86 protein-coding genes and 1 tRNA gene (1 of these 87 running past the window's edge) are annotated in these 96,854 nt (G+C 64.4%); 42 read left to right on the forward strand and 45 right to left on the reverse strand.

Annotation, left to right across the window (positions count from 1 at the left end; all coding sequences use genetic code 11):
• The 4 genes from DUGA2_RS10825 to DUGA2_RS10840 all read right to left on the reverse strand — a co-directional run.
• Positions 1–628, reverse strand: partial view of a quinone-dependent dihydroorotate dehydrogenase gene (locus DUGA2_RS10825; protein ID WP_070269292.1) — the 5' portion only. It extends 413 nt beyond the left edge of the window; only the first 628 of its 1,041 coding nucleotides appear in the window; its start codon is at positions 626–628; its stop codon lies beyond the left edge, outside the window.
• A gap of 32 nt (positions 629–660) precedes the next feature.
• The gene (locus DUGA2_RS10830) at positions 661–1,389 is read right to left on the reverse strand and encodes an arginyltransferase (RefSeq protein WP_070269293.1); all 729 of its coding nucleotides are present in this window, start codon (positions 1,387–1,389) and stop codon (positions 661–663) included.
• A gap of 74 nt (positions 1,390–1,463) precedes the next feature.
• A complete protein-coding gene (gene aat / locus DUGA2_RS10835; RefSeq protein ID WP_070269294.1) occupies positions 1,464–2,192 on the reverse strand; it encodes a leucyl/phenylalanyl-tRNA--protein transferase in 729 nt (242 codons plus the stop codon).
• A 15-nt stretch (positions 2,193–2,207) separates the two neighbouring features.
• Positions 2,208–2,783 carry an NUDIX hydrolase gene (locus tag DUGA2_RS10840; protein ID WP_070269295.1) on the reverse strand — a complete coding sequence of 192 codons (576 nt, stop codon included), beginning with the start codon at positions 2,781–2,783 and terminating at the stop codon, positions 2,208–2,210.
• Between the two features lie 173 nt (positions 2,784–2,956).
• Between DUGA2_RS10840 and DUGA2_RS10845 the strand changes: the two genes are divergently transcribed.
• Positions 2,957–3,033 (forward strand) — tRNA-Met (locus DUGA2_RS10845).
• A gap of 46 nt (positions 3,034–3,079) precedes the next feature.
• Here the strand turns inward: DUGA2_RS10845 and DUGA2_RS10850 are convergent.
• The 4 genes from DUGA2_RS10850 to DUGA2_RS10865 are packed head-to-tail and all read right to left on the reverse strand — an operon-like array spanning position 3,080 to position 6,138.
• Positions 3,080–3,520, reverse strand: coding sequence for a DUF29 domain-containing protein (locus DUGA2_RS10850; RefSeq protein WP_070269296.1), 441 nt, complete (start codon positions 3,518–3,520; stop codon positions 3,080–3,082).
• Positions 3,521–3,572: 52 nt separating this feature from the next.
• The gene (locus DUGA2_RS10855; RefSeq protein WP_070269297.1) at positions 3,573–4,613 is read right to left on the reverse strand and encodes a MerR family transcriptional regulator; all 1,041 of its coding nucleotides are present in this window, start codon (positions 4,611–4,613) and stop codon (positions 3,573–3,575) included.
• Between the two features lie 29 nt (positions 4,614–4,642).
• Complete coding sequence (accD, locus tag DUGA2_RS10860) at positions 4,643–5,512, reverse strand: acetyl-CoA carboxylase, carboxyltransferase subunit beta (protein ID WP_070269298.1); 870 nt, start codon at positions 5,510–5,512, stop codon at positions 4,643–4,645.
• A complete protein-coding gene (locus DUGA2_RS10865; RefSeq protein WP_070269299.1) occupies positions 5,509–6,138 on the reverse strand; it encodes a class I SAM-dependent methyltransferase in 630 nt (209 codons plus the stop codon). Before DUGA2_RS10865 ends, accD begins: the two co-directional genes overlap by 4 nt.
• Positions 6,139–6,375: 237 nt before the next feature.
• Between DUGA2_RS10865 and DUGA2_RS10870 the strand changes: the two genes are divergently transcribed.
• Positions 6,376–8,646, forward strand: a complete 2,271-nt coding sequence (locus DUGA2_RS10870) for a bifunctional diguanylate cyclase/phosphodiesterase (protein ID WP_141753231.1) — start codon at positions 6,376–6,378, stop codon at positions 8,644–8,646.
• Here the strand turns inward: DUGA2_RS10870 and DUGA2_RS10875 are convergent.
• The 3 genes from DUGA2_RS10875 to DUGA2_RS10885 all read right to left on the reverse strand — a co-directional run bounded on the left by DUGA2_RS10875 (position 8,643) and on the right by DUGA2_RS10885 (position 11,567).
• Positions 8,643–9,560 (reverse strand): DNA-3-methyladenine glycosylase 2, encoded by a 918-nt coding sequence (locus DUGA2_RS10875; RefSeq protein WP_070269301.1) that lies wholly within the window; start codon positions 9,558–9,560, stop codon positions 8,643–8,645. The two genes, DUGA2_RS10870 and DUGA2_RS10875, sit on opposite strands and share 4 nt — an antisense overlap.
• Positions 9,557–10,447: a DMT family transporter gene (locus DUGA2_RS10880; RefSeq protein ID WP_070269302.1), complete on the reverse strand. Its 891-nt coding sequence runs from the start codon at positions 10,445–10,447 to the stop codon at positions 9,557–9,559. Before DUGA2_RS10880 ends, DUGA2_RS10875 begins: the two co-directional genes overlap by 4 nt.
• 97 nt (positions 10,448–10,544) lie before the next feature.
• Positions 10,545–11,567 carry an XdhC family protein gene (locus DUGA2_RS10885; RefSeq protein WP_070269303.1) on the reverse strand — a complete coding sequence of 341 codons (1,023 nt, stop codon included), beginning with the start codon at positions 11,565–11,567 and terminating at the stop codon, positions 10,545–10,547.
• A 43-nt stretch (positions 11,568–11,610) separates the two neighbouring features.
• Between DUGA2_RS10885 and DUGA2_RS34785 the strand changes: the two genes are divergently transcribed.
• Positions 11,611–11,742, forward strand: a complete 132-nt coding sequence (locus DUGA2_RS34785; protein ID WP_008451449.1) for a hypothetical protein — start codon at positions 11,611–11,613, stop codon at positions 11,740–11,742.
• 102 nt (positions 11,743–11,844) lie between these two features.
• On the opposite strand, the gene DUGA2_RS10890 is transcribed toward DUGA2_RS34785, so the two are convergent.
• The 15 genes from DUGA2_RS10890 to DUGA2_RS10960 all read right to left on the reverse strand — a co-directional run bounded on the left by DUGA2_RS10890 (position 11,845) and on the right by DUGA2_RS10960 (position 28,945).
• Positions 11,845–12,240, reverse strand: coding sequence for a surface-adhesin E family protein (locus DUGA2_RS10890; protein WP_070269304.1), 396 nt, complete (start codon positions 12,238–12,240; stop codon positions 11,845–11,847).
• 13 nt (positions 12,241–12,253) lie between these two features.
• Entirely contained in the window at positions 12,254–13,354 is a 1,101-nt protein-coding gene (locus DUGA2_RS10895) for a M48 family metallopeptidase (RefSeq protein WP_070269305.1), read from the reverse strand.
• Positions 13,355–13,376: 22 nt separating this feature from the next.
• Positions 13,377–13,826 (reverse strand): dUTP diphosphatase, encoded by a 450-nt coding sequence (dut, locus tag DUGA2_RS10900; protein ID WP_008451445.1) that lies wholly within the window; start codon positions 13,824–13,826, stop codon positions 13,377–13,379.
• 29 nt (positions 13,827–13,855) lie between these two features.
• Entirely contained in the window at positions 13,856–15,079 is a 1,224-nt protein-coding gene (coaBC, locus tag DUGA2_RS10905; RefSeq protein WP_210402551.1) for a bifunctional phosphopantothenoylcysteine decarboxylase/phosphopantothenate--cysteine ligase CoaBC, read from the reverse strand.
• A gap of 29 nt (positions 15,080–15,108) precedes the next feature.
• Complete coding sequence (gene lspA, locus DUGA2_RS10910; RefSeq protein WP_008451443.1) at positions 15,109–15,612, reverse strand: signal peptidase II; 504 nt, start codon at positions 15,610–15,612, stop codon at positions 15,109–15,111.
• Between the two features lie 63 nt (positions 15,613–15,675).
• Positions 15,676–18,543 carry an isoleucine--tRNA ligase gene (ileS, locus tag DUGA2_RS10915; protein ID WP_070269307.1) on the reverse strand — a complete coding sequence of 956 codons (2,868 nt, stop codon included), beginning with the start codon at positions 18,541–18,543 and terminating at the stop codon, positions 15,676–15,678.
• A gap of 65 nt (positions 18,544–18,608) precedes the next feature.
• Complete coding sequence (locus DUGA2_RS10920; protein ID WP_070269308.1) at positions 18,609–19,592, reverse strand: bifunctional riboflavin kinase/FAD synthetase; 984 nt, start codon at positions 19,590–19,592, stop codon at positions 18,609–18,611.
• Positions 19,593–19,743: 151 nt separating this feature from the next.
• On the reverse strand, positions 19,744–20,967 hold the full coding sequence (locus DUGA2_RS10925; RefSeq protein ID WP_229214662.1) for a tetratricopeptide repeat protein: 1,224 nt from the start codon (positions 20,965–20,967) through the stop codon (positions 19,744–19,746).
• 71 nt (positions 20,968–21,038) lie between these two features.
• Positions 21,039–21,467 (reverse strand): biopolymer transporter ExbD, encoded by a 429-nt coding sequence (locus tag DUGA2_RS10930; RefSeq protein ID WP_210402548.1) that lies wholly within the window; start codon positions 21,465–21,467, stop codon positions 21,039–21,041.
• 60 nt (positions 21,468–21,527) lie between these two features.
• The gene (locus tag DUGA2_RS10935; RefSeq protein WP_070269311.1) at positions 21,528–21,956 is read right to left on the reverse strand and encodes a biopolymer transporter ExbD; all 429 of its coding nucleotides are present in this window, start codon (positions 21,954–21,956) and stop codon (positions 21,528–21,530) included.
• Between the two features lie 6 nt (positions 21,957–21,962).
• Positions 21,963–22,865, reverse strand: coding sequence for a MotA/TolQ/ExbB proton channel family protein (locus DUGA2_RS10940; RefSeq protein ID WP_008451436.1), 903 nt, complete (start codon positions 22,863–22,865; stop codon positions 21,963–21,965).
• Between the two features lie 86 nt (positions 22,866–22,951).
• Positions 22,952–23,611 carry an energy transducer TonB gene (locus DUGA2_RS10945; RefSeq protein ID WP_008451435.1) on the reverse strand — a complete coding sequence of 220 codons (660 nt, stop codon included), beginning with the start codon at positions 23,609–23,611 and terminating at the stop codon, positions 22,952–22,954.
• A gap of 506 nt (positions 23,612–24,117) precedes the next feature.
• Positions 24,118–25,671 (reverse strand): SpoVR family protein, encoded by a 1,554-nt coding sequence (locus DUGA2_RS10950; protein ID WP_070269312.1) that lies wholly within the window; start codon positions 25,669–25,671, stop codon positions 24,118–24,120.
• Positions 25,672–25,683: 12 nt separating this feature from the next.
• Entirely contained in the window at positions 25,684–26,952 is a 1,269-nt protein-coding gene (locus DUGA2_RS10955) for a YeaH/YhbH family protein (protein WP_070269313.1), read from the reverse strand.
• Positions 26,953–27,022: 70 nt separating this feature from the next.
• Positions 27,023–28,945, reverse strand: a complete 1,923-nt coding sequence (locus DUGA2_RS10960) for a PrkA family serine protein kinase (protein WP_008451431.1) — start codon at positions 28,943–28,945, stop codon at positions 27,023–27,025.
• A gap of 496 nt (positions 28,946–29,441) precedes the next feature.
• Here DUGA2_RS10960 and DUGA2_RS10965 point away from each other — a divergent pair, with 496 nt between their 5' ends.
• Entirely contained in the window at positions 29,442–30,449 is a 1,008-nt protein-coding gene (locus tag DUGA2_RS10965; RefSeq protein ID WP_070269314.1) for an adenosine deaminase, read from the forward strand.
• 9 nt (positions 30,450–30,458) lie between these two features.
• Complete coding sequence (locus tag DUGA2_RS10970) at positions 30,459–32,996, forward strand: ABC transporter permease (protein ID WP_070269315.1); 2,538 nt, start codon at positions 30,459–30,461, stop codon at positions 32,994–32,996.
• Positions 32,997–32,999: 3 nt separating this feature from the next.
• On the opposite strand, the gene DUGA2_RS10975 is transcribed toward DUGA2_RS10970, so the two are convergent.
• Both DUGA2_RS10975 and DUGA2_RS10980 read right to left on the reverse strand, forming a co-directional pair.
• On the reverse strand, positions 33,000–34,010 hold the full coding sequence (locus DUGA2_RS10975) for a response regulator (protein WP_070269316.1): 1,011 nt from the start codon (positions 34,008–34,010) through the stop codon (positions 33,000–33,002).
• A 3-nt stretch (positions 34,011–34,013) separates the two neighbouring features.
• Positions 34,014–35,294 carry a HAMP domain-containing sensor histidine kinase gene (locus DUGA2_RS10980; RefSeq protein WP_070269317.1) on the reverse strand — a complete coding sequence of 427 codons (1,281 nt, stop codon included), beginning with the start codon at positions 35,292–35,294 and terminating at the stop codon, positions 34,014–34,016.
• Positions 35,295–35,465: 171 nt separating this feature from the next.
• Between DUGA2_RS10980 and cqsA the strand changes: the two genes are divergently transcribed.
• The 6 genes from cqsA to DUGA2_RS11010 all read left to right on the forward strand — a co-directional run bounded on the left by cqsA (position 35,466) and on the right by DUGA2_RS11010 (position 42,454).
• The gene (gene cqsA, locus DUGA2_RS10985; protein ID WP_070269318.1) at positions 35,466–36,725 is read left to right on the forward strand and encodes an alpha-hydroxyketone-type quorum-sensing autoinducer synthase; all 1,260 of its coding nucleotides are present in this window, start codon (positions 35,466–35,468) and stop codon (positions 36,723–36,725) included.
• A 33-nt stretch (positions 36,726–36,758) separates the two neighbouring features.
• A complete protein-coding gene (locus tag DUGA2_RS10990; RefSeq protein ID WP_070269319.1) occupies positions 36,759–37,157 on the forward strand; it encodes a group II truncated hemoglobin in 399 nt (132 codons plus the stop codon).
• A gap of 4 nt (positions 37,158–37,161) precedes the next feature.
• Positions 37,162–38,469, forward strand: coding sequence for a DNA recombination protein RmuC (locus DUGA2_RS10995; RefSeq protein ID WP_070269320.1), 1,308 nt, complete (start codon positions 37,162–37,164; stop codon positions 38,467–38,469).
• Positions 38,470–38,482: 13 nt separating this feature from the next.
• The gene (locus tag DUGA2_RS11000; protein WP_083296286.1) at positions 38,483–40,441 is read left to right on the forward strand and encodes an acyl CoA:acetate/3-ketoacid CoA transferase; all 1,959 of its coding nucleotides are present in this window, start codon (positions 38,483–38,485) and stop codon (positions 40,439–40,441) included.
• A gap of 67 nt (positions 40,442–40,508) precedes the next feature.
• The gene (locus tag DUGA2_RS11005; protein ID WP_070269322.1) at positions 40,509–41,285 is read left to right on the forward strand and encodes a DeoR/GlpR family DNA-binding transcription regulator; all 777 of its coding nucleotides are present in this window, start codon (positions 40,509–40,511) and stop codon (positions 41,283–41,285) included.
• 14 nt (positions 41,286–41,299) lie between these two features.
• Positions 41,300–42,454 (forward strand): MFS transporter, encoded by a 1,155-nt coding sequence (locus DUGA2_RS11010; protein ID WP_070269323.1) that lies wholly within the window; start codon positions 41,300–41,302, stop codon positions 42,452–42,454.
• Here DUGA2_RS11010 and fetB read toward each other — a convergent pair.
• The 5 genes from fetB to DUGA2_RS11035 all read right to left on the reverse strand — a co-directional run bounded on the left by fetB (position 42,405) and on the right by DUGA2_RS11035 (position 50,076).
• The gene (gene fetB, locus DUGA2_RS11015; RefSeq protein ID WP_210402549.1) at positions 42,405–43,214 is read right to left on the reverse strand and encodes an iron export ABC transporter permease subunit FetB; all 810 of its coding nucleotides are present in this window, start codon (positions 43,212–43,214) and stop codon (positions 42,405–42,407) included. The two genes, DUGA2_RS11010 and fetB, sit on opposite strands and share 50 nt — an antisense overlap.
• Entirely contained in the window at positions 43,211–43,831 is a 621-nt protein-coding gene (locus tag DUGA2_RS11020; protein ID WP_070269324.1) for an ATP-binding cassette domain-containing protein, read from the reverse strand. Before DUGA2_RS11020 ends, fetB begins: the two co-directional genes overlap by 4 nt.
• 4 nt (positions 43,832–43,835) lie before the next feature.
• Positions 43,836–45,737: a gephyrin-like molybdotransferase Glp gene (gene glp, locus DUGA2_RS11025; protein ID WP_070269325.1), complete on the reverse strand. Its 1,902-nt coding sequence runs from the start codon at positions 45,735–45,737 to the stop codon at positions 43,836–43,838.
• Position 45,738: 1 nt separating this feature from the next.
• Positions 45,739–46,848, reverse strand: a complete 1,110-nt coding sequence (gene moaA, locus DUGA2_RS11030; RefSeq protein WP_070269326.1) for a GTP 3',8-cyclase MoaA — start codon at positions 46,846–46,848, stop codon at positions 45,739–45,741.
• A gap of 183 nt (positions 46,849–47,031) precedes the next feature.
• A complete protein-coding gene (locus DUGA2_RS11035; RefSeq protein ID WP_070269327.1) occupies positions 47,032–50,076 on the reverse strand; it encodes an Rne/Rng family ribonuclease in 3,045 nt (1,014 codons plus the stop codon).
• Between the two features lie 705 nt (positions 50,077–50,781).
• On the opposite strand from DUGA2_RS11035, the gene DUGA2_RS11040 reads away from it, so the two are divergent.
• From DUGA2_RS11040 to DUGA2_RS11055, 4 genes are read left to right on the forward strand one after another with little or no spacing between them, the layout of a single operon-like run.
• Complete coding sequence (locus tag DUGA2_RS11040) at positions 50,782–51,780, forward strand: RluA family pseudouridine synthase (RefSeq protein WP_008451405.1); 999 nt, start codon at positions 50,782–50,784, stop codon at positions 51,778–51,780.
• A 48-nt stretch (positions 51,781–51,828) separates the two neighbouring features.
• Entirely contained in the window at positions 51,829–52,488 is a 660-nt protein-coding gene (locus DUGA2_RS11045; RefSeq protein ID WP_043481300.1) for an HAD-IIIA family hydrolase, read from the forward strand.
• Positions 52,485–52,859 carry a Rieske 2Fe-2S domain-containing protein gene (locus tag DUGA2_RS11050; RefSeq protein WP_141753232.1) on the forward strand — a complete coding sequence of 125 codons (375 nt, stop codon included), beginning with the start codon at positions 52,485–52,487 and terminating at the stop codon, positions 52,857–52,859. Before DUGA2_RS11045 ends, DUGA2_RS11050 begins: the two co-directional genes overlap by 4 nt.
• Positions 52,860–52,876: 17 nt before the next feature.
• Positions 52,877–53,914, forward strand: coding sequence for a S49 family peptidase (locus DUGA2_RS11055; protein ID WP_070269328.1), 1,038 nt, complete (start codon positions 52,877–52,879; stop codon positions 53,912–53,914).
• A 196-nt stretch (positions 53,915–54,110) separates the two neighbouring features.
• Here DUGA2_RS11055 and DUGA2_RS11060 read toward each other — a convergent pair whose 3' ends face one another.
• Positions 54,111–54,413: a hypothetical protein gene (locus DUGA2_RS11060; protein ID WP_070269329.1), complete on the reverse strand. Its 303-nt coding sequence runs from the start codon at positions 54,411–54,413 to the stop codon at positions 54,111–54,113.
• Positions 54,414–54,592: 179 nt separating this feature from the next.
• On the opposite strand from DUGA2_RS11060, the gene DUGA2_RS11065 reads away from it, so the two are divergent.
• The 10 genes from DUGA2_RS11065 to motD all read left to right on the forward strand — a co-directional run bounded on the left by DUGA2_RS11065 (position 54,593) and on the right by motD (position 65,467).
• Positions 54,593–55,312: a pseudouridine synthase gene (locus DUGA2_RS11065; RefSeq protein WP_070269330.1), complete on the forward strand. Its 720-nt coding sequence runs from the start codon at positions 54,593–54,595 to the stop codon at positions 55,310–55,312.
• Positions 55,309–56,301, forward strand: a complete 993-nt coding sequence (locus DUGA2_RS11070) for a fumarylacetoacetate hydrolase family protein (RefSeq protein ID WP_070269331.1) — start codon at positions 55,309–55,311, stop codon at positions 56,299–56,301. The genes DUGA2_RS11065 and DUGA2_RS11070 overlap by 4 nt, the downstream gene beginning before the upstream one ends.
• A gap of 132 nt (positions 56,302–56,433) precedes the next feature.
• Positions 56,434–57,615: a flagellar biosynthesis protein FlhB gene (flhB, locus tag DUGA2_RS11075; protein WP_070269332.1), complete on the forward strand. Its 1,182-nt coding sequence runs from the start codon at positions 56,434–56,436 to the stop codon at positions 57,613–57,615.
• Complete coding sequence (flhA, locus tag DUGA2_RS11080) at positions 57,612–59,732, forward strand: flagellar biosynthesis protein FlhA (RefSeq protein ID WP_070269333.1); 2,121 nt, start codon at positions 57,612–57,614, stop codon at positions 59,730–59,732. Before flhB ends, flhA begins: the two co-directional genes overlap by 4 nt.
• 49 nt (positions 59,733–59,781) lie before the next feature.
• Positions 59,782–60,813 carry a transposase gene (locus tag DUGA2_RS11085; RefSeq protein ID WP_070269334.1) on the forward strand — a complete coding sequence of 344 codons (1,032 nt, stop codon included), beginning with the start codon at positions 59,782–59,784 and terminating at the stop codon, positions 60,811–60,813.
• 149 nt (positions 60,814–60,962) lie between these two features.
• Positions 60,963–62,399, forward strand: coding sequence for a flagellar biosynthesis protein FlhF (gene flhF, locus DUGA2_RS11090; RefSeq protein WP_070269335.1), 1,437 nt, complete (start codon positions 60,963–60,965; stop codon positions 62,397–62,399).
• The gene (locus tag DUGA2_RS11095) at positions 62,392–63,189 is read left to right on the forward strand and encodes an antiactivator of flagellar biosynthesis FleN protein (protein ID WP_070269336.1); all 798 of its coding nucleotides are present in this window, start codon (positions 62,392–62,394) and stop codon (positions 63,187–63,189) included. Before flhF ends, DUGA2_RS11095 begins: the two co-directional genes overlap by 8 nt.
• 43 nt (positions 63,190–63,232) lie before the next feature.
• The gene (locus tag DUGA2_RS11100) at positions 63,233–63,964 is read left to right on the forward strand and encodes an RNA polymerase sigma factor FliA (protein ID WP_008451383.1); all 732 of its coding nucleotides are present in this window, start codon (positions 63,233–63,235) and stop codon (positions 63,962–63,964) included.
• On the forward strand, positions 63,946–64,692 hold the full coding sequence (locus DUGA2_RS11105) for a flagellar motor protein (RefSeq protein WP_070269337.1): 747 nt from the start codon (positions 63,946–63,948) through the stop codon (positions 64,690–64,692). Before DUGA2_RS11100 ends, DUGA2_RS11105 begins: the two co-directional genes overlap by 19 nt.
• 1 nt (position 64,693) lies before the next feature.
• A complete protein-coding gene (motD, locus tag DUGA2_RS11110; RefSeq protein WP_070269338.1) occupies positions 64,694–65,467 on the forward strand; it encodes a flagellar motor protein MotD in 774 nt (257 codons plus the stop codon).
• A gap of 18 nt (positions 65,468–65,485) precedes the next feature.
• Here motD and DUGA2_RS11115 read toward each other — a convergent pair whose 3' ends face one another.
• From DUGA2_RS11115 to flgA, 3 genes are all read right to left on the reverse strand, one after another.
• Positions 65,486–65,962 carry a flagella synthesis protein FlgN gene (locus DUGA2_RS11115; protein WP_070269339.1) on the reverse strand — a complete coding sequence of 159 codons (477 nt, stop codon included), beginning with the start codon at positions 65,960–65,962 and terminating at the stop codon, positions 65,486–65,488.
• 7 nt (positions 65,963–65,969) lie between these two features.
• Positions 65,970–66,284, reverse strand: a complete 315-nt coding sequence (flgM, locus tag DUGA2_RS11120) for a flagellar biosynthesis anti-sigma factor FlgM (RefSeq protein WP_008451379.1) — start codon at positions 66,282–66,284, stop codon at positions 65,970–65,972.
• Between the two features lie 108 nt (positions 66,285–66,392).
• On the reverse strand, positions 66,393–67,100 hold the full coding sequence (gene flgA, locus DUGA2_RS11125) for a flagellar basal body P-ring formation chaperone FlgA (protein ID WP_070269340.1): 708 nt from the start codon (positions 67,098–67,100) through the stop codon (positions 66,393–66,395).
• A gap of 158 nt (positions 67,101–67,258) precedes the next feature.
• Between flgA and flgB the strand changes: the two genes are divergently transcribed.
• The 11 genes from flgB to flgL all read left to right on the forward strand — a co-directional run bounded on the left by flgB (position 67,259) and on the right by flgL (position 78,177).
• Positions 67,259–67,684, forward strand: coding sequence for a flagellar basal body rod protein FlgB (flgB, locus tag DUGA2_RS11130; RefSeq protein WP_070269341.1), 426 nt, complete (start codon positions 67,259–67,261; stop codon positions 67,682–67,684).
• Between the two features lie 2 nt (positions 67,685–67,686).
• Positions 67,687–68,094, forward strand: a complete 408-nt coding sequence (flgC, locus tag DUGA2_RS11135; RefSeq protein WP_008451372.1) for a flagellar basal body rod protein FlgC — start codon at positions 67,687–67,689, stop codon at positions 68,092–68,094.
• Between the two features lie 16 nt (positions 68,095–68,110).
• Positions 68,111–68,833: a flagellar hook assembly protein FlgD gene (locus DUGA2_RS11140; protein ID WP_070269342.1), complete on the forward strand. Its 723-nt coding sequence runs from the start codon at positions 68,111–68,113 to the stop codon at positions 68,831–68,833.
• A 30-nt stretch (positions 68,834–68,863) separates the two neighbouring features.
• Positions 68,864–70,423, forward strand: coding sequence for a flagellar hook protein FlgE (locus DUGA2_RS11145; RefSeq protein ID WP_070269343.1), 1,560 nt, complete (start codon positions 68,864–68,866; stop codon positions 70,421–70,423).
• 25 nt (positions 70,424–70,448) lie between these two features.
• Entirely contained in the window at positions 70,449–71,189 is a 741-nt protein-coding gene (gene flgF / locus DUGA2_RS11150) for a flagellar basal-body rod protein FlgF (RefSeq protein ID WP_008451367.1), read from the forward strand.
• Positions 71,190–71,270: 81 nt separating this feature from the next.
• Complete coding sequence (gene flgG / locus DUGA2_RS11155; RefSeq protein ID WP_008451365.1) at positions 71,271–72,053, forward strand: flagellar basal-body rod protein FlgG; 783 nt, start codon at positions 71,271–71,273, stop codon at positions 72,051–72,053.
• A 10-nt stretch (positions 72,054–72,063) separates the two neighbouring features.
• On the forward strand, positions 72,064–72,720 hold the full coding sequence (locus DUGA2_RS11160; protein WP_070269344.1) for a flagellar basal body L-ring protein FlgH: 657 nt from the start codon (positions 72,064–72,066) through the stop codon (positions 72,718–72,720).
• An 8-nt stretch (positions 72,721–72,728) separates the two neighbouring features.
• Positions 72,729–73,892 (forward strand): flagellar basal body P-ring protein FlgI, encoded by a 1,164-nt coding sequence (locus DUGA2_RS11165; protein ID WP_373994829.1) that lies wholly within the window; start codon positions 72,729–72,731, stop codon positions 73,890–73,892.
• A gap of 12 nt (positions 73,893–73,904) precedes the next feature.
• A complete protein-coding gene (flgJ, locus tag DUGA2_RS11170) occupies positions 73,905–74,885 on the forward strand; it encodes a flagellar assembly peptidoglycan hydrolase FlgJ (RefSeq protein ID WP_070269346.1) in 981 nt (326 codons plus the stop codon).
• Positions 74,886–74,950: 65 nt separating this feature from the next.
• A complete protein-coding gene (flgK, locus tag DUGA2_RS11175) occupies positions 74,951–76,909 on the forward strand; it encodes a flagellar hook-associated protein FlgK (RefSeq protein ID WP_070269347.1) in 1,959 nt (652 codons plus the stop codon).
• Between the two features lie 5 nt (positions 76,910–76,914).
• The gene (gene flgL, locus DUGA2_RS11180) at positions 76,915–78,177 is read left to right on the forward strand and encodes a flagellar hook-associated protein FlgL (protein ID WP_083296287.1); all 1,263 of its coding nucleotides are present in this window, start codon (positions 76,915–76,917) and stop codon (positions 78,175–78,177) included.
• A gap of 175 nt (positions 78,178–78,352) precedes the next feature.
• On the opposite strand, the gene DUGA2_RS11185 is transcribed toward flgL, so the two are convergent.
• The 5 genes from DUGA2_RS11185 to fliO form a co-directional block, all read right to left on the reverse strand.
• Positions 78,353–87,148: an iron-regulated protein frpC gene (locus DUGA2_RS11185; protein WP_070269348.1), complete on the reverse strand. Its 8,796-nt coding sequence runs from the start codon at positions 87,146–87,148 to the stop codon at positions 78,353–78,355.
• Between the two features lie 85 nt (positions 87,149–87,233).
• A complete protein-coding gene (gene fliR / locus DUGA2_RS11190) occupies positions 87,234–88,076 on the reverse strand; it encodes a flagellar biosynthetic protein FliR (RefSeq protein WP_070269349.1) in 843 nt (280 codons plus the stop codon).
• Between the two features lie 96 nt (positions 88,077–88,172).
• Complete coding sequence (fliQ, locus tag DUGA2_RS11195; RefSeq protein ID WP_008451355.1) at positions 88,173–88,442, reverse strand: flagellar biosynthesis protein FliQ; 270 nt, start codon at positions 88,440–88,442, stop codon at positions 88,173–88,175.
• Positions 88,443–88,451: 9 nt separating this feature from the next.
• Positions 88,452–89,228 carry a flagellar type III secretion system pore protein FliP gene (gene fliP / locus DUGA2_RS11200; RefSeq protein ID WP_070269350.1) on the reverse strand — a complete coding sequence of 259 codons (777 nt, stop codon included), beginning with the start codon at positions 89,226–89,228 and terminating at the stop codon, positions 88,452–88,454.
• The gene (gene fliO / locus DUGA2_RS11205) at positions 89,218–89,664 is read right to left on the reverse strand and encodes a flagellar biosynthetic protein FliO (protein WP_070269351.1); all 447 of its coding nucleotides are present in this window, start codon (positions 89,662–89,664) and stop codon (positions 89,218–89,220) included. The genes fliP and fliO overlap by 11 nt, the downstream gene beginning before the upstream one ends.
• A gap of 371 nt (positions 89,665–90,035) precedes the next feature.
• Here fliO and DUGA2_RS11210 point away from each other — a divergent pair, with 371 nt between their 5' ends.
• On the forward strand, positions 90,036–91,439 hold the full coding sequence (locus tag DUGA2_RS11210; RefSeq protein WP_070269352.1) for a DEAD/DEAH box helicase: 1,404 nt from the start codon (positions 90,036–90,038) through the stop codon (positions 91,437–91,439).
• 245 nt (positions 91,440–91,684) lie between these two features.
• Here DUGA2_RS11210 and DUGA2_RS11215 read toward each other — a convergent pair whose 3' ends face one another.
• Positions 91,685–92,077 carry a helix-turn-helix domain-containing protein gene (locus DUGA2_RS11215; protein ID WP_070269353.1) on the reverse strand — a complete coding sequence of 131 codons (393 nt, stop codon included), beginning with the start codon at positions 92,075–92,077 and terminating at the stop codon, positions 91,685–91,687.
• Between the two features lie 73 nt (positions 92,078–92,150).
• Here DUGA2_RS11215 and DUGA2_RS11220 point away from each other — a divergent pair, with 73 nt between their 5' ends.
• Entirely contained in the window at positions 92,151–92,972 is an 822-nt protein-coding gene (locus DUGA2_RS11220; RefSeq protein ID WP_070269354.1) for a class I SAM-dependent methyltransferase, read from the forward strand.
• A 1-nt stretch (position 92,973) separates the two neighbouring features.
• Here DUGA2_RS11220 and DUGA2_RS11225 read toward each other — a convergent pair whose 3' ends face one another.
• A complete protein-coding gene (locus DUGA2_RS11225; RefSeq protein WP_070269355.1) occupies positions 92,974–93,369 on the reverse strand; it encodes a VOC family protein in 396 nt (131 codons plus the stop codon).
• A gap of 112 nt (positions 93,370–93,481) precedes the next feature.
• Between DUGA2_RS11225 and DUGA2_RS11230 the strand changes: the two genes are divergently transcribed.
• The 4 genes from DUGA2_RS11230 to DUGA2_RS11245 all read left to right on the forward strand — a co-directional run bounded on the left by DUGA2_RS11230 (position 93,482) and on the right by DUGA2_RS11245 (position 96,005).
• Positions 93,482–94,033, forward strand: coding sequence for an RNA polymerase sigma factor (locus DUGA2_RS11230; RefSeq protein ID WP_070269356.1), 552 nt, complete (start codon positions 93,482–93,484; stop codon positions 94,031–94,033).
• Positions 94,034–94,054: 21 nt separating this feature from the next.
• The gene (locus DUGA2_RS11235; protein ID WP_070269357.1) at positions 94,055–94,369 is read left to right on the forward strand and encodes a hypothetical protein; all 315 of its coding nucleotides are present in this window, start codon (positions 94,055–94,057) and stop codon (positions 94,367–94,369) included.
• Complete coding sequence (locus tag DUGA2_RS11240) at positions 94,366–95,607, forward strand: MFS transporter (protein ID WP_070269358.1); 1,242 nt, start codon at positions 94,366–94,368, stop codon at positions 95,605–95,607. The genes DUGA2_RS11235 and DUGA2_RS11240 overlap by 4 nt, the downstream gene beginning before the upstream one ends.
• A 206-nt stretch (positions 95,608–95,813) precedes the next feature.
• Entirely contained in the window at positions 95,814–96,005 is a 192-nt protein-coding gene (locus DUGA2_RS11245; protein ID WP_008447211.1) for a hypothetical protein, read from the forward strand.
• A 51-nt stretch (positions 96,006–96,056) separates the two neighbouring features.
• Here the strand turns inward: DUGA2_RS11245 and DUGA2_RS11250 are convergent.
• The coding region (locus DUGA2_RS11250; protein WP_141753233.1) for an HlyD family efflux transporter periplasmic adaptor subunit at positions 96,057–96,854 on the reverse strand (798 nt) is incomplete at its 5' end.

Here is a 96,854-nt window from a genome sequence, read left to right on the forward strand (position 1 = left end):
GCAGCTGGGCTTCCTTCAGCGTGCCGAGCAGGCCGTCCAGTTCCGAGCCGCCTTGCAGCTGGCGCAGGTTCTTGGTGTTCGGCGAAGAGATGTTGACCGTCACGTAGCCGGCGTAAGGGTAGACTTTTTCCAGGCAGTGCAGGTAGTCGTCGGTGGCGCGTTCGATCGGCGTGTCGGCGTTCTTGCCGATGTTCAGGCCCAGCACGCCGGCCTTGTCCTGGTAAAAGCGCGACGATTGCACGTTGGCGACGAAGGCGTCGACGCCGCCGTTGTTGAAGCCCATGCGGTTGATGATGGCGTGCGCTTCCGGCAGGCGGAACATGCGCGGCTTGGGATTGCCCGCCTGTGCGCGCGGCGTCACGGTGCCCACTTCGATCGAGCCGAAGCCCAGGTCGGCCAGCGCGTCGATGTAGGCGCCGTCCTTGTCCAGGCCGGCAGCCAGGCCGACCGGATTTTTAAACGTAATGCCCATCACGGTGCGTGGATCGGCCTTGGGCTGCTTGACCAGTTTGGTCAGGCCGAGCGCGGCGGCGCGCTTGAGTGCGGGAAGGGTGAAATGGTGCGCGGCTTCGGCGTCCATCGAAAACAACATCGGACGGGCCAGCGAGTACAGGAATTTTTCGGACATGGGGAGCTCAGGTTGACGTTCCCCGTATTTTATCAGGCGTCCAGCACGCTCCACACGCCCTTGATGCGCGCCTCCAGCGGTTTGAAGTTGGTTTTGTAGGACATTTTCGGACTTTCCTTGATCCAGTAGCCCAGGTAGACGTAGGGCAGCTTCAGTTCGCGCGCCTGGGCGATCTGCCACAACACGTTGAAGGTGCCGTAGGACGCGCCCTCGACATCGGGATCGAAGAAGGTGTAGACCGACGACAGCCCGTCCGACAGCACGTCGATGATGCTGATCATGCGCAGCGTGCCGTCCGGTTCGCGGAACTCCACCAGGCGCGTGTTGACGCGGCTTTGCAGCAGGAATTGCGCATACTGGTCGCGGCTGTCCTGGTCCATGCCGCCGCCGGCGTGGCGCTTGCTCTGGTAGCGCAGGTAGAGGTCGTAGTGTTCGTCGGAGAAGGACAGCGTGGCGACGCCCGCCATCAGGTCGCCATGCCGGCTCCACGCGCGGCGCTGGCCGCGGTTGGGCGCGAATTGGTCGGCCACCACGCGCACCGGGATGCAGGCCTGGCAGCCGTCGCAATATGGTCGATATGTAAAGATGCCGCTGCGGCGGAAGCCGTTCTTGACCAGTTCGGAATAAACGTCGGCGTTGATCAGGTGCGAAGGCGTTGCCACCTGCGAGCGCGCCTGGCGCGCGTCCAGATAGCTGCAAGGGTAGGGCGCCGTGGTGTAAAACTGCAGCGTCGCGAAAGGGAGATCGTTCAGGTGCGTCATGCACGTCCTATCGGGGGCGGTTTGTTTAGACCTATGATAGCGCCACTTTCGCAGCGGCGCTCGCCACCTTTAGCTTAACTGTCCGCAGCCAGCGGTGCAATGGGTTCCCACTCGGTGATCTGAGGCAATTCAATTGTGTTGCGCAGATGCGCCAGGAATTGCGCGCGCGGTATCGGCGACGCGCCCAGCGAGGCCAGGTGGCCGGTCTCCTGTTGGCAATCGATCATCGCGACGCCGTGATCGCGCAGGAAGCGCACCAGATAGGCCAAGGCGATCTTGGAGCCGTCGGTGACGCGCGCGAACATCGATTCGCCGTAGAACATGCGGCCGATCGACACGCCATAGGCGCCGCCGACCAACTGGCCGTCCAGCCACAACTCGGCCGAGTGGGCGTAGCCGAGTTTGTGCAGGCCGGTGTAGCCGGCGATGATGTCTTCCGAGATCCAGGTGCCGGGGCCGTCGCGGCGCGGCGCGGCGCAGGCGCGCATCACTTGTTCGAAGGCGGTGTCGAAGCGCACCTGCCAGCGGCCGCCGCTGGCCATCTCGCGCTCGACCTTGCGCAGGGTTTTCTTCAGGCTGTCCGAGATGCGGAAATTGTGTGTCATCAGCACCATGCGCGGATCGGTGCTCCACCACAGGATGGGCTGGCCTTCGGAAAACCACGGGAAGATGCCGTTGCGGTAGGCCGTCAGCAGCCGCTGCGGCGACAGGTCGGCGCCGGCCGCCAGCAGGCCGGGCGCGTCGGTGGTCAGCGCCTCGGCGACGTCGGGGAAGGGGCTGTCGGGATCTAGCCAGGGAATCATAGGTACAGCATCACCTTACGCCAAGTCCGAACGCATGTTGCGGATGATGTCCTGGGTGTGGAAGCCGTAGCTGCCGCCCTCGCGTATTTTGACGCGGTCGGCGAAGAACAGTTCCAGCGTGGTGCGGATGGTGGGGAAGGCCAGGTCGTCCCACGGGATTTCCGCTTCCGTGAACAGTTGCACTTCCAGGCTTTCCTCGCCGGGTGCGAAGTCCAGGTCCAGCAGCTTGGCCAGGTAGAACATGTGGACCTGGTGCACGCGCGCCACGTTCAGCAGCGTGAACAGCTTGCCCAGTTCGATGTTGGCGCCGGCTTCCTCCTGCGTTTCGCGGATGGCTGCCTCGCTGGTGGTCTCGTTGTTTTCCATGAAGCCGGCCGGCAGCGTCCAAAAGCCGTGGCGCGGTTCGATCGCGCGCTTGCACAGCAGGACTTTCAGCTCGCCGTCGCTTTCCCACACGGGGATGGAGCCCAGCACCATTTTCGGGTTCTGATAGTGGATGGTCGCGCAGTTGCCGCATACATAGCGTGGGCGGTTGTCGCCGGCCGGGATGGACAGGCTGACGGGGGAGGCGCATTCGGAACAGAATTTCATAGGGGGATAGCTCAAGTCGTTATGTAGGCTCACGGTGCTTACTTTACACCGATAGTCGCCTGCGCGGCATGGCCTATGCCTATAGGTAACTACATATATTCGGGCTATCGCGGCCGATTTCAGGATTAATATTGCCTAACGTAAGGATTTGCCCTATAATACGTACATACAGACGCGGGGTGGAGCAGTCTGGCAGCTCGTCGGGCTCATAACCCGAAGGTCACAGGTTCAAATCCTGTCCCCGCAACCAAATTTGAAGCCGTTGATGCCGTCAGGTATCAGCGGCTTTTTCGTTTTCACGGCAAAAAGTCGGGATCGAAGATTTGTTGTTTGCTGAAGGGGTTCATCGGCGGGAAAGTCGTCGGCGGCAGCCCGGTTTCATCGGCCGCGCGCGCGGCGGCTGCTGCGTAGCTCTCGTCCAGGTAATCGTCGACGATACGCACCAGGCTGGGGGCGTCTTTGAGAAGGCGGGCGATCCTGCGACGCTGTTCGCGGATAGTTCCGCGCCAGCTCCCGGAGATGCGGTCGGGCTGGTACTTGCACTTCAGCAGGTGCATGATCAGCAGTTCCATGCGGTGTTCCAGTTCGTGCTTCAATTCGATACCCATGCACGCGATTTCTTCGATGAGATTTTCCAGATCCAGTTCGTCCAGCCTGCGGGCGCGCAGCAGTTCCACTTGGTGGTCGATCCACGCAAGGATATCGGTCTTGTAGTCGCTGTTGATGTGATCGTCCATGGGGCACCTCCGCTAGCGTAGGGCGTTGTGTGGACCTTTACTGTACGCCGAATCAAACCGCCGCAGCGTAGGATAGCCGGATGAAATCGAGCATTGCGGGTGTGATCCAGGTGCCGGTCAGCAGGCGCGGTTCTTCCGCGTGCGCGTGGCGGATCTTCGCCAGCGTGGCAGGGTTGTCGCCGATGCGGATGCGGAACAGCTTCATCCACTCGCGCGCCAGCGCCTGCGAGGTGGCGTCGCCCGGCTCCGCTCCACCCTCCATGTGCTGATGGACCGCCGCTATCAACGCCATCCACTCCGGCACATGGCTGGAGATGCCGGCCCGCAGACGTTCCAACTCACCGGCATCCAGATAACGCGCATACAACGCCAGCTTGTGCTCGCCGAACGCGTCGGCCATGTAGTGCTTCAGCTGCGGCGTGACGCCGGTATGCTGCTGCGCCGACGCTTCCACCTCCATCATGATGCCCAGCCGCCGGACGAAATCGGGATTGGCGGCCGTATCGCGTTCCAGCATCAGCATCCAGCGCTCCGACAGTTCGCGTGCCTGCACGCTGCTGCTTGGCACGCCTTGATCCATCAGCGCCTGGATCTGCCCGACCAGCGTGGACCACCCACTGTTGCGGCGCGCATCCTGCTGCCAGAAGGGCAGGCGCTTCAACTCGTCCTTGGTGAAGTATTTCTCGTAGAGCCCCATCAGCGTCAGCGCCGACAGCCAAGCCTCCAGATCCGGCTCGTCGCCATCGGCCAGTTGCCTGTGCAATTGCGACAGCTTGTCGCGCAAGGCGCTGGCTTGCGCGATCTCCCTGCCCAGCGCCTCGATCTGCTGCGCGACGATGTCGGCGAAGGGTGCGTCCGGGCTGGCGAGGAAGGTGGCGATATCGGCCAGCGACATGCCGAAGCGCCGCAACGCCTGGATCTGATGCAGGCGCGCGACATCATCGCGGTTGTACAGGCGGTAGCCGGAATCGGCGCGCGCCGATGGCGTCAGCAGGCCGATGCTGTCGTAGTGGTGCAGCGCGCGCACCGTCAGGCCGGTGCGCGTGGCCAGTTCGCCGATTTTCAAGACGGTGCGGTCGCGATGTTCTTTCATGCGCGCTAGTGTACGACAGGCGCACCGCCTCAAGCCAGCGCATCCTTCGGCAGTTTCAGCAGCAGCGCCAGGAGCGCGGCCAGTTCGGCGCGCATGGCGCGGCGGTCGACGATCATGTCGATGGCGCCGCGTTCGAGCAGGAACTCGGGCCGCTGATAACCTTCCGGCAGCGTCACGCCCAGCGTGCTCTTGATGACGCGCGCGCCTGTGAAGGCGATCAGCGCCTTCGGTTCGGCCAGCACCACGTCGCCCAGAAAGCAGAACGAGGCCGAGATGCCGCCCGAGGTGGGATCGGTCAGCACCGATATGAAGGGCAGCTTCCTCTCCGCCAGTTTGGTCAGCATGGCGGTGGTCTTCGCCATCTGCATCAGCGACATCAGCCCCTCCTGCATGCGCGCGCCGCCGCTGGCGGTGATGCAGATGAAGGGAACATGCTGGTCGATCGCCGCCTGCACGCCGCGCACAAAGCGCTCGCCCACCACCGCGCCCATCGAGCCGCCCATGAAGTCGAACTCGAAGCACGCCACCACCACCGGTACCGACAGGATGGCGCCGCCGATGACGATCATGGCGTCGGTTTCCCCGGTCGCTTCCATCGCCGCCTTCAGACGTTCGGGATAGCTCTTGCTGCCTTTGAATTTCAGCGTGTCGACCGGCAGCACTTCCTGGCCGATCTCATGCCGGCCGCCGATGTCGAGCAGCGCGTCGAGACGGGCGCGGGCCCGGATGCGCAGATGGTGGCTGCATTTGGGGCAGACGTGCAGATTCGCTTCCAGGTCTGCGCGATACAGCACTGCATCGCAGGCCGGGCATTTGAGCCACAGGCCGGATGGGATGGACTGTCGCTGTTCGCCGCCACGCTTGATGTGTGGCGGCAGGAGTCGTTCCAGCCAGCTCACACCGTGGCCCTGATCATGCGGAAGATGCCGCTCAGGCGCAGGCCGTCGGTGCGGTCAGCCAGATAGCGTTCGGTGAGTTCCTGCGCACCGAAGTGCTCGACCTGGCTGAAGCCGTAGTGGCGCAGCATGTGCTCCAGCCGCTGCGGCTCGAAGGCGCTGAGCAGGTGTTCGCCCTGCGCCGCCAGCGCGGTCGTCACGACTTGAAGGCCCATGCGTTCAGGCTCGGTCAACTGGTCGGCTTGCAGGCAGTAGTCGAACACGATGCTGGTGCCCGGCGGGTAGGAGGCGATATCCTGCAAGGTGCGCATCACGGCGTCCGGCCGCAGGTACATGGTGACGCCCAGCCAGGAGAAGCAGGACGGCGCGCCGTCGTCCAGGCCTGCCTGCTGCAGGTCGACTTCGCAGATCTGCGCGGACGGCAGGCAGTCGGCGCGATAGGCGTAGGTATCGGGGCCAGCGCCGAGGATGACGTACTGGTTCACACCTTGCCGATGCGCGGCCTGCCAGCTGTCTTCGGCCAGGCGTGCGCGCACCACCAGCGCGGCGCGCAGGGTGGCGGTCATCCAGGCGCTGGGCTTGGGGCCGGTCAGATGGCTGGCCGGGATCGGGGCGGTTTGCTGCGGCATGGGCTCTCCTTCAGATAGTGCCGCAGATCGTAAAGCCTGACGCAGCGTCAGGCTCAAGTGAAAAATTTGCAATGGTTCCATGATGGAACTTGTGTATCCCGATTAGCACAGTGGCGTTCCTGAAATTTGACTTAGATCAAGGAGGTGCGATTTATGGCTTGCGACAGCGCAAGGCGTCGGCGTCTCGGGCCCTGACGATGCTACTCTCAAGCAATTCCTACGCTTACGGTGCTGATCATGGCTAGCAACCACACCCGATTTATCGTATTGGTGACGCTCACTTATCTGGTGCTGGGGACGGCGTGGGTATTGCTGTCGGATCAGTTGCTACCGCTGTCGGAGCCTGGTGTCGTGGTCTGGCTGTCCAGCGCCAAGGGCGTGTTCTTCGTGCTGGGCAGCGCGGCCGGCTATGCGCTGGCGATGCGGGCGGTGGCTGGACCGCACGGCCGCCGCCAGGCCCTGTTTGACGTGGCGGCGCGTGGGCTGGCGCCGTCCACCGGCGGCGGCTGGTACCACTACCCGCTGGCGCTGACGCTGGTCGGCCTGATGCTGGTGATCCGCACTCACATGGGCGGCGACCTGGAAGCACGGCCATTGATGATCCTGTTCATGCTGCCTATTCTGCTCAGCGCGCTGGTCGGCGGGCTGGCGCCCGGCCTGCTGGCGACCTTCGCCGCAGCGGTGGGCACCAAGCTGCTGGTGTTGCAACCGTTGATGAGCGTGCAGTTTGCCCACCAATACGACCTGGTGCAATGGATGATGCTGATCCTGAATGGCGCCGTGGTCAGCGCGCTTAGCGAATTCATGCGTAGTGCCTTGCGCAAGAATGAAGCCGACCGCAGCCTGCTGGCCGGCATCGTCAGCGGCACCTCCGATGCCGTGTTCGTCAAGGATTTGCAGGGGCGTTACCTGCTGGTCAACCATGCGACCGCCGCATTCCTGGGCAAGCCGGCCGAGCAGATTCTCGGCTGCAGCGACGACCAGCTGTTTGCTGTGCACACGGCGGCCGAAGTGATGCGCCAGGACCAGTTGGTGATGAACGGAGGCCAAGCCAAGACGTTCGAAGAGCATGTCGTGTTGCCCGACGGGCGCACCGCGCAGTTCCTGTCGACCAAGGGGCCGCTATGCGATGCGTCGGGGCGGGTGGTGGGCCTGTTCGGCATCGCCCGCGACATCACCGAGCGCAGGCTGGCTGAGGCGCGCATCGAGCGCCTGGCGCTCTTCGATGTGCTGACCGGACTGCCGAACCGGGTACAGCTAGACGAGCGCGCGTGCCAGGCGCTGCAGCAGGCGCAGACCGGCCACCACAAGCTGGCTGTGCTGTTCCTGGATCTGGACCGCTTCAAGGATATTAACGACAGCCTGGGGCACAGCGTTGGCGACGCGCTGCTGGTGACGCTGGCGCGGCGCCTGCGTCTGACCCTGCGCGCCGACGACATGGTGGCGCGGCTGGGCGGGGATGAATTCATCTTCCTGCTTCAAGGCGACGATGTCGAACTGCTGCCGCAGGTAGCGCAGAAGATCCTCGACACCGTGGCCCAGCCCTTCATCATCGACCAGCATGAGCTGTCGGTCAGCGCCTCGATTGGCGTGGCGGTGTATCCGCAGGATGGGCGAGATCTGGAAACGCTGGTGCGCTGCGCCGATTCTGCGATGTACCGCGCCAAGCAGAACGGCCGCAACGGCTATAGCTTCTTCACCTGCGATTTGGAAGACGAGGCGGTACGGCGGCTGCAGATCGTCAACGCGCTGCGCTACGCGATGGAAAACCGGCAGCTCAGCATGGACTACCAGCCGCAGTTCGATGCGCGCGACGGCCGCATCGTCGGCGCCGAAGCGCTGCTGCGCTGGCAGCATCCGACGCTGGGCGCACTGTCGCCGGCCGAGTTCATTCCGGCCGCCGAGGACTGCGGCTTGATGCTGCCCATCGGCGAGTGGGTGCTGCGCCAGGCGGTACGGCAGATGCGGAGCTGGCTCGATCAGGGCATGGCGCCGTTCGTGATGGCGGTGAACCTGTCGGCGACGCAGTTCCGCCATCCCGACCTGCCGCAACTGGTCAGCAGCATCCTGGCGCAGGAAGAGCTGCCGCCGCAGTACCTGGAGCTGGAATTGACCGAAGGCGCGGCGATGCACGATCCACCGGCGGCAATCGCCGTGATGGACCAGCTGCACCAGCGCGGCGTGCGCATGGCGATCGATGATTTCGGCGTGGCCTATTCGTCGCTGAGCTATCTGAAGAAATTCAAGATCTATAAGCTCAAGATCGATCAGTCCTTCGTGCGCGACATCAGCACCGATCCGGAAGACCGGGCCATCGTCTGCGCCATCATCAACCTGGCGCGCAGCCTGGGCCTGCGCACGATTGCCGAAGGCGTTGAGCATGCTACGCAACTGGAGTATTTGCGCGAGCACGGCTGCGATGAAATCCAGGGTTATTACTACAGCCGGCCGCTGACCGCTGCACAGTTCGAGGACTATGTCCGCCAGCAGCAAGCGTGCGCAGCCTAGTCCTGTTCGCCGCCATCGGCGCGCGGATGCAGGCTGGCCCACAGGTGGGCGGCGGCCATGGTGCGGTGGGGGCTGTACTTGGCCAGGATTTTTTCGGTGCGCGGCATGTCCGGCTTGGTCTCTTCCCCCAGCAGGGCTTGCAGCGCGGCGCGGATCGCGACGTCGCCGTGCAGCGAGCAGTCGGCGTAGCCGTAGCCGCGCAGCAGGCCGTAGTTGACGGTCCACGGGCCGATGCCTTTGACGGCCAGCAGCGCGGCCGACACCTGCTCGATGCCGTTCGATGGCGACAGCTCCAGCGGCAGCTCGCCGCTGGCGACCAGGCCGGCCAGACGCAGCAGCGTTTCCGCTTTCGCGCGCGAGAATTTGCGGCTGGTCAGGTCGTCGATCTGCAGCCTGGCCGCATCGGCGGCGGCCGGGTAGCACCACAAGCCGCTGCTGTGCTGCCGGCCGGCCTGCAGGGTGAAGGTGCGGCGCAACGAGATCGCGAACGACAGGTTGATCTGCTGGCCGATGATGGCCCACGTCAGCGCCTCGAACACGGTGGCCGATTGCACGATGCGCAGGCCTGGCTGAGCGCGCGTCAGCGGTCCGAACATCTTGTCCCTGGCGGCGAAGGCCGTGAACGGTTCGGGATCGATGCGCAGGCCGAGGATGCTCAGCGCCGCCTCGCGCACCTGTTCCTGCGCGGCCTTGGACAGCTTGCCGTCGGCATGCACGGTGCAGCTGGCGCTGGTGGGCGCGGCGACGTGGTCGGGGACGATCTCCAGCACCACCGGCACGCCGGCGATCAGCATGCCCTTGCGCAGCCGCTCGGGGCTGACTTCCTCGGCCACGCTTTCGGCGTCGCGGCTGTGGAAGGCCAGTACGTCGTGCAGCCGGTAGTTGGCCGGCAGGGCCAGGGTAAAGGGCTTCACGCGGTCTTGGCCTTGTTCAGGAAGCCGAAGCTGGGACGGAAGCCCGTCACCAGCGCGGTGCCGGTGATGACGACGGCGGCGCCGGCGACGGTGTACCAGCCGACGCTCTCACCGAGGAACAGCATGCCCCACAGGATGCCGAACACCGGGCTGAGGAAGGTGACGGTCAGCGCCGACGACGGGCCGACGTCCTGGATCAAACGGAAGTAGATCAGGTAAGCCACGCCGCTGCACAGCACGCCCAGTGCCAGCACCGCGCCCATGATGCCGATGGTGGGCTCGCCGGGGGCGGGGAAGAAGGGCAGCGCCGGCAGCACCAGCAGCGTCGACGCCCACATCGAGCCGTGCGCGTTGGAGAAGGGCTCGACCGCCTTGGCCTGCTTGGCGTAGTTGCTGGCAATGCCGTAGTTGAAGGAGGCGAACAGCACGGCGGCGATGGCGATGCCGGCGCCGGGCTTGGTGGTGACGTGGTCGAAGCCGACCAGCAGCGCCACGCCGCACGCGCCCAGCACCAGGCCGAGCACCACCTTGGCGCTGACCATCTGGCGGGTCCAGACGGCGCCGATCAGCGTGCCCCACAGCGGCGTGGTGGCGTTCAGCACGGCCAGCAGGGAGGCCGACAGCGTGCGCGCGGCGAAGGCGAACATCAGGAACGGCAGCGCGGAGTTGAACAGGCCGAGGATCAGGTAGTGCTGCCAATGCTGGCGCAGGTTCAGCGGTTTTTTCAGCGCCAGCGCGATCACGGCCAGGAACAGCGACGCGAACAGCACGCGGTACTCGATCAACACGGCGGCGCCCAGCACCGGCGCGGCGATGCGCATGAACAGGAAGGAGCCGCCCCAGATGGCGGCGAGGAAGATCAGGCGGAACAGGTTGGCGGTGCTCATGCGGATTCCAGTGGAGGATGGTTTGCGCTATTGTCCGGTACTGGCCGGTGTAGGGATAGCCGGTTCTTGCTTTTGAATTGTCCGGGCTTGCGGTTTTCTATACCGCGCCGCTCTTCACGGCGCAGGCGTTCTCGCCGGGCGCGGTCGGCGTGGCCGCGTGCGGGATCAGCATCGCGGTCGGCACGCCGTTTTTAATCGCCGTCATTTCGGCCAGGATGGAGATGGCGATTTCGGATGGCGTCTTGCTGCCGATGTACAGGCCGATCGGGCCATGCAGGCGGGCCAGCTGTTCCGGCGTCAGGTCGAACTCCAGCAGCCGCTCGCGGCGCTTGCTGTTGTTCAGGCGCGAGCCGATGGCGCCGACGTAGAAGGCGTCCGACTTCAGCGCCTCCATCAAGGCCAGGTCGTCCAGCTTGGGATCGTGGGTCAGCGCGACCACGGCGCTGCGGCGGTCCAGCTGCATGGACAGCACGATATCGTCGGGCATGTCGTGCACCAGCTGCACGCCGTCGACCTGCCAGCCGGCGCGGTATTCCTCGCGCGGGTCGCAGACGGTGACGTGGTAGTCCATGGCGGTGGCGATCTGCGCCAGGAAGCGCGACAACTGGCCTGCGCCGATAATCAGCAGCCGCCAGCGCGGTCCGTGCAGGCTGACCATGGCGCGTTCGCTGACCTGCATCTGCGCGCCCGGCGCGGCCTTGGACAGCTCCACGTCGCCCGTCTGCAGGTCGAGCCTGCGCTGCACCAGTTCGTGCCGCTCCAGCCGCTCCAGCAGTTCGGCGATGCGGCTGCGATCGGACAGCGGTTCGATGGCCAGCTCGATGGTGCCGCCGCAGGGCAGGCCGAAGCGGTGGGCTTCGTCGGCGGTGATGCCGTAGCTGACGATTTCCGGAATGGCGCGGCGCATGCCTTCGTTGCGGACGCGGGCGATCAGGTCGTCCTCGATGCAGCCGCCCGAGACCGAGCCTATCACCGTGCCATCGTCGCAGATGGCCAGCGTGGCGCCGATGGGCCTTGGACTGGAGCCCCAGGTCTTGATGACGGTGATCAGTTCGCAGCGGTGCCCGGCGGCGATCCACGCTGCGCTGGTTTTGAGTACTTCGAGGTCGATGCTGTCCATGGATGGAATATACTACGGCTCTCTAAAGCTTGCAGGAACTGCCATGACCACTCCCAAGGAAGACGACGGCTCGCCCAAATTCGGCCGCCTGCTGATCGTGCTGATACTCGCCGTGCTGGCATGCGCGGGCCTGACCTGGCTTATGGGGAACGTGTTCCCCAATTTCCCCAACTAAGTTGTTTCAAAACGACCGCAGCGTCGTTGTGGCGCCTCGCCGTGCATTCGCACTGTCTTCGGCGCCACGCCTAGCTGCGCTCATTTTGAAACAACTTAGAAGTCAGGGTTTGCACACGGCCGCCAGCGCGTTGTCGAACGGGCTGTCCGGCACGATGTCTTCCGGGTTGAATTTCTCGTATTTGTAGTTTTCGACCGGTTCGCCCTTGCCCATGGCCTCGGGGTAGAACACTTGCGACAGCAGCACGGTGGTGCGGTCTTCGCAGGAATACAGATGCAGCGCCTTGACCGAACGGTAAGGCTTGCCCTCGGGCGTGGTTTGCGGCTTGCTGAAGCTGCGCATGGACCAGACCTTGCGCGTCTTGTCGGCCTTGATGATGCTGGCCTTGTCGATGTAGAAGACGCCGCCGCCACCGCTGCCCACCTTGGCCCATTGCGCCGCCTGGGCCCAGCTACACATCAGTATCAAGATGATTGCCAACAGGCCCGGCTTGTTCATGGCGGTCTCCGTGCTACGGCACCAGCGGTTTCTTGGCCGCCTGCTTGCCTTTGATTTCGGCGATGGTCTTGTCGATCACCGACAGGCGGTAATTAACGGCGGGATGAATGGCAGTATACCCGTTCAAGACCGTAGCGGGATACTGTCCCGCCATGCGCTGCCAGAAGGCGTGGGCGTGGTCCAGGCTGTAGCCGGCGCGCGCCACCATGTACAGGGACAGGTAGTCGGCCGCAGCGTCGAGCTCCTGCGGCATGGGTTTGACGCCCGCGGTGCCGATCAACATCGTCAGGTCGGGACGCACCGAGACCAGGTTGTCGATGATGCTGCCGACCGTATAGGCCGAGCGTGTCGTGGCGGCGTGGCCCAGCACATTGTGGGCGATGTCCTTGGCCAGCACGTAGGCGATGGCTTCGTCGCTCTGTGCGAAGTTGACCATGCCGCGCGTGATCAGCACGCGCTGGCCGTCGGAGTAGGCGTTGATATTGTCCGAGTTGCCGATGTCGATCTTGAAAGCGCAAGCGCGCGTGACCGGCACGTTGAGCTCCTGGTTGCGGCCATTGCGGGCGACGATCAGGTTGAGCGACTGGTGGCCGGACACCAGCGGACCGAGGATGCTGGCGGCCTGTGTTTCGGCGTTCTGGCCGGTCGGCAGGGTCTTGCCTTCGGCGGCGACCAGGCCGTCGCCCTTGCGCAGGCCGGCGCGCGCGGCGCCGCTGCCGGCCAGCACGCTTGCCACTTCCAGGCGGTCGCCGTAGTTCAGCACCGCTTGCGCGGCGTCGACGAATTCGCCGGTGTACGAGTATTTGTTCTTGGCGGTGAAGCCGAGCAGGTTGCGCGCCTGCGTGCGGCACAGGTCCGCGTTGTTGATCAACAGCGGGCCGGCGATGCGGTACAGGCGGTCCTGCAGCGCCACCATCTGGCTCAAGGCGTCGCGCGCGGCGGCCATCTTGGCGGTGACGACCGGCGGCTGCTCGTTGATGACGCGTGCCACCACCGGTTCGGCCGGCGCGGGCGCGGGCTTGGATTGGAAGGTCGAGCAGGCCGACAGCAGCGAGGCCGCCGCCAGCAGGGACAATGAGGCGGGTTTATTGATCTTGTTTGTCTGCTTGCCCATCCCGGGTCTCCGTCTGTTTTTGTTAGTGTTTGCCGGTGCTGCCGAAACCACCTTCACCGCGTTCGCTGTCGCCGAATTCTTCGACCACGTTGAAGCCGACTTGCAGCACCGGTACGATGATCAGCTGCGCCAGGCGTTCCATCGGGTTCAGCGTGAAGGCGCTGTGGCCGCGGTTCCAGGTCGAGATCATCAACTGGCCCTGATAGTCGGAGTCGATCAAGCCTACCAGATTCCCCAGCACGATGCCGTTTTTGTGGCCCATGCCGCTGCGCGGCAGGATCATGGCGGCGTAGCCAGGATCGGCGACGTGGATCGCCAGGCCGGTTGGAATCAGCACGGTCTGTCCGGCTTCGATGACCATCGGTGCGTCGATGCAGGCGCGCAGATCGAGGCCGGCGGAACCCGGGGTGGCGTAGGCCGGCATCTGGTCTTTCATGCGCGGGTCGAGGATTTTGACGTCGATGTTTTTCATTGCGATGTTGTTTATTGATTACTTCTTAATTATTTTGCGAAGAGCGAGTGCTGGGAGATCCGTTTCGAGATCTCGGAAATCAGTTGGCGCGCCAGCGTCAGTTTGTCGGCGCGCGGCAGTATGGTGTGGCCGTTTTCATCGAACAGGATGATGGTGTTGTCGTCCTGGCCGAAGGTGTGGTGGCCGATATTCCCTACTAGCAGGGGGATGCCTTTTTTCTCGCGCTTGTCGGCGCCGAACTGGATCAGGTTCTCCGATTCGGCGGCGAAGCCCACGCAGTACGGATGGCCGGCCAGCGTGGTGCGGGCGGCGACGGTGGCGAGGATGTCCGGATTCTGTTCGAACTTCAGGTCCGGCACGGAGCCGTCCGGGTTCTTCTTCAGTTTCTGTTCGCTGGAGTTGGACACGCGCCAGTCGGCCACCGCCGCCACCGCGATGAAGATGTGCTGGTGGTCGACATTGGCCATCACCGCGTCGTGCATCTGCAGCGCGCTTTGCACGTTGATGCGGGTAACGCCGAATGGCGCCGGCAGCGCGGTCGGTCCCGATACCAGAATGACTTCGGCGCCGGCTTCGCGCGCGGCGCGGGCCACGGCGTAGCCCATCTTGCCCGAGGACAGATTGGTGATGCCGCGCACCGGGTCGATAGGCTCGAAAGTCGGGCCGGCGGTGATCAGGATGCGCTTGCCCGCCAGGACCTTCTGCTGGAAGGAGGCGATCAGTTCTTCCAGCAGCTGCGCAGGTTCCAGCATGCGGCCCATGCCCACTTCGCCGCAGGCCTGGTCGCCGGACGCAGGGCCGAACAGCACGATGCCGTCGTCGCGCAGCTGCTGCGCGTTGCGCTGGGTGGCGGGGTTCTGCCACATCTCCACGTTCATGGCCGGCGCCACCAGCAGCGGCACCAGGCGCGGACGCGCCAGGCACATGGTCGACAGCAGGTCGTCGCAGACGCCGTGCGCCAGCTTGTACATGAAGTCCGCCGAGCAGGGCACGATCAGGATGGCGTCGGCGTCGCGGGTGACGTCGATGTGGGCCATGTTGTTGTCGACGCGCGGATCCCACTGGCTGCTGAATACCTTGTTGCCGGACAGCGCCTGCATGGTGACGGCGGTGATGAAGTGGGCGGCGGCGTCGGTCATCACGACCTGCACCGAGGCGCCGGCCTTGGTCAGCGCGCGGCACAGTTCCGCCGCCTTGTAGCAGGCCACGCCGCCGGTCAGGCCGAGGACGATTTTCTTGCCGGTCAATTCCATCATGATGCGCTACTCCAGTTAGTGCGATCTTACTTGTTCACCCGGCGCAGCTCATCGAGGATGAACAGCGCCGCGCCGATGCAGATGGCCGAGTCGGCGATGTTAAACGCCGGGAAGTGGCCCAATCCGCTCCAGTGGAAATCGAGGAAGTCGACCACGTGGCCGTACAGGATGCGGTCGATGACGTTGCCGATGGCGCCGCCCAGGATCAGCGACAGGGCCCACGAGAACATGCGCTGGCTGCCGTGCTTTTTCAGCAGGACGATGATCCACGCCGCCGCGCCCAGGGCGATGGCGGTGAAGAAGTAGCGCTGCCATCCGCCGCTGTTCTGCAGGAAGCTGAAGGCCGCGCCCTTGTTATAGGCCAGCACCAGGTTGAAGAAGGAGGTGATGACTTTCTCTTCACCGAGCTGGAAGGTCTTGGTGATGGTGATCTTGGAGAGCTGGTCGAACAGGACGACGATGGCGGCGATGCCGAGCCATGGCGTCAGGCTGGCCGAGGATTTGGTCGGGAAGATTTTTTTGGTGGCCATAAAATTTCAGGTTGGTTCGTGGCGACGGTGCCGCCGCTCCCGGTGGGAACGGCGGCCCTCATATTAAGCGAACTTGCGTTTTTCGCCCGCACCGAACAGATTGCTGTGGCAACGGCCGCACAGGGTAGGGTGGTCCGCATGCGAACCGACGTCGGCGCGGTAGTGCCAGCAGCGCTCGCACTTGGCGGCGCTGGAGGCGGCCACTTCGACCGCTTCTTCCGCTTCGCTCTCCACCTGCACCGCTTGCGCGGCCGAGGTGATGAAGACGAACTTCAGGTCGTCGTCCAGGCTGGCCAGCAGCTGGTACTTGTCGCCGGCGGCCTTGATGGTCAGTTCCGCCTGCAGCGAGGAGCCGATGGCGCCCGAGGTGCGCACGTCTTCCAGCTGCTTGGTGACGTCGGCGCGGACCGCGCGCAGGGCCGTGTACTTGGCCAGCAGGGCGGCCGCGTCGGCCGCTTCCGGCAGCTTCCACCAGGTCTGCGTGAAGATGGTTTCGTCGCTGGCCTTGTAAGCCTCTTCGCCGGCGAAGATCGCCCATGCTTCTTCCGCCGTGAACGACAGCGCCGGCGCCATCACGCGCAGCAGGCTTTGCGTGATGTGCCACAGCGCGGTCTGCGCCGAGCGGCGCGCGTGCGAGCTGACGGCGGTGGTGTACAGGCGATCCTTCAGCACGTCCAGGTAGAAGCCGCCCAGGTCTTCCGAGCAGAAGTTCTGCAGCTTGGAGTAGACCGGCTGGAATTCATACTGCATGTAGTGCTCGGCGATTTCCGCCTGCAGCGCGGCCATGTTGGCGACGGCGTAGCGGTCGATTTCCAGCATGTCGTCGATCGCCACCGCGTCCTTGGCGGCGTCGAAGTCGGACAGGTTGGCCAGCAGGAAGCGCAGCGTGTTGCGGATGCGGCGATAGGCTTCGGTGACGCGCTTGAGGATCTCGTCGGAGATCGACAGTTCGCCGGTGTAGTCGGTGGTGGCGACCCACAGGCGCAGCATGTCGGCGCCCAGCTTGTTCCAGACGTCCTGCGGCGCGATGGTGTTGCCGATCGACTTGGACATCTTCTTGCCTTCGCCGTCGACCACGAAGCCGTGGGTCAGCAGCGCCTTGTACGGCGGGGCGCCGTTCAGCATCGAGGAGGTCAGCAGCGAGGAGTGGAACCAGCCGCGGTGCTGGTCGGAGCCTTCCAGGTACAGGTCGGCCGGGAAGGCCGACTGCTCCTTGTGCGAGCCGCGCAGCACGGTCTGGTGGGTCGAGCCGGAATCGAACCAGACGTCCAGCGTGTCCTTGTTCTTTTCGTAGCTTGCCGCTTCGTCGCCGATCAGGTCTTTCAGGTCCAGCGCCAGCCAGGCGTCGATGCCGCTCTTCTCGATCAGCTGCGCGACCTGTTCCAGCAGTTCCGGGGTGCGCGGATGCAGCGCGCCGGTTTCCTTGTGGACCACGAAGGCCATCGGCACGCCCCACTGGCGTTGACGCGACAGGGTCCAGTCGGGACGGTTGGCGATCATGCCGTGCAGGCGCGCCTTGCCCCAGTCCGGGAAGAACTTGGTTTCGTCGATGCCTTTGAGCGCGGTTTCGCGCAGCGTGTGGCCGCCGTCTTTCGGCTTCACATCCATGCCGGCGAACCACTGCGAGGTGGCGCGGTAGATGATCGGCGTCTTGTGGCGCCAGCAGTGCATGTAGCTGTGGTCGAACATCTTCACTTCGAACAGCGCGCCCACTTCCTTCAGCGCGTTGCAGATCGGCTTGGAGGCTTCCCAGATCGTCATGCCGCCGAACAGCGGCAGCGAGGCGGCGAATTTGCCGTCGCCCATCACCGGGGTCAGGATGTTCTCGTCCTTCATGCCGTGCGCGCGGCAGGAGATAAAGTCGTCCAGGCCGTAGGCTGGCGCCGAGTGCACCACGCCGGTACCGCTTTCGGTGGTCACGTATTCGGCCAGGTACATCGGCGACAGGCGGTCGAAGAAGGCGTCGGACGCGTGCAGCGGGTGGCGGAAGCTGATGCCGGCCAGCGCCGCGCCGTGGCAGGTGGCGATGGTCGTGCCTTCGAGCTTGTAGCGCGCCAGGCAGGCTTCCACCAGGTCTTGCGCCAGGATCAGCAGCAAAGGCTGGCCGTCACGCTCGGTCTGCACCAGCGAGTAGATCACTTCGGCGTTGACGTTCAGCGCCTGGTTGGACGGGATGGTCCACGGGGTGGTGGTCCAGATGACGATGAAGCCGTTTTCGGTCGGCAGCTTGTCCAGGCTGAAGGCGGCGGCCAGCTTGTCGAATTCGGCGAACTTGAAGCCGACGTCGATGGCCGGGTCGCGCTTGTCCTGGTATTCCACTTCGGCTTCCGCCAGGGCGGACTGGCAGTCGAAGCACCAGTTGACCGGCTTCAGGCCGCGATAGACGTAGCCTTTTTCCAGCAGCTGGCCGAGGGCGCGCAGTTCGTCGGCCTCGTTCGAGTAGTTCATGGTCAGGTAAGGGTTCTGCCATTCGCCCAGCACGCCCAGGCGGATGAAGTCCTTGCGCTGGCGGTCGACCTGCTCCAGCGCGTAGGCGCGGGCCTTGGTCAGTACTTCGGCGGTCGGCAGGTTCTTGCCGTATTGTTTTTCGATCTGGATCTCGATCGGCATGCCGTGGCAATCCCAGCCCGGCACGTAGGGCGCGTCGTAGCCGGCCATGCCGCGGGCCTTGACCACCATGTCTTTCAGGATCTTGTTGACGGCGTGGCCGATGTGGATGTCGCCGTTGGCGTACGGTGGGCCGTCGTGCAGGATGAATTTCGGACGGCCGGCGGCGGCTTTGCGCACGCGCTCGTAGATCTTCTTGTCCTGCCAGTCCTTGACCCAGTTCGGTTCGCGCTTGGCCATATCGCCGCGCATCGGGAATGGGGTTTCGGTCATGTTGACCGGGTATTTACTTTCAGGCTTCTTTGCAGATTTGTTATCGGACATGGTTATCTTCAGTGATTTTTATTCGGGGAGTTCTGTGTAGCCGGCGCGCGTAGCTGGTCGCGCGGTTAAATTCGGTCGGTGGCCGTGGTGGCGCCGTCGCGCTCTTTGAAGCGTTCGGCAAAATACGCACGCGCCTGGAGGGCGTCGCGGTCGATGGCGGCGGTCAGCGTCGGCAGGTCGATGTATTTTTCTTCGTCGCGTATCTTGTGCAGGAACTCGACGCGCACCTGTTTGCCGTAGCAGTTCCGGGAGAAGTCGAATATATGGACTTCCAGCAGCACGCGGCCGCTGTCGTCGACGGTGGGGCGCACGCCCAGGCTGGCGACGGCCGGCAAGGGCTGCTCGGCCAGGCCGTGCACCTGCACGATGAAGATGCCGGACAGCGCGGGGCGGTGCGGCACGCGCAGGTTCAGCGTCGGGAAGCCCAGCGTGCGGCCCAGCTTCTGGCCGTGGATCACGTGGCCGGAAATGGCGTAGGGATGGCCCAGCAGCGCCTCGGCATGCACGAAGTCGCCCTCGGCCAGCGCGGCGCGCACGGCGGAGGAGGAGATGCGGGTGCTGCCGTTCATCACGGTCGGCAGGGTCTCGACGTGGAAGCCGTAGTGCTTGCCGGCTTCCTGCAGCATCTGCACGTTGCCGGCGCGGCGGGCGCCGTAGCAGAAGTCGTCGCCGACCATCAGCCATTTGACGTGCAGGCCTTCGACCAATACCTTCTCGGTGAATTCCTGCGGCGTCAGGGCGGCGAACGGCGCCGAGAAGTGCTCGACGATGACGCGGTCGATGCCGTTGTCGGACAGCGATTGCAGCTTGTCGCGCAGGTTGGCGATGCGCGGCGGCGCCTTCGACAGGTCGCCGGCCTTGTGCGCGAAGAATTCGCGCGGGTGCGGTTCGAAGGTCATCACGGCCGCTTCCAGCCCGAGGCCGGAGGCAGCCGCGCGCACGCGGCCCAGCAATGCCTGGTGGCCGAGATGGACACCGTCAAAGTTGCCTATCGTGAGCGCGCAGGGCGCACGCGCCGCTGCATTGGGTAGACCTCGAAATACCTTCATGGGAATCTGGGGGGAAACTGTCGCTAAATGGAGGATTATACGGTTTGTTTGCGGTAGCCGACAGTTATCGCGGGAAAAGCAGTGGCTCGGCATAAAAAAAGCGCTGTCCGGCGCGGGGCCGGACAGCGCTTTTGCGCATCGAACCAGACGATTACATCGGGTGATTGATGTTCAGGGTCCAGTAGCGGGCCAGGTCGGCGGTGCCGTCCTTGCCTTTGACCGATTTCAGCGTGGCCAGTGCGGCGGCTTTCTTGCCGGCGATGGACTGGGCGATACCCTGGTGCAGCTTGACGGCTTCAGGATTTTTCGCGGTGCCCAGCTTGACAGCCTGGTCCAGCAGCGCCAGGCCTTTGTCGGCCTTGCCGGCGGAAACCAGGGCGTAGCCCATGTTGGCCAGCGCGTCGGCGTCCTTGTTCTTGACGGCTTCGGCTTCCAGCGTGGCTTGCTTGGCGTCGAACTCGGCCTGGGTCTTGGCGGCCAGGTCTTTCAGACGCTGGTGGCGGGCGGCGTCGGAACCGGTGCCCAGCGCGCCTTTCTTGTAGCCTTGATCGATGATCTTGATCGCTTCGGCAGGATTGCCCGCTTGCAGCGACAGCTGCGACATTTCCATGTACTCGTTCGGCTTGGACAGCAGGCCGTTGGCCAGGCGCAGGCGCAGCACGTCCAGCGACAGCGACGAGGCGAAGCCTGGCTTGCCCGAAACGCGGTTCAGCAGGTCGGCCCAGTAGGTGCTCTTAGGATACGAACCGGCCAGCTTTTCCAGGGTCTGGACGTAGCCTTCCTTGTCGTTCTGCTTGAGCTGGATGTTGGCCAGCATGCCCAGTTGGGCTTCGCTCAGGTTTTTCGAGCCTTGCAGTTCCTTGGCCGCTTCGGCGTACTTGCCGGAGGTGTAGTAGATCTGGGTCAGGTATTCATGCGCCTGGGTGTTGCCTGGATTGTCTTTCAGCACGCGCTGGAACCAGGTGATCGCTTTTGGGTAGTCCTTGGCGCGGTAGTAAATGCCGGCCAGGGCTTCGGAGAATTTCGGGGCTTCGGCAGCGGACAGCTTGCCGGAATTGATCACTGCTTCGAAGGCGCGGGCGGCGGCGTCGTTATCGCCGGCGGCGGTAGCGGCCGAAGCGCGGGTGCGTTCGATCAGGTAGGTTTCATTCGGGGTCTTGCCACCGACAGCGTCGGCTTCTTTCAGTTTGGCCAGTGCTTCTTTGTTCTTGCCTGCCGCAGCCAGTTTCTGCGCTTCCTGCAATGGTTTGCCGATTTCAGCACGCACCGCGTCGGCCGCGTAGGCAACCGAGGAAAAACCTGCCAGAGGAGCTGCTGCTGTGAAACCAATAGCGGCCATTACCAGGCCGAGATGAGCGAGACGAAACTTGGTCATGGGTAAGTTTTCTTTCATCAAAATGCGAAATAGGCAGGAATGGTCCTGCCTATCGTTGAACATAGAACTGATTATTGGAACTGTTCGTTGCCGACCAGGCCAATCTTGGTCACGCCGAGACGCTGGGCCGCAGCCATCACGCCTGCCACGACTTTATACGATACCAGCTTGTTCGGACGCAGATGCACTTCCGGCTGGTCAGCTTGCGCTGCGACATCGGTCAGTTTCGCTTCCAGGGTGCCGCGGTCAGGAACGACAGCGTTATCCCACAGAATCGTACCGTCGAAGTCGACGTCAATCGTGATCACCACAGGTTCCTTGACAGGCGGAGGCGGGGTGCCGACCGGCATGTTCAGGTTGACCGAGTGGTTGGCCTTCGGAATCGTAATGATCATCATGATAATCAGCACCAACATCACATCGATGAGGGGCGTCATGTTCATTTCCATCATTGGTTCCGGATCCGCGCCACCGCTTGGGGAGCCGACATTCATACTCATGGTGTTTCCTTTTAAGAAGGGCAGGCCCGGACTCCAGGCCTGCGATGCACTATTCGGGCATTAACCCTTATCAGGCGGTTCGGTGATGAAGCCGACCTTCTGAATACCAGCGCGCTGGGTAGTGTAAATAACCTTGCCGATTGCCTCGTAGCGAGTTTCTTGGTCGCCACGTACATGCACTTCCGGCTGAGGCAACTTCACTGCTTCCACCTTCAGAAAATCGAACAACTCATTCGCGTCGCGCATTTTCTTCTGATTCCAGTAGATGTCGCCATCCTTGCTTACAACGATGTTGACATCTTCCGGCTTGGTCTGAATAACCTGGTTGGCTTCTTCTGGCAGCTGGATCTTGATCAGCTTCAGAACAACCGGGCTCGTGATCAGGAAGATAATCAGCAGAACCAACATGATGTCCACCAGGGGCGTCGTGTTGATTTCTGACATGACTTGATCTTCGTCTCCGCTATCGGAGCCTACGGACATCGACATGATTAATTATCCAATCTTTTTAGCGCCGGCGGCACGGCCAGCTTCGCTGGTGGACATGGCGCCCGAGATCAGTACCGAGTGCACGTCAGCGGAGAACGAACGGACGTCTTCCATTGCGGCTTTGTTACGACGCACCAGCCAGTTGTAACCCAGAACGGCAGGAACTGCAACGAACAGACCGAAAGCGGTCATGATCAGCGCTTCACCCACTGGACCTGCAACTTTGTCGATCGATGCGTTACCCGACATGCCGATGGCGATCAGTGCATTGTAAATACCCCAAACGGTACCGAACAGACCGATGAACGGTGCGGTCGAACCAACGGTTGCCAGGAACGACAGGCCGTCTTGCAGACGCGATTGAACTTTATCAACAGCGCGCTGGATCGACATCGTCACCCAGGTCGACAGGTCGATTTGTTCCAGCAGGGCGCCGTCGTGGTGCACGGTGGCCTTGGTGCCGGTTTCAGCGATGAAGCGGAATGGCGAGCCGTCTTTCAGGGCTGCCGAACCAGCAGCGATCGACGAGGCTTTCCAGAACTTGGCCGAGGTTTCTTTCGACTGCTTGAAGATCTTCATCTGGTCGATCAGTTTGGTGATGATGATGTACCACGAACCCATGGACATCAGCGACAGGATGATCAGGGTGCCGCGCGATACGAAACCACCGTTCCATACAGCTTCGAAGCCGTAAGGATTGTCCACTTCTTCTTTGCCGCCCTTGGCAGCTGGAGCTTCTGCTGCCGGTGCTGCTGGCGCCGCATCCGCTGCTGGAGCGGCTGCTGGTGCCGAAGCGGCGGCCGAGGCTGGCGCGTCAGCGAAGGCTGGGGCGCTTACCAGGGCGGTGGCTGCGGTCACGGAAAACAGCACAGCGGCCAGTACAGCGGACAAACGGGTATTCTTAAACATGCTTCCTCCAAATTGATAAAATAATCAGATCGCTGAACGTAATGACAACGAAAATTACTAAGTGAGACTTAACTGCCGCCTCGGTTTTACTCCAGCGTCCAGACGTATTGCATCTGCATCCACGCTTCCGTCGGTTTCCCGTCGGTCAGACCCGGTTTGAAACGGCATTTACCGATACCATTCAAAGCGGCCTTGTCCAAGTCCCTAAAACCACTGGATTTGATGACTTTGGAATCGGCGACATGGCCGTCGGTTCCAATCAAGAACGATAACGTGACCGTACCGGTTTCTTCGTTACGCAGGGAGGATTTTGGCCACTCCGGTTTCGCGCAAGTGCTGAAGTCAGCTACAGCAGCTACGTTCACCGATTTAGCCGGTCCCGGTGGCGCTGCCGGTGGTGCCGGTGGCGCTTTTTGCAGTTCGTTCGTCGCAGGCTTCACGCTGGTCGCGTTCGCGATCACGTTTTGCGGCGGCGGAGGCTGCTGCACGTTCACCTCAACTGGCGGGATGAATGGCGGTGGTGGCGCTTTCATCTCTGGCGGAGGTGGTGGCGGTGGGAGTTCTTTCGGTGGAGGAGGTTTGACCTCCTCAATGATCTTGGTCTCCACTGGTGCGATCATCTTGCTCACCAGACGTTTACCCAAGCCCGTCACGATCCCATAAGCAACCAGGAGGTGCAACAAAACGACAATGGTAATGCCTGTAAAGTTCTTCCCGGTGCTTTTCTCGTTGTGCGTGAAATTCATGCCTGCTTTCTCCAATACCAACTCTTTTTGTTGCTACTAAACCCCAAAATGGCGACACAAAACAACAGCCGCATCCGGGACGTCGGCGAATTATACATACGAATTCTTGATTTTACATAGAATTTTCATCCCTAAAACCGGTTAAATTTCATAGGGTTTTCCTATGTGGTAGCGCTCCCTTTGCACCGTTCTAGCTCAATTTACAAGACTCTCCGGCGCAATTTTGGGGCGCGACGCACCACGACATTACTTAGTTTTCCCTTAAGCCCAAAAACGGAATATTATGCGCGTAATTTTACTACGAACAATTGATAATTTGGCCGCAAATGTTTCTTTCATGAAATTCTTGCGAGAAACACTCTTCCTGCCAGTGACGAAAGCTGTTGACTTCTGCCTTACGGCATGCCTTCGCTAAAAAAACCGGGGCCAGAGCGGCTCCTCTGACCCCGATCCATCCCTTGCAAGACCCATGCCCAGCTGCGGCAAAAGCCTTATATATATGTTGCTCAGCTTCCGCGCCCCCGTTTCTCGCGTTTGACCTCCAGCGAACTGATGATTTCGCCGTTCGGCCCCACGGTTTCCAGGTGCACGTCGAAGCCCCACAACCGGGCCACGTGCTTGAGCACCTCGCCGGCCTGCTGATTCAGCGGCCGCCGCTGGAACTGGGTGTGGCGCAAGGTCAGCGCCCGGTCGTCGCGGGTGTTGACCGACCACACCTGGATGTTCGGTTCACGATTGCCCAGGTTGTACTGCTCGGCCAGCTGCTGGCGCACGTAGCGGTAGCCCAGATCGTCGTGTATGGCGGAGATTGCCAGTTTTTCGTTATTGTCGTCGTCCAGTACGGCGAAGAAATGAAATTCGCGTATCAGCTTGGGCGAAAGGTACTGGGCAATGAAGCTTTCGTCTTTGAAATTGCGCATCGCGAAGTCCAGCGTCTTGCGCCAGTCGCTGCCGGCGATGTCCGGAAACCATTCGCGGTCCTCGTCGGTCGGATGCTCGCAGATGCGGCGGATGTCGGTCATCATCGCGAAGCCCAGCGCATACGGATTGATGCCGTTGTAGTAGGGACTGCTCACCGGCGGCTGGTAGACGACGTTGGTGTGGCTCTTCAAAAACTCCATCATGAAGCCGTCGGCCACCACGCCCTCGTCGTACAACTGGTTGAGGATGGTGTAGTGCCAGAAGGTGGCCCAGCCCTCGTTCATCACCTGGGTCTGGCGCTGCGGATAGAAGTACTGGCTGATCTTGCGCACGATGCGCACCATCTCGCGCTGCCAGGGTTCCAGCAGCGGCGCGTATTTCTCGATGAAGTAGAGCAGGTTTTCCTCGGGCTCGGGCGGGAAGCGCGGCGCGGCCTTTTCCTCTTCCTCTTCCTCGCGGCGGGGCAGGGTGCGCCACAGCTCGTTGATCTGCGACTGCACATAGGCTTCGCGCTCTTTCTGCCGCGCGCGCTCCTGCGCCATCGACAGCTTGGCCGGCCGCTTGTAGCGGTCGACGCCGTAGTTCTGGATCGCGTGGCAGGAATCGAGCAGCAGCTCGACCGCGTCGATGCCGTGGCGCTGCTCGCACTCGGCGATGTAGTTTTTGGCGAACACCATGTAGTCGACGATGGCGTCGGCGTCGGTCCAGGTGCGGAACAGGTAGTTCCCTTTGAAGAAGGAGTTGTGGCCGTAGGCCGCGTGCGCGATCACCAGCGCCTGCATGGTCAGGCTGTTCTCCTCCATCAGATAGGCGATGCAGGGATTGGAGTTGATGACGATCTCGTAGGCCAGGCCCATCTGGCCGCGCTTGTAGCCTTTTTCAGTCGACAGGAAATGCTTGCCGAACGACCAGTGGTTGTACGACACCGGCATGCCGACCGAGGTGTAGGCGTCCATCATCTGCTCGGCGGTGATGATCTCCAGTTGATTCGGATACGTATCGAGCCCGAAGGCTTCGGCGACGCGGCGGATTTCCTGGTGGGCCTGTTCGATCAGTTCGAAGGTCCACTCCGACTGTTCGGGCAGGGCGCGCGGATGGCGCGGCTTTCTGGGCGCGGGGGCATGCGTCATATCGTTCATGATGGCGGCCGCCTATTTGGGTTGTTTCTTGAACAGTTCACGGAACACCGGATAGATATCGGCCGGCGTGACTATTTTCTGCATGGCGAAATGCGGGTGGTGGTCGGGGATCTGCGAGTACTGCTCCCACAGGTTTTGCGGCGGGCCGTCGGTGATCTCGACATAGGTGTAGTACTGCACCTTGGGCATGATGGTGTTGACCAGCAGTTGCCGGCACAGCACCGAGTCGTTGTCCCAGTTGTCGCCGTCGGACGCCTGGGCGACGTAGCTGTTCCAGCTGCCGGCGCCGTAGCGCTCGTCGATGATCTTGTCGAGCAGGTTCAGCGCGGAGGACACCACGGTGCCGCCCGATTCGCGCGAGTGGAAGAACTCTTCCTCGTTGACCTCGGCCGCCGCCGTGTGGTGGCGGATGAACACGACTTCGATCTTGTCGTACACGCGCTTGAGGAACAGGTAGAGCAGGATGAAGAAACGCTTGGCGGTGTCCTTGCGGGTTTCGTCCATCGAGCCGGAGACGTCCATGATGCAGAACATCACCGCCTGCGTCATCGGCTTGGGCACCTTGACGCGGTTGCTGTAGCGCAGGTCGAACGGGTCGATGAAGGGGATGGCCAGCAGCCGCGTGTGCAGATGGTGGATCAGCTTTTTCAGCTCGACCACGCGCGGCGCGTCCAGCGGCTCGCCGTCCAGCAGCAGGTCCTCCAGCTCGCGCTCGGCTTCGATGACACGCTTGCGCGAACTGCCGCCGACCGCGATGCGCCGTCCCAACGCGCCGCGCAGCGAACGCAGCACGTGGATGTTGGACGGCGTGCCCGACATATTGTAGCCGGCGCGCTGGTTCTTGAATTCGGTGGTGGCGGTCAGCTGGGTCTTGACCAGGTTGGGCAGTTCCAGGTCTTCGAAGAAGTAGTTCATGAATTCTTCGCGCGACAGCTCGAAGATGAAATCGTCCTCGGTCATCTGGTCGCTATTGCCGGCCTTGCCGCGGCCGGAGCCGCCGCCGCCCTTGGGTCGATTGATCAGGTCGCCTTTGAGGTATTCCTGGTTGCCCGGGTTGATGGTTTCCCACACGCCGCCATGGGCGTGGCCGAACGAGGGCTCGCCCACGTCCTTGACCGGGATGGAGACTTTTTCGCCATTCTCAATGTCGGTGATGGAGCGGCCCTTGATGGCACGTCCCACCGCGTCCTTGATCTGGGCCTTGTAGCGCCGCAAGAAACGCTCGCGGTTGACCGCAGACTTGTTCTTGCCCTGCAAACGTCGGTCGATGAGGTAAGTCAAAAGATGCCTCCTGCTGCAATTGGTCGGCGCCGCGCCGCCACCGCCTATGCGGGGCGGCGCGCTATCCTGCTTAAGACGACTTCCTCACGCGCAAATACCATTCGCACAGCAGCCGCACCTGCTTGGCCGTATAGCCTTTCTCCACCATGCGGGCGACGAAGTCGGCGTGCTTGTTGGCGTCTTCGGCGCTGGCCTTGGCGTTGAACGAAATGACCGGCAGCAGTTCCTCGGTGTTGGAGAACATCTTCTTCTCGATCACGGTGCGGAACTTCTCGTAGCTGGTCCAGGCCGGATTCTTGCCGCCGTTGTTGGCGCGCGCGCGCAGGCCGAAGTTGACGATCTCGTTGCGGAAATCCTTGGGGTTGGAGATCCCGGCCGGCTTCTCGATCTTTTCCAGCTCGTTGTTCAGCGACTCGCGGTCGAAGCTCTCGCCGGTGTCCGGATCGCGGTATTCCTGATCCTGTATCCAGAAGTCGGCGAAGGTCACGTAGCGGTCGAAGATGTTCTGGCCGTATTCCGAATACGATTCCAGGTAGGCGGTCTGAATTTCCTTGCCGATGAACTCCACGTATTTCTGCGCCAGGTGTTCCTTGATATACGAGAAGTACTTCTGTTCGGTTTCAGGCGGGAACTGCTCGCGTTCGACCTGCTGCTCCAGCACGTATAAGAGGTGCACCGGATTGGCCGCCACTTCGGTGTTGTCGAAGTTGAAGACCTTGGACAGGATCTTGAACGCGAAGCGTGTCGACAGCCCGTTCATGCCCTCGTCGACGCCCGCATAGTCGACGTACTCGTGCATGGACTTGGCCTTCGGATCGGTGTCCTTGAGGTTCTCGCCATCGTAGACCAGCATCTTGCTGAAGATGCTGGAGTTCTCCGGATCCTTCAGCCGCGAAAGGATCGCGAACTGCGCCATCATCTTCAGCGTTCCGGGCGCGCATGGCGCCTGGTACAGCGAGGAGTTGGCCACCAGCTTGTCGTAGATCTTGATCTCGTCGGTCACGCGCAGGCAGTACGGCACTTTGACGATGTAGATACGATCGAGGAAAGCCTCGTTGTTGCGGTTGTTCTTGAAGGTCTTCCACTCCGACTCGTTCGAGTGGGCCAGGATGATGCCGTCGAACGGTATCGCGCCGAAGCCCTCGGTGCCTTTGTAGTTGCCTTCCTGCGTGGCGGTCAGCAGCGGGTGCAGCACCTTGATCGGCGCCTTGAACATCTCGACGAATTCCATCAGGCCCTGGTTGGCCAGGCACAGGCCGCCCGAGTAGCTGTAGGCGTCCGGATCGTCCTGCGAATAATCTTCCAGCTTGCGGATGTCGACCTTGCCGACCAGCGAGGAAATATCCTGGTTGTTTTCGTCGCCCGGTTCGGTCTTGGAGATGGCGATCTGCTTCAGCACCGACGGGTAGCGCTTGACCACGCGGAACTGGTTGATGTCGCCGTTGAATTCGTGCAGGCGCTTGACCGCCCAGGGGCTGGGGATGTTGCGCAGATAGCGGCGCGGGATGCCGTAGTCCTCTTCCAGGATCACGCCATCCTCTTCCTCGTTGAACAGGCCGAGCGGCGATTCGTTGACCGGCGAGCCTTTCAGGCAGTAGAAGGGCACATGCTCCATCAGCGATTTCAGCTTCTCGGCGATCGACGATTTACCGCCGCCCACAGGGCCCAGCAGATACAGGATCTGCTTGCGTTCCTCCAGCCCCTGCGCGGCATGGCGGAAGTAGGACACCACTTGCTCGATCACTTCCTCGGTGCCGTAGAACTCGCGGAATGCCGGATATATTTTGATGACCTTGTTCGCGAAGATGCGTGACAGCCGGGTGTCGTTGCGGGTATCGACCAATGTCGGTTCGCCGATGGCGGCCAGCATGCGCTCTGGCGCGCTGGCGTAGGTGAGCCGATCTTTTTTGCAAAGTTCGAGATACTCCTTCATGGACATCTCTTCTTCTTTGGTCCGTTCGTACCGTGCGGCGTAGTTGTCAAAAATGGTCATTTGGATGTCCTTTAATGTAAACCTGCGTGTCACGGGTCACTGGCAGTTCGCTTGCCCTGGCCCTGGTCTGTGCATACCCCTTTTCGTATTATTTTTCTTATGACCAGCTTCTTTTGTGTGGCACGGATTGCCCGTGCCGGTGAGCTGGCTTCATCGCCGGTTGGCGGCTTTTATGTGTTGGTCGTAACGCTTCTTACGTCTATGAAATTGATTATTGCGCTATTGGTGCCGGAAGTCAAAAGATATGTCGTAATATCGTTAATACTCTTATGTAAGTTGTTGATTAATAAGATTATTTTTGATAAAAACTGTCGTCTTTCCATGATTTTTAAGGCACTTTTTTAGCTCATTTATGCCACAGTATCACGCTTGTGCGCGCCGCGCTGATCGTGCCTCAAACAGATAAATTTTGCCGCAACTTGGCGGCCGCTGTCGCACTCCCGCGCCATGCGCTAAGATGCGTTGATCCAGTCTACCGTCAGAGGGAAAAAGAATAATGTTGAACGAACAATTGCGCACGGTGGTGCAGCAGATGCCGAAAGCCGAATTGCACATCCATATCGAAGGCTCGTTGGAGCCGGAACTGATCTTCGCGCTGGCCCAGCGCAACAACGTCAAGCTGGCCTACGGCTCGGTGGAAGAGCTGCGCGCCGCGTATGCGTTCACCGACCTGCAGTCCTTCCTCGACATCTACTACGCCGGCGCCAGCGTGCTGTTGCAGGAGCAGGACTTCTACGACATGACCGCCGCCTACCTGAAGCGCGCCGAGCAAGACAATGTGCGCCACACGGAGATCTTCTTCGATCCGCAAACCCACACCGCGCGCGGCGTGCCGATCAAGACCGTGATCGACGGCATCCACCGCGCCTGCCAGGACAGCCCGGTCAGCGCCACGCTGATCCTCAGCTTCCTGCGCCACCTGTCCGAGGAGGACGCCTTCGCCACGCTGGAGGAGGCGCTGCCTTACCGCGACAAATACATGGGCATCGGCCTCGATTCGTCGGAGGTCGGCAATCCGCCGGAGAAGTTCGCGCGCGTGTTCGCCAAGTGCCGCGAGCTGGGCTTCCATCTGGTCGCCCACGCGGGCGAGGAAGGCCCGCCGGCGTATATCGAGACCGCGCTCGATGTACTGAAGGTCGAGCGCATCGACCACGGCGTGCGCTGCCTGGAAGACGCGGCGCTGACGCAGCGCCTGGCGCGCGAGCAGATCGCGCTGACGGTGTGCCCGCTGTCGAACGTCAAGCTGTGCGTGTTCGAACGCATGGAGCAGCACAACCTGCTGGAGCTGCTCGATGCAGGCATCGTCGCCACCGTGAACTCGGACGACCCGGCCTACTTCGGCGGCTACATGAACGCCAACTTCGTCGCCACCTTCGATGCCTTGCCGCTGGGCCTGTCCCACGCGCAGCGCCTGGCGCGCAACAGCTTCTCGGCGGCCTTCCTGCCGGCGGAGCAGAAGCAGAAATTCCTCGATGAAGTCGATGCGTATTTCGCAGCCCTCTAGAAAACCTCCATGCTCAAACTTGCCTTGAAGATGACGTTGCGCGACTGGCGTGCCGGCCAGCTGCGCTTCCTGCTGATCGCGTTGACGGTGGCGGTGGCCGCCTTGTCCGCCACCGGATTTTTCATCGACCGCCTGCGCAGCGGCCTCGATCGCGACGCCCACCAACTGCTGGGCGCGGACGTCGTCATCAATGCGGACTTACCGGTCAACCCGGCCTGGCGCGCGGAGGCTGCCCGGCGCGGGCTGCTGATGACCGACACGGTCAGCTTCCCCAGCATGGCGCAGGCGGGCGAGGGCGAGCAATCGACGTCGTTGCTGGCGTCGTTGAAGGCGGTCGGCCCCGGCTATCCGCTGCGCGGCCAGCTGAAGATCACCACCAACCCGGAACAGGCCGAGCAAAGCTACGGCACGGCCGCCAACAGCGTGCCCGCGCCCGGCACGGTGTGGATAGACGCCGGCCTGCTGGGCAGCCTGAAGACCTCCATCGGCGGCCAGATCAAGCTTGGCGACAAGAGTTTCACCGTGGCGCAGCTGATCGCCTCCGAACCTGATCGCGGCGCTAACTTCCTGGCCTTCGCGCCGCGCGTGATGTTCGCGCTCGGCGACGTTGAGGCTACCAATTTGATCCAGCCCGGATCGCGCGTGTCCTACCGCCTGCTGGTGGCCGCGCCATCGTCGCTGAAGAATGCCGCAGCCGTCGCCACCGCCTACGAGCAGTGGCTGCAAGCGCAGATCAAGCAAAACAATATCAAGGGCGTGCGCGTCGAGTCGCTGGAAAACGGCCGTCCCGAAATGCGCGCCACGCTGGACCGCGCCGACCGCTTCCTGTCGCTGGTCGGCCTGCTGTCCGCGATGCTGGCGGCGGTGGCAGTGGCGATGGCGGCGCGCCGCTTCATGCAGCGCCACCTGGATGCCTGCGCCATGCTGCGCTGCCTGGGCCTGACGCAGAATGAAGTGACGCTGATGTACCTGATCGAATTCCTGATGGTCGGCCTGGCCGGCAGCGCGATGGGCGTGGCGGTCGGCTTCGGCGGCCACTACGTGCTGCTGGAAGTGCTGGGCAAGCTGGTCTCGGCCAGCCTGCCGGCGCCGACCATCTACCCGGCGCTGCAGGGCGTGGCCACCGGCATGCTGCTGCTGGCCGCGTTCGCGCTGCCGCCGATACTGCAACTGCGCAAAGTGCCGCACAACCGCGTGATCCGCCGCGAACAGGATCCGCCGCAAGTGACCGCGCTGGCCACCTATGGCCTGGGCCTGGCCGGCTTTGTCGCGCTGCTGCTGTGGCAGGCGGGCGATGTGCAGCTGGCGCTGTACACGGCGGGCGGCTTCCTCGGCGCCTTCGCCTTGTTCGGGTTGGTGGGTTGGGCCGCGCTGGCCGCGCTCAAGCCGATGCGGCGCGCGATCGACCATCAAAGCTGGCGCTTCGCCATCAGCTCGTTGCAGCGCCGTCCCGGCGCCACGGTGGTGCAGATCGTCTCGCTGGCGCTGGGCATGATGGCGCTGCTGGTGCTGACCGTGGTGCGCGGCGACCTGATGACGGCCTGGCGCAACGCCACGCCGCCGGATGCGCCCAACCGCTTCATCATCAACATCCAGCCGGAGCAGGCGGCCGACATCGGCAAGCGCCTGCAAGCGGCGGGCGTGAACTACGCGCCGCAGTATCCGATGATACGCGGCCGCCTGACCGCCGTGAACGGCAAGCCCGTCACCGCAGAGACCTACACCGACGACCGCGCCAAGGGCCTGGCCGACCGCGAGTTCAATCTGTCGACCATGGCGCGCATGCAGGCCGAGAACAAGATCAGCGCCGGCCAGTGGTTCGCCGACAAGCCGGGCGCGCCGGAAGCGTCGGTGGAAGAGGGCATCGCCAAGACCCTGAAGTGGAAGCTGGGCGACAAGCTGCGCTTCGATATCGCCGGCACACCGGTGGACGCCACCATCACCAGCCTGCGCAAACTGGAGTGGGGTTCGATGCGGGTCAACTTCTTCGTCATCATCAACCCGGCGGCGATGACGGAAGTGTCGCAAAGCTGGATCACCGCCTTCCACCTGCCGCAGGGGCAGGGCGCGCTGATGAACGCCTTGACGCGCGATTATCCCAACCTGACCATCGTCGACGTCGGCGGCCTGCTGCGGCAGGTGCAGGCGGTGCTGGACCAGGTGGTGACGGCGGTTGAATTCCTGTTCGTGTTCACGCTGGCCTCCGGCGTGCTGGTGCTGTACGCGGCGCTGATGGGATCGCAGGACGAGCGCACCCGCGAATCGGGCCTGCTGCGCGCGCTGGGCGCGACGCGCAGGCAGCTGTCGCAGGCGCAACTGATCGAGTTCTCTCTGGTGGGCGCCTTGTCCGGCGTGCTGGCGGCCAGCGGCGCGGCGGCGATGGGCTGGGCGCTGGCCACCTACCAGTTCAAGTTCGCCTGGAGCTTCAGTCCCGCCGTGTGGCTGGTCGGGCTGGTGGCGGGCGCGCTGTGCGCCATCGCCGGCGGTTGGCTGGGCCTGCGCAACGTGCTGCGCCAGCCGCCGCTGCAAACACTCCGAGAAGCTTAGGCATCAGGCGGCGATGCTGTCCAGCGCCGCCCGCTCCTTGAGGAACTCGGCGTAGGAATACGGGCGCTGGTCGAAGTAGTGCGACGGCAGGTCGAACAGCGCCCAGTAGTAGGTCTCGCGGCCCTGGCAGATCTGCGGCGCCGCGCAGTAGCGGTGCCAGTTCTCGCCGACGCGGCGCGAGTACATGCCGTCGCCGTCCGGATCGGAGAAGAACGGCAGCACGCGCCGCTCCAGCAGTGCGTCCATCAGCGACGGCGGCGCGTCGCTGTCGCGCGCGATCTCGTACTGCGCATACATGCCTTGTTCGGTTTCTATCATCATCAGGCTGGCCTTGCCGTGCTTGTCGAGGAACAGGATGCCGGTCGGATTCGGGAAGATGTAGTGCTCGACGAAACCCATGCGGGCGCTGAGCTCCTGCACCAGCCGCGCCAGCGCCGGGTCGCCGAGGAAGTTGTAGTTATGTAGCAGCACCAGCTCGCGCAGCGTTTCCGACTGGGTGTCGAAGTAGTCGCGCTGCAGCGCGGCGATCTCCAGCTCCAGGATGTCGAGCGCATGGTCGTCGCTCTTCTTGATGTAGCGGTCGATCAGGCCGCGGTTGAAGGCGCTGACGGCGATCTTCTCGTCGGCCGCGCCGGTGAACAAAATCTTCTTGCAGGGCAGGTGCTCCACCGCCGCGCAGAATTCCAGGCCGTTCATCTGCGGCATCGAATAATCGACCACCAGCACCGACGGCGTGGCGAAGCGCTGGCGCTGCTCGCCGATGCGGTAGATGCGTTCCAGGTCCAGCGCCACATTGCACTGGTCGGCCGGCAGGTTGTGCATGTCGAAGTTGACGTGCAGCGGCACGCAGCCCGATGGCGGTCCCTGTCGCAACCATTGCAGCGCCGTGGTGGTGTCGTGGAAGGTCTGGCTGGCCAGCATGGGATCGAGCTGGAACGACAGGCTGCGCAGGAAGGAGTCGCTGTCGTCGACCAGCACGGTCAGCGTGGGGTGGGAATAGACGGGCAGATGCATGTGTCACCTCGGTATGGACTGTGGCTTGGGGAATTCAAGGATGAAAATGGCGTAGGCGCCTTCGCGCGATACGCAATGGATGGTGGCGCTCCAGGCGTGCATGATCTCTTCGCACAAGGCCAGGCCGATGCCGGCGCCGTTGTGCGGCGGATGCGAGTAGAAGCGGCGGAAGATCATCGGCATCTGCTGCGCCGGGATGCCGCAGGCGGTGTCGATGAACAGCAGGCGGGGCGGCTGGTGGGCGCCGTCGACCACGATGCGCACGCGGCCCTTGCCGGCGCGCTGCACGGCCTTGAGCGCGTTGCGCAGCAGATTCAGCAGGATCACCACCGACAGTTCGGTCTGGCCGGCGAAGCTGAAGTCGCGGCGCACCTCCAGCGCCACCAGTTTTTGCTGCGTGGCGTTGGAGAAGGGATAGCGCTTGAGCACCGCCTCGACCACGCCCTCCATCGACACCGTCTCCACCGGCCGCAGGTTTTGCCGCACCGCCGTGGCGCTGAGCAGGAACAGGTCGATCATGTGGTTCATGTGGCGCACCTCGAACTGGATGCGCGCCAGCGCGTCGACGGCGCTGAGCCGGTCCTCCTGCGAGCGGCTGCCGGCGTCGGTGTACATGCGCAGCAGGCCGCGCACATTGGCGTCGACGCTGGTGAGCGGCGTGCGCAGCTCGTGCGCCACGGTGGCCAGCCCGGCGCCCAGGCCGGCCAGCTTTTCCTGCGCCAGCACATGGCGGCTGATCTTGGCCGCCGACAGCACGGCGATGGTGAACCAGTGGATTGGCACCTGCTGCAATACCGGCCGGCTCAGCAGCGTCGCGCCTTCGCCCAGCGCTGCCGCCGCGGCGCAGGCGGCGGCGGTGCCGGCCAGGTAGGCGGTGATGGCCAGGCCGGTGTCGAAGTGGAACAGCACCACCAGTCCGATCAGCAGCGACTCGCCCCACACGCCGGAAGCGTGGTTCATCAGGAACATGAAGGTGAAGAAGAACGGGAAAATATAGCTGAGCGTGACCAGCAGGTAGAGGTTCAGCATGCGGCGGCTGAACTGGCGCGCGAACAGGCCCAGCGCGCACAGCAGGATGCCGAGCAGGCGCAGCGGCAGGGTTTCGTACTCCTGCGGGAAGAAGTGCTGCCAGATCACGTAGTACAGCGGCATGCCCACCGTGCCGATGCTCGCCAGCAGCAGCACGCGCACCGTCGCATGGTCCTCGCGGCCATGGTAGTGCAACAGCGACTGGACCAGTCCGTGCTGCCAGCGTTTCCATCGTTCTGGGAGGGGATGCTTCATGGGCGGATTGACTTTTATCAAGTTGCCATGATCGCCTTAAATTACAACGCGATCCGGCATATCAATTCAATAATTGATCAGCGTCAATCACTTCTTGTTTTTTTGGCCTCAAGGTTGGTATGGGAATCATAAAAAAACAACCTTTTCCAAAACTACCAAAGGAGTCTGAAAATGGCCAACGCGATTGCTCAAGATCATGTACACGCCCAGGTTTTTTCCTCGCCGGCTGAGCAGCACATGCCCGATTTTGTGACCCGCCGCATGGACGAGCACTACATCGTCCGCATCGAACAACTGCTGGGCGGCGAGCATCCGCACGCCTGGCAACCGACCCCGGCCGGCGCCGTGTTCCTGGCCGGGAACGACTACCTGTGCCTGGCCGGCGAACCGGCGCTGATGGGGGCGCAGATGGCGGCGCTGGCGCACAGCCAGGGCGAGCTGCTGATGTCGGCCGTGTATCTGCAGGAGGGCAGCGCGCAGCACCGGCTGGAACGCAAGTTCGCGCAGTTCATGGGCGCGCAGGACGGCATCATGGCGCAGTCCGGCTGGGCCGCCAACGTCGGCCTGGTGCAGACGCTGGCGGGGCCCGGCATCCCGGTCTACCTGGACATGCAGGCCCATGCCTCGCTGTGGGAGGGCGTGCAGTCGGCCGGGGCGACGCCGCTGCCCTTCCTGCACAACGATATCGAGCATTTGCAGAAGCAGCTGGCGCGCCATGGGCGCGGCCTGATCGTGGTCGACGCGCTGTACAGCACCAACGGCAGCGTGGCGCCGTTGCGGGAGCTGGTGGAAATCGCCGAGCGCAGCGGCTGCCTGCTGATCGTCGATGAATCGCATTCGCTGGGCACGCACGGCTCGCGCGGCGCGGGGCTGGTGGCCGGCCTGGGCTTGAGCGAGCGCGTGCACTTCCGCACGGCCTCGCTGGCGAAGGCGTTTGCCGGCCGCGCCGGCTTCATCACCTGTTCCAGCAAATTCAAGGGCTACTTCCTGTCCGAGTCGCGTCCGGCGATCTTCAGTTCCTGCCTGCTGGGGCATGAGCTGGCGTGGTTCGACGCCGCCATCGATTTCGTCGCCGCCGCCGACGACCGCCGCGCCGCGCTGCGCGCCCATGCGCTGGAGGTGCGCGAGGAGTTGAGCGCGCTGGGCTACAACGTCAGCGACGGCAGCGAGCAGATCATCGCGCTGGAGCCCGGCCCGGAACCGAAGACGCTGGCGCTGCGCAAGCTGCTGGAGCGGCACGGCATCTACGGCGCCATGTTCTGCGCGCCGGCCACGCCGAAGAACCGCTCGCTGGTGCGGCTGACGCTCAACGCGGGCCTGGACCGCGCGCAGCTGTCGCGCATCATCCAGGCCTGCGACGACATCCGCGTCGAGGCCGACCTGGAGAACTGGTCGTCGACGCGGCGCCTGCGCCGGCTGGCACTGGTGTAAGGCGGCCTTCGTTTCGCCGCCCGGTACGCTATCATGGAGGTTATGACTGAATCCAAAACTCTCTATGAAGTGATCGGCGGCGAATCGCGCGTGCGCGAGATGGTCGACCGTTTTTATGATCTGATGGAACTGGAGCCGGAGTTTGCGCTGCTGCGCGCCGCCCATCCGCCCACGCTGGACAATGCGCGCGAGCGCCTGTTCATGTTCCTGAGCGGCTGGATGGGCGGGCCGGACCTGTACATCGAAGCGCACGGCCATCCGCGCCTGCGCATGCGGCATATGCCGTTCGCCATCGGCACCCAGGAGCGCGACCAGTGGCTGCGCGCGATGGCGTGGGCGATGGAAGATGTCGGCATCGACGAGGCGCTGCGGTTGCGGTTGATGGAGTCCTTCTATCAAACCGCCGACTGGATGCGCAACAAGCCGGATTGACGCCATGAGCCAGATCGAGTTCTTTGTCCTGCTGGCGGCGATTGCCGTGGTGATTGTGCTGCAATTGCTGTCGCTGCTGCGTGCACGCGGCGGCGCCGATGGCGGCCTGGCCGAGCGCATCGAGCGCGTCGAACGCGAAGTGCGGATGCAGTTGCAGACCACGGCGCAAGCCACGCACGCCGCCAGCGTGCAGCAGTTCGAGGCCATGCGCCGCCAGCTCGAAGCGCAAGGCCTGGTCGGCCGCGATGAGCAGGGCCGCAGCCTGAAGCAGTTCGCCGAGAGCATGAACCTGGCGTTGATACGCCTCACAGAATCGAACGCTGCGCGCATGCAGGAAGTGCGCGCCACGCTGGAGGCCAAGATCAAGGATCTGCAAGCCGACAACGGCGCCCGTCTGGAAGAGATGCGCAAGACCGTCGACGAGAAGCTGCATGCGACGCTGGAGGCGCGCCTGAGCGCCTCGTTCCAGCAGGTGTCCGAGCGGCTGGAGCGGGTGCATCAGGGTTTGGGCGAGATGCAGCAGCTGGCGCTGGGCGTCGGCGACCTGAAACGTGTGCTGACCAATGTGAAGACGCGCGGCACCTGGGGCGAGGTGCAGCTGGAGATGCTGCTGGAGCAGGTGCTGACGCCGGAGCAGTATGCGAAGAACGTCGAGACCATCGCCGGCAGCGGCGCGCGCGTGGAGTTCGCGCTCAAGCTGCCGGGCCAGGTCGAGGGCGGCGCGCCGGTGTGGATGCCGATCGACGCCAAGTTCCCGAAAGAGCAGTACGAGCGCCTGCTGGACGCCGCCGACCGCGCCGATGCCGACGGCGTGGCGCAGGCCGGCCGCGAGCTGGAACGCGCGGTGCGCGTCGAGGCCAAGACCATCTCGGAGAAGTACGTGTCGCCGCCGCACACCACCGATTTCGCCATCCTGTTCCTGCCCACCGAGGGCCTGTACGCGGAGGTGATGCGCCGTCCCGGCCTGGCCGACGAGCTGCAGCGCGTGAACCGGATCAGCATTGCCGGGCCGTCGACCTTGTCGGCGCTGCTCAACAGCCTGCAGATGGGCTTCCGCACACTGGCGCTGGAGAAGCGCTCGTCGGAAGTGTGGCAGGTGCTGGGCGCGGTGAAGACGGAGTTCAGCAAATTCGGCGACGTGCTGGCCGCCACCAAGCTGACCTTAGAGCGCGCCGCCAAGAATATCGAAACGGCCGAAACCCGCAGCCGCCAGATGGCGCGCAAGCTGAAGACGGTGGAGGCGCTGCCGAGCGAAGCGGCGCAGTTGCTGCTGGGGCCAGAGATCGACAAACAGGATCTCGACATAGACTAGAACGGAGACAGGTATGCCAGGTCGCACTCTCGATTTTTCCATGGTCGGCATACCTGCCGTTCAGCGCAACAAGATCGTCAGTGCGGCCGATGCGGTCAGCCTGATACGCGACGGCGACACCATCGCCACCGGCGGCTTTGTCGGTGTCGGCTTCGCCGAGAATATCGCGGTGGCGCTGGAGCGGCGCTTCCTGGCAGCCGACAGCGGCGGCCATCCGCGCGACCTGACGCTGCTCTACGCCGCAGGGCAGGGCGACGGCAAGGAGCGCGGCCTGAATCACTTCGGTCATGAGGGCTTGCTCAAGCGCGTGATCGGCGGCCACTGGAGCCTGGTGCCCAAGCTGCAGCAGCTGGCCATGAGCGGCAAGATCGAAGCCTACAACCTGCCGCAGGGCGTCATCAGCCAGCTGTTCCGCGACACCGCCGCCGGCAAACCCGGCCTGCTCACGCACGTGGGCCTGGGCACTTTCGTCGATCCGCGCCACGGTGGCGGCAAGATCAACGCCCGCACCACCGAGGAGCTGGTCGAGCTGCTGACGTTGGGCGGCAAGGAATACCTGTTCTACAAATCGCAGCCGGTGCACGTGGGGATCATCCGCGGCACCACGGCGGACGCCAACGGCAACGTCACCATGGAGCGCGAGGCGCTGACGCTGGAGGCGCTGGCGATCGCGATGGCCGCGCACAATTCGGGCGGCATCGTCATCGTGCAGGTGGAGCGCATCGCCGACCGGGGCACGCTCAATCCGCGCCAGGTCAAGATCCCCGGCATCCTGGTCGATTGCGTGGTGGTGGCGGAAAAGCCGGAATACCATATGCAGACTTTCGCCGAACCGTACAACCCCGCCTACTCGGGCGAGGTGCGCGTGCCTTTGTCGGCGATGGCGGCGATGCCGATGTCGGAGCGGAAGGTGATCGCGCGCCGCGCGCTGATGGAGCTGCGGCCGAACAACGTGGTCAACCTCGGCATCGGCATGCCGGAGGGCGTGGCGGCGGTGGCGGTGGAGGAGAAGCTGCTCGACCTGGTGACGCTGACGGCGGAGCCGGGCGTGATCGGCGGCATGCCGGCCGCAGGCCTGAACTTCGGCGCGGCCACCAACCCGGACGCCGTCATCGACCAGCCCTACCAGTTCGATTTCTACGACGGCGGCGGTTTGGATGTGGCGGTGCTTGGCCTGGCGCAGGCTGATCGTCATGGCAATCTGAATGTCAGCAAATTCGGCAGCAAGCTGGCCGGCGCCGGGGGCTTCATCAACATCAGCCAGAATGCGCGCAAGGTGGTGTTTGTCGGCACCTTCATGGCGGACAAGGGCGCGACGCGCAAGTTTGTCGATGAGGTGGAGCACCGCACCTACAGCGGCGAGTACGCGGCGCGGCGCGGGCAGGAGGCGTTGTTCATCACTGAGCGCTGCGTGATGCGGCTGGTGCTGGACGGCGGCATGTCCGCGCTGGAGCTGATCGAGATCGCACCCGGCGTCGATGTGGAGCGCGACATCCTGGCGCATATGGATTTCAGGCCGATGATCAGCGCGCAGCTGAAGGTGATGGATGCGCGCATCTTCTCGCCACTGGCGATGAACTGGCGCGGCGACTTCCTCGCGCTGCCGCTGGAGCAGCGGCTGGTGTACGACGCGCAGCAGGAACTGTTCTTCGTGAACTTCGAAGGCTTCGAGGTAAGCGACGCCGCCACCATCGCCGCCATCTGCGCGATGGTGGCGGAGCGCCTGGCGCCGCTGGGCCGCAAGGTGCCGGCGGTGATCAACTACGATAACTTCTCGATCTCGCCGGACCTGCTGGACCAGTACGTGGCCTCCGTGAACGATCTGGCGGAGCGCTACTACAGCAAGGTGACGCGCTACGCCCACAGCACCTTCATGCGCGCCAGCCTGGGCCGCGCCTTCCGCCGCATCGAGAAGGACGCCGCGCTGTTCGCCAACTCGGCCGAGGCCTTGCTCCGCTTACAGGAACCTTGATTGCGCGTTTGCGCTTGTTTGTGCGTGTTTGTTTACATTCTGCGCGTGAATGTGTACACTTTTGCGCATGAAACGTGAAAACCTCCTGCTGCAAGAGCGCCACGACCTGATACTGAAGCAATTGGAGGCCGACGGCCGCGTGATTGCTTCCGTGCTGGCGCTGGACCTGAACGTCACCGAAGACACCATACGGCGCGACCTGCGCGACCTGGCCGCCGCCGGCTTGTGCCAGAAAGTGTATGGCGGCGCCGTACGCATCGCCGCCGCGCCGGAATCTGGCACGCTGACCCAGCGCCTGGGCCGCCAGCAGTCCGGCAAGTCGCGCCTGGGCGCTGCCGCCGCCACGCTGGTCAAGCCGGGCAGTGTGATCTTCCTCGACGCCGGCTCCAGCAACCTGGCCATCGCCGAGGCTTTGCCTGCGGTGCCGTTGACGGTGCTGACCAACGCGCCGTCGATTGCGGCGCGGCTGCTCGACAGCCCTCACATAGAACTGATCATGATCGGCGGCCGCGTCAAGCAGGGCCTGGGCGGCAGCGTCGGTGCGACCGCGCTGCGCGAGGTGGAGCTGCTGCGGCCCGACCTGTACTTCATCGGCGCTTGCGGTGTCGATCTGCACGCAGGCATCACCGCTGTCGATTTTGAGGAGGCGGAATTCAAGCGCCGCCTCGCAGCGCACAGCAAGGCCACCGCCGTTGTCGCCACGACCGAAAAAATGGGCGCGGTCGCTTCCTTCCTGGTGCTGCCTATCGCCCAATTGACTCACCTGGTCGTCGAGCATGATAGCGATGCGCGGCTGATGGATGCCTATTCCGCAGCCGGCACCCGCCTGCTGCGCGCCGAATAAAGAAAGCGCATCTGATGACCACCGGTTTACAACAACGAATTTCTACCCGCCTGGCCTTCCTGGCCGCAGGCATGGCGATGTCGGCCTGGGCGCCGCTGGTGCCGTTCGCGCAGGCGCGCACCGGCGTGCAGCAAGGGGAGCTTGGTTTGCTGCTGCTTTGTCTCGGCATCGGCTCGCTGCTGGCGATGCCGGTGACGGGCGTGCTGGCTGCGCGCTTCGGCTGCCGCCGCATCATTCTCGCTTCCGGGCTTGGATGCTGTCTGGTGTTCCCTTTCCTGGCGATCGCGCCGACGGCGTGGTTGTTGGCGCTGGCGCTGTTCCTGTTTGGCGCGACGATAGGCACGCTGGATGTGGCGATGAATATCCAGGCCGTGATCGTCGAGAAGGAATATGACGGCGCGCTGATGTCGGGCTTCCATGGATTGTTCAGCGTGGGCGGCATCGTCGGTGCGGGCAGCATGACGTTGATGCTGTGGGCGGGGCTGGACCTGGTCGCGGCGTCGCTGGTGCTGGCGGCGGCGGTCGCGCTGGTGCTGATCGGCGCAGGCCCTTATCTGCTGCGCGATCCCGCGCCGTCGGAGCGCGACGCACCGCTGTTCGCCATGCCGCGCGGCGCGGTCGTTTTGATTGGCGCCTTATGCTCGCTGGTGTTCCTGGCCGAAGGTGCTGTGCTGGACTGGAGCGCGGTCATGCTGACCAGCGGCGGCGGCTTCACGGCCGGGCAGGGTGGCCTTGGCTACGCGGCTTTCGCTTTGGCGATGACGGTGGGGCGGTTGAATGGCGACCGGATGGTGCAGCGCTGGGGCGGCCACCGCCTGCTGCTGTTGGGCGGCTTGTGCGCGGCGTTGGGATTCCTGATCGTGGTGCTGGCGCCGTCGCCGTGGATCGCACTGGCTGGCTTCGCGCTGATCGGCACTGGCGCTTCGAACATCGTGCCGGTGCTGTTCAGCGCAGCGGGCAGCCAGAAGGACATGCCGGCCAGCCTGGCCATCAGCGCCATCACCACCATCGGCTACGCAGGCATTCTGGCTGGGCCGGGATTGATAGGATTCGTGGCCCACGCATTCGGCTTGCAGTTGGCGTTCGCAGGCCTGGCCTGCGGCATGTTGCTGGTGGCGGCTAGCGGCTGGTCAGCCGTTCCAGGCGCAGGCGGTGGCGCTCGTCGGTGACGCTGCGCGCCGCCAGGTAGACGGCCACCGTGACCGACAGGCCGCTGCCGCCGGCCAGCAGGAACATCAGCAGGATTTGATAGCGCACCGCGTCCATCGGGTCCATGCCCGCGAGGATCTGGCCGGTCATGATGCCGGGCAGGGTGATGATGCCGGCCGCCGACATCTGGTTGATGAGCGGGATCAGTCCCTTGCGCACCGATTCGCGTATCAGCGGCGCCAGCGCTTCGTTGCGGGTTGCGCCCAGCACCAGTTGCGCCTCGATTGCGGCGCGGGAGTTGACCACGCCGCCGTAGAAGCAGTCCAATCCCAGGCTGGCGGAATTGAGTACGTTGCCCAGCACGATGCCGATCAGCGGAATCGCGTACTGTGGCTCGTACCAGGGCGTCGGATGCAGCACCGTGAACAGCGCCAGCATCACGGTGGCGATGCTGGACAGGCCGACGCTGGCCGTCGCCAGCCACACGCCCGGCCAGCCGCGCAAGCCGTGTGCGGGCCGCATCGCCACCTCGCGCGCGGCGGCCACGATCATCAGCATCGCCACGGCCAGCGTGGCGGCGGGCGAGGCCAGTGCGAACACCCAGCGCAGCACCAGTCCAACCAGCAGCAATTGCACCACCATGCGTACGGCGGCCCACAGCATGCTGCGCTGCATGCGCAATCCCAGCCACGCCGAGATGCCGGCGTTGAGCAGCACCAGTGAAGAGGCGATGGCCAGGTCGATCGCGCCTGGCTGGATCGGTGCCATGCCGGTGCTCATGGCGCGGCCTCGTTTTCTTTGAGTTGGCGGTCCCGCATCGTCATGCTGCGGTGGCCCAGCGTTTGCGCCTGCGCCTCTGAGTGCGTCACCAGGATGATGGCCAGGCCCGCCGCCAGTTCCTTTTGCAGCAGCTTTTCGGTGGCGGCGACGGATTCGGGATCCAGCGCGGCGGTGGGCTCGTCGAGCAGCAGCACTTGCGGTTGGCAGGCCAGCGAGCGTATCAACGCCATCCGCTGGCGTTCGCCGGTGGACAGGCGGGTGATGTCGCTCTCCAGCAGCGACGGCGGCAGATTTAGTTGCGGCAGCAGTTCGCGCACGCGGTCCATCTGCGCGGGCTTGAAATGCTCGCCTGCGGTCGGCAGCCACCATGCCGCTTCGGCGGGCTGGTAGATCACGCCGGCCCGCCACGCAGGGGCGCTCATGCCGGAGCGCGGCAGGCCGTTCAGCAGGGCCTCGCCGGTGTTGGGATCGAGATCGCACAGCATCCGCAGCAGCAGGCTTTTGCCGGCGCCGGACGGGCCGGAGATGGTCAGGCACTGGCCCGCGTCCAGATCGAAGGAGAACGGGCCGGCCAGCGGCGATTGCAGGTTGCGGATGCGCAGGCGCGGGTGCTGCATGCGGCTAGACCAGGCCGTCGAACAGCAGCACGTCGACCATCTCGCCGGCGGCGACGCTGGCTTGCGCTTCGCGCAGCACGACGATGCAGTTCGCGTCGGTCATGGAGCTCAAAATGCCCGAGCCCTGCGCGCCGGTGAGGCGCACTTGCGGTTCGCCGCCTGCGCCGGTGCTCAGTATGCCGCGCTGGTATTCGGTGCGGCCGGGGCGTTTGCGGATCGCTTCGGTGGCGCGGGCCTGCATCACCGGCTGCGTCGCCTGCGCGCCCATCATGCGCAGCAGCGCGGGACGGGCGAACATGTAGAACGACACCATCACCGCCACCGGATTGCCGGGCAGGCCAAACAGCCAGGCGCTGTGTGCCTCCGTGGCGATCTTGCCGAAGGCGAGCGGGCGGCCGGGACGCATCGCCAGCTTCCAGAAGGCGACGTCGCCCAAGCGGGCCATGATGTCGCGGGTGTAGTCGGCCGCGCCTTCGGAAACGCCGCCGGATGTGATGACGGCGTCGGCCTCGGTGCAGGCCTGGCGCAGCGCCGCTTCCAGCGCGGCGGGATCGTCGCGCACGATGCCCAGGTCGATCGCTTCGCAGCCGAGCCGCGTCAGCATGCCGAATAGCGTGTAGCGGTTGCTGTCGTAGACGCAGCCGTCGTCGAGGCGGTCGCCGAGCGAGCGCAGTTCGTCGCCGGTGGAGAAGAAAGCCACGCGCAGCTTGCGCTGCACCGTCACTTCGCCGATGCCGAGCGAGGCTACCAAGCCCAGGTCGGCGGGGCGCAGGATTTTTCCCTTAGCCAGCGCCACGCCGCCGGCTTTCAGATCCTCGCCGGCGAAGCGGCGGTTGGCGCCGGTGCGGATGGCGCCGTGCGGGATGGTAACGCTGTCGCCGTCGATGTGCGAGGCCAGTTCCTGCGGCAGCACGCTGTCGCAGCCGGGCGGGATGGCGGCGCCGGTCATGACGCGGATGCATTCGCCGGCTTGCGGCGTTTGCGTGCAAGGGCGGCCGGCGTAGGCTATGCCGATCACCTTGAACGTGGCGTCGGGCGCGCCGGCTTCGGGCAGGTCGGCGCCGCGCAGCGCGTAGCCGTCCATCGCCGAGTTGTCGTAGGCCGGCACGTTGATCGGCGAGATGATGTCTTCGGCCAGCACGCGATCGAGGGCGCCTTGCAGCAGCGCGCGCGTTTCGGTTGCGGTGACGGGCGTGATGCGTTCGCAGATGATGCGCTGCGCTTCGGCCACGGGCATCGCGCCGGGATCGCCGATGGCGGGTGCTGCCGGTGCGGATGGCTCGCTGGCGCTGGCCTGCTCGTGCATCTGCAGCTCGGCCAGCGTGTTGATGTTGCGGAAGGCGTCGGCGTCGTCGAACATCACTTCGGCCACGCGCAGCGATTTGATCCAGCTTTCCATGCGGCGCGCGCCGGTGTCCAGGTAGGCGTCCAGCTGCGGCAGCAGGCTGGCTTTCATCAGCGCGAACACCGGGTGCGGCTGGCGATACGGTTCGGCGCCTTCCCCGGCTTCCATGGTGACGGCCAGCGCCACGTCGGCGTTCTGCTCCAGCAGTGCCGCGTGCAGACGTTCGGCCAGGTCTGCGGGCAGGAAGGGCGAGTCGCAGGGAGCGGTCAGCAGCAGTTCGGTGGGGCAGTACTGCAGGCCGATCTGCAGGCCGGCCAGCGGGCCTTCGAAGCCGTCAAGATAATCGGGCAATACCGGCGCCGCGCCGGCCACCGCCTGGTACTGCGGCAGGTTGCGGTTGGCGTTGATGACGACGGTGGCGACTTGCGGCGCCAGGCGGCGCATCGCATGTTCGACCAGCGTGGCGCCGCGAAACGGCTGCAGGCCTTTATCGACGCGGCCCATGCGGGTGCCGCGTCCACCAGCCAGTATCAATCCGGTGATCTTGCTCTTCAAAGACAAACTACCCTCCGATGTAAGACATTTCCACTTTGGCGGCGCGGGCTTCCAGGCCGTCGGTGTTATTGGTCCGCAGTTCCGAGTAACGGTCGCCGCGCGCGCGCCACAGGTGGGCCAGCACGGTGCCGATTTCGGCGTCGCTGCGGCCGTCGCGCAGCAGGGCGCGCAGATCGTGGCCGCTGCTGGCGAACAGACAAGTGTACAGCTTACCCTCGGTCGACAGGCGTGCACGGGTACAGTCGCTGCAGAATGCGTGGGATACACTTGAGATCACGCCGATCTCGCCAGCGCCGTCGGCGTAGCGCCAGCGCGCGGCGGTTTCGCCGGTGTAGTTGGCGGACAGCGCTTCGAGCGGCATCTCAGCGTGGATGCGGCTTACCACCTCGGCCGAGGGGATGACCTCGTCCATTTTCCAGCCATTGGATGCGCCGACATCCATGTATTCGATGAAGCGCAGGATGTAGGGCGTGTGCTTGAAATGGCGGGCCATCGGCAGGATTTCCTGGTCGTTCATGCCGGCTTTGACCACCATGTTGATCTTCACCGGGCCCAGGCCCACTTGGTGCGCAACGTCTATCCCGTGCAGCACGTCGTCGACCGAGAAGTCGACGTCGTTCATGCGCTGGAAGACGGTGTTGTCGAGCGCGTCGAGCGAGACGGTGATGCGTTGCAGGCCGGCGTCCTTCAGCGACTGCGCCTTGCGCGCCAGCAGGGAGGCGTTGGTGGTCAGCGTCAGGTCCAGCGGTTTGCCGTGGACGGTCTTGAGCTCGGCCAGCATGGCGATCAGGCGTTCGAGATTCTTGCGCAGCAGCGGCTCGCCGCCGGTCAGGCGGATTTTCTCGACGCCGTGGGCGATGAAGGTCTTGGCCAGGCGGGTGATTTCCTCGAACGACAGCAGGGAGGTGTGCGGCAGGTATTGGTAGTCCTTGTCGAACACTTCTTTGGGCATGCAGTAGACGCAGCGGAAGTTGCAGCGATCGGTGACGGAGATGCGCAGATCGTGCAGCGGGCGGGCCAACTGATCGCTCAGCAGGCCGGTGGGTGTTTCCAGGACTGCGGGGATGGCTGGCGGCGCGCGGCGCTGGCTGGCCATCATGATGATTTTCTCTGCCATGACTCTACAATCTTGCTGTTTTTGAAATGCGGGACGACATCTGAGGAATACAAGAAGCTACGATAGCACGTCGCCGCCAACTCGGTGGGCTGGGCTGCCATTAAAAAAGCCCCGCCGGCCTGACCGCGCTCAAGAGCGCGCCCAGTGCCGGCGGGGCTTTTTTGGTTTGCTACCCTGGCGCGATTAGCGGCGGGTGTCCACCTGGACCAGCGGCTCGTCAGCTTGCGGCGGCAGCGGCTTGCGTTCGCGTGGAACGCGGGCCGGTGCTACTGCCTTGGCGGCGGCTTCCTGCGCTGCGCGCAGTTTGGCCGGATCGGTGGCGGCCAGCGTCAGGCCGGCGGAGCCGAGCACTGCCTGCAGGTCGATCGGCGCCGACGGTGCCGGTGCAGCCACTGGCGCTGGTGCTGCCACCGGTGCAGGGGCAACGGCGACCGGAGCGACTGGCTCGGCGACCACTGGCGCTGCGACTGGCGCCGGCGCCGGGGTAGGCGCTGGTGCTGGTGCAGCAACCACCGGTGCGGCTTCGACGATGGCTGGAGCGGCAACTTCGGCCACCACTGCCGGCGCTTCGGCGACGACTGGCTCAACGACTGGCTCGGCGACGACCGGCGCTTCGACCACAACCGCTACTGGCTCGGCGACGACCGGCGCTGCTTCGACCACTGGTGCGGCTTCCACAACAACGGCGGCTGGCTGTTCAGCCGCTGCCGGTGCGGAGACTGGCGCTGGCGTCACAACTGCTGCTGCGACTGGCTCGGCGGCCTGTGCTTCGACTGCTGGTGCTGCCACGGCAGCTTCCGCTACCGGAGCTGCTGCAACCGCTGCCGCTTCGGCGACTGGCACGAAGCTCAGGGCGATTTGTTCGCCTTGCTCGCCGGCTTCGGTTGCTGCCGATTCCTGGCCTTCCTGGCCTTCCACGCCTTCCGTACCTTCCGCGCCGTCGCGGTCGCGGCGATTGCGGTTGCGGCCACCACGACGGCGACGACGACGCGGTTCTTCACCGTCCACCGCTGCTTCGTTTTCATCACCCTCAGGACCGGCGTTCGGCGCGGTTTTCAGGATGCTGGTGGTCGCTTCGGCCACAGGACCGGTCGACGGCACGCCTACGTTCAAGGCCAATTCTTCAACCTTGGCTTCGACCGGGGCTTTCTCGCCGCGCGGCTCGCGTGGAGGACGCGGCGTGCGTTCTGCGCGTTCCGGACGCTCGGCGCGTTCTGCGCGTTCGCGTGGGACCTGGCCTTCCGCTGCCTGGTTTTCACGCGGTTCGCGCGGCTCGCGCGGTGGACGCGGTGCGCGTGGCGGACGGCCGTTGGCGTCTGCCGCCTTGGCTTCGTCCTGGCCTGGACGGGCTGCGCCCGGTTCGCGCTCTTCGCGCTCGCCGCGGCCGCCGGCCTTGCCGTTACGGTTGCGGCCGCGTGGGCCACGGGCGTTGCGGTCGCCGCGGTCGCCCGAAGGCGCCTTGACCACGATGGTCGGCTGCTGCGGCAGGGCCGGGGTTTCCGGTTTGCCGGTGAAGAAGCTGATCAGCTTGGCGAAGAAACCTTGCTCGGCCGGTGCAGGCGTTGGGGCCGGCGCTGGCTTGATGACGGTTTCGGTCGGCTTGCGCTCGACCAGCGGTGCTGGCTGGTCCGGGGTGATGGTCTTGACCATGGCTTCCTGGCGCGGCTTGGCTTCTTCCTTCTGGCGCTTGCTGTAGGCCATGTCGGTTTCGGCTTGCTCGGCCAGCGAGTAGCTCGCCTGGCTGTCTTCCAGACGCGGATCGTCGTGCTTGATGCGCTCCAGCTTGTAGTGCGGGGTTTCCAGGTGCTTGTTCGGCACCAGGATGATGCTGATGCGGTGGCGGGTCTCGATCTTCAGCACTTCGCCGCGCTTTTCGTTCAGCAGGAAGGCTGCCACATCCACCGGCACTTGCACGTGGATGGTGGCCGAGTTTTCCTTCATGGCCTCTTCCTGGATGATGCGCAGCACTTGCAGTGCGGACGATTCGGTGTCGCGGATATGGCCGGTGCCGGAGCAGCGCGGGCAGGTCACGTGCGAACCTTCCGACAGCGACGGACGCAGGCGCTGGCGCGACAGTTCCATCAGGCCGAAGCGGGAGATCTTGCCCATCTGGACGCGGGCGCGGTCGTGGTGCAGCGCGTCCTTCAGGCGCTGTTCGACTTCGCGCTGGTTCTTGGCCACTTCCATGTCGATGAAGTCGATCACGATCAGGCCGCCCAGGTCGCGCAGGCGCAGCTGGCGGGCCACTTCTTCGGCGGCTTCGCAGTTGGTGTTGAAGGCGGTGGTTTCGATGTCCGAACCGCGGGTGGCGCGGGCCGAGTTGACGTCGACCGAGACCAGGGCTTCGGTGTGGTCGATGACGATGGCGCCGCCCGATGGCAGCGGCACGGTGCGGCTGTAGGCGGTTTCGATCTGGTGTTCGATCTGGAAGCGGGAGAACAGCGGCACGTCGTCGCTGTAGCGCTTCACGCGGTGCACCATGTCGGGCATCACGTGGCTCATGAACTGGTGAGCTTGTTCGTAGATGTCGTCGGTGTCGATCAGGATTTCGCCGATGTCAGGCTGGAAGTAATCGCGGATGGCGCGGATCACCAGCGACGATTCCTGGTAGATCAGGAAGGCGCCCGATGCCGATTTGCCGGCGCCTTCGATCGCGCGCCACAGTTGCATCAGGTAGTTCAAGTCCCATTGCAGCTCGTCGACGTTGCGGCCGATGCCGGCGGTGCGGGCGATGACGGACATGCCTGGCGGCAGGTCCAGCTTGTCCATGGTTTCGCGCAGTTCCTGGCGCTCTTCACCTTCGACGCGGCGGGAAACACCACCACCACGCGGGTTGTTCGGCATCAGGACCAGATAGCGGCCGGCCAGCGAGACGAAGGAGGTCAGGGCCGCGCCTTTGTTGCCGCGCTCTTCCTTTTCCACCTGGACCATGATTTCCTGGCCTTCGCGCAGCGCTTCCTTGACGGAGGCGTTGCGGACATCCACGCCTTCGCGGAAGTAAGTGCGTGCTACTTCCTTGAATGGCAGGAAACCGTGGCGATCTTCGCCATAGCTGACGAAGCAAGCTTCCAGCGACGGCTCGATGCGGGTGATCACGCCTTTGTAGATGTTGGATTTGCGCTGTTCGCGGCCGGCGGTTTCGATGTCGATGTCGATCAATTTCTGACCGTCGACGATTGCTACGCGCAGTTCTTCTTGCTGCGTAGCATTAAACAACATGCGTTTCATTTTTATTAACTCCGCGACCCGTAGGTCATCTCTGTGCCGCTCGGTTTCTTAGGACCGAGGCAGCGTGGTACAGGGATATACGCGAGAATTAATGTGATTGCGGTGGGTATGCCCATCCTGTGCGGCGCAGAAACGCGAACGAAAACGTCCGCATTGCGGCCGCAACTGGGCGCATGAGTCGATCGACATGCCGAGTGCTCGCATCACCTGCAACTCATCCATGCGGCCCCTACGGACGGCAGAGAAATGCAGGCGGTGAGCAACGTCGTTGAGAGCCAAATCCGAACCAGGCTTACGTACTACAAGTATCGCAACTTCGCGAAGATACAATGCTTCAGGCTTGTTTCAGCCGTCCATCGAGCTTGCAGCAAAGCATGGGGTCTGGCGAAAACGGCAAGCGTTATCAACTTCATCAACCGGCCAGCTTGACTGTAGGCCAAGCTGGCCGGACTTTATCCTTACAATCCAACCATATTAATTCAGCATCCTTGCAGGCATCCGATTACAACAACGGTGCAACCTTGATTCCGGCAGGGGTGGTGCGTATACATTTTTTCCTCTGAATTTGCAATTTGGCGAGGCCAGTGGAGACGCCCCTGTGTAAAATGTGCTTTTATTCTTACACTTGCCGCAGATTGAACCGCAGCGAAACAATTATATATTCAAAATGAAGGACTTAGAGAGATTTCTGGGAAGACAGAGCAAATGAAGCAACAAAAAGATGTTATCCCACCTTCAACACCCCAGGTTGGCCTGCCGGTTCCGCTGCAAGCACAGTTCGTCACCATTACTGAAGAAGAAGCAGGTCAGCGCATCGACAACTACCTGCTGCGCGTATGCAAGGGCGTACCGAAAAGCCACGTCTATCGCATTTTGCGTTCAGGGGAAGTACGTGTAAACAAGGGCCGCATCGATCAACTGTACCGTCTGGTACAGGGGGATGTGGTCCGTATTCCGCCGGTCCGCATCGCGGAAAAGGCCGATACCACCCACGTGCCGGCGGCCGAATTCAAGGTCATTTTCGAGGATGCCCACCTGCTGGTGATCGACAAGCCGGCCGGCGTGGCCGTGCACGGCGGTTCCGGCGTGTCCTTCGGCGTGATCGAGCAGCTGCGCGCCTCGCGGCCGGACGCCAAGTTTCTGGAACTGGTGCACCGGCTGGACCGCGACACCTCGGGCTTGCTGTTGCTGGCGAAGAAACGTTCGGCGCTGACCAACCTGCACGAGCAGATGCGCGACGGCCACACGGACAAGCGCTACCTGACGATGGTGGCGGGCGATTGGAAAAACTCCCGGCAACACGTCAAGCTGCCGCTGCATAAGTACACCACCGCCGACGGCGAGCGCCGCGTGGCGGTACAGGCCGACGGCATGCCGTCGCACACGGTGTTCACGCTGCTGAAGAAATTCAAGGATTTCGCGCTGCTGGAAGCCGAGCTGAAGACCGGACGCACGCACCAGATCCGCGTGCATCTGTCATCTTCCGGCTTCGCCATCGTAGGTGATGACAAGTACGGCGATTTCGCCCTGAACCGCGTCTTGCTGAAGGCCGATGCCACGCGCGGCGCGCTCAAGCGCATGTTCCTGCACGCCCATCAGATTACGTTTACCCATCCGGATTCCGGCAAAATCATGACGCTGAATGCGCCATTGGCCGCCGAATGTGAGCGATTCTTGGTAAGCTTGGGGAAACCTCTTAACTAATCGCAAATATTATTGAAGGAGCCGGCTTGCGGTAGCAGGCCGGAACACATGGCAAGAAAGCAATTTGATTTAATCGTCTTCGATTGGGATGGAACGTTGATGGATTCCACATCAACGATCGTGAAATGCATACAGGCGGCGGCTCGGGACCTGTCGTTGCCGATTCCGCGTGAAGAGCTTGCCGCCCATGTGATCGGCCTGGGTCTGCATGAAGCCATGCAAGCCGTGCTGCCGGAGATCGATCCCTCCTACTATCCGCGCATGGTGGAGCGTTATCGCTATCACTTCCTGTCGCGCGATCACGAGCTGACGCTGTTCCCCGGCGTGCACGACATGCTGACCGAGCTGTCGCAAAACGGTTATTTCCTGGCCGTGGCGACGGGCAAGAGCCGCGTCGGCCTGAACCGCGCCATGAACGATGTCAAACTGCTGTCCATGTTTGACGCCACCCGTTGCGCTGACGAAACCTTCTCCAAGCCGCATCCCGCCATGCTGCAGGAGCTGACGCGCGAGTTGGGCCAGGATATGCGACGTACGGTGATGATCGGCGATACATCGCATGATTTGCTAATGGCGAACAATGCCGGCGCGTCCGCCATCGCGGTCCAGTACGGCGCCCATCCGGCCGACCAGCTGGCGGCCTGCAATCCGCTGTACTCGGCCGCCACGGTGGCCGAGCTGCACCAATGGCTGAGCGAGCACGCATGATGGCGGGCGAAGATATCCTGATCTGCGATGCCGACGCGGTGGTGGAGGGGGGCAAGGGCGTGCGCTTCCTGGTGACGGCGGGCGGCGACGACGGCACCGGTTTCGTGGTGCGCTACGGCGGCAAGGCGTATGCCTACCTGAACCGCTGCGCCCATGTGCCGATCGAACTGGACTGGGCCGAAGGCGAGTTCTTCGAATCCAGCGGCTTGTACCTGATGTGCTCCACCCACGGTGCGATTTATGTGCCGGACAGCGGTTTCTGCGCCGGCGGCCCGTGCAAAGGCGGACGTTTGCGCCCGATCACGGTAGTCGAGCGCGATCAGCAGATTTTCTGGCAACCGGATGACTATGTGCGCCCCGCGCGCGCCTGACTAACCATACGAGAACTATGAGCGATAACACGAGCGAAAATGGCGGCAACGGCGCCGAAAACCCTGCATCGACCGCGCCGGCCCAGGCGCCGGCACCGGCCAAGGTGACGGTCCAGGCTTCCAGCTGGGAGCGCGAAGTGCTGGAAAAGCTGGTGTTCGCCACGCTCAAGGAGCAGAAGGCGTCGCGCCGCTGGGGGATATTCTTCAAGGCGGTGACGCTGCTGGTGATTATCGTCGGCCTGAGCGCCTACCTGGACATCAGCTGGACCGGCTCGGAAGAGACGCTGGGCCGCCACACGGCGCTGATCGAGATCGAAGGCGCGATCGAATCGGAAGGCAGCGGCGCCGCCTCGGTGGTGATCCCGGCGCTGAACAAGGCGTTTTCCGACAGCGGTTCGGTGGCGGTGGTGATGCACATCAACAGCCCGGGCGGCAGCCCGGTGCAGGCCGGCATGATCGTCGATGAGATGGTGCGCCTGCGCAAGGGTTATCCGGCCAAGCCGCTGTACGTGGTGGTCGATGAAATCTGCGCCTCCGGCTGCTATTACATTGCCGCCGGCGCCGACCGCATCTACGTCAACAAGGCCAGCATCATCGGCTCGATCGGCGTGCTGATGGATGGTTTCGGCTTCACCGGCATCATGGAAAAGGTCGGCGTCGAGCGCCGCCTGCTGACGGCCGGCGAGAACAAGGGCTTCATGGACCCGTTCAGCCCGCTGACGGAAAAGCACAAGCAATACGCGCAAGCTATGCTCAACGAGATCCACCAGCAGTTCATCCAGGTGGTGCGCGCGGGCCGCGGCAAGCGCCTGAAGGAAACCCCTGACATGTTCTCCGGCCTGTTCTGGACCGGCGCCAAGTCCATCGACATGGGCCTGGCCGACGCCTTCGGCACGGTCGACAGCGTGGCGCGCGACGTGGTCAAGGCCGAGGACATCATCGACTACACCCAGCATGAAGGCTTGCCTGAACGCGTGCTGAAGAAATTCGGCGCGGCGATGGGCGCGGGGGCAATGAAATCGGCGGTGGACAACGTCAAACCCAGCTTGCGCTGACAGGGGCGGGTGTTAGCCGCAGTGATAGGATCACTGGACTTCCGATTAACATTATCAATCCAGCCTTTTTCAGGCTTGCATATCCAAGCTGGTGGACTATAGTGGTGTTGTAGTTCTTTCCAAGGGGGGCCGATATAAACAATTTATCTTGTTGTCAGCACGATCTTGTTCAGTTTGATGGAACTACTCAGCTGCATCATTGATGCGGAGTAGAGAGAATTTCGATTCCTCGTAAAGAGTCCTGTAATGGGGCTGAAAACAGCGGCGCAATGCCGCTGTTTTCAATTGGGGCCTCGCTTTGCGCGAAGCCGCCGGCGTCCAGCCAGGCCAGGAAGCCCGCCTGCCGGGCGGCGTGCCATGCTTCCTGTGCGCCGCCGGCCGCATCGCCGGGCAGCACGCAGCTGCGGCAACGCGCCAGCAGCAGCTCGGTCCTGTGCGTGGCGGCCTGTTCCTGCGCCGCCGTCGTGACGGTAATCGTTACGGTAAATGAGGTAGACATGATGGGCGCCTGCTGAGTATTTCCTAGTGCATTAGGCGGATTCCTAATGAGGTTTCAGTCTATCAATGCAATCCCCCCGGGACTTGATTTGCATCAAGAAAGCTCACCGTCCTGGACAGATGCTGCGGCGCAACAGGCGCTGCCTTTCCGCTGCCACCCGCATCCTGTAAAATCCGGCCATGAGCAAATTATCCCTAGACCGCATCCTGCAATCGCAGGGTTACGGCACCCGCAAGTATTGCCGCTCCCTCATCGAGGACGGCGAAGTCAGCATCGGCGGCGTGGTGCACGACAATTACAAGGCCAGCATCGAGACTGACGGCCTGGTACTGACCATTTTCGACGAGGAATGGGTGTACCGCGAACACCTGTACCTGGCGCTGCACAAGCCGGCCAATTTCGAATGCTCGCGCAAGCCCAGCCACCATCCGGGCGTGCTGACCTTGCTGCCCGAGCAGTTCAGCTGGCGCGAAGTCCAGCCGGTCGGCCGCCTCGACCATGACACTACCGGCATGCTGCTGATGTCGGACGACGGCCCCTTCATCCACGCGCAATCGTCGCCCAAGCGCCATGTGCCGAAGATTTACCAGGCCACGACCCAGGAGCCCGTCACCGACGAGCTGGTGGCGCAACTGCTGTCCGGCGTGCAGCTGCATGACGAGCCGGCGCCGCTGGCGGCGCAAACCTGCGTCAAGCGCGGCGAGCACCAGCTGGAGATCGTGCTGGAGCAGGGCAAGTATCACCAGGTCAAGCGCATGCTGGCCGCCGCCGGCAACCATTGCAGCGCCTTGCATCGTTCCGCCATCGGCACGCTGACGCTGGAATCGCTGGGCATCGCCGAGGGCGAGTGGTGCTATCTGACGCCCGAGCAACTGGCGATGTTGGCGCCCGCAGCATGAAGCTGGCGACGCTGAAAGACGGCACCCGCGACGGCCAGCTGATGGTGGTGTCGCGCGACCTGAAGACCGCGCAACTGGCCGACGGCGTGGCGCGCACGCTGCAACGCGCGCTGGACGACTGGACTTTTATCGCGCCGCAGCTGGAGGCGATCTACCAGGACTTGAACCAGGGCCGCGCCCGCCGCAGCTTCGAGTTCGAGCCGCAGAACTGCATGGCGCCGCTGCCGCGCGCCTTCCAGTGGGCCGACGGCTCGGCCTACGTCAATCACGTCGAGCTGGTGCGCAAGGCGCGCGGCGCCGAGTTGCCGCCGTCGTTCTGGGAAGATCCGCTGATGTACCAGGGCGGCAGCGACGATTTCCTCGGCCCGACCGACGATATCGCGCTGTTCCACGAGGAGTGGGGCATCGATTTCGAGGCCGAGGTGGCGGTCATCACCGACGACGTTCCCATGGGCGTCACGGCGGACCAGGCGCACCAGCGCATCCGTCTGCTGATGCTGGTCAACGATGTGTCGCTGCGCAACCTGATCCCGGAGGAGCTGGCCAAGGGCTTCGGCTTCGTCCAGTCCAAGCCGGCCACCAGCTTCTCGCCGGTGGCGGTCACGCCGGACGAGCTGGACGACGCCTGGAAGGGCGGCAAGGTCCATCTGCCGCTGCTGTCGACCTGGAACGGCAAACTGGTCGGCAAGCCGCAGGCCGGCGTCGACATGGTGTTCAACTTCCCGCAATTGATCGCCCACCTGGCCAAGTCGCGCAATGTGCGGGCCGGGTCCATCATCGGCTCGGGCACGGTGTCCAACAAGGACGCCCGGCGCGGCTACTCCTGCATCGCCGAACAGCGTTGCCTGGAGATGATAGCCGGCGGCGAGCCGGTCACGCCGTTCATGGCCTTCGGCGACACCATCCGCATCGAAATGCTGAATGGCGACGGCAAATCCGTGTTTGGCGCCATCGAGCAGACCGTCAAACAGGCCATGGGTAAAAAATAGCCGCAAGTGCTGGTAATTGCCGCACGGAATCTACGAGCAGGCCCGGAAATACCGCCGTATTCCGCCGATGGCCTGTGCTTGCCGCAGCCGATAATGGCACGGTCGAGATAAACCCCGCAGCAGGCAGACCCCATGGCAGAAGACAGCGACGCAGAAAAGACCGAACCCGCGTCACCGAAGCGCCTCGAGCAGGCGCGTGAGGAAGGCGACGTTCCCCGCTCGCGGGAAGTGGCGACGTTTACCGTGCTGATGGCGGCCGGCGCCGGCCTGTGGATGACCGGCGACGGGCTGATACGGCAACTCCATTCCGCCCTGGTGTCCGGCTTGACGCTGAACCAGGAGCAAATCTTTGATGCCGACATCCTGATCAACCGCATCCTGGTCGACGTGGTGCGGGTGATGCTCGCCTGCCTGCCGCTGGGCGTTGCGGTGATGGTGGTCGCGCTGGCCTCGCCGCTGCTGGTGGGCGGCTGGCTGTTCAGCGGCAAGGCGATCGCCCCCAACTTCAACAAACTCAATCCCGCCAATGGCCTCGGCAATATGTTTTCGTCCAACTCGCTGGTCGAGCTGTTCAAGGCGGTGGCCAAGGCGCTGGTGGTCGGCCTGGTGGCCTGGCTGGTGGTCATGAAGCAGAAGGATGCCGTGATCGGTCTGGCGGTCGAGCCGCTCAAGCTGGGCGTGGCGCACACGCTCAACATGCTGGGCAGCAGCTTCCTGTTCATCGTCGGCGCGCTCGGTTTCATCGCCGCCATCGACGGCCCCTACCAGATGTGGCACTACGCGAACAAGCTGAAGATGACCCGCCAGGAGCTGATCCAGGAATCCAAGGAATCGGACGGCAATCCGCAGATCAAGGCCAAGATCCGCCAGCTGCAACGCGAGATGGCCAAGCGCCGCATGATGGCCGACGTGCCGACCGCCGATGTGGTCGTCACCAACCCGACCCACTACGCGGTGGCGCTGAAGTACAGCGACGGCATGCGCGGCGCGCCGAAGGTGGTGGCCAAGGGCACCGACGAAGTGGCGGCCAGGATCCGCGAGATCGCCCGCGAGAACAAGGTGGCGCTGCTGGAAGCGCCCGCGCTGGCGCGCGCGCTGCACAAGCACACCGAGATTGGCGACGAGATTCCGGAGGCGCTGTACTCGGCCGTGGCCGAAGTGCTGGCCTATGTGTTCCAGCTGCGCTTGTTCAGCAAGGGCAATGGCAACCGTCCCGATGTGCCGAAGACGCTCGATGTGCCGCCTGAGCTCGATCCGCTCAACCCCGCATCGCAAAAGAAGAAACCTGACTTGAACAACGGAGCACCCGCATGAACGCCTTGAGCAACCTGAAACTGCCGCCATGGCTGCAAGGTATCGCCAACAGCCGCAACAAGAGCAGCCTGGCCGCGCCTATCCTGATCATCATGCTGCTGGCGATGATGGTGCTGCCGCTGCCGGCCTTTGTGCTCGACATCTTCTTCAGCTTCAATATCGCGCTGGCGGTGATCGTGCTGCTGACCAGCCTGTACACGGTCAAGCCGCTGGACTTCATGGCCTTCCCGACCATCCTGCTGGTGTCGACCATGCTGCGCCTGTCGCTGAACGTGGCGTCGACCCGCGTGGTGCTGACCGAGGGCCACACCGGCGCCGACGCGGCCGGCAAGGTGATCGAAGCGTTCGGCCACTTCCTGATCGGCGGTAACTACACGGTCGGTATCGTGGTGTTCATTATTTTGACGATCATTAACTTCACCGTGGTGACCAAGGGTGCGGGCCGTATCGCCGAGGTGGGCGCGCGTTTCGCCCTGGATGCGATGCCGGGCAAGCAGATGGCGATCGACGCCGACCTCAACGCCGGCCTGATCGGCGAGGCCGAGGCCCGCAAGCGCCGCAGCGAAGTGGCGCAGGAAGCGGAATTCTACGGCGCCATGGACGGCGCCAGCAAATACGTGCGCGGCGATGCCGTGGCCGGCATTCTGGTGACGGTGATCAACGTGGTCGGCGGCCTGCTGGTCGGCCTGCTGCAGCACGACCTGACCTTCGCCGACGCGCTCAAGAACTACACGCTGCTGGCCATCGGTGACGGCCTGGTGGCGCAGATCCCGTCGCTGGTGATTTCCACCGCGGCCGGTATCGTGGTGTCGCGCGTGGCCAGCGAACAGGACATCGGCACCCAGGTGGTGGGGCAGTTGTTCGCCAAGCCGCAGGTGCTGTACATCACCGCCGCCATCATCGGCGGCATGGGCCTGATCCCCGGCATGCCGAACCTGGTGTTCCTGCTGCTGGCCGGCGTGCTGGCGGGCTCGGCTTACCTGATGACGCGCAAGGCCGAAGCCGGCAAGACCGCCGAAGTGGCGGCGGCGGAAGCGGCCGCCTCGCCGGCCGCCGCGCCGGAGCAGGAAGAGGCCAGCTGGCAGGACATCATGCCGGTCGATACGCTGGGCCTGGAAGTGGGCTACCGCCTGATTCCGCTGGTGGACAAGACCCAGGGCGGCGAGCTGCTCAAGCGTATCAAGGGCATCCGCAAGAAGTTCGCGCAGGAGGTCGGTTTCCTGGCGCCGCCGGTGCACATCCGCGACAACCTGGAATTGAAACCGTCGGCCTATCGCATCACGCTCAAGGGCGTGGAGGTGGGCACGGGCGAGGCCTTCAACGGCCAGTTCCTGGCGATCAATCCCGGCATGGCCAGCGGCACCTTGCCGGGCCTGGTGACGACCGATCCGGCCTTCGGCCTGCCGGCCACGTGGATCGACGCCAATCTGCGCGACCAGGCGCAGGGCATGGGCTACACGGTGGTCGACGCCGGCACGGTGGTGGCGACGCATTTGAACCACCTGATCACGACGCATGCGTCCGAGTTGCTGGGCCGCGCCGAGGTGCAGGCGCTGCTCGACCATCTGGGCAAGGATGCGCCCAAGCTGGTGGAAGACCTGGTGCCGAAGATGGTGTCGCTGTCGACCTTGCAGAAGGTGCTGCAGAACCTGCTGGTGGAAGGCGTGCACATCCGCGACATGCGTTCCATCATCGAGACGCTGGCCGAGCACGCCGTGCATACGCAGGATCCGAGCGACCTGACGGCGCTGGTGCGCATTTCGCTGGGCCGCGCCATCGTGCAGCAGCTGTTCCCCGGCGCCAGCGAGTTGTCGGTGATGACGCTGGACAATCGCCTGGAGCGCTTGCTGATGCAGGCGCTGGCGGCCAGCGGCCCGGACGGTGCGGGCATCGAGCCGGGGCTGGCGGACACCATCGCGCAGCAGGCGCAGCAGGCGGCGCAGCAGCAGGAGGCGCTGGGCCTGACGCCGGTGCTGCTGGTTCCTGGTCCGCTGCGGGCCTTGCTGTCGCGCTTCCTGCGCCGCGCCTTGCCGCAGCTGAAGGTGCTGTCGCATGCCGAGATCCCGGAGACCAAGACCATCCGCGTGACGGCGCTGGTGGGCCAGCAGCCGGCATAAGTTTGCGCGGATCGCGCATGCAGCCATGCGGGCGGCCTAGACTGTCCGCATGGATGACGACGACTTCGATACGCCGTGGAAGGAGGTGGTCATGTGCCACTTCCCGGAATTCATGGCTTTCTACTTCCCCCTTGCGCATGCCGCGATCGACTGGTCGCGGCCGCATGCTTTTCTCGATCAGGAGTTCGGCGCGCTGGCGCGCGATGCGGAACTGGGCAAGCGCGTGCTCGACAAACTGGTCAGCGTGTATTTGCATGACGGCCGTGAGCAATGGGTGCTGGTGCATCTGGAGGTGCAGGGCTGGCGTGATGCGCGGTTCGCTGAGCGCATGTTTGTCTACAATTATCGTGTCTACGATCGCTATCGGCGACCTGTCGCCAGCCTGGCGTTGCTGACGGACGATGGCAGGCGCTGGCGGCCTTCGTCGTTTGCTTATCGTCTGCTTGGTTGCAGGATGGGGATTGAGTTCCCGGTCGTTAAACTGCTGGACTATGCCGATCGCCTTGATGAACTACGGCAGCACGAGAATCCCTTTGCGCTGGTGACAATGGCGCATTTGCAGGCGCGGCAGACCAAAGGCAACGCCCATCGGCGCCGCATCGCCAAGTGGAAGCTCACCAAGCTACTGTATCAGCGTGATTGGGACAGGCAGCGTATCATCAACTTGTACCGGGTGATCGACTGGATCATGCGCTTGCCGACGGGGCTTGAGGTACGTTTACGATCTGGCATGTTGGAAATAGAAAGGAGGAGGGCCATGGTCTACTTGTCTTCTATTGAACGTATTGGAATGGAAATTGGCCGGAAAGAAGGCTTGAAATTAGGCCTTCAAGAGGGGCGGCAGGTAGGGCTGCAGGAGGGCCGGCAGGAGGGTAGGCAAGAGGGCCGGCAAGAGGGTAGGCAAGAGGGTAGGCAAGAGGGGTGGGCTGAAGGGCTTACCGCGTTGCTTGTTCAGCGCTTTGGCCCGCTGGATGCGCACGTATTGTCGCGCATCGCCGAAGCCGATGTGCCGCAGCTGTCCGCCTGGGCGCGGAACTTTGTCGACGCCACCTCGCTGGACGAGGTTTTTCGCAATCGCTAAGCCGCCTCGGCCGCAGTGGGAAATGCGGCCCATTTCTACCCCTGTTCGTCGGATCGTTTCCAGAGTGCATCGTCAATAATGGCACTGTCAGAGTCAAGGCGTCTCATCCGGAAGACGCGCTGCTCGACTTAGATTCCTGAGAGCCGGCCATGAACGTCAAAAAATTTACCGCACCGACATCCCGCGAGGCACTGCGCAAAGTGCGCGAATCGCTCGGCCCCGATGCCGTGATCCTGTCCAACCGCCAGGCCGATGGCGGCGTTGAAATCCTCGCGCTGGCCAACGACGATGCCGCTTCGCTGGCCATGCCTGCGCCGCATTCGCCGATGGCCGATCCGGCGCCGTCGCTCGACCTGACCTCCGCCGCGCCGCAAGCCCGCGCCGATCAGCGTCTGGAGCCACGCATGGAATCGCGCATGGAACCGCGTTTCGAAACCAACTACCCAACCCCGGCCCCGGCCGCTCTGCCTGCGCAACCGGTGCGCCGCGTGGTCGCTTCCGCCGCGTCGTTCGCCAGCGCCACCAAGGCCGCTGCCGCAGCGCCGGCGCCTGCCACGCTGGACGTCGACCAGATCGCCGCCATGGTCAGCGCCGCCGTCGCCAGCGCCAAGCAGAACGCCGCCGCCGAAATGCAGAACATGATGGGCGAAATCCGCGCCATGCGCGGCATGATGGAAACCCAGCTGGCCGAAATCTCCTGGGGCACGACGCAAGCGCGCGAGCCGCAGAAAGCCGCCGTGCTGCGCGAGATGCTGGCGGCCGGTTTCTCGGCCAGCCTGGCGCGCTACCTGATCGAAAAACTGCCGGCCAACCGCGACGCCGCCGACAGCATGCGCTGGATCAAGAACGTGCTGACCCGCAACCTGCAAACCATGGCCAACGAAGACGCGCTGATCGAGCAGGGCGGCGTGTTCGCGCTGGTCGGTCCGACCGGCGTCGGCAAGACCACCAGCACCGCCAAGCTGGCCGCGCGCTGCGTGATGCGCCACGGCCCGGACAAGCTGGCCCTGATCACCACCGACGCCTACCGTATCGGCGCCCACGAGCAGCTGCGCATCTACGGCAAGATCCTCGGCGTGATGGTGCACTCGGTCAAGGACGAGGCCGACCTGCGCATCGCCCTCAAAGAATTGAAGAACAAGCACACCGTGCTGATCGACACCGTCGGCGTCAGCCAGCGCGACCAGATGGTGACGGAACAGGTCTCGATGCTGCAAGGCGCGGGCTCGGACGTCAAGCGCCTGCTGTGCCTGAACGCCACGGCCACCCAGGAAACCCTGAACGAAGTGGTGCGCGCCTACCAGGGCAGCGGCCTGGCCGGCTGCATCATGACCAAGCTGGACGAGGCCGCCGCGATCGGCAATGTGCTCGACGTGGTGATCCGCCAGAAGCTCAACCTGTTCTACGTCTCGAACGGCCAGCGCGTGCCGGAAGACCTGCACCTGGCCGATCCGGCCTACCTGATCGACCGCGCTTTCAAGTTGAAACGCGATGTCGTCAACACCCAATACCTGGACGCCGAACTGCCTCTGCTGATGAGCAACGGCCAGAACGAGCAAGCAATGCGCGAGGTGCACCTTGGCTAATTTCGATTTCGACCAGGCGGAGGGACTGCGCCGCATGCTGGCGGGGCCGCAGCCCCGCATCGTCACCTTCCTGTCGGCCACGCCGCAGGACGACAAGGGCGCCATGCTGGTCAACCTGGGCGCCTCGCTGGCCCGCGCCGGCAATGACGTGCTGCTGGTCGACGCCTGCGCCAGCGCCCACGGCGTGGCTACGCGCCTCGGTGTGGACGGCGGCGCCAGCCTGCTCAACGTGGCGCGCCAGGAGTGCGCGCTGAACCAGGTGATCCACCAGGTGCCGCAAGGCTTTGCTGTGGCGTCGATGACACGCGGCCTGCCGCGCAGCGGCCCGGACGAGACCCGCCGCCTGGCCAAGGCCTTCGATGTGCTGGCCAAGCAGACCGGCATCGTCATCGTCGACGGCGAGTTCGACGGCGTGGCCTTCCCGGTGCCGGTCATGGCCAGCTCGGAAATCGTGGTGCAGGTGTCGAATAGCGCTACCTCGATCAAGGCCGCTTACAGTATGATCAAGCGCCTGAACCAGGAGCTGGGACGGCGCCCGTTCGGAATTCTCGTCACCGGGGCTTCCGAATCGGAAGCAAAGGTGGTATACGATAATATGGCACAGGCAGCAAGCCGATACCTGGCGGTGAACCTCGTTTCGATGGGATCGGTGCCGGCGGATGAGTACCTGCAACGCGCGGCACGCTTGGGGCGTGCGGTGGTCGATGCGTTTCCGCTGGCCGGGGCTTCGGTCGCGTTTCGTCAACTGGCGGGGCGCTTCGCGCTGGCCGGCTCGCCATCTTTCCGTTAAGGGAGCATCAATATTTTAGCGCTTAATCAATAATAAACAGGCTATGTACACGGTCAAAGGGAAAGCGGACAAGGATTCTTTGCTGACGGAGCATATGCCGTTGGTCAAGCGCTTGGCCCATCACATGAAGGCGAAACTGCCGCCCAGCGTCGAAGTCGACGATCTGGTGCAAGCCGGGATGATCGGCCTGCTCGACGCCATCAGCCGTTACGAGGAAACCCACGGCGCCCAGTTCGAAACCTATGCCGTGCTGCGCATCCGCGGCGCGATGCTGGACGAGCTGCGCAACAGCGACTGGCTGCCGCGCTCGATGCGCCAGAACATGCGCAAGATCGAAACCGCCATGAGCACCCTGCAGCAGCGTCTGGGCCATCCGCCGACCGAGTCGGAAGTGGCCAAGATGCTCAAGCTGTCGCTGGCCGACTATCAGGAAATGCTGTCCGAAGGCGGCGGCCACCAGCTGGTGTACTACGAGGATTTTCACGACGACGACGGCAACGACAGCTTCCTCGACCGCTATGCGGCCGACGACGACGCCGACCCGCTGCGCTCGCTGCTGGACGGCGACTTCCGCCAGGCCGTGATCGACGCCATCGACGCCTTGCCGCCGCGCGAGAAGATTCTGATGGGGCTGTACTACGAAGAGGAGCTCAACTTGAAAGAAATCGGCGCCGTGATGGGCGTATCGGAATCGCGCGTATCGCAGTTGCATACGCAGGCCGTGGCGCGTCTGCGCGCCTCACTTCGGGAGCGGTCTTGGACTGGGCCAGCGTAGCCGGGGTGCTGCTGGCGCTGGCCGGCATCGTCATCGGCCAGACGCTGGAAGGCGGCAAGCTGTCCTCGCTGCTGCAGCCGGCCGCGTTCGCGATCGTGGTGGTCGGCACCTTCGGCGCCGTCATGCTGCAGACCCGCTTCCGGACTTTTGTGCGCGGCCTGCGCATGCTGCGGCTGGTGTTCGCGCCGCCGGCCGACAGCCGCGCCGTGCTGGCGCGCGACATCAACGCCTGGAACCTGGCGGCGCGGCGCGACGGCCTGCTGTCGCTGGAGCGCTACATGCTGGCGTCCAAGGACAAGTTCAACACCAAGGGCCTGCGCCTGATCGTCGACGGCATCAACCCGGACAAGCTGCGCCAGATCCTCGACACCGAAATCACCGCCTTCGAAACCGAGGAGCGGCAGGCGGTGCGCATCTGGGAATCGGCGGCCGGCTATTCGCCCACCATCGGCATCCTGGGCGCGGTGCTGGGCCTGATCCACGTGATGGAAAACCTCACCGACCCGAGCAAGCTCGGCTCCGGCATCGCCGTGGCCTTCGTCTCGACCATCTACGGCGTCGGCCTGGCCAACCTGTTCTTCTACCCGATCGCCAACAAGCTCAAGGCCATCGTCACCCAGGCCGTGCACCAGCAGGAAATCGCCGCCGCCGTGTTCTACGACATCGCCACCGGCGACCACACGCGCGTCATCGACGAGCGCATCGCCACGCTGATGCGGGAGCACTGACGTGCAGAACCGGCGCGCGCGCAGGAAGTTCGACGACGAAGCGGAGAACCACGAGCGCTGGTTGATCTCCTACGCCGACTTCATCACGCTGCTGTTCGCCTTCTTCGTCGTCATGTACGCGATTTCGGTGGTCAATATCGGCCAGTACAAGGTGCTGTCGGTGGCGCTGGGCGACGCCTTCGGCGGCGCCGGCTCGGCCAAGCCCATCAATACCGAAGTGCCCAATCTGCCGATCCCCAATCCCAACCTGAAGCGCCATGCCGAACTGCTGCGCAAGGAAAAGACCCAGATGACCAAGCTGGCGCAGGACTTGTTGTCCACGCTGGCGCCGCTGGTCAAGGAGGGCAAGGTGCGGGTGACGCAGAACAGCCGCGGCGTCAGCGTCGAGATCAATGCCTCGGTGCTGTTCGATCCGGGCGAGGCGCGCCTGACCAATGAATCGACCGAGGCGCTGCGCGCCGTCGCCAGCCTGCTGAAAAGCGACGACCACAAGGTGCAGGTCGAGGGCCATACCGACAACCAGCCGATCCGCAATACGCTGTTCCCGTCCAACTGGGAATTGTCGGCGGTGCGCGCCAGCAGCGTGGTGCGGCTGTTCATCGACGCCGGCGTGGCGCCGGAGCGGCTGACGGCGGTCGGCTATAGCGCCAACGTACCGGTGGCGTCGAACGACACGCAACTCGGCCGCGCGCGCAACCGCCGCGTGGCGGTGACGATCTTGTCCGGCATTCCGGACGCGGTGACGGAGTTGCCGACGACGCCGCAGCAGCAGTAGGCGGTCGGCGGAATTGAATCAGCCGGCCAAAAAGCCGCGGCTGCGGGGCAGGGAAGTGGACAGGCCGCCAGGGCCGTAGAAGTTGTTCGCAGCCGCCGTTTGCGGCCGCAGCGCTTGCAGCGCGCCCTGCGTGTGGTTCATCTGCTTGTTGATCAGCATGCCGTTGAGGCGGTTCAGTTCCTTGGCCGCGCGCGCGTGCTGCTGCAGCGCTTGCCACAAGGCGGTCGCTTCGGCGGCGTCGGCGCCGCAGGCGGCAGCCCAGGCATCCATGCCGGCTTCCTCGGCCGGGTAGCCGGCCTTGCCCAGGGCGCGGTGGCGCTGGGCCGACAACAGGGTCATCTGCGTGACCAGTGCCGATTTCTTCGTGGTGAGGGCCGTCAGGCCATCGATTTCCGCCGCCACCAGGTATTGCTGCTCCTGCTTCAGGACGCCCAGCAGGGTCGTCATGATCTGTTCTTCTTCGCGCAGGCTGTTCAGCGGGGTAGCGGTTGACATGGTAGACCTATCGTTTGCGAGAGTGCAGCAGATCCTTGACTGTATCGAGCAAGCCATCCGCCACTTTTTCCGAGTTGACCTGGAACTGGCCGTCGGCTATCGCCAGCTTGATGCGTTCGACTTTTTTGGTGTCGAACACCGCGCTGTTGCCGCCGGCCGCACTGGCCGCCAATGCCTGGCCTTGCGGCGACAGGCGCACATTGTCGGACGTTGCAGGCGTCGCCGGGGCTGCCGCCTTGTCTGCGCCGCGCGCAGTCGAGGTGGAAGCCGGGGACGACGACGGCAAGCCGGTCGTGCTCTTCAATGTATCGTTAATTTTCACAGCTCTATCCTTCTCTGGTAGGAGTACGAAACTCCGGGATCTGAGTATGTAACGGCGGCTGCGCCCAAAACTTTAGCGTTGCCGTGCCTCAAGTCCCCTGGCGTTCGATCAAAACGCCACCTCCACCAGCCCGCCAGCCTTGGCGATTCCCGTGATTTGTTGCCCACCGGAAGTTTTTACCTGGACTACCTGGCCGTCGCCGGCCGTGCTCATGGCGCGCGCCTCGGCCGACACGCTGAAGCCGTTGCCGCTGGACACCAGGCGCACCAGTTGTCCGGATTGCACCACCGGCTTGCTGCGCAGCGTATCGAGACGCAGCGGAGTGCCCGGTGGCAATGAAATATTGGCGCTGCGGCCGATCACCTGGCCCATGTCGGTGGCTATGCCTGCCGGCAACATTGTCAGATCGCCCTTCAGCGTCACCAGCTGGCCGGCCTCGATGGCCTGGCCCTGGGCCAGCGGCGCCGCGCTGGCGATGTAGTCGCCGACCACCGTCACCGTGGCTTGAATATATACCGTCCAGGCCGTTGGTGTCGCACAGCGCACGCCGACCGTGGTCTTGCCCCAGGCGCGCGCGCCGGGCATGAAGAAGGCTTGCGGCTCGGCGCAGGCGGCCAGGTTCATGCGCGGATCGACCGCGCCGACCGTCACCGTCACCTGGCCCGGCAGGCCGCCGCTCTGTACTTGCAGGAACTGTTCGACGCTGCGCTTGAGCGCGGCCGGGTCCTGGTAGGCCTGGCGCGGCGCGGCGGCTTGCTGGGCGTGGGCCGCCGGCAGCAGTGCCAGCAGGGCGGCGGTAGTGAGCAATCGTTTCATGGCGTGAGTTTCCCCTTCAATATTGCCATCATAGTCTGGCGGTCTGAACTTGAAGCCTTGAATAGGACCGAAAAGCAGGTGCTTATCGCTCGATGGTGACGACCGGCAACTCCGTATCATCGATCCTGTCATAACAAGTTCGTCCATTGGGAGCTGCCATGGTTGGGAAACTCGACGATTACCTGCGCTTTAACGAAGCCGCGCTGGGCTTGCGCTCACAGCGCCAGAGCGTGCTCGCCTCGAATATTGCCAACGGCGACACCCCGAACTACAAGGCCCGCGACATCGACTTCAGCAGCGCGCTGCAGACGGCGCTGGACAAGGCCAGCCCGAGCGCGGCGGCCAGCCTGAAGACCACCGCCAGCAAGCATTACCCCAACCCTCCGCAAGACGGCGGCACCATGGCGGACGGTACGCCGCTGCTGTACCGCGGCGTGGTGCAGGGCGCGGTCGACGGCAACACGGTCGACATGGACGTCGAGCGCAACCAGTTCGCCGATAACGCCATCCGCTACGAGGCTGGCATCACCGCAATCAACGCCCAGATCAAAAGCATGATGGCGGCGATCCAGGGAGGTAACTAATCATGTCGCTGTTTAATATTTTCAATGTTTCCGGTTCGGCCATGAGCGCGCAGGCGCAGCGCCTGAACGTGGTGGCCTCCAACCTGGCCAATGCCGACAGCGCCACCAGCGCCAGTGGCGAAGCCTACCGCGCGCGCCAGGTGGTGTTCGAGGCGACCACGCCGGCGGCCGGCGGCGCCGCCACCGGCGTGCGCGTCAAGCAGGTGGTGGAAGACCAGTCGCCGATGAAACAGATGTACGACCCCAAGCATCCGATGGCCGATGACAAGGGTTATGTGACCATGCCCAACGTGAATGTGGTCGATGAGATGGTCAATATGCTGTCGGCCTCGCGGTCCTACCAGACCAACGTCGAGACCATGAACGCGGCCAAGACCCTGCTGCTCAAAACCCTGACCATCGGCCAGTAATCTTTAAGAGGCAATCATGACTATTAGCGGAGTGATCGACACGCCCAAGGCGGCCGCGCTCAACACCACCAGCGGCACCGGCAGCGCCACCAGCGCCAGCGGCACCAAGAACGCCAACGACATCGGCGCGGACCAGGACAAGTTCATGAAGCTGCTGGTGACGCAGCTGAAGAACCAGGATCCGCTGAACCCGATGGACAACGCGGCCATGACCAGCCAGCTGGCCCAGCTGTCGACGGTGACGGGCATCAACAAGGTCAACGCCACGCTGGAATCGCTGCGCACCGACCAGGCCAGCGCGCAATCGCTGACGGCCACCAATCTGATCGGCAAGGGCGTGCTGGTGGAGGGCAAGGGCATCGAGCTGTCGAGCAGCACCGACGCGGCCGGCAAGACCACCACCACCAGCGTGTTCGGCATCGACCTGGCCACGGCCGCCGACAGCGTGACCATCTCGATCCAGGACAAGACCGGCGCCACCGTGCGCACCATGAACATGAAGGCGACCGACATCGGCACCTATCCGATCACCTGGGACGGCACCACCGACGCCAAGACCGCCGCGCCGGCCGGCAGCTACACCTTCGCGGTCAAGGCGGTCAGCGGCGGCAAGACGCTGACCGACTCGACGCCGCTGCAACTGGCGGCCGTGGCCAGCGTGTCGACCGGCAGCGGCGGCGTCAAGCTCAACACCTCGCTCGGACAGTTCGCCATGTCCGAAGTCAAAGAAGTTTTGTAACGCACCTCATACCTAGCATAGGGGAATACCATGTTCCAACAAGGACTTAGCGGCCTGAACGCAGCATCCAAATCGCTGGACGTTATCGGCAACAATATCGCCAACGCCAGCACCGTTGGTTTCAAGGGCTCGCAGGCGCAGTTTGCGGACCTGTACGCCAACTCGCTGAACGGCGTGTCGGGCAACAACCCGGGCATCGGTGTGATGACGTCCAAGCTGGCCCAGCAATTCACGCAGGGCAATATCGAGACCAGCAACAACCCGCTGGACATTTCCATCAACGGCGGCGGCTTCTTCCGCGAAGTGGTCAACGGCGCGGTGCAGTACTCGCGCAACGGCCAGTTCCATGAAGACAATACCCACACCCTGGTCAACGCCCAGGGCGCTGTGCTGACCGGCTACCTGTCGAACGCGGCCGGCGTGATCCAGCTGGGCGCGCCGGTGCCGCTGACGCTGGACAAGTCCGACCTGACGCCGGTGCAAACCACCACCGCCAATTTCCAGCTGAACCTGAGCTCGGCCGAGAAGGTGCCGGCCACGATCCCGTTCGACGCCGGCGATCCGACCAGCTACAACAAGCAGACCGTGCTGAACGTGTTCGACAGCCTGGGCACTTCGCACATCATGACGACCTACTACGTCAAGACTGACGCCAATACCTGGGACGTGTACGCGGCGGCCGACAACAAGGAAATCATTTCGGGTAGCGTGGCTGCGGCGATCAACATCGACCCCAACGTGAAGACTGCCCGCACCGCATACAACGACGCAGTGCGCGCGACCCCGCCTGACCCTGCAGCCATCGCCGCAGCCGCTTTCACCTATGCGCAAGCGGCCCACGATTCGATGGCGGCAGCGGCTGTGGTGCCGCCGGCCGCTGCCTCGCCGGCGCAGCTGGCCGCGCTGGATGCCGCGTTCACCGCGCTCGATCCCACTGGCAGCAATTCGATCACCGGCATGACGCCCGATCAGATCAACGCCAAGCTGGCGGCCGCCATCACCGTGCCAGCCGTCAAGGCCGGTACGCTGCTGTTCACCAAGACCGGCGTGCTGGATCCCGAGGCCATGGCCCTGATGCAGCCGACGCCGCAAACGCTGCCGTTCAACATCAGTCTGCCGATCTTCCCGGACACCGGCTCCCAGCAGCCGATGGTGGTGGCCACCACGTTCGACAAGACCACCCAGTACGGCAGCGTCACCAACGACCTGGGCTCGGTGCAGAACGGTTACTCGGCCGGTTCCTGGCAGCGTTATGCGATCGACGCCAACGGCGTGATCCTGGGCCAGTACAGCAACGGCAAGGCGCGTCCGATGGGGCAGATCGCCATGGCCAACTTCGCCAGCGTCGACGGCCTGACCCCGCTGGGCAACAATGCCTGGGCGGAAAGCTCGGCCTCGGGCACGCCGCAGGTCGGCGTACCGAACGCCGGCTCGATGGGCTCGCTGCGCGCCAACTCGGTGGAGGTGTCCAACGTCGACCTGACGGCCGAACTGGTCAACATGATCACCGCGCAGCGCGTCTACCAGGCCAATGCGCAGACCATCAAGACCGAGGATTCGGTGCTGCAAACCCTCGTGAATCTGCGTTAATGCGCTGCGTTAATCGGAGATAGCCATGGACCGCCTGGTTTATACCGCGATGACAGGGGCGCGGCACGTGATGGAGCAGCAGGCCACCGTCGCCAACAACCTGTCCAACGCCACCACCACCGGCTTCCGCGCGCAGCTCGATACGTTTCGGGCGGTGCCGGTGGTGTCGGAGGGCTTGCAGACGCGCGCCTTCGTGGTCGATTCCACGGTGGGCGCCGACATGCGCGCCGGCCCGATCCAGACCACCGGCCGCGCGCTCGACATCGCGGTGCGCGACCAGGGCTGGATCGCGGTGCAGTCGGCCGACGGTTCGGAAGCCTACACCCGCAACGGCAGCCTGAAGATCAGCGAGAACGGCCTGCTGCAAACCACCAGCGGCCAGACGCTGGTGGGCGACGGCGGCCCGATCGCCATCCCGCCGGACACCACGGTGATGGTGGCCGGCGACGGCACGGTCAGCACCATCTCCACCGATTTCAAGCCCGGCCCGGCCAATGTGCTGGGGCGGATCAAGCTGGTCAATCCCGACCCCAAGGGGCTGGTGCGCGGCGACGACGGCCTGTTCCGTCAGCTCAGCGGCACGCCGGCCGAGAACGACCCGGCGGTGCGCGTGGTCGATGGCGCGCTGGAGGGCAGCAATGTCAATCCGGTCGATTCCATGGTCAACATGATCAGTCTGGCAAGGCAGTTCGAAATGCAAATGAGTTTGCTGAAGAACGCCGAGAATAACGCCGCAAAAGCCACCCAGATCCTCGCTTTGAGTTGATGACCCGTCCCGCATAATGATTGCATGGGATGAGTAGCTGTCGCTTTTGGCGGCTCCCATCCAAGCAACGGGAGAAGCATCATGATACGTTCACTGTGGATCGCCAAGACCGGCATGGAAGCGCAACAGACTGCGCTCGATGTCACGTCCAACAACCTGGCCAACGTCAGCACCAACGGCTTCAAGAAATCGCGCGCCGTGTTCGAGGACCTGCTGTACCAGAACATCCGGCAGCCGGGCGGCCAGTCGTCGCAGCAGACCAACCTGCCTTCGGGCATGCAGCTCGGCACCGGCGTGCGGCCGGTGGCGATCGAGCGCGTGCACACCCAGGGCAATCCCCAGTCGACCGGCAACGACAAGGACCTGATGGTCAACGGCAACGGTTTCTTCAATGTGCTGCTGCCCGACGGCACCACCGCCTACACCCGCGACGGCTCCTTCCAGCGCGACAACAACGGCCAGATGGTGACGTCCAGCGGCTTCGTGCTGCAGCCGGCCATCACCATCCCGATCACCGCGCAATCGATCACCGTCGGCCGCGACGGCACCGTCTCGGTCACGCTGCCGGGCCAGGTGGCGCCGCAGCAGATCGGCAGCATCCAGCTGTCGACCTTCATCAACCCGACCGGGCTGGAATCGAAGGGCGAGAACCTGTACGTGGAAACCGGCGCTTCCGGCAACCCGCAAACCAATACCCCGGGCACCAACGGCACCGGCGTCATCCTGCAAGGCTATGTGGAAACCTCGAACGTCAACGTGGTCGAGGAAATGGTCAATATGATCCAGACCCAGCGCGCCTATGAAATCAACTCGAAGGCCATCACGACCTCCGACCAGATGCTGGCCAAGCTGTCGCAGATGTAAGGAGTCGAACATGAAATACGCCATCACCATCGTTGTCGCCGCAGCCGGCCTGAGCGGCTGCATGAGCACGCCGACCTCCATCGTGCAAATGCCGATGTCGGCCCGGCCGCTGACCAGCGAGCGGCTGCAGGCGGCGCCGAGCAACGGCGCCATCTACCAGAACGCCGCCTTCCGTCCTATCTTCGAGGACCGCCGCGCGCGCCACGTGGGCGATGTGCTGACCCTGGTCATCACCGAGAAGACCTCGGCCGTCAAGGCCGGCGCCAGCTCGGGCAACAAGTCCGGCAGCGTCAGCGCCAGCATTCCCGGCCCGCTGCAATCGACCTTCGGCAATCCCCTGTCGGTCAGCAACTCCAGCAAGTTCGCCGACGGCGACAACCAGTCGGCCAGCAACACCTTCACCGGCACCATGGGCGTGACCGTGGTCGAGGTGCTGTCCAACGGCAACCTGATCGTCGCCGGCGAGAAGCAGGTGGCGATGAACAAGGGCGTGGAATTCATCCGCTTCTCCGGCATGATCAATCCCGACAATATCGCCACCGGCAACACCGTGCAGTCGACCGCCGTGGCCGACGCCAAGGTCGAGTACCGCACCAACAGCCAGATCGACCGCGCCGAGATGGCGTCGATGGCGTCGCGCTTCTTCCAAAGCCTGTTACCTTTCTGATGGCCATCATGGACAGCACTCACGACATCAAGCAAGGCACGCGCCGCGTCGCCGGCCTGTGCAAGCTGGCGGCCCTGGCGCTGCTGCTGGCGCTGGGCGCGCTGCTGGTGCAGCCGGCCCGCGCCGAGCGCCTCAAGGACCTGGCCAGCATCGCCGGCGTGCGGCAGAATCAGCTGATCGGCTACGGCCTGGTCGTCGGCCTCGACGGCAGCGGCGACCAGACCACGCAAACCCCGTTCACCGTGCAGAGCGTGGTGTCGATGCTGCAGCAGCTGGGCGTGAACCTGCCGCAGGGCACCTCGCTGCAGCTGAAGAACGTCGCCGCCGTGATGGTGACGGCCTCGCTGCCGCCGTTCGCGCAGCCGGGCCAGACGCTCGACATCACGGTCTCGTCGATGGGCAACGCCAAGAGCCTGCGCGGCGGCACGCTGCTGATGACGCCGCTCAAGGGCGCGGATGGCCAGGTCTACGGCATGGCCCAGGGCAATGTGCTGGTGGGCGGCGTCGGCGTCGCGGCCGGCGGCGCCGGCGGCAGTTCGCTGACCGTCAACCACCTCAGCGTGGGCAAGATTTCCGGCGGCGCCACCGTCGAGCGCGCCGTGGCGTCCAGCCTGGGCGAGGGCAACTTCATCAAACTGGAATTGAACACTGCCGACTTCGCCACCGCCAGCCGTGTGGTCGAAGTGATCAACGATAAATACGGCCCCGGCATCGCCTACGCGCTGGACAGCCGCGTGATCCGCGTGCAGTCGCCCAGCAGCAGCGACCAGCGCGTCAGCTTCATCGGCACCCTGCAGGACATGCAGGTCAATCCGGCCGAGCAGCCGGCCAAGGTCATCATGAACGCCCGCACCGGTTCGGTGGTGATGAACCGCGCCGTCACGCTCGACACCTGCGCCATCTCGCATGGCAACCTGTCGATCTCGGTGACGGCCGATCCGCAGATCAGCCAGCCCAATCCGCTGTCGGGCGGGCGCACCGTGGTCGCGCCGAACCAGCAGGTGGGCATCAAGGCCGACGGCGGCAAGGTGATGATGGTCAAGGGCGGCGCTTCGCTGGCCGAGGTGGTCAAGGCGCTCAACGCCATCGGCGCCACGCCGCAGGATTTGCTGGCCATTTTGCAGGCGATGAAGGCGGCCGGTTCGCTGCGCGCCGAGCTGGAAATCATTTAAGCGGGGCGCATCATGACCAGTCCAAACACCTCCAACGATCTCAGCAGCAAGTTCGCCCTCGACCTCAAGGACATGGGCAGCCTGCGCCAGTCGGCCAAGGCCGGCAGTCCCGAGGCGCTGAAGACGGCCGCCACGCAGTTCGAAGCCATGTTCGTCAACATGATGATGAAGAGCATGCGCGAGGCGACGCCGCAGGACGGCATGATGGACAGCCAGCAGAGCAAGATGTTCACCACCATGCTGGACCAGCAGACCAGCCAGAATATCGCCAAGAAGGGCATCGGCCTGTCGGACATGCTGATACGCCAGCTGTCCAAGACCGCCGACCAGCAGGCGCTGGCGATCGGCAACGAGGCCGGCGACCGCAGCAGCGGCGCCAACGGCGGCAGCTTCGGCGGCCTGGCCAGCCTGATGGACGCCAAGCTGCAGCGCGCCATCGCGGCGGCCGGCGGCGCCGGGGCGGCCGGCGCGGCCGGCTCGGTCGACGACAACAGCGCCGTGCCGGCCACCAGCGTCAACAAGGGCAGCCAGGCGCCGCACGTGCGCAGCTTCCAGGACAAGCTCGGCGCGCACGCCGAGGAAGCCAGCCGCGCCACCGGCATCCCGGCCAAGTTCATGCTGGGCCAGGCGGCGCTGGAGAGCGGCTGGGGCAAGCGCGAGATCAAGGGCCGCGACGGCAGCAACAGCCACAACCTGTTCGGCATCAAGGCCGGCGGCGACTGGAAGGGCAAGGTGGTCGAGGCCACCACCACCGAATACGTCAACGGCAAGGCGCAGACCCGCGTCGAGCGCTTCCGCGCCTACGACAGCTACAGCGACAGCTTCAAGGATTACGCCAAGCTGTTGGCGAGCAATCCGCGCTACGAAAAAGTGCTGGCCAGCGCGGGCGACGCCAGCAGCTTCGCCCAGGGCTTGCAGAAGGCCGGCTACGCCACCGACCCGAATTACGCGAACAAACTCACCAGCATCATCAAGCGCTCGCTGGCCGGTTGAGCGGGCGCGGGTTCAAGTTTGCCGGCGGTTTGCCGTTACCACCTTACGAATAGAGTACAAACATCATGTCCAGTCTTCTCAGCATCGGCAAAAGCGGTTTGTTGGCGGCCCAGGTGGGTCTGTCGACCACCGGCAACAACATCACCAACGCTGGCGTGGCTGGCTACAGCCGCCAGGCGGCGATCCAGTCGGACACCGCGACCCAGGACCAGGGCTTCGGCTTCGTCGGCAGCGGCACCGAGGTCAGCGCCGTGCGCCGCTACTACGACAACTTCCTCGCGGTTCAGCTGCGCAACGCCGAGTCCAGCCAGGCGTCGCTCGACGCCTACACCAAGCAGATCAGCCAGATCGACAACCTGCTGGCCGATCCCAAGGCCGGCCTGTCGCCGGCGCTGCAGGATTTCTTCAACGGCGTGCAGGACGCCACTTCGAACCCGGCTTCGGCGGCGTCGCGCCAGGCCATGCTGTCGACCGCCAACTCGCTGGCGTCGCGCTTCCAGGGGCTGAGCGCGCGGATGACCGAGATCGCCTCCGGCGTCAACGGCCAGATCGGCTCCACCGTCAACGAGATCAATTCCTACGCCAAGGAACTGGCGGCGCTGAACAACACCATCGCCGGCCTGGCCACCGACGGCAAGGCGCCCAATGATTTGCTGGACCACCGCGACCAGCTGCTGACCGAGCTGAACAAGCTGGTCAAGACCACCGTGATCCCGGGCGACAACAACAGTTTGACGGTCGAATTCGGCACGGGGCAGCCGCTGGTGGTGGGCAACACCGCCTTCCAGCTGGCCACGTCCACCTCGCCCACCGACGCCAGCCGCGTCACGGTCGGCTACCAGAGCCCGAGCGGCAGCTTCAGCGCCTTGCCGGACAGCGTGCTGACCGGCGGCCAGATCGGCGGCCTGCTGGAGTTCCGCAACGGCGCCATGGACCGCGCGCAGAACTCGCTGGGCCAGGTGGCGGCCGGGCTGGCCGTCAGCTTCAACGCCCAGCACGTGCTGGGCCAGGACCAGAACGGCGCGCTCGGCACGGCCTTCTTCAATCCGATCAACGCCTATGTCGGCGTCAACAGCCGCAATTCGGCGGCCAGCACGGCCGACGTCACCGCCGTCGTCACCGACGCCGGCAAGCTGACCGCCAGCGACTACAGCGTCGACTACGACGGCACCAATTTCAACGTCACCCGCCTCAGCGACGGCCAGGTCACGCAGATCAATCCCTTCCCGCAGACGGTGCCGCAGACCATCGACGGCGTCGACTACACGATCACCGGCACGCCGGCCACCAAGGACAACTTCCTGGTGCGGCCGACCTACAACGCGGCCCACGACTTCAGCGTCGCCATCACCGACCGCACCAAGATCGCGCTGGCGGCGCCGATCGCCACCGCGGCGCCGAACGCCAACGCCGGCAACGCCAAGATCAGCGCCGGCACCGTCGACAAGAATTACCTGACCCCGGGCAACGCGCTGGCGGCGCCGGTCACGCTGACCTACGACAAGGCCAGCGGCTCGCTGTCGGGCTTCCCGCCGGCCCAGGATGTGACGGTGACGGTCAACGGCGTGGCCACCGTGTATCCGGCCGGCACGCCGACGGTGCCTTACACGGACGGCGCGGCGATCAGCTTCGGCGGCATCAACTTCGCCATCAGCGGCACGCCGGCCGACCTCGACACCTTCACCATCGGCCCCAATGTCAGCGGCGTCGGCGACAGCCGCAACGGCGCCTTGCTGGCCGGCCTGCAAACCAAGAACATCCTGGACAACGGCAACGCCACCTACCAGACCACCTACGCGCAGATGGTCAACTTTGTCGGCAACAAGGCGCGCGAGGCGCAAATCACCGGCTCCGCCGCCGACGCCGCCGTGGACCAGGCCACCAAGCAGAAGGAAAGCGTGTCCGGTGTGAACCTGGATGAGGAAGCGGCAAATCTGTTACGCTACCAGCAGGCCTACCAGGCCAGCGGTAAAGTCATGCAGGTGGCCAGCACGCTGTTCGATGTTTTGCTCAATATTAGGTAATTATCATGACCATGCGCATCAGTTCCAAGACGATCTACGACGTCGGCGTAGGGCAGATCAGCACGCTGCAGAGCGCGCTCGCCCGTACCCAGTCGCAGTTGTCGACCGGCCGCAAGAACCTGACCGCCGCCGACGATCCCATCGCCACCGCGCGCGCGCTGGAAGTGACGCAGTCGCAATCGATCAACACCCAGCTGGTCACCAACCGCGCCAATGCCAAGGGCACGCTGTCGCTGGAGACGGTGGCGCTGGCCAGCTCGACCGCCATCCTGCAGGACATCAAGACGCTGACCGTCAACGCCGGCAACGGCGGCTTCACGCAGAAGGACCGCGAGTCGCTGGCGACCGAGCTGGAAGGCCGGCTGGCCGACCTGCTGGGCCAGGCCAACACGGCCGACGGCGCCGGCGGCTACGTGTTCTCCGGCTACAAGTCGACCACCTTGCCCTTCACCCAGACCGCCAACGGCGCCGCCTACCAGGGCGACCAGGGCCAGCGCGAGCTGCAGGTGGGCTCGACCCGCAAGCTGCCGATCAGCGATTCCGGCGCGTCCGTGTTTGAAAACAATGCGACCGGCAACGGCACCTTCGTCACCGGCGCCGACCCCGCCAACTATGCGCGCGGCGGCAGCGGCATCATCAGCCCCGGCTCGGTCAAGGATGCGACCCAGCTGACCGGCCACAAGTACCAGATCGATTTCCAGGTGGTGCCGGCCACGCCGGGCACGCCCAAGGCGACGACCTACACCGTCACCGACCTGACCTTGAACCAGCCGGTGCCGCCGGCGCCGGTGCCGGCCGTGCCGCAGCCGTATGTGAGCGGGCAGAACATCACCTTCGACGGCGTGCAGTTCGACGTCAAGGGCGACCCGGCCGACCTGGACAATTTCACCGTGCAGCCCAGCACCAAGCAATCGGTCTTCACCACCGTGAGCGACCTGATCGCCGCCTTGCGCGCGCCCGGCGACGGCGCGGCGGGGCAGGCCAGCCTGAACAACAAGCTGAACCAGGCGCAGATGAATATCGACAGCGCCACCGACAATCTGCTGTCGATCCAGTCGGAAGTGGGGTCGCGCCTGAAGGAGCTCGATTACCTGGACAGTTCCGGCGACGACCTGAACCTCCAGTACGCGACCACCTTGTCGGACTTGCAGGAGGTCGACACGGTGAAGGCGATATCGCTGTTCACGCAGCAGCAGACCACGCTGGACGCGGCGCAGAAATCGTTCAAGAGCCTGGCCGGGCTGTCGCTGTTCAACTACATCACCTGAGCACCGCGGCGCCGCGCCGCCTACGCAAAAAAAAAGCCCCTGAGCGCATCGCGCCAGGGGCTTTTTAACGTGGGGTCAAGTCTGACATCTGGACACGGCCTCAAGCGTAGCGGCTGGCTAGCGTTGAGCTCGTGTCCGAATGTCAGACTTGACCCCCAGGGTGTGACCCCCGGGCTTATTTCGCTGCCAGGATGCCGCCGGCAGCGTGCTGCTTGCGCAGCCAGTCGTCGTCGTGGACGGCGGCGCTGCCGCTCAGGCCGGTGGTGGCGGCGTAGTGCTGCAACTGCTCGGCCAGCGCGGCGACGTGGCCGGCCAGGCCGGCGTCGGCTGGCGCCGGCGTCAGCTGTCCGCCGCTGTTGCCGGCCGGCGCCGCGTTGGCTTGCTGGCCGTAGCTGTTGATGGCCTGCGTCAGCGCGCTCGCCTGCGCCGCCCGGCTGGCCAGGAACCAGACGTCGGCCATCTGGCTGACCGTGCCGTCGCTGCTGGTGTAGCTGGAGCGCAAACCGATCCAGTTGTTGTTGTCCAGCTCGCTCACCTTGCTGGCCGCCACCGTCAGGCTGGCGACGCCCAGCGACGCCAGCGTCTTCAGCTCGTCGCCCTGGCTGACGCCGTCCGCGTTGGCGTCGACCCACACCCGCAAGTCGCCGAATTGACCATCCTTGCCGTCGACCACGCCGTCGTGGTTGCTGTCCATGTCGGCCAGCGCGGCGAAGCCGTCCCTGGCCTTGCCGCCGCCGCTGTTGGTGGCGGTGCCGAACAGCTCGCTGCCGTCGTTGATCAGGCCGTCGTGGTTGCGGTCCAGCGCGAGCAAGCCGTCGCCCTTGCCGACCCAGCCGACGTTGAGGCGTTCGCCATCGGCATAGATGTCGAAGCGGACGCCGGCGTCGATGCCCAGCGTGCGGATGCCATTGCCGTCCAGGTCGAGGATCAGCGGACTGCCGATCGGCAGCGCCGTCAGTTGTTCCTGCGTCAGCGCAGCATGCTGGTCGGCGGTCAGCGCGCACACCTGGGTGGCCGCCAGCGCCGAGATTTCAGCCACGGTCAGGGCGGCGATCTGCTCCAGCGTCAGCGCCTTGATCTGGGTGGCCTTGAGCGAACGGATCTGCGCCGTCGAGAACGCCGCCACCTGCAGCGCCGAGAACTTGGCGATGGTGGCGCCGCTCAGGCTGGACAGTTGCGCGGTCTTCAGCGCGACGATGTCGTTGCCGTCGAAGGCCTGGATCTGGTCGGAGTTCAGCGCGTTCAGCGCCACCACCGACAGCGCCGCCACCAGCGTCGGATCGAGCGACGAAATCTGGGTGGTGGTCAGGCCCAGCGACTGGGTCGAACCGAGTCCGGCGATCTGGGCGGTGCGCAAGCTGTTGATCATGTCGGCCGCGACGCCGGCGATCTGGTCGGAGCTGAAACCGCCGATCTGCGCCGCCGTGAACGGGCTCAGCGTGCCGAGCGCGGCCAACTGGTCTGTGCTCAGGCCGCGGATCTGCGGCACCGCCAGCGAGGCCAGCGCGCGGGTCGACAGCGAGGCGAACTGGGCGCCGGTGAGCGCGGCGATCTGGTTGGTCTTCAGCGTCTGCAGCTGGGCCGTGGTCAGCGCGGCCACCGCGTCGACATTGAGCGCGACGATCTGGTCGGTGCCCAGGATGGTCATGTTCAGGCCGCGCGCCTGCTGGGTGCTCAGCGAACCGAGCTGGTCGGTGGTCAGCAGCGAGAATTGCTTGAGCGTCAGCGCGGCGATCTGCGCCGAGCGCAGCGTGGCGAAGTGGTCGACATCGATGCCGCCCAGCTGGTCCGAAGTCAGCGCCGCCACCTGACCGGCGTTCAGCACGCCCAGCGTGCTCAGCTGGTTGATCTGCTGGGTGCTCAGGGCGGTGATGTCGCTCGGGCTCAGCGTGGAGATCTGCTGGGTCGCCAGGCTGGCGATCTGGCCCAGCGTCAGCGCCGAGAACTGGGCCTTGGTCAGCGAGTTCAGCTGCGCGCTGGTGAACGCCGGGATGTCGTCCAGCTCGATCACCTGGATCTGGTCGGTGCTCAGCCCGGCCAGCGCGGCCACGCTCAGCGCGCGCACTTGCGCGGTGGTCAGGCCGACCAGCTGGTCGGTGGTGAAGGCTTGCAGCTGGTTCTTGGTCAGCGCGGCGATCTGCGCGGTGCGCAGCGTCACCATGTGGTCGCCGTTGAGGGCGACCAGCTGGTCCGTGGAGAGCGAGCTCACTTGCAGCGTGGTCAGGCCGGCCAGCGTGGCCAGGCCGTTCAGCTGGTCGGTGGTCAGCGCCTTGGCCTGGGCGCCGGTCAGCGCCGCCACCTCGGCCGTGGTCAGCACGCCGAACTGGTCGACGGTGAGCAGCGAAATCTGCAGCGTGCTCAGCGAGGCGATCTGGCTGGTCTTCAAGCCCGACAGGTCTTCCACCTCGATGGCGGCGATCTGGTCGCTGTACAGGCCGCGCAGCGCCGAGGTGCTCAGGGCGCGCCATTGCGCCACCGACAGCTGCTGGATCTGGTGGGTGGTGAAGGCGCCCACCTGGCGGCTGCTCAGCGCGCCGATCTGGGCCGTGGTCAGCGCGCCCAGCTGGTCGTCGTTGAGCGCCTGGATGCGGTCGGTGGTCAGCGTCGACACCTGGGTGGTGTTCAGCGAGCCCAGCGAACCGAGCAGCAGGAACTGGTCCGGCGTCAGATAGCTGATCTGGGTGGTCGTCAGCGCGGCGACCTGGGCCGTGGTGAGGCTGGTCAACTGGTTGGTCGTCATGCTGACCAGCTCGTCGGACGTGAGCGCGCGGATCTGGTGGCTGCGCAGCGCGGCCAGGTCGCCCAGCTCGATGGCGACGAACTGGTCGGTGCTGAGCGCGGCGATGGCGCGGGTCGACAGCGCGCGGAACTGCACGTCCGTCAGCGCGGCGATCTGGTCGACGCTCAGCGCCCGCACCTGGTTGGCGCTCAGGCCGCTGACGGCGTTGGTCGACAGGAAGCCGATCTGCACCGTATTGATGGCGGCCACCTGCGCCGTGGTCAGCGCCTGCAGCTGCACCGAGCGCAGCGCGGCGATGTCGGCCAGCTCGATCGCGGCCACCTGGTCGGTGCTGAGCGCGGCCAGCGACCGGGTGGCCATGGCCAGCATGTCGGCGGTGGTCAGCGCGACGATCTGGTCGGTGGTCAGGTAGCCGACCTGGGTGTTGCTCAGCGCGGCGATCTGGGCGGTGCGCAGCGAGGCGATCTGGTCCGGCAACAGCGAACTCAGCTGGTCGGACGTCAGCGCGTGGATCTGGGCCGTGGTCATGCCGCGGATATTGCTCAGGTTGACCAGCTGGTCGGTGCTCAGCGCCGCGATCTGGCTGGCCTTCAGGGCCGCCACTTCCTGCGAGGTGAGCAGGCTGACCTGGTCGCTGGTCAGCGCCTGCAGCTGGGCGCTGTTGAGCGCCTGCAGTTGCGCGCTCTTCATCGACGGGATGTCGACGGCGTCGATGAACGGGATCTGGGCGGCGCTCAGGCCGGCCAGCGCGGCGGTGCTGAGCGCGCCGACCTGGGCGCCGCTCAGTTCGGTCAACTGGTCGCTGCTCAGCACCGACACCTGCAGCGAGGTCAGGGCGCCGATCTGGCGCGTGCTCAGCAGGTCGATGTCCAGCAGCGACAGCGCGACGATGCGGGTGGTCGACATGGCGGCGATCTGCAGCGTCGAGTAGTCGGCCAGGTTGCCCAGCGCGCTGGCCTGGGCATTGCTCAGCACCGACAACTGGGTTTGCGAGAAGGCGGCGATGTCGGCGCTGCTCAGCGCGTGCAACTGGTCGGTCAGCAGGGCTTGCATCTGCTGGGTGGTCAGCGAGCGCAGCTGGGCGGTGGTCATGGCGGCCAGGTCCAGCGCCTCGATCGCTTCGATCTGGTCGGTGCTCATCGCCGCCAGCAGCGTGGTGTTGATGGCGCGGATCTGCGCGGTCGACAGCGCGATGATCTGGTCGGTGTTGATGCCCTGCACCTGGCGGCTGGACAGCGCGGCCAGTTGTTTGGTGCTCAGCGTGACGAAGCGCTGCGCCGTCAGCGCGTTGAGCTGGTCGGTGCTCAGCGCGCTGATCTGCAGGGTGGTCAGCGCGGCCAGGTTGGCCAGCGCGGCGATCTGGTCGCTGGTCAGGTAGCTCAGCTGACGGGTGGTCAGGGCGGCGATTTCGCTGCTGATCAGGGTGCCGTACTGGGTCAGCGACAGCGCGCCCAGCTGGTCGCTGGTCAGCGCCATCAGCTGGTTGGTCTTGAGCGCGGCCAGGTCGGGGCCGCTCAGTTCCAGGATCTGGTCGGTGGTCAGCGCGGCGATCGCGGCGGCCGACAGCGCCCGCACCTGGGCCGTGCTCAGCACCGGAATCTGCAGGCTGGTGAAGTACTGGATCTGGGTGGTGCTGAAGGCGGCGATCTGCGAGGTCTTCAGCGCGGCCACCTGGGCCGGCGTCAGCGCGATGATCTGGTCGCTCGACAGGCCGCTGATCTGGCGCGTGTTGAGGCCGGCCAGGCTGCCCAGCGCGGCGAACTGGTCGGTGGTCAGCACGCCCAGCTGGCGCGTGGTCAGGGCGGAGATTTCCTGCGAGGTGAAGGCGCTCAGCTGGGCCAGCGTCAGCGACGACACCTGGCTGGTGCTCAGCGCGGCCACCTGGCTGGTGCGCAGCGCGGCGATGTCGACCAGCTCGATGGAGGAGAACTGGGCCGTGGTCAGCGCGTTCAGCGCGTTGGCGCTCAGGCCGCGGATCTGCGCCGTTTCCAGCGCGATGATCTGGTCGCTGGTCAGCGCCTGCAACTGGTCGCTGCCCAGCGCGTTGAGCTGGACGGTCTTGAAGGTGGCGATCTGGGCCAGGCCGAGGCTGTCGATCTGGGCGGTGGTCAGCGCGGCGACCTGGTTGCTGGTCAGCGGCGCCAGCGAGGCCAGGCTGTCGACCTGGGCCAGCGACAGCGCGGCCACCTGGTCGGTGGTCAGGCTGGCCAGCGTGCGGGTGCTCAGCGCGGCGAACTGGTTGGAGGTCAGCGCGGCCAGCTGGTCGCTGGTCAGCGCGCGGATCTGGCCGGTGCCCAGCGCGGCCACGTCCACCACTTCGATGGCGGCGATCTGCTCGGTCGACAGCGCGGCCAGGGTGGCGGCGTTCAGGCTGCGCACCTGGGCCGTGCTCAGCGCGACGATTTCATCGGTGGTCAGCGCGCCCACCTGCAAGGTGGTCAGGCCGGCGATCTGGCGGGTGGTCAGCGTGGCGATCTTGGCCAGCGCCAGGCTGGCGATCTGCGCCGTGGTCATGGCGGCGATCTGCCGGCTGGTCAGCGGCGCCAGCGTGGCGAAGCTGGCGATCTGGTCGGTCGACAGGCCGGCGATCTGCTGGGTGGTCAGGTTGGCGATGTCCTGGGTGCTCAGCGCGGCGAACTGGGCCGGCGTGAGCTCGCTCAGCTGGAGCGTGGTCAGCGCGGTGATCTGGCGGGTCGACAGCGCCCGCACGTCGGCCAGCTCGATGGCCGGCACCTGGTCGGACGTGAGCGCGCCGAGCTGGTCGCTGGTGAGGGCGCGGAACTGGCCGGTGGTCAGCGCGACGATTTCATCGGTGGTCAAGGCGCCGATCTGGTCGGTGGTCAGCGAGGCGATCTGGCGCGTGGTCAGGCCGGCCAGGATGGCCAGCGGCAGCGAGGCGATCTGGGCGGTGGTGAGCGCGGCGATGGCGGCGGTCGAGAAACTGGCCAGCGAGCTCAGCGCGCCCAGCTGGTCGCTGGTCAGCGCAGCCTTCTGGTCGCTGGTCAGCGCGGCGATTTCCTGCGTGGTCAGCGCGGTGATCTGGACGGTGCTCAGCGCGACGATCTGGTCGGTGCTGAGGTTGACCAGCTGTTTGGTGCTCAGCGACGCCAGCTCGGCGTTGCTCAGCGCGGCGATCTGGCCGGTGGTCAGCGCCGCCATATTGGCGGCGGCGATGCCGCGCAGCTGGGCCGTGCCCATGCCGCGGATCTGGTCGGTGGTCAGCGCCACCAACTGGTCGGTGCTGAGGGCGCCGATCTGGCGCGAGCTGAGCGCGCGCAGGTCGGGCAGGTTCAGCGAGGCCAGCTGGTCGGTGCTGAAGCCGGACAATTGTCTGGTGGTCAGCGCGCTCAAGGTGGCGAGGGCGTCGATCTGGTCGCTGGTCAGGCCGGCGATCTGGGTCAGCGTCAGGGCGGCGATTTCGCCGGTGGTCAGCACCCGCAGCTGCTGGGTGCTCAGCGCGGCCAGCTGGGCGGTGGTCAGCGCCGCGACCTGGCGCGTGCTCAGGGAAATCAGGTCGGCGTTGCGCAGCGCGGCGATGCGGTCCAGGCCGAGCGCGGCGATGGCGTCGGTGCTGAGCGCGCGCACCTGCGCGGTCGACATGGCCAGGATCTGGTCGCTGCTGATCGCGGCGGCCTGGTCGGTGTTGAAGGCGGCCAGCTGGTTGGTCTGCAGCGTCGCGAAGTCGGCGGTCGTCATCTGCGCGATCTGGTCGGTGGTCAGGCCGGCGATCTGCCTGGTCACGAGCGGGCCCAGCGTCGACAGCGCGACGATCTGGTCGCTGGTCAGCACCGCCACCTGGTCCGAGGTCAGCGCGCGGATTTCGGCGGTGGTGAAGGCGGCCAGCTGGGCGGTGGTCAGGGCCGTCACTTGCAGCGTGCTCAGCTGGGCGATCTGGGCGGTGCGCAGCGCGCGGATGTCGCGCGTTTCGATGGCGGCGATGGCGTCGGTCGACAGCGAGGCCATGGCGCTGGCGCTCAGCGCCACCAGTTGCGCGGTGTTCAGGCCGACGATCTGGTCGGAGGTCAGCGCCTGCAGCTGGTCGCTGGTGAAGCCGGTGAACTGGCGGGTGGTCAGGCTGCTCAGGTCGGCGGTGGTCAGGTTGCCGATCTGGAGCGTGGTCAGCGCGCGGATCTGGCGCGTGGTCAGCGCGGTCAGGAAACGCAGCGCGTCGATCTGGTCGGTGCTCAGGGCCTGGATCTGGTCGGTGCCCAGGGCGGCGATTTCGCCCGAGGTCAGCGCGACGATCTGGTCCGTGCTCAGCACCATGATCTGGTCGGTGCCCAGCTTGTTGATCTGCTGCGTGGCGAGGCCGGCGATGTCGCGGGTTTCGATCACCGACACCTGCAGGGTCGTGAGCGCGGCGATGGCGGCCGAGTTCAGGCCGCGGAACTGGCCGGCGCTCAGCGCGACGATCTGGTCGGTGGTCAGCGCCTGGATCTGGTCCGAGCTCAGCGCCCGCAGCTGGCTGGTGGCCAGGGTCGCCAGGTTGTGCGTGGACAGCGAACTCATCTGCGCCGTGGTGAAGGAGCTGATCTGGCGGCTCGACAGGCCCACCAGCGTCGACAGCGCGTTCAGCTGGTCGGTGGTCAGCACGCTGATCTGGTCGGTGCTGAGGGCGCCGATGGCGCTGCTGGTCAGTGCGGCGAACTGGTCGGTCAGCAACACCACCAGCTGGTCGGTCGACAGGCGGGCGATCTGCGCCGAGCGCAGCGCGGCGATGTCGCGCGTCTCGATCAGGCCGATCTGGGTGCTGGTCAGGGCGTTGAGCATGGCGCTGCTCAGGTTGCTGTACTGGGCCGCCGTCATCTCGATGATCTGGTCGCTGCTGAGCGCCTGCACCTGGTCGACGGTCAGCGCCGCCAGTTGCACGCTGCTGAGGGTGGTGACGGACTTGCTGCTCAGCGCCACCACCTGGTCGGTGGTCAGCGCCTGGATTTGCAGCGTGGTCAGCGGCACGATGGATTTCAGCGCGGCGATCTGGTCGGTGGTCAGCGCGGCCAGCTGGTCGGGCAGCAGGGCCGCTTCGGCGGCGCTGCTCAGCGCGGCGATCTGGATGGAGGTCAGCGCCACCAGCTGGTCGCTGGCGAGCGCGCGGATCTGGCCGGTGGTGAAGACGGCGAAGTCGCGCGTCTCGATGGCTTGCACCTGGTCGGACGTCAGCGCGCCGACGGTGGCGGTGGTCAGCGCGGCGACCTGGCCGGTCGACAGCGCGGCGATCTGGTCGGTGTTCAGGGCTTGCACCTGGCCGGCGGTCAGCGCCGCCAGCTGGGCGCTGCTGAGCAGGGTCACGGTGCGCGTGGTCAGCGAGGTCAGCTGGTCGGTGCTCAGCGCGCCGATCTGGGCCGAATTCAGCGCCGCCAGCGAGCTCAGCGCGTTGAACTGGTCGGTGCTCAGCACCGGCAGCTGGTCGGTGGTCAGGGCGGCGATTTCATGGCTGCGCAGCGCGTGCATCTGGTCGGTGCCCAGGCCGCCCAGTTGCACGGCGCTGAGCACGGCGATCTGGGCGCTGTTCATGCCGATCAGGTCGCGGGTTTCCAGCGCGGCGATCTGGTCGCTGCCGAGGTTGGCCACGGTGGCGGTGGCCAGGGCGCCCACTTGCAGCGAGCTCAGGCCGGCGATCTGGTCGGTGGTGACGGCGGCCAGCTGGCCGGCCGTCAGCGCGTTGAGCTGGCTGGTGGTCAGCACGCCCAGCATGGCGGTCGCCAGCGAGACGATCTGGTCGGTGGTCAGCGCTTGCACGGCGCCGGTGTTGATGGCGCGCAGCTGCTGCGTGGCCAGCGAGCCGAGCTGGCCAGTGACCAGGCTGGCGACCTGGTCGGAGCCCAGCATGTTCAGCTGGGCGGTGGAGAGGGCGCGCAGGTCGACCGTCTCGAGCGCGCCGATCTGGTCCGAGTTCAGCACATTGAGCTGGCGGCTGCCCAGGGCCTGCATTTCGCGGGTGCTCAGCGCGACCAGCTGGTCGGTGCTGAGGGCGGCCATCAGGCCGGTGTTCAGGGCGCCGACCTGCAGCTGGGTCAGGGCGGGCACGTTGGCCGTGCTCAGGCCGGCCAGGGCGTCCGTGGTCAGGTAGTTCAGTTGCAGCGTGGTGATGGCGCGCACCTGGGAGGAACTCATCACGCCGAGCTGGTCGGAGCTGAGCGCTTGCATGTCCTCGGTCGTGAACAGGCCGATCTGCGCAGTCGTGAGACTGACGATCTGGTCGGTTGTGAAATCTATAACGATCGAAGTCATTGCATTGTTCTCCCGGGGAGCTTCCATGATACGCGCATAATTGCCTCATGGAAACCAAAAAACACGGCTGGGCTATTGAATTTCGCTATGGTCGCGGCCCCGGAGGTCTAAGCGGCAAGTTTGCCGGTTTGACCGCTACGGGACGCTGCGACCACGTGCGCGGCATCAGCCGCGCGCGCTCCAAGCCATCCAAAAACAGGTTTTGCACGGGCGTCGCCAAGTACGGGAGTGTCATGGCGATGACCAGCAAACCTACACCTAAGGTGATCGGAAACCCGATCCCAAACAAATTCAGTTGCGGCGCCGCGCGTGTCAGGATGCCCAGCGCGACGTTGGTAATCAGTAAAGCCGCCACGATGGGCAGCGACAGCTGCACACCGGTGCTGAATATCCTGCCGCCCCAGTCGGCCAGCTGCTTGAAACCGCCGCCATAGACCGGCGAGGCCGACACCGGCAGCGTGTAAAAACTCTCCACCAGCGCCGACAGCAGCACCAGGTGGGCGTTCACGGCCAGGAAGGCCATGGTCGCCACCAGCGCCAGGAACTGGCTGATCGCCGACGAGCGGCCCTGGGTGTTGGGGTCGAAAAACGTCGCGAACCCCAGGCCCATGGTCAAACTGGAGATTTCTCCCGCCATCTCCACCGCCGCGAACACGATGCGGATGCTGAAACCCATGGCCAGGCCGATCAGCATTTCCTGCACCAGGATCAGCAGCCCGGCCAGCGACATCGGGTCCGTGCCCGGCAGCACCGGCACGGCCGGCGCCACGATCATCGCCAGCAGCACGCCCAGGCTGATCTTGACGCTGGCGGGCACGCTGGAGTTGCCGAACAGCGGAGACGCCGCCAGCAAACCCAGGATGCGCGTCAACGGCCACAGCAAACCGGCGATCCATAGATTGATATCGGCAGTGGAGAACGAAATCATGAGGCTTGTTACCTATTTCTTTCCACTGGGCATCAACAAACCCATTTTAAGTCAACTTCTTGCTTAATCGGAAAATGTTACATATTGACAAAGTATCTACCCGACCAGGCCGGGAATGCCGCCGAATACCTCGCGCATGTAGTCGAGCATGACCGACAGCATCCACGGGCCGGCCACCACCAGCGCCACGAAGATGCCGACCAGCTTGGGGATGAAGGACAGCGTCGCTTCATTGATCTGGGTGGCGGCCTGGAAGATGCTGACCACCAGGCCGATGATCAGCGCCACCAGCAGCATCGGCGCGGCGATCATCAGGGTCACTTCCATGGCGTGGCGGCCCATGGTCATCACGCTTTCGGGTGTCATGGCCGTCTCCTAGTAAAAACTCTGGGCCAGCGAACCGAGCAGCAGTTGCCAGCCGTCCACCAGCACGAACAGCATCAGCTTGAACGGCAGCGAGATCACGGCCGGCGACATCATCATCATCCCCATCGACATCAGTACAGAGGCGACCACCATGTCGATAATCAGAAATGGAATGAAGATGGCGAAGCCGATCTGGAACGCGGTTTTCAGCTCGCTGGTGACGAAGGCCGGCACCAGGATGCGCAGCGGCACGTCTTCCGGCCCTTGCAGCGCGGGGCTGCGCGACAATTTGACGAACAGGGCCAGGTCGGCCTGCCGGGTTTGCTTCATCATGAAAGTTTTTAACGGCGCGACACCCTTGTCCATGGCCGCGCTCATGTTGATCTTGTTTTCCTGCAGCGGCAGATAGGCTTCGGTGTAGATCTTGTCGAAGGTCGGGCCCATGACGAACAGCGTCAGGAACAGCGCCAGCCCGACCATCACCTGGTTGGGCGGGGCCGACTGCGTGCCCAGCGCCTGGCGCAGCAGCGACAGCACGATGATGATGCGGGTGAAACTGGTCATCAGCAACAGCGCGGCCGGGATGAAGGTCAGCGCCGTCATCAGCAGCATGGTCTGGATCGGCAGCGTGTAGCTGGTGCCGCCGCCCGGCGCCGGCGCGGCGTTGAAGGCCGGGATGCCGATGCTGGAGTCGGCGCCGGCCGCGAGCGGCAGCGCCAGCGCGGCCAGCATCAACAGGGATTTGACGACGGTGGAAGGGGGGATGCCGGCCTGCTTATTTGCCATTGCGCTTGTCGATCGTTTGTTTGAACCATTCGGCGAAGTTGGCCGTCGGCAGCGTAGCCGAGGCGGCAGCTTCGCTGCTCTGCTGGCGCGGCATGGTGGCCAGCGCGTTCATGCGGCCCGGCGAGGCGCCGACCACGATCCATTGTTCGCCCACTTCGACCACCAGGATGCGCTCGCGCGCGCCGACGTTCAGCGCGCCGACCAGCTTGACGTTGCTGTTGCCGCCGGACAGGCCCTTCGGGCCGAAGCGCTTCAGGAACCAGGCCAGGCCGACCAGCAGGGCCAGCACGAACATCAGCGCGAAGGTGGTTTGCAGCAAGCCGCCGCCGGCCGAGGCCGCCGATGGCTGCGGCGTGGGGATGGTCATCGCCAGCGGGCCGGCGGGGGCGGCCGGCGCCGCCGCAAGCATCATCGACACACCCCAAAGAATTCGCATCGCCCATCCCAATCAAAACCATAAAATTATCATATAAATAACTGCGGCGCTGCACAATAGAAATGCTTTGACCTATACAGCGAGGGGCAACTGCTGTATAGTGTTGCCTGTGCGCTGCAATGAGCGCGCTGCAACAAAAGCAGCGCCGATTGTTCAGCCAGGTATTACTAGCAGCTTCGCAAGCCTTAGCGCATCACCCTGATGTCGCTATTAAAGCCCTCCCGCCTTTGGTGTCGCACCTGACACCGTCCCGGCGCAAAGCTTTTGTGCCGAAATTTCTTTCGATTTTGATTGAGTCATTTCGTTTTGGTAGGCGTAGCTATTTCGCGTTCGGCTTTTGCACGAACGCCGGTTTTTTACGAAAGAACAGCATGACATTTGAAGCACTTGGTCTCAACACGTCCATCATTAAAGCCCTGACCGACGCCGGCTACACCGCGCCGACTCCAGTACAGCAGCAGGCCATCCCTGCCGCTATCGCAGGCAAGGACTTGTTGGTTTCCTCGCAAACCGGTTCCGGCAAGACTGCAGCGTTCATGCTGCCGTCGCTGCACCGTTTGTCCGAGATCGACCCGGCAGCCGCCGGCAAGACTCCAAATCAAGAAATGCAAGCCGCCCGTGCCCGTGGCGAGCGCCCACGTTTCAAAGCTGCACAGCCAAAAATGCTGGTGTTGACCCCAACCCGCGAACTGGCCCTGCAAGTCACCACCAATACCGACAAGTACAGCGTCAACCTGCGCCGCATCAAGGCCGTGTCGATCCTGGGCGGTATGCCATATCCAAAACAGATGCAACTGCTGGCCAAGAATCCTGAGATTCTGGTGGCAACCCCAGGCCGTCTGATCGACCACATGGAATCGGGCAAGATCGACTTCTCGCAACTGGAAATCCTGGTGCTGGACGAAGCCGACCGCATGCTGGACATGGGCTTCATCGACGACATCGAGAAGATCGTCGACGCAACCCCGTCGACCCGCCAGACCATGCTGTTCTCGGCCACGCTGGACGGCGTGGTTGGCAACATGGCCCGCCGCATCACCAAAGATCCGCAGATCATCCAGATCGTCAGCGCCGCCAACAAGCATGAGAACATCACCCAGCGCGTGCACTTCGTCGACGACCTGTCGCACAAGAACCGCCTGCTGGACCACCTGTTGCGCGACGACTCGCTGGACCAGGCCGTGGTCTTCACCGCCACCAAGCGTGACGCCGACACCATCGCCGACCGTCTGAACATCGCCGGTTTCTCGGCTGCCGCACTGCATGGCGACATGCACCAGGGCGCCCGTAACCGTACGCTGGACAGCCTGCGTCGCGGCCAGGTCAAGATCCTGATCGCCACCGACGTCGCCGCTCGCGGTATCGACGTTCCGACCATCACCCACGTGTTTAACTACGACCTGCCGAAGTTCCCAGAAGACTACGTGCACCGCATCGGCCGTACCGGCCGTGCCGGCCGCAACGGTCTGGCGATCTCGCTGGTGAACCACGCTGAAGGCATGAACGTCAAGCGCATCGAGCGCTTCACCAAGCAGCTGATTCCGGTCAACGTCATCGAAGGCTACGAGCCTAAGAAGACCGCGTCGGCATCGCGTTCGTCGCCACGTCCAGGCGGCTGGAAGCCAGGCGACAACCGCGGCGGCGCCAAGCCATCGGGCCAGCGCACGTTCAGCAAGCCAGGCGCACCGCGCAAGGAAGGCAGCACCGGCGGCGGCTACAAAGGCAGCAACCCACGCAGCACCGACGGCGCACGCCGCAGCTACGGCGACCGTTAATCGGTAGCCAGCTGAACTAAAAAGCCCCCGCCGGCCTGGACGCGATCAAGATCGCGACCAGTGCCGGCGGGGGCTTTTTGCGTTGGGTGCGAGGGGTCTCAGGGACGTATGAATAAAGCACGGTTCAGGTCAAAATCCAGCCCCCCTTACGCCGGATCTCGTCGTGCATGGCGTCCGGTGCCAGGTCAAGCTCTCCTGGCCAAGTAACGACACCATTTCATTCCTCCGTGGAGAAATAAGCTTGCTTATTTCCTGGCCGTGATCCGAAGGATGCGGCGGAAGGTCGGACACTCCAGATGGTTGGCCGCCTTGCACACCGCCGCGTGACGCAAGCCGTCGCGCATGGAGGCCAGCTTTTTGATCGTGCGGTCCAGCTCATCCGCCTTCGCCACCAACAACTGGCGATCAATCCGCAAGTCGCCATCAGGCCCGAACATGCCGCCAATCTCGTCCAGCGAGAAACCGGACGCGCGCCCCAAGGCAATCAACGCCAGCTTCTCCAGCACGCCATCATCGAACAGCCGCCGCAGACCTCGCCTGCCGACCGACACGATCAGTCCTTTTTCTTCATAATATCGCAGCGCAGACGCCGGCATGCCGGAGATCCGGGCCACTTCCGCTATGTCCATGCTCGCCATCGCTTGACCTCAAGTTGACTTGAAGTGGCACAGTAGCACCTTCCCTACTCCCCAACAAGCGAAAGGCCCCATCATGAACTCACAACAAAACGCCATGTGGCAAGGCGCGGCCGGCCACACCTGGGTCGCGACACAAAACCTGCTCGACCGCATGTACCAGCCCTTCGAAGACCTGCTGGTGCAATCGCTGCCCGCCAACGCGCGCCGCCTGCTGGACGTGGGCTGCGGCACCGGCGCCACCACGCTGGCCGCCGCTCGCCAACTGGGCCCGGACGGCCACTGCACCGGCATCGATATTTCCGGCCCCATGCTGGCCTCCGCCCGCGAACGCGCCGCACACAGCCGCTCCTCCGCCGCCTTCATCCAGGACGACGCGCAACGCCACGCCTTCGAACCGGCCAGCTACGACGCCATCATCTCGCGCTTCGGCGTGATGTTCTTCGACGATCCAGTCGCCGCCTTCCGCAATCTGCGGCTGGCCGCGCGCGACGGCGCCACGCTGCGCATGATCGCCTGGCGCAGCCCGGAAGAAAATCCCTTCATGACCGCCGCCGAGCGCAGCGCGGCGCACCTGCTGCCCCAGCTGCCGCCCCGCGTGCCGAACGAACCCGGCCAGTTCGGCTTCGCCGACCGCCACCGCGTGCAGGCAATACTGGAACAGGCCGGCTGGCGCGACATCGATATCCAGCCGCTCGACGTCGCGTGCAACTTCCCAGAAACGGAGCTGGAGCGCTACGCCACCCAGATGGGCCCGGTCGGCAGGCTGCTGCAGACGGCCGACGAGCACACGCGCCGGCAAGTCGGCATCGCCGCCCGCGCCGGCTTCGCGCCCTACATCGACAACGGCCAAGTACGCTACACTGCCGCCTGCTGGAACATCGGCGCTCGCGCTTAAATTAAACCGAACAATTCAGCATCCACTGCACGCCGAATTGATCGGTCAGCTTGCCGTAGTAATCGCCCCAAGGCTGCATGGCCAGCGGCGTCGTCACCTTGCCATCCTGGGCCAGGCGCGCGAACAGCTGCTCGGTCTGCTGCCTGTCGTTCATCTGCAGAATATGCGACGAGCCGCGCATGGGTTCGGCATCGTCGTTGTCCGAGGCAAAGAACAACACGCCCGGTCCCTCGAACTTCGCGTGCATGATGCGGCCGCGCATGGCTTCGTTGTGGACCGGCATGCCGTCCACGCCATAGCGCAACACATCGGTGATCTGGCCCAGCCCGCAGCGCGCATAAAACGCCAGCGCCGGTTCGCACATCGTCGTAAAGAAAAGATAGTTGGAAAGCTGCATGGCCTTGTCCCGGTTGGAGTATGGTGACGTTTTACACCAGCTTATCAATTGTATAAATAATTATTTCTGCAAGTTGCCACAATATAAGCAGCCGTGAGTCGTCTACCAAGCAATGACACCACCGAACTCAACCACCGAGCAGGACATCGCAGCAACCGTACTGCGGGAACGCTCGCGCCTCGGGCATTTCATCCGCAGCCGCGTCCGCGATCCGACCGATGCGGACGACATCCTGCAGGACGTCTTCTACGAGTTCGTCCAGGCCTACCGCCTGCCGGAGCCGATCGAACAAGTCAGCGCCTGGCTGTTCCGGGTCGCGCGCAATCGCATCATCGACCGCTTCCGCAAGAAGAAAGAGGTGCGGCTCGACGACATGACCGACGACGACGGCGAGGACTGCCGCCTCGACCTGCTGCTGCCCTCGGCCGACGGCAGCCCGGAAGACGCCTACGCCCGCTCCGTGCTGCTGGAAGAACTGCAAACGGCGCTGGAAGAATTGCCGGCCAGTCAGCGCGAGGTGTTCGTCGCGCACGAACTGGACGGCGTCAGCTTCAAGGAAATGGCCGCGCAAAGCGGCACCTCGGTCAACACCTTATTGGCGCGCAAACGCTACGCGGTGCTGTACCTGCGCACGCGGCTGCAAACCCTGTACGACAACGAATGATGTTAGAAAGGAGAATCTGAAATGAAAAAGAAACTGCTGTTCCTGCCCCTGGTCCTCGCCGGAGTCGCCCTGCTCGGATGGGTCGTGATGCTGTTGTGGAACTGGGTCATGCCCGGCCTGTTCGCCGGCAGCCTGCAAATCGACTACTGGCGCGCGCTGGGCTTGCTGGTACTATGCCGCATCCTGTTCGGCGGCTTCCACGGACGCCACGGCCACCGCCACGGCGGCCGCGAACGCTGGCAGCGCTGGCAGGCGATGACGCCTGAAGAGCGGGCCCAGTTTCACAAAGACCGACACGGCTTCTGCCGGCCCAACAAAGAACCAAAAGACCTATGACCAAACCCGTACCGACGCCGTTTAGCGGCTACCAAAAAGCTGTGGTGGCGATGCTGGCCTTCCTGCAATTCGCCGTCATCCTGGACTTCATGCTGATGTCGCCGCTCGGCGCGGTCATCATGCCGGCGCTGAACATCGGCCCCAAGCAGTTCGGCCTGGTGGTGTCGGCCTACGCCTTCAGCGCCGGCGCTTCCGGCCTGCTGACCGCCGGTTTCGCCGACCGCTTCGACCGCAAGAAGCTGCTGCTGTTCTTCTACACCGGCTTCATCCTGGGCACGCTGTGGTGCGGCCTGGCGCAGAGCTTTGAATCGCTGCTGGCCGCGCGCATCGTCACCGGCCTGTTCGGCGGTGTCATCGGCTCGGTCGTGCTGGCCATCGCCACCGACCTGTTCGCAGCGCAGCAGCGCGGCCGCGTCATGGGCTTGATCCAGACCGCGTTCGCCGCCAGCCAGGTGCTGGGCATCCCGGCCGGCATCTACCTGTCGAGCAAGTGGAACTGGCACATCCCCTTCGTCGCCATGGCGGCGTTCGGCCTGGCCGGCGGCCTGCTGGTGGCGTGGAAACTGCAGCCGGTCAACAGCCACCTGGGCAAGCCGCAGGAGCACAGCGCCTGGATGCACCTGTTCCACACCGTGACCGAGCGCCGCTACCTGCTGGCCTTCGCCACCACCGCCCTGCTGACCACCGGCGGCTTCATGCTGATGCCGTTCGGCAGCGCCTACGTGGTCAACAACCTGGGCATAGCCCTGCAACACCTGCCGACGGTCTACCTCGTCACGGGCCTGTGCACCATCTTCGTCGGCCCCATGGTCGGCAAGGCGGCCGATGCGCTGGGCAAGTTCCGCGTCTTCCTGTTCGGCACCGCGCTGACCATCACCATGGTGCTGGTCTACACCCACCTGGGTCCGACGTCGCTGGTGGTGCTCATCATCGTCAATACGGTGATGTTCATCGGGATCTTCTCGCGCATGATCCCGTTCCAGGCCATGATGGCCTCGGTGCCGGCGCAGACCCAGCGCGGCTCGTTCAACGCCATCAGCGCGTCGATCCAGCAGCTGTCGGGCGGCCTGGCGTCGGTGCTGGCCGGCCACATCGTCACGCAAAGCGCGACCGGCCGCTTGCAGAACTTCGACGTGGTGGGCTATGTCGTGGTCGGCACCTCGCTGGTCGGCCTGGCGCTGCTGTGGCGCCTCAACCGCAACACCCTGGCCGCACCGGCGCAGCAAGCCGCTGCCTGAGTCACGCCCGGTTCCATCCCCTGCGCAACGGCGCCCGCCGTTGCGCATCCCCACCTTCCTCCTGCGCCCGATGCGGCGGCGCCATCGTAGCAAAATGCTTCCAGTAATTAAGAAAATCCAATATAGTTGCCACACAGAACTATTTTGAGCATATAATTGCTTCACAACATGATATTCAACCCACTTATTCGAAAGGGAAACAGCGCATGAACGCCAGGAATATGGACGCAGCCTGCTTACGCGCACTGCGCCGCCGCGGACACTCGGACGCCAGCATCACCGCCATGAGTCCGGAGGAAGCTTTTTGTGAATACTGCGCCTATCACGGCATCATGAATCTGCTACCGGCAACCCTGCAGATGTTGGACAGGCTGCGCGGCGAACCGCAGCCGCAATGAACGCCGGTTCGCGGTGATGCGTTCGCTTGCAAGGCCTGTCGCCAACGGGCCTTACAAGCCGCCTTCCCTGCGCAGCAGCGCCAGCAAGCGCTGCCACCCCTCTAACAGCAGACTCCGGCGTTCGCCCGGCAAGCGCGCCACCCCGGCCATTTCACGCGATGGCGCCGCCTCGCTGTCGCAGTCGTCCAGGCGCACGCGGAACAGCGCCGCCAGCGGCACCAATCCCCGCTCACGCGCCTCGACCGCCAGCGGGCCGCCATGGACCGACGCCAGCAAGGGCTGATCCAGCAGCGGCAAATTCAAATCGTCTATCGCCCCCACCCGGCATGACACCACGCGATGCAGGCCGCCGTCGGCCACAAAGCGCGCCGTGACGCCGCTTTTCAGCGTGCCCAGCTGCGCCTCGCCGACAAAGGCTTCGCCCCGCGCACCACGCGGTCCCAGCACGTCAAGCAGGTGCTCGCCTTCCGCGATCACCGTGCCGGCGCGCAGCGCCTCGCCCAGCTCCGCCACGCGGCCGGCAAACGGCGCCTGCAGGGTCAGCCTGGCCTGCTGGCGGCGCAGGCTGTCCACCTGCTCCTGCGCGGCCAGCCACTGCTGCTGCAAGACCGCGCCCTGCTGCTGCAGATCGCTGTGGAAAGCCTGCTGCTGCGCCATCCAGCCCAACTGGCGCTCGCGCGCCTCGGCCTGCGCCAGCTGCATCGACAACACGGGCGAGCGCAGCCGGGCCAGCACCTGGCCGGCCTGCACCTGCTGGCCGTCGCGCACCCACACCGCGTCCACCTCGGCCACCGCCGGCGCATACAAGCCCTGCGACTGGCGCGCGCCCAGCACGGCGGGCGCCGCCAC

Source organism: Duganella sp. HH101, assembly GCF_001758795.1.
Classification (GTDB): Bacteria; Pseudomonadota; Gammaproteobacteria; order Burkholderiales; family Burkholderiaceae_D; genus Rugamonas; species Rugamonas rivuli.

Excerpts from the sequence above, each read along its gene's own strand:
- DUGA2_RS10830 (WP_070269293.1), bottom strand. The coding sequence starts at position 1,389 with ATGACGCACCTGAACGATCTCCCTTTCGCGACGCTGCAGTTTTACACC.
- aat (WP_070269294.1), bottom strand. The coding sequence starts at position 2,192 with ATGATTCCCTGGCTAGATCCCGACAGCCCCTTCCCCGACGTCGCCGAG.
- DUGA2_RS10840 (WP_070269295.1), bottom strand. The coding sequence starts at position 2,783 with ATGAAATTCTGTTCCGAATGCGCCTCCCCCGTCAGCCTGTCCATCCCG.
- DUGA2_RS10850 (WP_070269296.1), bottom strand. The coding sequence starts at position 3,520 with ATGGACGATCACATCAACAGCGACTACAAGACCGATATCCTTGCGTGG.
- DUGA2_RS10855 (WP_070269297.1), bottom strand. The coding sequence starts at position 4,613 with ATGAAAGAACATCGCGACCGCACCGTCTTGAAAATCGGCGAACTGGCC.
- DUGA2_RS10865 (WP_070269299.1), bottom strand. The coding sequence starts at position 6,138 with ATGCCGCAGCAAACCGCCCCGATCCCGGCCAGCCATCTGACCGGCCCC.
- DUGA2_RS10870 (WP_141753231.1), top strand. The coding sequence starts at position 6,376 with ATGGCTAGCAACCACACCCGATTTATCGTATTGGTGACGCTCACTTAT.
- DUGA2_RS10880 (WP_070269302.1), bottom strand. The coding sequence starts at position 10,447 with ATGAGCACCGCCAACCTGTTCCGCCTGATCTTCCTCGCCGCCATCTGG.
- DUGA2_RS10885 (WP_070269303.1), bottom strand. The coding sequence starts at position 11,567 with ATGGACAGCATCGACCTCGAAGTACTCAAAACCAGCGCAGCGTGGATC.
- DUGA2_RS34785 (WP_008451449.1), top strand. The coding sequence starts at position 11,611 with ATGACCACTCCCAAGGAAGACGACGGCTCGCCCAAATTCGGCCGCCTG.
- DUGA2_RS10890 (WP_070269304.1), bottom strand. The coding sequence starts at position 12,240 with ATGAACAAGCCGGGCCTGTTGGCAATCATCTTGATACTGATGTGTAGC.
- DUGA2_RS10895 (WP_070269305.1), bottom strand. The coding sequence starts at position 13,354 with ATGGGCAAGCAGACAAACAAGATCAATAAACCCGCCTCATTGTCCCTG.
- dut (WP_008451445.1), bottom strand. The coding sequence starts at position 13,826 with ATGAAAAACATCGACGTCAAAATCCTCGACCCGCGCATGAAAGACCAG.
- coaBC (WP_210402551.1), bottom strand. The coding sequence starts at position 15,079 with ATGGAATTGACCGGCAAGAAAATCGTCCTCGGCCTGACCGGCGGCGTG.
- lspA (WP_008451443.1), bottom strand. The coding sequence starts at position 15,612 with ATGGCCACCAAAAAAATCTTCCCGACCAAATCCTCGGCCAGCCTGACG.
- ileS (WP_070269307.1), bottom strand. The coding sequence starts at position 18,543 with ATGTCCGATAACAAATCTGCAAAGAAGCCTGAAAGTAAATACCCGGTC.
- DUGA2_RS10920 (WP_070269308.1), bottom strand. The coding sequence starts at position 19,592 with ATGAAGGTATTTCGAGGTCTACCCAATGCAGCGGCGCGTGCGCCCTGC.
- DUGA2_RS10925 (WP_229214662.1), bottom strand. The coding sequence starts at position 20,967 with ATGACCAAGTTTCGTCTCGCTCATCTCGGCCTGGTAATGGCCGCTATT.
- DUGA2_RS10930 (WP_210402548.1), bottom strand. The coding sequence starts at position 21,467 with ATGAGTATGAATGTCGGCTCCCCAAGCGGTGGCGCGGATCCGGAACCA.
- DUGA2_RS10935 (WP_070269311.1), bottom strand. The coding sequence starts at position 21,956 with ATGTCGATGTCCGTAGGCTCCGATAGCGGAGACGAAGATCAAGTCATG.
- DUGA2_RS10940 (WP_008451436.1), bottom strand. The coding sequence starts at position 22,865 with ATGTTTAAGAATACCCGTTTGTCCGCTGTACTGGCCGCTGTGCTGTTT.
- DUGA2_RS10945 (WP_008451435.1), bottom strand. The coding sequence starts at position 23,611 with ATGAATTTCACGCACAACGAGAAAAGCACCGGGAAGAACTTTACAGGC.
- DUGA2_RS10950 (WP_070269312.1), bottom strand. The coding sequence starts at position 25,671 with ATGAACGATATGACGCATGCCCCCGCGCCCAGAAAGCCGCGCCATCCG.
- DUGA2_RS10960 (WP_008451431.1), bottom strand. The coding sequence starts at position 28,945 with ATGACCATTTTTGACAACTACGCCGCACGGTACGAACGGACCAAAGAA.
- DUGA2_RS10965 (WP_070269314.1), top strand. The coding sequence starts at position 29,442 with ATGTTGAACGAACAATTGCGCACGGTGGTGCAGCAGATGCCGAAAGCC.
- DUGA2_RS10970 (WP_070269315.1), top strand. The coding sequence starts at position 30,459 with ATGCTCAAACTTGCCTTGAAGATGACGTTGCGCGACTGGCGTGCCGGC.
- DUGA2_RS10975 (WP_070269316.1), bottom strand. The coding sequence starts at position 34,010 with ATGCATCTGCCCGTCTATTCCCACCCCACGCTGACCGTGCTGGTCGAC.
- DUGA2_RS10980 (WP_070269317.1), bottom strand. The coding sequence starts at position 35,294 with ATGAAGCATCCCCTCCCAGAACGATGGAAACGCTGGCAGCACGGACTG.
- cqsA (WP_070269318.1), top strand. The coding sequence starts at position 35,466 with ATGGCCAACGCGATTGCTCAAGATCATGTACACGCCCAGGTTTTTTCC.
- DUGA2_RS10990 (WP_070269319.1), top strand. The coding sequence starts at position 36,759 with ATGGAGGTTATGACTGAATCCAAAACTCTCTATGAAGTGATCGGCGGC.
- DUGA2_RS10995 (WP_070269320.1), top strand. The coding sequence starts at position 37,162 with ATGAGCCAGATCGAGTTCTTTGTCCTGCTGGCGGCGATTGCCGTGGTG.
- DUGA2_RS11000 (WP_083296286.1), top strand. The coding sequence starts at position 38,483 with ATGCCAGGTCGCACTCTCGATTTTTCCATGGTCGGCATACCTGCCGTT.
- DUGA2_RS11005 (WP_070269322.1), top strand. The coding sequence starts at position 40,509 with ATGAAACGTGAAAACCTCCTGCTGCAAGAGCGCCACGACCTGATACTG.
- DUGA2_RS11010 (WP_070269323.1), top strand. The coding sequence starts at position 41,300 with ATGACCACCGGTTTACAACAACGAATTTCTACCCGCCTGGCCTTCCTG.
- fetB (WP_210402549.1), bottom strand. The coding sequence starts at position 43,214 with ATGAGCACCGGCATGGCACCGATCCAGCCAGGCGCGATCGACCTGGCC.
- DUGA2_RS11020 (WP_070269324.1), bottom strand. The coding sequence starts at position 43,831 with ATGCAGCACCCGCGCCTGCGCATCCGCAACCTGCAATCGCCGCTGGCC.
- moaA (WP_070269326.1), bottom strand. The coding sequence starts at position 46,848 with ATGGCAGAGAAAATCATCATGATGGCCAGCCAGCGCCGCGCGCCGCCA.
- DUGA2_RS11035 (WP_070269327.1), bottom strand. The coding sequence starts at position 50,076 with ATGAAACGCATGTTGTTTAATGCTACGCAGCAAGAAGAACTGCGCGTA.
- DUGA2_RS11040 (WP_008451405.1), top strand. The coding sequence starts at position 50,782 with ATGAAGCAACAAAAAGATGTTATCCCACCTTCAACACCCCAGGTTGGC.
- DUGA2_RS11045 (WP_043481300.1), top strand. The coding sequence starts at position 51,829 with ATGGCAAGAAAGCAATTTGATTTAATCGTCTTCGATTGGGATGGAACG.
- DUGA2_RS11050 (WP_141753232.1), top strand. The coding sequence starts at position 52,485 with ATGATGGCGGGCGAAGATATCCTGATCTGCGATGCCGACGCGGTGGTG.
- DUGA2_RS11055 (WP_070269328.1), top strand. The coding sequence starts at position 52,877 with ATGAGCGATAACACGAGCGAAAATGGCGGCAACGGCGCCGAAAACCCT.
- DUGA2_RS11060 (WP_070269329.1), bottom strand. The coding sequence starts at position 54,413 with ATGTCTACCTCATTTACCGTAACGATTACCGTCACGACGGCGGCGCAG.
- DUGA2_RS11065 (WP_070269330.1), top strand. The coding sequence starts at position 54,593 with ATGAGCAAATTATCCCTAGACCGCATCCTGCAATCGCAGGGTTACGGC.
- DUGA2_RS11070 (WP_070269331.1), top strand. The coding sequence starts at position 55,309 with ATGAAGCTGGCGACGCTGAAAGACGGCACCCGCGACGGCCAGCTGATG.
- flhB (WP_070269332.1), top strand. The coding sequence starts at position 56,434 with ATGGCAGAAGACAGCGACGCAGAAAAGACCGAACCCGCGTCACCGAAG.
- flhA (WP_070269333.1), top strand. The coding sequence starts at position 57,612 with ATGAACGCCTTGAGCAACCTGAAACTGCCGCCATGGCTGCAAGGTATC.
- DUGA2_RS11085 (WP_070269334.1), top strand. The coding sequence starts at position 59,782 with ATGGATGACGACGACTTCGATACGCCGTGGAAGGAGGTGGTCATGTGC.
- flhF (WP_070269335.1), top strand. The coding sequence starts at position 60,963 with ATGAACGTCAAAAAATTTACCGCACCGACATCCCGCGAGGCACTGCGC.
- DUGA2_RS11100 (WP_008451383.1), top strand. The coding sequence starts at position 63,233 with ATGTACACGGTCAAAGGGAAAGCGGACAAGGATTCTTTGCTGACGGAG.
- DUGA2_RS11115 (WP_070269339.1), bottom strand. The coding sequence starts at position 65,962 with ATGTCAACCGCTACCCCGCTGAACAGCCTGCGCGAAGAAGAACAGATC.
- flgA (WP_070269340.1), bottom strand. The coding sequence starts at position 67,100 with ATGAAACGATTGCTCACTACCGCCGCCCTGCTGGCACTGCTGCCGGCG.
- flgB (WP_070269341.1), top strand. The coding sequence starts at position 67,259 with ATGGTTGGGAAACTCGACGATTACCTGCGCTTTAACGAAGCCGCGCTG.
- flgC (WP_008451372.1), top strand. The coding sequence starts at position 67,687 with ATGTCGCTGTTTAATATTTTCAATGTTTCCGGTTCGGCCATGAGCGCG.
- DUGA2_RS11140 (WP_070269342.1), top strand. The coding sequence starts at position 68,111 with ATGACTATTAGCGGAGTGATCGACACGCCCAAGGCGGCCGCGCTCAAC.
- DUGA2_RS11145 (WP_070269343.1), top strand. The coding sequence starts at position 68,864 with ATGTTCCAACAAGGACTTAGCGGCCTGAACGCAGCATCCAAATCGCTG.
- flgF (WP_008451367.1), top strand. The coding sequence starts at position 70,449 with ATGGACCGCCTGGTTTATACCGCGATGACAGGGGCGCGGCACGTGATG.
- flgG (WP_008451365.1), top strand. The coding sequence starts at position 71,271 with ATGATACGTTCACTGTGGATCGCCAAGACCGGCATGGAAGCGCAACAG.
- DUGA2_RS11160 (WP_070269344.1), top strand. The coding sequence starts at position 72,064 with ATGAAATACGCCATCACCATCGTTGTCGCCGCAGCCGGCCTGAGCGGC.
- DUGA2_RS11165 (WP_373994829.1), top strand. The coding sequence starts at position 72,729 with ATGGACAGCACTCACGACATCAAGCAAGGCACGCGCCGCGTCGCCGGC.
- flgJ (WP_070269346.1), top strand. The coding sequence starts at position 73,905 with ATGACCAGTCCAAACACCTCCAACGATCTCAGCAGCAAGTTCGCCCTC.
- flgK (WP_070269347.1), top strand. The coding sequence starts at position 74,951 with ATGTCCAGTCTTCTCAGCATCGGCAAAAGCGGTTTGTTGGCGGCCCAG.
- flgL (WP_083296287.1), top strand. The coding sequence starts at position 76,915 with ATGACCATGCGCATCAGTTCCAAGACGATCTACGACGTCGGCGTAGGG.
- DUGA2_RS11185 (WP_070269348.1), bottom strand. The coding sequence starts at position 87,148 with ATGACTTCGATCGTTATAGATTTCACAACCGACCAGATCGTCAGTCTC.
- fliR (WP_070269349.1), bottom strand. The coding sequence starts at position 88,076 with ATGATTTCGTTCTCCACTGCCGATATCAATCTATGGATCGCCGGTTTG.
- fliQ (WP_008451355.1), bottom strand. The coding sequence starts at position 88,442 with ATGACACCCGAAAGCGTGATGACCATGGGCCGCCACGCCATGGAAGTG.
- fliP (WP_070269350.1), bottom strand. The coding sequence starts at position 89,228 with ATGGCAAATAAGCAGGCCGGCATCCCCCCTTCCACCGTCGTCAAATCC.
- fliO (WP_070269351.1), bottom strand. The coding sequence starts at position 89,664 with ATGCGAATTCTTTGGGGTGTGTCGATGATGCTTGCGGCGGCGCCGGCC.
- DUGA2_RS11210 (WP_070269352.1), top strand. The coding sequence starts at position 90,036 with ATGACATTTGAAGCACTTGGTCTCAACACGTCCATCATTAAAGCCCTG.
- DUGA2_RS11215 (WP_070269353.1), bottom strand. The coding sequence starts at position 92,077 with ATGGCGAGCATGGACATAGCGGAAGTGGCCCGGATCTCCGGCATGCCG.
- DUGA2_RS11220 (WP_070269354.1), top strand. The coding sequence starts at position 92,151 with ATGAACTCACAACAAAACGCCATGTGGCAAGGCGCGGCCGGCCACACC.
- DUGA2_RS11225 (WP_070269355.1), bottom strand. The coding sequence starts at position 93,369 with ATGCAGCTTTCCAACTATCTTTTCTTTACGACGATGTGCGAACCGGCG.
- DUGA2_RS11230 (WP_070269356.1), top strand. The coding sequence starts at position 93,482 with ATGACACCACCGAACTCAACCACCGAGCAGGACATCGCAGCAACCGTA.
- DUGA2_RS11235 (WP_070269357.1), top strand. The coding sequence starts at position 94,055 with ATGAAAAAGAAACTGCTGTTCCTGCCCCTGGTCCTCGCCGGAGTCGCC.
- DUGA2_RS11240 (WP_070269358.1), top strand. The coding sequence starts at position 94,366 with ATGACCAAACCCGTACCGACGCCGTTTAGCGGCTACCAAAAAGCTGTG.
- DUGA2_RS11245 (WP_008447211.1), top strand. The coding sequence starts at position 95,814 with ATGAACGCCAGGAATATGGACGCAGCCTGCTTACGCGCACTGCGCCGC.